97 protein-coding genes and 1 other annotated feature (2 of these 98 running past the window's edge) are annotated in these 115,343 nt (G+C 49.5%); of the genes, 14 read left to right on the top strand and 83 right to left on the bottom strand.

The window, feature by feature from the left end; translation table 11 throughout:
* From GC097_RS26555 to GC097_RS26630, 16 genes are all read right to left on the bottom strand, one after another.
* Positions 1 to 441, bottom strand: partial view of a TIM-barrel domain-containing protein gene (locus GC097_RS26555; RefSeq protein WP_171686271.1) — the start only. Its footprint begins 3,414 nt before the window's first position; only the first 441 of its 3,855 coding nucleotides appear in the window; it begins with the start codon at positions 439 to 441; its stop codon lies beyond the left edge, outside the window.
* Between the two features lie 54 nt (positions 442 to 495).
* Positions 496 to 3,771: a TIM-barrel domain-containing protein gene (locus GC097_RS26560; RefSeq protein WP_171686272.1), complete on the bottom strand. Its 3,276-nt coding sequence runs from the start codon at positions 3,769 to 3,771 to the stop codon at positions 496 to 498.
* A 166-nt stretch (positions 3,772 to 3,937) separates the two neighbouring features.
* Positions 3,938 to 4,558: a thioesterase II family protein gene (locus GC097_RS26565; protein ID WP_312875733.1), complete on the bottom strand. Its 621-nt coding sequence runs from the start codon at positions 4,556 to 4,558 to the stop codon at positions 3,938 to 3,940.
* Positions 4,555 to 8,265 carry a glycoside hydrolase family 31 protein gene (locus GC097_RS35080; protein ID WP_171686274.1) on the bottom strand — a complete coding sequence of 1,237 codons (3,711 nt, stop codon included), beginning with the start codon at positions 8,263 to 8,265 and terminating at the stop codon, positions 4,555 to 4,557. Before GC097_RS35080 ends, GC097_RS26565 begins: the two co-directional genes overlap by 4 nt.
* 91 nt (positions 8,266 to 8,356) lie before the next feature.
* Positions 8,357 to 9,712: an ABC transporter substrate-binding protein gene (locus GC097_RS26575; RefSeq protein WP_171686275.1), complete on the bottom strand. Its 1,356-nt coding sequence runs from the start codon at positions 9,710 to 9,712 to the stop codon at positions 8,357 to 8,359.
* An 88-nt stretch (positions 9,713 to 9,800) separates the two neighbouring features.
* Positions 9,801 to 10,631, bottom strand: a complete 831-nt coding sequence (locus tag GC097_RS26580) for a carbohydrate ABC transporter permease (protein WP_171686276.1) — start codon at positions 10,629 to 10,631, stop codon at positions 9,801 to 9,803.
* On the bottom strand, positions 10,621 to 11,505 hold the full coding sequence (locus tag GC097_RS26585; protein ID WP_171686277.1) for a carbohydrate ABC transporter permease: 885 nt from the start codon (positions 11,503 to 11,505) through the stop codon (positions 10,621 to 10,623). Before GC097_RS26585 ends, GC097_RS26580 begins: the two co-directional genes overlap by 11 nt.
* 33 nt (positions 11,506 to 11,538) lie before the next feature.
* Entirely contained in the window at positions 11,539 to 12,564 is a 1,026-nt protein-coding gene (locus GC097_RS26590) for a LacI family DNA-binding transcriptional regulator (RefSeq protein ID WP_171686278.1), read from the bottom strand.
* 264 nt (positions 12,565 to 12,828) lie between these two features.
* Positions 12,829 to 14,775: a stalk domain-containing protein gene (locus GC097_RS26595; RefSeq protein ID WP_246294453.1), complete on the bottom strand. Its 1,947-nt coding sequence runs from the start codon at positions 14,773 to 14,775 to the stop codon at positions 12,829 to 12,831.
* 130 nt (positions 14,776 to 14,905) lie between these two features.
* Entirely contained in the window at positions 14,906 to 16,003 is a 1,098-nt protein-coding gene (locus GC097_RS26600) for a chymotrypsin family serine protease (protein WP_246294454.1), read from the bottom strand.
* Between the two features lie 144 nt (positions 16,004 to 16,147).
* A complete protein-coding gene (locus tag GC097_RS26605) occupies positions 16,148 to 19,621 on the bottom strand; it encodes an AAA family ATPase (RefSeq protein WP_171686281.1) in 3,474 nt (1,157 codons plus the stop codon).
* 59 nt (positions 19,622 to 19,680) lie between these two features.
* Complete coding sequence (locus GC097_RS26610) at positions 19,681 to 20,862, bottom strand: exonuclease SbcCD subunit D (protein WP_171686282.1); 1,182 nt, start codon at positions 20,860 to 20,862, stop codon at positions 19,681 to 19,683.
* Between the two features lie 15 nt (positions 20,863 to 20,877).
* Positions 20,878 to 24,849: a helicase-exonuclease AddAB subunit AddA gene (gene addA / locus GC097_RS26615; RefSeq protein ID WP_171686283.1), complete on the bottom strand. Its 3,972-nt coding sequence runs from the start codon at positions 24,847 to 24,849 to the stop codon at positions 20,878 to 20,880.
* 25 nt (positions 24,850 to 24,874) lie between these two features.
* A complete protein-coding gene (gene addB, locus GC097_RS26620) occupies positions 24,875 to 28,402 on the bottom strand; it encodes a helicase-exonuclease AddAB subunit AddB (protein WP_171686284.1) in 3,528 nt (1,175 codons plus the stop codon).
* Between the two features lie 180 nt (positions 28,403 to 28,582).
* A complete protein-coding gene (locus GC097_RS26625) occupies positions 28,583 to 29,701 on the bottom strand; it encodes a citrate synthase/methylcitrate synthase (protein ID WP_171686285.1) in 1,119 nt (372 codons plus the stop codon).
* A gap of 836 nt (positions 29,702 to 30,537) precedes the next feature.
* A complete protein-coding gene (locus GC097_RS26630) occupies positions 30,538 to 31,911 on the bottom strand; it encodes a class I SAM-dependent rRNA methyltransferase (protein WP_171686286.1) in 1,374 nt (457 codons plus the stop codon).
* Positions 31,912 to 32,035: 124 nt separating this feature from the next.
* Here GC097_RS26630 and GC097_RS26635 point away from each other — a divergent pair, with 124 nt between their 5' ends.
* Positions 32,036 to 33,034, top strand: coding sequence for a Na/Pi cotransporter family protein (locus tag GC097_RS26635; RefSeq protein ID WP_171686287.1), 999 nt, complete (start codon positions 32,036 to 32,038; stop codon positions 33,032 to 33,034).
* Between the two features lie 98 nt (positions 33,035 to 33,132).
* Here the strand turns inward: GC097_RS26635 and mtaB are convergent, their stop codons facing one another.
* The 4 genes from mtaB to prmA form a co-directional block, all read right to left on the bottom strand.
* Positions 33,133 to 34,473, bottom strand: coding sequence for a tRNA (N(6)-L-threonylcarbamoyladenosine(37)-C(2))-methylthiotransferase MtaB (gene mtaB / locus GC097_RS26640; RefSeq protein WP_171686288.1), 1,341 nt, complete (start codon positions 34,471 to 34,473; stop codon positions 33,133 to 33,135).
* A gap of 5 nt (positions 34,474 to 34,478) precedes the next feature.
* A complete protein-coding gene (locus GC097_RS26645; RefSeq protein ID WP_171686393.1) occupies positions 34,479 to 35,246 on the bottom strand; it encodes a 16S rRNA (uracil(1498)-N(3))-methyltransferase in 768 nt (255 codons plus the stop codon).
* Positions 35,247 to 35,362: 116 nt separating this feature from the next.
* On the bottom strand, positions 35,363 to 36,034 hold the full coding sequence (locus GC097_RS26650; RefSeq protein ID WP_171686289.1) for a site-2 protease family protein: 672 nt from the start codon (positions 36,032 to 36,034) through the stop codon (positions 35,363 to 35,365).
* 10 nt (positions 36,035 to 36,044) lie between these two features.
* A complete protein-coding gene (gene prmA, locus GC097_RS26655) occupies positions 36,045 to 37,019 on the bottom strand; it encodes a 50S ribosomal protein L11 methyltransferase (protein WP_171686290.1) in 975 nt (324 codons plus the stop codon).
* Positions 37,020 to 37,254: 235 nt separating this feature from the next.
* Between prmA and GC097_RS26660 the strand changes: the two genes are divergently transcribed.
* On the top strand, positions 37,255 to 38,061 hold the full coding sequence (locus GC097_RS26660; protein WP_171686291.1) for a glycerophosphodiester phosphodiesterase: 807 nt from the start codon (positions 37,255 to 37,257) through the stop codon (positions 38,059 to 38,061).
* Positions 38,062 to 38,127: 66 nt separating this feature from the next.
* Here the strand turns inward: GC097_RS26660 and GC097_RS26665 are convergent, their stop codons facing one another.
* The 20 genes from GC097_RS26665 to gpr all read right to left on the bottom strand — a co-directional run bounded on the left by GC097_RS26665 (position 38,128) and on the right by gpr (position 58,398).
* Positions 38,128 to 38,403, bottom strand: a complete 276-nt coding sequence (locus GC097_RS26665) for a hypothetical protein (protein ID WP_171686292.1) — start codon at positions 38,401 to 38,403, stop codon at positions 38,128 to 38,130.
* Position 38,404: 1 nt separating this feature from the next.
* On the bottom strand, positions 38,405 to 38,554 hold the full coding sequence (locus GC097_RS26670; RefSeq protein WP_171686293.1) for a YfhD family protein: 150 nt from the start codon (positions 38,552 to 38,554) through the stop codon (positions 38,405 to 38,407).
* A 79-nt stretch (positions 38,555 to 38,633) separates the two neighbouring features.
* Positions 38,634 to 39,431, bottom strand: a complete 798-nt coding sequence (locus GC097_RS26675) for a hypothetical protein (protein ID WP_171686294.1) — start codon at positions 39,429 to 39,431, stop codon at positions 38,634 to 38,636.
* Positions 39,432 to 39,448: 17 nt separating this feature from the next.
* Entirely contained in the window at positions 39,449 to 40,663 is a 1,215-nt protein-coding gene (locus tag GC097_RS26680; protein ID WP_171686295.1) for an ABC transporter permease, read from the bottom strand.
* Entirely contained in the window at positions 40,660 to 41,337 is a 678-nt protein-coding gene (locus GC097_RS26685; RefSeq protein ID WP_171686296.1) for an ABC transporter ATP-binding protein, read from the bottom strand. The genes GC097_RS26680 and GC097_RS26685 overlap by 4 nt, the downstream gene beginning before the upstream one ends.
* 84 nt (positions 41,338 to 41,421) lie before the next feature.
* Positions 41,422 to 43,152: an alkaline phosphatase gene (locus GC097_RS26690; protein WP_171686297.1), complete on the bottom strand. Its 1,731-nt coding sequence runs from the start codon at positions 43,150 to 43,152 to the stop codon at positions 41,422 to 41,424.
* Positions 43,153 to 43,620: 468 nt separating this feature from the next.
* Positions 43,621 to 44,736, bottom strand: coding sequence for a molecular chaperone DnaJ (gene dnaJ, locus GC097_RS26695; RefSeq protein WP_171686298.1), 1,116 nt, complete (start codon positions 44,734 to 44,736; stop codon positions 43,621 to 43,623).
* A gap of 109 nt (positions 44,737 to 44,845) precedes the next feature.
* Positions 44,846 to 46,687, bottom strand: a complete 1,842-nt coding sequence (gene dnaK, locus GC097_RS26700) for a molecular chaperone DnaK (RefSeq protein ID WP_171686299.1) — start codon at positions 46,685 to 46,687, stop codon at positions 44,846 to 44,848.
* 69 nt (positions 46,688 to 46,756) lie between these two features.
* Positions 46,757 to 47,332 carry a nucleotide exchange factor GrpE gene (gene grpE, locus GC097_RS26705; RefSeq protein WP_171686300.1) on the bottom strand — a complete coding sequence of 192 codons (576 nt, stop codon included), beginning with the start codon at positions 47,330 to 47,332 and terminating at the stop codon, positions 46,757 to 46,759.
* A gap of 60 nt (positions 47,333 to 47,392) precedes the next feature.
* On the bottom strand, positions 47,393 to 48,934 hold the full coding sequence (locus tag GC097_RS26710) for a TCP-1/cpn60 chaperonin family protein (protein ID WP_171686301.1): 1,542 nt from the start codon (positions 48,932 to 48,934) through the stop codon (positions 47,393 to 47,395).
* Entirely contained in the window at positions 48,931 to 49,959 is a 1,029-nt protein-coding gene (gene hrcA / locus GC097_RS26715; protein WP_171686302.1) for a heat-inducible transcriptional repressor HrcA, read from the bottom strand. Before hrcA ends, GC097_RS26710 begins: the two co-directional genes overlap by 4 nt.
* A 112-nt stretch (positions 49,960 to 50,071) precedes the next feature.
* Positions 50,072 to 50,545, bottom strand: coding sequence for an N-acetyltransferase (locus tag GC097_RS26720; protein WP_312875734.1), 474 nt, complete (start codon positions 50,543 to 50,545; stop codon positions 50,072 to 50,074).
* 158 nt (positions 50,546 to 50,703) lie between these two features.
* Positions 50,704 to 51,855: a radical SAM family heme chaperone HemW gene (gene hemW, locus GC097_RS26725; protein ID WP_171686303.1), complete on the bottom strand. Its 1,152-nt coding sequence runs from the start codon at positions 51,853 to 51,855 to the stop codon at positions 50,704 to 50,706.
* 139 nt (positions 51,856 to 51,994) lie between these two features.
* Positions 51,995 to 53,809: a translation elongation factor 4 gene (lepA, locus tag GC097_RS26730; protein ID WP_171686304.1), complete on the bottom strand. Its 1,815-nt coding sequence runs from the start codon at positions 53,807 to 53,809 to the stop codon at positions 51,995 to 51,997.
* A 75-nt stretch (positions 53,810 to 53,884) separates the two neighbouring features.
* Positions 53,885 to 54,280 (bottom strand): DUF3679 domain-containing protein, encoded by a 396-nt coding sequence (locus tag GC097_RS26735; protein ID WP_171686305.1) that lies wholly within the window; start codon positions 54,278 to 54,280, stop codon positions 53,885 to 53,887.
* A 24-nt stretch (positions 54,281 to 54,304) separates the two neighbouring features.
* The gene (gene spoIIP / locus GC097_RS26740) at positions 54,305 to 55,540 is read right to left on the bottom strand and encodes a stage II sporulation protein P (protein ID WP_171686306.1); all 1,236 of its coding nucleotides are present in this window, start codon (positions 55,538 to 55,540) and stop codon (positions 54,305 to 54,307) included.
* A gap of 139 nt (positions 55,541 to 55,679) precedes the next feature.
* Entirely contained in the window at positions 55,680 to 55,835 is a 156-nt protein-coding gene (locus GC097_RS26745; protein WP_171686307.1) for a hypothetical protein, read from the bottom strand.
* A complete protein-coding gene (locus GC097_RS26750; protein WP_171686308.1) occupies positions 55,819 to 56,796 on the bottom strand; it encodes a TIR domain-containing protein in 978 nt (325 codons plus the stop codon). Before GC097_RS26750 ends, GC097_RS26745 begins: the two co-directional genes overlap by 17 nt.
* Positions 56,793 to 57,266 carry a nucleotide-binding protein gene (locus tag GC097_RS26755; protein WP_171686309.1) on the bottom strand — a complete coding sequence of 158 codons (474 nt, stop codon included), beginning with the start codon at positions 57,264 to 57,266 and terminating at the stop codon, positions 56,793 to 56,795. Before GC097_RS26755 ends, GC097_RS26750 begins: the two co-directional genes overlap by 4 nt.
* 133 nt (positions 57,267 to 57,399) lie before the next feature.
* Positions 57,400 to 58,398: a GPR endopeptidase gene (gene gpr, locus GC097_RS26760; RefSeq protein WP_171686310.1), complete on the bottom strand. Its 999-nt coding sequence runs from the start codon at positions 58,396 to 58,398 to the stop codon at positions 57,400 to 57,402.
* 196 nt (positions 58,399 to 58,594) lie between these two features.
* Here gpr and rpsT point away from each other — a divergent pair, with 196 nt between their 5' ends.
* Complete coding sequence (rpsT, locus tag GC097_RS26765; protein ID WP_028557986.1) at positions 58,595 to 58,846, top strand: 30S ribosomal protein S20; 252 nt, start codon at positions 58,595 to 58,597, stop codon at positions 58,844 to 58,846.
* Between the two features lie 70 nt (positions 58,847 to 58,916).
* Here the strand turns inward: rpsT and holA are convergent, their stop codons facing one another.
* From holA to GC097_RS26780, 3 genes are all read right to left on the bottom strand, one after another.
* Positions 58,917 to 59,936: a DNA polymerase III subunit delta gene (gene holA / locus GC097_RS26770; RefSeq protein WP_171686311.1), complete on the bottom strand. Its 1,020-nt coding sequence runs from the start codon at positions 59,934 to 59,936 to the stop codon at positions 58,917 to 58,919.
* Between the two features lie 216 nt (positions 59,937 to 60,152).
* Positions 60,153 to 61,382: an anti-sigma factor family protein gene (locus GC097_RS26775; protein ID WP_171686312.1), complete on the bottom strand. Its 1,230-nt coding sequence runs from the start codon at positions 61,380 to 61,382 to the stop codon at positions 60,153 to 60,155.
* Positions 61,379 to 61,927 (bottom strand): RNA polymerase sigma factor, encoded by a 549-nt coding sequence (locus GC097_RS26780; RefSeq protein ID WP_171686313.1) that lies wholly within the window; start codon positions 61,925 to 61,927, stop codon positions 61,379 to 61,381. The genes GC097_RS26775 and GC097_RS26780 overlap by 4 nt, the downstream gene beginning before the upstream one ends.
* A 382-nt stretch (positions 61,928 to 62,309) precedes the next feature.
* Here GC097_RS26780 and GC097_RS26785 point away from each other — a divergent pair, with 382 nt between their 5' ends.
* Genes GC097_RS26785 through GC097_RS26800 form a run of 4 tightly spaced genes read left to right on the top strand, consistent with a single transcriptional unit; the run spans position 62,310 to position 66,309 of the window.
* On the top strand, positions 62,310 to 63,833 hold the full coding sequence (locus GC097_RS26785) for a spore germination protein (RefSeq protein ID WP_171686395.1): 1,524 nt from the start codon (positions 62,310 to 62,312) through the stop codon (positions 63,831 to 63,833).
* Positions 63,830 to 64,939 carry a GerAB/ArcD/ProY family transporter gene (locus tag GC097_RS26790; RefSeq protein ID WP_171686314.1) on the top strand — a complete coding sequence of 370 codons (1,110 nt, stop codon included), beginning with the start codon at positions 63,830 to 63,832 and terminating at the stop codon, positions 64,937 to 64,939. The genes GC097_RS26785 and GC097_RS26790 overlap by 4 nt, the downstream gene beginning before the upstream one ends.
* Positions 64,929 to 66,116: a Ger(x)C family spore germination protein gene (locus GC097_RS26795; protein WP_171686315.1), complete on the top strand. Its 1,188-nt coding sequence runs from the start codon at positions 64,929 to 64,931 to the stop codon at positions 66,114 to 66,116. The genes GC097_RS26790 and GC097_RS26795 overlap by 11 nt, the downstream gene beginning before the upstream one ends.
* Positions 66,117 to 66,123: 7 nt before the next feature.
* Entirely contained in the window at positions 66,124 to 66,309 is a 186-nt protein-coding gene (locus GC097_RS26800; protein WP_171686316.1) for a hypothetical protein, read from the top strand.
* Here the strand turns inward: GC097_RS26800 and GC097_RS26805 are convergent.
* From GC097_RS26805 to GC097_RS33950, 3 genes are all read right to left on the bottom strand, one after another.
* Positions 66,306 to 68,837, bottom strand: coding sequence for a DNA internalization-related competence protein ComEC/Rec2 (locus tag GC097_RS26805; protein WP_171686317.1), 2,532 nt, complete (start codon positions 68,835 to 68,837; stop codon positions 66,306 to 66,308). The two genes, GC097_RS26800 and GC097_RS26805, sit on opposite strands and share 4 nt — an antisense overlap.
* A 136-nt stretch (positions 68,838 to 68,973) precedes the next feature.
* Complete coding sequence (locus GC097_RS26810; protein ID WP_171686318.1) at positions 68,974 to 69,486, bottom strand: deoxycytidylate deaminase; 513 nt, start codon at positions 69,484 to 69,486, stop codon at positions 68,974 to 68,976.
* Positions 69,487 to 69,569: 83 nt separating this feature from the next.
* The gene (locus GC097_RS33950; protein WP_216625890.1) at positions 69,570 to 70,049 is read right to left on the bottom strand and encodes a ComEA family DNA-binding protein; all 480 of its coding nucleotides are present in this window, start codon (positions 70,047 to 70,049) and stop codon (positions 69,570 to 69,572) included.
* Positions 70,050 to 70,700: 651 nt separating this feature from the next.
* Here GC097_RS33950 and comER point away from each other — a divergent pair.
* Entirely contained in the window at positions 70,701 to 71,522 is an 822-nt protein-coding gene (gene comER / locus GC097_RS26820; RefSeq protein WP_171686319.1) for a late competence protein ComER, read from the top strand.
* A 31-nt stretch (positions 71,523 to 71,553) separates the two neighbouring features.
* Here the strand turns inward: comER and leuS are convergent, their stop codons facing one another.
* The 18 genes from leuS to GC097_RS26910 all read right to left on the bottom strand — a co-directional run bounded on the left by leuS (position 71,554) and on the right by GC097_RS26910 (position 88,892).
* Positions 71,554 to 74,013 carry a leucine--tRNA ligase gene (gene leuS, locus GC097_RS26825; RefSeq protein ID WP_171686320.1) on the bottom strand — a complete coding sequence of 820 codons (2,460 nt, stop codon included), beginning with the start codon at positions 74,011 to 74,013 and terminating at the stop codon, positions 71,554 to 71,556.
* 63 nt (positions 74,014 to 74,076) lie between these two features.
* Positions 74,077 to 74,315, bottom strand: a binding site (T-box leader).
* 69 nt (positions 74,316 to 74,384) lie between these two features.
* Positions 74,385 to 75,146 (bottom strand): class I SAM-dependent DNA methyltransferase, encoded by a 762-nt coding sequence (locus tag GC097_RS26830; protein ID WP_171686321.1) that lies wholly within the window; start codon positions 75,144 to 75,146, stop codon positions 74,385 to 74,387.
* Position 75,147: 1 nt separating this feature from the next.
* Complete coding sequence (locus GC097_RS26835; protein ID WP_171686322.1) at positions 75,148 to 76,041, bottom strand: CvfB family protein; 894 nt, start codon at positions 76,039 to 76,041, stop codon at positions 75,148 to 75,150.
* On the bottom strand, positions 76,038 to 76,385 hold the full coding sequence (rsfS, locus tag GC097_RS26840; RefSeq protein ID WP_171686323.1) for a ribosome silencing factor: 348 nt from the start codon (positions 76,383 to 76,385) through the stop codon (positions 76,038 to 76,040). The genes GC097_RS26835 and rsfS overlap by 4 nt, the downstream gene beginning before the upstream one ends.
* 18 nt (positions 76,386 to 76,403) lie before the next feature.
* Positions 76,404 to 76,970 carry a bis(5'-nucleosyl)-tetraphosphatase (symmetrical) YqeK gene (gene yqeK, locus GC097_RS26845; RefSeq protein WP_171686324.1) on the bottom strand — a complete coding sequence of 189 codons (567 nt, stop codon included), beginning with the start codon at positions 76,968 to 76,970 and terminating at the stop codon, positions 76,404 to 76,406.
* Positions 76,960 to 77,547 (bottom strand): nicotinate-nucleotide adenylyltransferase, encoded by a 588-nt coding sequence (locus GC097_RS26850; RefSeq protein ID WP_171686325.1) that lies wholly within the window; start codon positions 77,545 to 77,547, stop codon positions 76,960 to 76,962. The genes yqeK and GC097_RS26850 overlap by 11 nt, the downstream gene beginning before the upstream one ends.
* 12 nt (positions 77,548 to 77,559) lie before the next feature.
* Complete coding sequence (gene yhbY, locus GC097_RS26855) at positions 77,560 to 77,853, bottom strand: ribosome assembly RNA-binding protein YhbY (protein WP_171686326.1); 294 nt, start codon at positions 77,851 to 77,853, stop codon at positions 77,560 to 77,562.
* A 20-nt stretch (positions 77,854 to 77,873) separates the two neighbouring features.
* The gene (gene aroE / locus GC097_RS26860) at positions 77,874 to 78,734 is read right to left on the bottom strand and encodes a shikimate dehydrogenase (protein WP_171686327.1); all 861 of its coding nucleotides are present in this window, start codon (positions 78,732 to 78,734) and stop codon (positions 77,874 to 77,876) included.
* A 17-nt stretch (positions 78,735 to 78,751) separates the two neighbouring features.
* Positions 78,752 to 79,867 carry a ribosome biogenesis GTPase YqeH gene (gene yqeH, locus GC097_RS26865; RefSeq protein ID WP_171686328.1) on the bottom strand — a complete coding sequence of 372 codons (1,116 nt, stop codon included), beginning with the start codon at positions 79,865 to 79,867 and terminating at the stop codon, positions 78,752 to 78,754.
* 8 nt (positions 79,868 to 79,875) lie between these two features.
* Positions 79,876 to 80,370 carry a YqeG family HAD IIIA-type phosphatase gene (locus tag GC097_RS26870; RefSeq protein ID WP_171686329.1) on the bottom strand — a complete coding sequence of 165 codons (495 nt, stop codon included), beginning with the start codon at positions 80,368 to 80,370 and terminating at the stop codon, positions 79,876 to 79,878.
* Positions 80,371 to 80,461: 91 nt separating this feature from the next.
* Positions 80,462 to 81,238 carry an alpha/beta hydrolase gene (locus tag GC097_RS26875; protein WP_171686330.1) on the bottom strand — a complete coding sequence of 259 codons (777 nt, stop codon included), beginning with the start codon at positions 81,236 to 81,238 and terminating at the stop codon, positions 80,462 to 80,464.
* Between the two features lie 61 nt (positions 81,239 to 81,299).
* The gene (locus GC097_RS26880; RefSeq protein WP_171686331.1) at positions 81,300 to 83,531 is read right to left on the bottom strand and encodes a transglutaminase domain-containing protein; all 2,232 of its coding nucleotides are present in this window, start codon (positions 83,529 to 83,531) and stop codon (positions 81,300 to 81,302) included.
* A complete protein-coding gene (locus GC097_RS26885; protein WP_171686332.1) occupies positions 83,524 to 84,810 on the bottom strand; it encodes a DUF58 domain-containing protein in 1,287 nt (428 codons plus the stop codon). The genes GC097_RS26880 and GC097_RS26885 overlap by 8 nt, the downstream gene beginning before the upstream one ends.
* Before the next feature lie 4 nt (positions 84,811 to 84,814).
* Positions 84,815 to 85,774, bottom strand: coding sequence for an AAA family ATPase (locus GC097_RS26890; RefSeq protein ID WP_171686333.1), 960 nt, complete (start codon positions 85,772 to 85,774; stop codon positions 84,815 to 84,817).
* 394 nt (positions 85,775 to 86,168) lie between these two features.
* Positions 86,169 to 86,519, bottom strand: a complete 351-nt coding sequence (gene spoVAE / locus GC097_RS26895) for a stage V sporulation protein AE (RefSeq protein WP_127449933.1) — start codon at positions 86,517 to 86,519, stop codon at positions 86,169 to 86,171.
* A complete protein-coding gene (gene spoVAD, locus GC097_RS26900) occupies positions 86,516 to 87,535 on the bottom strand; it encodes a stage V sporulation protein AD (protein ID WP_171686334.1) in 1,020 nt (339 codons plus the stop codon). Before spoVAD ends, spoVAE begins: the two co-directional genes overlap by 4 nt.
* A gap of 4 nt (positions 87,536 to 87,539) precedes the next feature.
* Positions 87,540 to 88,013 carry a stage V sporulation protein AC gene (spoVAC, locus tag GC097_RS26905; protein ID WP_171686335.1) on the bottom strand — a complete coding sequence of 158 codons (474 nt, stop codon included), beginning with the start codon at positions 88,011 to 88,013 and terminating at the stop codon, positions 87,540 to 87,542.
* 18 nt (positions 88,014 to 88,031) lie between these two features.
* Positions 88,032 to 88,892, bottom strand: coding sequence for a DUF421 domain-containing protein (locus tag GC097_RS26910; RefSeq protein WP_171686336.1), 861 nt, complete (start codon positions 88,890 to 88,892; stop codon positions 88,032 to 88,034).
* A 190-nt stretch (positions 88,893 to 89,082) separates the two neighbouring features.
* Here GC097_RS26910 and GC097_RS26915 point away from each other — a divergent pair, with 190 nt between their 5' ends.
* Positions 89,083 to 89,289 carry a DUF1657 domain-containing protein gene (locus GC097_RS26915; RefSeq protein WP_127449940.1) on the top strand — a complete coding sequence of 69 codons (207 nt, stop codon included), beginning with the start codon at positions 89,083 to 89,085 and terminating at the stop codon, positions 89,287 to 89,289.
* A gap of 173 nt (positions 89,290 to 89,462) precedes the next feature.
* Here the strand turns inward: GC097_RS26915 and GC097_RS26920 are convergent, their stop codons facing one another.
* From GC097_RS26920 to GC097_RS26985, 14 genes are all read right to left on the bottom strand, one after another.
* Positions 89,463 to 89,600, bottom strand: coding sequence for an N-acetylmuramoyl-L-alanine amidase (locus GC097_RS26920; protein WP_216625891.1), 138 nt, complete (start codon positions 89,598 to 89,600; stop codon positions 89,463 to 89,465).
* Positions 89,601 to 89,624: 24 nt separating this feature from the next.
* A complete protein-coding gene (locus GC097_RS26925) occupies positions 89,625 to 90,386 on the bottom strand; it encodes a C1 family peptidase (RefSeq protein WP_171686338.1) in 762 nt (253 codons plus the stop codon).
* A gap of 806 nt (positions 90,387 to 91,192) precedes the next feature.
* Positions 91,193 to 92,305, bottom strand: coding sequence for a rhamnogalacturonan acetylesterase (locus GC097_RS26930; protein WP_171686339.1), 1,113 nt, complete (start codon positions 92,303 to 92,305; stop codon positions 91,193 to 91,195).
* A gap of 11 nt (positions 92,306 to 92,316) precedes the next feature.
* On the bottom strand, positions 92,317 to 93,342 hold the full coding sequence (locus tag GC097_RS26935) for a glycoside hydrolase family 88/105 protein (protein ID WP_171686397.1): 1,026 nt from the start codon (positions 93,340 to 93,342) through the stop codon (positions 92,317 to 92,319).
* A gap of 53 nt (positions 93,343 to 93,395) precedes the next feature.
* Positions 93,396 to 94,241: a carbohydrate ABC transporter permease gene (locus tag GC097_RS26940; RefSeq protein ID WP_171686340.1), complete on the bottom strand. Its 846-nt coding sequence runs from the start codon at positions 94,239 to 94,241 to the stop codon at positions 93,396 to 93,398.
* 12 nt (positions 94,242 to 94,253) lie between these two features.
* Complete coding sequence (locus GC097_RS26945) at positions 94,254 to 95,141, bottom strand: carbohydrate ABC transporter permease (RefSeq protein WP_171686341.1); 888 nt, start codon at positions 95,139 to 95,141, stop codon at positions 94,254 to 94,256.
* A gap of 101 nt (positions 95,142 to 95,242) precedes the next feature.
* The gene (locus GC097_RS26950) at positions 95,243 to 96,562 is read right to left on the bottom strand and encodes an ABC transporter substrate-binding protein (RefSeq protein WP_171686342.1); all 1,320 of its coding nucleotides are present in this window, start codon (positions 96,560 to 96,562) and stop codon (positions 95,243 to 95,245) included.
* Positions 96,563 to 96,676: 114 nt separating this feature from the next.
* Entirely contained in the window at positions 96,677 to 98,230 is a 1,554-nt protein-coding gene (locus GC097_RS26955) for a response regulator transcription factor (RefSeq protein ID WP_171686343.1), read from the bottom strand.
* A gap of 6 nt (positions 98,231 to 98,236) precedes the next feature.
* Positions 98,237 to 100,006, bottom strand: coding sequence for a sensor histidine kinase (locus GC097_RS26960; protein WP_171686344.1), 1,770 nt, complete (start codon positions 100,004 to 100,006; stop codon positions 98,237 to 98,239).
* Between the two features lie 137 nt (positions 100,007 to 100,143).
* A complete protein-coding gene (locus tag GC097_RS26965) occupies positions 100,144 to 100,470 on the bottom strand; it encodes an L-rhamnose mutarotase (protein ID WP_171686345.1) in 327 nt (108 codons plus the stop codon).
* Between the two features lie 138 nt (positions 100,471 to 100,608).
* Complete coding sequence (locus tag GC097_RS26970; protein WP_171686346.1) at positions 100,609 to 101,796, bottom strand: MFS transporter; 1,188 nt, start codon at positions 101,794 to 101,796, stop codon at positions 100,609 to 100,611.
* 152 nt (positions 101,797 to 101,948) lie between these two features.
* Positions 101,949 to 102,422, bottom strand: a complete 474-nt coding sequence (locus GC097_RS26975; RefSeq protein ID WP_171686347.1) for a DinB family protein — start codon at positions 102,420 to 102,422, stop codon at positions 101,949 to 101,951.
* 23 nt (positions 102,423 to 102,445) lie between these two features.
* Positions 102,446 to 103,153, bottom strand: a complete 708-nt coding sequence (gene rpiA / locus GC097_RS26980; protein WP_281364368.1) for a ribose-5-phosphate isomerase RpiA — start codon at positions 103,151 to 103,153, stop codon at positions 102,446 to 102,448.
* Positions 103,154 to 103,174: 21 nt separating this feature from the next.
* A complete protein-coding gene (locus GC097_RS26985; protein WP_171686348.1) occupies positions 103,175 to 104,620 on the bottom strand; it encodes an aminotransferase-like domain-containing protein in 1,446 nt (481 codons plus the stop codon).
* Positions 104,621 to 104,750: 130 nt separating this feature from the next.
* Here GC097_RS26985 and GC097_RS26990 point away from each other — a divergent pair, with 130 nt between their 5' ends.
* The 4 genes from GC097_RS26990 to GC097_RS27005 all read left to right on the top strand — a co-directional run bounded on the left by GC097_RS26990 (position 104,751) and on the right by GC097_RS27005 (position 108,688).
* Positions 104,751 to 105,359 carry a LysE/ArgO family amino acid transporter gene (locus GC097_RS26990; protein ID WP_171686349.1) on the top strand — a complete coding sequence of 203 codons (609 nt, stop codon included), beginning with the start codon at positions 104,751 to 104,753 and terminating at the stop codon, positions 105,357 to 105,359.
* Between the two features lie 438 nt (positions 105,360 to 105,797).
* Positions 105,798 to 106,301, top strand: a complete 504-nt coding sequence (locus GC097_RS26995; RefSeq protein ID WP_171686350.1) for a TRAP transporter small permease — start codon at positions 105,798 to 105,800, stop codon at positions 106,299 to 106,301.
* Positions 106,301 to 107,593, top strand: coding sequence for a TRAP transporter large permease (locus GC097_RS27000; protein ID WP_171686351.1), 1,293 nt, complete (start codon positions 106,301 to 106,303; stop codon positions 107,591 to 107,593). Before GC097_RS26995 ends, GC097_RS27000 begins: the two co-directional genes overlap by 1 nt.
* A 33-nt stretch (positions 107,594 to 107,626) precedes the next feature.
* The gene (locus GC097_RS27005) at positions 107,627 to 108,688 is read left to right on the top strand and encodes a TRAP transporter substrate-binding protein (RefSeq protein WP_171686352.1); all 1,062 of its coding nucleotides are present in this window, start codon (positions 107,627 to 107,629) and stop codon (positions 108,686 to 108,688) included.
* 72 nt (positions 108,689 to 108,760) lie between these two features.
* Here GC097_RS27005 and GC097_RS27010 read toward each other — a convergent pair whose 3' ends face one another.
* From GC097_RS27010 to GC097_RS27030, 5 genes are all read right to left on the bottom strand, one after another.
* Positions 108,761 to 109,501: a response regulator transcription factor gene (locus GC097_RS27010; protein ID WP_171686353.1), complete on the bottom strand. Its 741-nt coding sequence runs from the start codon at positions 109,499 to 109,501 to the stop codon at positions 108,761 to 108,763.
* A gap of 5 nt (positions 109,502 to 109,506) precedes the next feature.
* Positions 109,507 to 111,351, bottom strand: a complete 1,845-nt coding sequence (locus GC097_RS27015) for a sensor histidine kinase (protein WP_171686354.1) — start codon at positions 111,349 to 111,351, stop codon at positions 109,507 to 109,509.
* A gap of 84 nt (positions 111,352 to 111,435) precedes the next feature.
* Positions 111,436 to 111,753, bottom strand: a complete 318-nt coding sequence (locus tag GC097_RS27020) for a cupin domain-containing protein (RefSeq protein ID WP_145657127.1) — start codon at positions 111,751 to 111,753, stop codon at positions 111,436 to 111,438.
* A 140-nt stretch (positions 111,754 to 111,893) separates the two neighbouring features.
* A complete protein-coding gene (locus GC097_RS27025) occupies positions 111,894 to 113,399 on the bottom strand; it encodes an alpha-glucosidase/alpha-galactosidase (RefSeq protein WP_171686355.1) in 1,506 nt (501 codons plus the stop codon).
* A 107-nt stretch (positions 113,400 to 113,506) separates the two neighbouring features.
* Positions 113,507 to 114,418, bottom strand: a complete 912-nt coding sequence (locus tag GC097_RS27030) for an AraC family transcriptional regulator (RefSeq protein ID WP_376768426.1) — start codon at positions 114,416 to 114,418, stop codon at positions 113,507 to 113,509.
* Positions 114,419 to 114,640: 222 nt separating this feature from the next.
* Between GC097_RS27030 and GC097_RS27035 the strand changes: the two genes are divergently transcribed.
* Positions 114,641 to 115,343, top strand: the 5' portion of a protein-coding gene (locus GC097_RS27035) for an aspartate aminotransferase family protein (RefSeq protein ID WP_171686356.1). It continues 524 nt past the right edge of the window; 703 of the gene's 1,227 nt are visible here — the first part of the coding sequence; the start codon lies at positions 114,641 to 114,643; its stop codon lies beyond the right edge, outside the window.

Raw genomic sequence — 115,343 nt, forward strand, 5'->3', positions numbered from 1 at the left:
CTCCCAGAACAAGGTTGTGCCGTCCGCCTTTTTCACCGTCATCCGCACGGGACTTTTCGTAATTTCAATTTTCATGGTTGAGGTCGAGATCGTCATCGGATTTGTGGCCGTGTTAATCGTCGCGCCTACGGAAGACCACATCTTATTCGGATCCAGCATCGGCGTTTTAGCGCTTGACGCTACGCCATTCGGTCGATAATCCACTTTTAAGATGCCGTTTTGCACAGCTTGTATAACCAATAAATCATCGTTAGGCTCAGCGCCATTATCAATGGTAAGTGTCAGGGTATCCCCTGTCACGCTCGAACTCAGAAGGTTGCCAAGACTGCTGACGTAGGCGTTTACAGGAGATGCAGGAAGTAGAACAGGAGTTGAAATCGCAAGCGTACTAGCGGTGAGAAAAATGAAAATTCGTGAAATTCTTTTGTTGAGCAGCTTCATCACGGATACTCCCTTTCGCTAAGGAAATGAGGGAGGGCCAGGCCCTCCCAGCTTTTAGTGCTCTACGATAGCTATGTTATCGAGATTGATGCCCAAGGTGTTTGTGTTATCATAACTAACTTTCACCGTGTTGAGACCAGCGGTTAAAGTAACGTTAACGGTTGCGGTTCCCCATGTATCCCAGTTCGCCGTTTGCGGTAAAGCGAGGTCCGTCACTTTGACGTTATTGACATAGATGGCGCGTGACCCATTGCCAGCACCGGAGGAATAACGAACTTTCAGGGTATACGTGCCTGCGGCTTTAACGGAAACATCAAAGGAAACATTGTCTCCTACGGCATCGAAGCCATCCACAAAACCAGTTCCCATATAACCGGTATGATTGGTATTCGTCGTAACACTTGTTTGTGCGGCAAACTCAGCTTCATACTCCACTTTATTAACTCCGTTCAGTACAACTGTTTGGGCAGAAGCGCTTGCGCCAAGCTTCACATACGTGAATTTCTGCACCGTATCATAGAACCATCCTGTCGAGGCGCCGATTAAGGCAGACAGCGTATTGTATTCCGTCATCGTAGAACCGCCGACAGTGACGGAAGACGGTTTGGTTGTGAACACCTGCAAAGTTTTAGTAGAATTAATAGCCGGAATAGTCACGGTCTCTTTATTCGACCCATATTGTTCGGTGGATGTGATTGTTTTCACTGAACCGCCAATATCGTCGTTCCAGTCATACGTTGTTGTCCCGAGCGGATAAATGCGGAAGGCAAGATTCGTGTAGCTTGTCAAACTGTTTCCGATCGTCCCTCCGACTTGATATTGCGCATTCAAATTCAGCGGTATAATGCTGCCCGATTTCACAAAGACAGGCAGATCATCGACGCCGGCATAGTAGCTGATCGTACGTCTGCCAGGACGCTGCGCACCGAACGAGAAATCGACCCAGTCGCCTTGCGGGAGATAGATGCTCTTGTTCGTTTCTCCTTGATTCATCACAGGGGCAACAAGCAAATTGCTGCCGAACATATACTGCTGATTTAAACCGTATGTGTTCGTGTCCGTCGGATTATCAAGCACCATGGCCCGCATCATCGGCACACCCGTGTCGCTTGATTTCTTGGCTTCGCTATAAATATAAGGAAGCAGATTCATGCGAGTGTTCGTGTATTTGCCAAAATGGTTAATGATCGTGTTATCTCCCGTACGGGCCTGCGCATTCCATGGGGAGCGCTCTTCGTTAATGCCCGAGGAGCCGTTAGACTCCGAATGGAACTGCATGATTGGGGCGAATGCAGCCATTTCGGTTGCCCGTTTGTACAATTCAGCCGATGGATAGGAGCCCGTGAAGCCTGCCAGATCCCAACTCCAATACGGCACGCCTGACATGCCCGCAGTTAGCCCGGCAGTGACGGCCTGCTGGAAGGCGCCAAACGTCGACTCTTGGTCACCGGACCAGAAAATTTGATTCGCCTGGGCGCCTTGTGTACCGGAGCGGCTGAACGAGACGGCATTGCTTTTCTTCGAGCGCGCGTACTCGTTATAGGCTTTTACATACTCATTCGGGTATTGATTGCGCATTTCATCGCCTTTTTTGCCGTTGAAAAATGTATTCGAGCGGCCCCATACCATTTCGCCGCCATCCGTTTTAAAGCCATCGATGCCAATGCCGTCAAATAAATAGGCGCGTTTGGACATCCACCAATTTTTCGCTGACGGGTTCGTAAAATCAAGCAGCAAACTATTTTCGAACCATTGGCCTGACGGGATCCGGTATTGGCCTCCGCTGCCGTTGCCGACGGCATAATTTTGTGCGACCATATACGCTTCGTCATTATCTTTCTGGGTGTAAGCACTTGATGTCCATTTCTGGATCGGGACCTGCCATAACACAAGCTTCATCCCGTTATTATGCACGTTGTCGGCCATGCCCTTCGGATCCGTCCATCTGCCATTAAAAGTGAAGTCCGTATAGGCATGAGCAGCGCTGCCAGTCTTAGGCGTATAGGTAGCATCATTAAAAATGTAAAATGTGTTCTCATCGCTCCATTGTTCAAGAACAACAGCCGTGGCAGGAATATTGTTTGTATTGGCGTTAGTAATCGCCGTTGACACTTTGGATTGCCGATCCCACTCATTGGCTGACATCCATAAGCCGAAAGCCCATTTCGGCAAAGACGTCGGTTTGCCCGTAATATTGGCATAATTGCCGATCACATTATTCAAATCATTGCCGTAAATGAAATAGTAGTCCAGCTTAGAGGCAGCACTGCCCCCTGTATCGGCCGTGAAGCTGAACATATCGGTTCGTTCGGTGGCTAAGCGGAATTTGGAGTAATACGTGGAGTTAACGAAGATGCCGTAACCGCTGCTGTTCAGCATAAAAGGAATGGCCATGTAAGTACGGTCATTTTGATTTTTGTATTGATTGTACACATAGGTGTCAACATCTTTGCCACGTTTGCGAAAGTTGTTATAGTGCTCTCCGAAGCCAAAGAACTCCTCGCTCGCCGGGGAATAGAAGTGATCCTCCACCTTGTTGATAAGCGTGCTCCCGTTAGTTAGCCATGCGATGTTGCGATTCGTCGTGCTGTCATATTGACGTGCAATCAGCGTTGTCCCATCCGGCTTGTATACACTAAGTTTGAAAGGATTCTTGTCTACCTTGACTTTCAATTTGGAGGTTGTCAGCCAAGTCGTTGCCGCCGTATCCGAAACCGTATAATTGCTAAGACCCGTACTTAAAGTTCCCGTACCCGTCGGAGAAACCTGCACACGCAGGACATCATCCGCTGCAAAAGAAAGATTGATCTTCGGCGTCATCGTCCCCGTATTGGCTACCGCATTCAGCACAACACGATTCGTATTGTTCGTAATGGAGCTGACACTGCTGACGTACTCCCAACCGGTCACAGTAAATGTGAAAGGCCCGATCGTCTTTTCATTGTCGCCATCCTTGTTGCCGTGAACGGTATAACTGATTACATCCCCTTTGGCAAAAGAGCCAAGATTCGCCTCCCAATATGTGTTGTTGCCGCTGTTGTATTTATATGCCGCTCCGACCGCCGTTTGATTGACCCCGTTTTTGGTCCATGTCACCCACGCCGTCTGGCCTGATTCTATAGGCCAAGTTGTTATTTTGATATACACCGCTTCGCCTGCAACAGGATCTCTCGGACTTCGTTCGGTCGCTTGAATCTCGTACAGATCATCGATGCCATATGGAGCATGATACACGCCATCGATGGCGTAAATGGAAGGAACGACCAAGAAGAAGCAAAGCAAAAACGAAACCGAAAATCGCAATAGCGCAGGAAGCTTTCTTACGTGCATAAATGTTTCCCCTTTCGTACTCAAATTTTGTTCGTCTGAACCGGCACCACGATAAGTCACCAACGTACTAACGCATTCACCTGCTCTTCCTCTAACGCAGCTCTAGGCATCACCCCTTTCAGTTGTACGGCGGTTCCCAGTCCTGATGCTTGAAACCGCCGGGTTCTTAAATGACATATTCTCTTTCCACAATCGTTTGAGCGACCTGCAACCACTTGATGGCATGGGCTTGCCAGAAAGCATGATTCCCTTCGCAGACGTGCACGTCGCAGATCTTGGACGTATAACGGCTCCACTCTGCTAATTGATCAATCATTGCATGTTCATCCTTATTTCCTGTAAATACGCTAATCCTTGAACGGAGCTGCTGGAGATCAACTGGCGGGCGGTATTCCCCCATTGGTTGGCAGCCACTATCGCTCCCTTGCAGTCCGCCGGCTTCACTGCGGGATCGCAGTGTATGCGGGGCGCTGCAGCCGGACAGAAACAAGTGGCTCGGCTCCGCCAGACCAGCTCCCCTCATGCGATGGCTAGCCTCAAAGGCTAGCAAGCTGCCCCAGCAATGCCCGATGAAGACATATTCTTCATTAGGCACCAAATGCCGTTGAACGAAAGAGCAGGCTTCCTGCAGCCCTTGTTCCCAGCGATCAGAATGAACCTCGCGCATGGACATTCCGGTTTGCAGCAGCTCCACACCATGGAATCTCATGCTCGCAGGCAATCCGTCGCTCCAAGCCTGATACGACTCTGAGAAGTCGCCACAGTGAGGAAAACCGAACAAAATCACCCTTCTATCACCAGACTTCCTGCCGATTCCCAAGCGGCGACGAGGACATCTTTCCGGGAGATGACATACTGACCCTCTTTTAGTTGTTCGACATTAGCCCCTGGGGATAACTTAGTACCAGAGGAAGTCACGAGCGAGGCGCCATCCGGTTGGTACACAATAAAAGTGATTCCTTGCTTCAGATTGCCGGACCATTGCAAGTGAACTTGAGCACCTTCCCGTTTGGCGGCAATCACCAAGCGATTCCCTAAATCATCCTCAAACTCCGTTTCCAACTCAGAAACAACATAGACCCGCAGGCACAAATGCTCATAGCCATCGACTCGATTACCGACATGATCGCCAAGTGTGTACTTGTCTGCCAAATTAAGAGCTATAACGCTATTCTGTTTCTGATAAACAGGGATACTCGCCAGAGGAGCAGCCACTTTCGTCAAACAAGGACCTTGAACCTCATCTTGGTCCTCCAAGGAAAGCCACGCGCCATCAGGGAAATAAATTTCCTTGGAGAAATGCCCTTCATCCATCACAGGCGCCACCAGCAAGCTTTCACCAAACATATATTGACTGATCATTTCTGTGCAGTGCGGGTCCGCCGGATACTGCAGCGACATCGCACGCATCATCGGCAATCCTGTTCGACTGGTACGAATGGCCTGGTCATAGATATAAGGCAAGATATTCATGCGAATATCGGCATACATTTTATACAAATCAATAACGACCGGCTGCCCTGTGCGTTCTGCAATGTTCCATGGCGTCCTGTCCTGGTTGAATTCTCCCTTCGTCTCGGCATGATACTGCATCACCGGGCAAAATGCAGCCATTTGTGCCGATCGTACAAACAGTTCAGCCGTCGGAATATCGCCGTGAAACCCGCCCAAATCCCAGCCCCAGAACGGAATCCCCGACATGCTGCTGGACAAGCCGGCAATCATCGAAGAACGGAAGGCCTGAAACGTTGAACGCTCATCTCCAGCCCAGTGCAAAGGGTACCGCTGCGCGCCGGTATAGCCCGCCCGGCTAAACGTAATGCCGCCATCCTTGGCATACTTCCCAATGAAATCGTAATAGCTGCCTACATACAAATTAGGATACAGATTACGCATTTCGCGACCTGTCGAACCGTCAAAGAACTGCAAATCGTGACCGAAAACAAATTCGCCGCCATCGGTTTTAAAGCCATCCACACCGATTTCATCTGCCAGGTATTGGCGTTTGTCAAACCACCATTTCGATGCTTCAGGGTTCGTAAAGTCGATAATGTGACTATCCTTAAACCAATTGTATGGTAATGTGTATGCCTTACCTTCCGCTGTCTTGACCTCATACCCTTGGTTCAGCAGCGTTATTTCATCTTGATCGCGCTGAGCATGCGCCACGCCATACATATGTTTGTGGATCGGAATTTGCCATAACAGCACTTTCAGCCCCTGGTCGTGCAGCTCTTCCACCATCGATTTGGGATTCGGCCAACGTCCCCATTCCGGGAACTGAAAGTCCGCATAACGGAAAGGTTCGCTGCCTTCTTTGACCTCGTACTGCGCATCGTTGAAAATATAAAATGTCGCCTCATCGCTCCACTGCTCAATGACTAGCACCGTAGAAGGAATTTGATACCGGGCAGTCAGCTCCGCCTGCTTCAGAACCTCTTCCTGCGAGTCCCAGTTATTGCTGGACATCCAAGGTCCGAACGACCATTTTGGCGGGAGCACAGGTTTGCCGGACAACTGCGTAAATTGGCCGACCATTGCAAGCGGCTCATCGGCAAATAAGTAAGCCAGAACTTGCTGCTTCGCACTTGATACATCGACTTCCACTTCGACCAGATCGGATAACCGTATGTGAAAACGGAAAGTCGAGTAAAGCGACGTATCCACGAAAAGGGCATATCCGCCGGACGAGATCGCAAAAGGAACCGGCATGTATGTTTTGAGGCCTTGATCCCGGTACTGGTTATATACATATTGATCCACTTCTTGCCCGGAGTAATCATAATGGGAAAAACGTTCCCCCATGCCGAACCAGCGATGCTCCGGCTTCGTCCGCAGGTTCAGCCGCAGCTTATGGAGCAAGCCCGAGCCGTCCACGAGCGCCTCAATGAGGGGCTTCCCTTCGGCGGCGAATCCTTCCATCAGCACGCCCTCCGCGCTGCGCAGCGTCAGCGCGAGCTTGCCCCCTCGCACGTCGGCCTCCAGCCGTGCGCGCCCAACCGCAACAGCCGCCTGCTGCGCCGGCTGACCATTCGTCCGTTCGCCCGCTGCGGCGAACGTCAACTGCACAGCGCCGCTCGCGTCGGCGCGGAATGCAAGTAAGGCGGTGCGCGAAGCGTCCGCACCATAGCTTAGCAATGCGACGAAGCCGTCCTCCGTCGTTTCCAAAGCCTGAACGTGCGCAAGCGGTGTCCACGACCGCACGTTAAAGCTATAAGTCGCTGAATGCTGCGACTTGTCTCCGTTCTGAAGCGCGAAGACATAGCTCACCTCGTCACCTGCGAGGTAAGGGCCAAGCTGCGCTTCCCAGACCTTCTCTCCGCCGTCCGCCACTTTCATGACGGCGGGGACTTCCGCTGCCGGAATCCCATTCACGGCTGCCTGCACGGTAACGACCTGACTCATCTGGAACGGCTGAGTCAGCAATCGCACGATGACCGTATCCCCCGCTTCGGGTTCCCGAGGGAAGCGCTCATAGGGCAGAATGACATAAGGATCATCGAAACCGGTAGGTTGATGGATCAAGCGAACGCTATCGACTCCCTCATTGCTCTCCTCGCCTGAAAGCAATGAGCCCTGCACAAGCGCGATCAACACCCTGCTCCAAACACTGATCGGAGGCTCTGCCGAACGCTCCATGGAATAGGCAAGCAGCAGAGGTTCTTTGGCTGTTGCGGTATCTACTTCATATAGCTGCCCCTGCGTTTCGAGAAGCGTTTCCACGTGCAGAAGCAGTTCTTTGGCCCTGACTGTTTCCCCTTTCTTCGCATAGTACCACGCAAGCAAACAGGTCAGATCAGGACGCTCACAGCCGCCGAACGACGTGTCGCCGATTTTTAGCCTCACCCCTTGATTGACAAGCTTTTCTTCCAATTCGTAAAGCGCTTCGATTAGAATCCGATCTTCGATACCGAGTAAACCGAATGGAATAGCAGCTGTGAGGATATCGCCATGAATCGCTGTACCCCCCAATTGACTGATGACTCGCCCGTCTTTGATCATGCCGGCAAACACGAGTTCACGAATCGCTTTGAGCATACGCACACCGCGTTCGCCAACGCCGTTCTGAACATTAGATTGCAGCGCTGCGAAATACATCGCCAAGTGGCTTAAATAAATACCCTCTCGTTCACCGGTTAACCAATGAGGCTGCGGCTTCTGCCAATTCGCCTCCAGATAAAGCGTTGTTTCTTCTACATAAGTGCCCAGTTCCTCTTTAAACGCCTCATCTTCCGTCGCCTTCACATACTCTCCGATGACCCAGAGAACGAGCGCAGCGTCGGTCAGATGAGTTTGATCTCCATCTTCATGTTCCAATCTGCTTTGCAACAACCGAAGCAAGGGCAATGCGCGATCAGTCTCGCCCCGCTGAATGAGGGCATAGCTCAAAAACACAATATCTCGATTGGCAGCCATATGCCCGTTGATGGTCACTTGACCCGTATGTTCATCCAGAATGAAATCCAGATAGGAATGTGTAAATTGTGTTTGCACAGTAAGCCTCCTGCTTCTCTTAATAGTTAAAAAATAAAGGGGCCGTTGTCGCAACAATGCCCCTTTTTTTGCTGACTCTACATCTGCCTTGCTATTTAGCTACCAATTTCTCAACTTTGGCCTGCGCTTCATTCAGCGCTTTTTCCGCTGTATAATCGGATTTCAACTTCGCTTTATCAAGCTCATCGCCGATCGCTTTCGTCAGATCATTCCATTTGTCCGGAATTGGTCCTACAGGCGTCAACACGAGGGAATTCAAAGCATCAAGAACGACTTTTTTCGATTGTGGCGGCGTTTGTTTGAAATAAGCATCCATCACTTTTTCATCCGAGACAGCCGGAACGCTCCAGCCTTTCTCAATCCGTTTGCTGACAACCGCAGGATCTGAGGACATGAATTTGATAAATTTCCATGCCGCTTCCGCATTTTTCGTTTTGTCAGATACGACTAAACCATCCGCGAAGAAATGATGAGCTTTCTTCGTATTTCCCGGTTCTAGTGCAATATCCCATTTGAAAGGAGCATCGGCGAAACGGCCGAAGTTCCAAATGCCTCCGCGAAGCATCGCGATTTTACCTGCTTTGAAAGCATTCAAATCCGCATCAGGCTGGTTAAACGTATCATCGTTAAGAGCAGGGGATACTTTATATTTCTTCGCTTTATCCAGCATCCAGTTCAAAGCTTCAATATTTTCTTTGCTGTTTACGGTAGGTTTGCCATCGGCGCTCCAAATCCCGCCGCCATTCTGAGCAATCGTTTTGTAGAACTCATAGAATTGAATCGGCGAATACGTTCCCCATACACCGCTTTTGGCGTCTGTCAGCTTCTCAGCCGCTTCCAGCTCCTGTTTCCACGTCCAGTCGGCCTTCGGGTACTCAACTTGCTTTTTGTCAAACAAGTCCTTATTATAGAAAAGAACTACGTCCGAAAAAGACTCTACGACGCCATATTGCTTGTTTTGGTATTTAAAAGAGTCATAGGCAAGACCTTTGTAGATTTCCGGCTTGAACGTCGTGTCCTTCGCAATGATCGGCGTCAAGTCTTTCAATGTATTTTTGGCAGCATAAGAGACAAAGTTTTCGTATCCGACCTCAAATACGTCAGGTGCATCCCCCGATGCAAGCTGTGTATTGAGTTTCGTGTAGTAGTTGTTGTAGTCGACGATATCCACTTTGACCTTCACGTCAGGATTGGCCGTCTCGAACGCTTTCACCATTTCAGCCAGCGTTTGCTCTTGCGAGCCGCTTGCGGTGTACTGCATGAACTTGAGAGTTACCGGTTCTTTCTTTGTCTCCGGCGTTGCCGCTGATGTTGCTGCGGCCGTAGGCTCTTGCTTAGGGACTGATGAGGATGACGCCTCCGGTTTTTTGTCCGATCCACACCCTGTTGCCGCAAGAGAAACAACAACACTTAAAGCTACGACCCAACCCGTTTTTTTCACTACCATCGTATAACCCTCTTTTCATCTCAATTTTTCTTCGGCAATTCCTTTGACAATGGCAATTCCCATTTGATGCTGCATATCACCCCTCTCTTTAGCCTTTGACACCGCTCATCGTCATTCCCTTAATGAAATATCTCGATGCAAACAAAAACACAATGAAAATCGGAATAAAACTGATCACATTGCCCGCCATCAAAATGTTCCACTCCGTCGCCCATCTGCCCTGCAGTTTACTGAGCCCAATTGGGAGCGTCATCAACTCCTTATCGCTTGTAATAATCAACGGCCACAAAAAATTGTTCCACGAAGCCATGAAAGCAAAGATTGCCAGAGTCGCAATCGCAGGTTTGCTGAGCGGTAGAATGACACTTAGAAACACTCTCACATACGAAGCTCCATCCATTCTGGCAGCCTCAATCAGCGGATCGGGAATCGTCATGATATGCTGTCGCAGCAGGAAAGTCCCATAAGCGCTAAAGATGCCGGGTAAAATGAGACCCAAATAAGTATTGGTCAAATGCAGCTTCTGAAACACGATAAATAGCGGAGTCATCGTAACCTGCATCGGGATCATCATCGTAATGAGATACAGAACGAATAACGTCTCTCTCCCTCGAAAAGGAATTTTCGCAAAAACAAACGCAGCCATCGCACATACAATGATTTGCGCAATCGTCGTTACGATTGCAACGGCCACACTATTGCCCAGAAATCGATAAATCGGAAAGTATTTGGTAATTTCCACGTAATTGCTGAATTTAAACGTGTCGGGAATCAAATTCGGCGGCATCCTGACGACTTCCAAGTTATCTTTGAAGGATCCGGAGAGCATCCAAACAAAGGGGAACATAAGGACAACGGCAGCCACGATCAGGATCAGATGCGAAAGCAGGTTGCGATACGGCATATATTTATCGGTCATATGTAACCCACCTTTTCTGAAGCTGCTGCTGAACGATCGTCACGGCGAAAATAATCACAAACAAAATCCAAGACTGCGCGGATGCAAAGCCCATTTTATAGCTCTGAAAAGCGTTGCCGTAAATTTGCTGCACGAGCGTGCTCGTTTGCCCCGCCGGACCGCCGCCGGTCATGACAAGCACTTGATCGAAAAGCTGGAAGCCATTGATCAACGAGATCACGAGTACGAAAAAAATACTTGGTGTCAGCAGCGGCAGCGTAACCCGGAAAAATTGTTGAAAACCGCCAGCGCCGTCAATCGTCGCCGCTTCATAATAGTCTTCTGAAATATCCTGCAGTCCAGCCAGAAGGATAACTGTCACGTACCCGATATCTTTCCACACACTCACCGCAATAATCGAAGGCATCGCCCATACAAAATCTTGCAGCCACACGGGACCCTGCACGCCAATGAGCGACAATAAGTAGTTAATAAGTCCGTTCTGTCCGTTCAACAACCAGCGCCAAACGATGGAAACGGCTACCCAAGAAGTGATCACCGGCACGAAGATAAAAATGCGATACAGCTTTATTCCTGTTAGTTTCCGATTCAATAAGACAGCAAACAATAAACCGAAGATTAGAACAGAAGGAATATAACCAATGATGTACTGCACAATGTTCAGTAATGAAGTAAGCGTTTTCTCATCTTGCAAAGCTTCCGTATAATTGTCGAGACCAACAAACTTCGCCGGGGTCAGCAAATCCCAATTCGTGAAACTGATGACGGCCGACGAAAGCATCGGCACGAGTTGAAAGAGAAGCAGACCCGCTAAGCTTGGAAGCAAAAAACCGATGATGACAACCATTTTGGATAGTTTGTTTTGTCCTACCATGTCAATCTCCTTTTCCGGTTCCCCACATGATGGTTATTCCTTGACTCTCACTGTAGCTCTCTCCACGATTGTAAGCGGCAGCATAATTTCATTTGCCTCTTGCTCCACACCGCCTTGAATCATATGAATCAGATGTTCAGCAGCGATAGCGCCCTTTTCCGTAATATTTTGGCGGATCGTTGTGAGGGGAGGAATGAACATTTTGGACATGGTGATATCATCAAAACCGATTACCGATATATCTTCGGGAACCTTTTTCCCTTGATCCATCAAGCTTCGGATCGCTCCGAAGGCGACCATATCCCCCGTTGCGAACACAGCCGTAATTTCCGGGAATTTCTTGGCTATTAATTGGCCCGCAGCCAAGCCGTGCTCATAGCTCATAGATTCCTCGAATACGTAGTCCGGATTATAAAAGAAATTCGCTTCACGAATCGCCCGCTTGTATCCGAGAAACCGTTTCTCGACGACGCCGTCCTTGCGAATCGCCCCTGTCACCAGCCCAATGTTCGAATGTCCCTTATCAATCAAATACTTTGTCGCCAAATAGCCGCCGTATTCGTCATCAATGCCAATCCGCTTAAAATAACTGTCGTTGATGTAGCTGTCGATCAGCACAATCGGAATATTGATTTTCTTAAAGCCGTCATAAAATTGTTCTGGATAGATCCCCATCATAATGGCGCCATCCAAATTCCGCTGCACGGACAAATCCAGATAACTCTCGCCTTGGTTCACCCCGGATAACAAGAGATGATAACCGTACTCTCGCAGCTTGCTTTCAATACCGCTTATCATTTCACTATAGAAAGGGTTTTCAAGGATAAGCTGCTTATGAGACTCCGTTTGCGGAATCACAATCCCAATCAACTTGGATTGGTTCTTAACCAAGCTTCTCGCAGAGAAATCCGGTACGTAGTTCATCGTGTTAATAATTTTCTTGATGCGCTCGATCGTTTCATTGGAGACTTTATCCGTCCTGCCATTCAAAGCGTAGGAAACTGCGGCTGCTGAAACCCCTGCAACTTTGGCCACATCTTTAATTGTTGGTTTTTTCATGAGTTCCCCTCTTTAGTTCGTTAGTTACACGTTTAACTAGATTATAAGGCGTGTTTTCACAAAATACAATATGATAGCGCTATCTTTTATTAATTAAATTCATTTATAAGTTATGCGTTTAACTAAATAATGTTTGATGTCTACTCCGTTCTGCGAGCAGACCAAAAAGACTGTCCGCCAGGTCATTTCTAACCTTTTGAGACAGTCTTCAAGGCGTAACAGTCCTGCCAACGCGTCCGGCGGCTATACATTCTCTCGCTTGCCTTACTTCGTAGAAATCGTCACGGTTCTGCTGGAACCATCCCAGCCTACCTTGCCGCCGAAGGTTTCACCGACAAACCTGGCAGGAGCCAACGTATACCCGTTAACTAACTGGGCGGGTTCTTCCAACTGAACGGCTTTTCCATTTACATACACAGTCTTCTGATCAAGTGTCAACCGCACTGTCGTGCTGCCCTTTACAGCCGTTACCGACCTTGTTGCCGCATCATATTCAACCTTCGCCCCCATAGCTTCAAAAATGGCCCGAAGCGGTGTCAATGTTGAACCGTTGTTGATGATCGGAGCTTGTTCAAACGACAAGGTTTTGCCGTCCAATTCAACGGATACTTGCGACGAGATGCCGTACGTGCGGAGAGCCACTTGAGATCCCGATTTGTTATATACTTTAATCTGCATGACAGAACCTTCGGGAACTTCTCCCGCTTTCAGCGTGAGCCCGTACGGCAAGTCAGCCTGCGAGGCAATCACCTTTCCATTCAACACATATTCCACTTTGCCGATGTAGACATCGGGGATTTTGACGAATGGAATGAGTTTCGTTTGTTTGGCAAAAGCTTGGTGATTGGCATCGACAGGCACGTATCCGATTTTATCAGACGGCTGCGCGCCATCGGAGACCTTGGACAGCAAGTAAGGATTCGCAATAAGCTTGCTATAGTAAGCTTGAATCTCCGAAGAGTCCGACAGCGAGTAGTCGTTTTTCGCGTTCGCCATTTTTTGGTCCACATTAAAATAAGTAATCGCCTTTAATCGCGGATACTTGTAAGGCATGATTTCATATAGACGCTGCAGATTGAGCTTGGCCCATTCCGTAAAATCCTCACCGGCAGCATGGGAATAATGCGGGACTCCCGTTTCACTGAGCATCAGAGGCTTACGGTCCGAATAGGTGTTATACAGTCTCGTCAATCTTTCCACGTTGCTCGTAGAAATCATGGATGGCAGCGACGGGTTCCCGTTTTCGTAGGGTTCTATGTACAGACTCACTCCGACCCAGTCCACATAAGCGTCTCCGGGATAGTAGGGGTCAATATCATTCGCAGGCACATCACCCGGACTCCAGACCATGGCCACATTGGGCGCTTCTGCGGCAAATACGTCATGCAGCATGCGGAATTTAGCGATATACTGCGCTGGGTTGCCATGCCATTTAACCCAAGCTCCATTCATTTCGCCTGCAAAACGCAAAAAAATCGGGATACCTGCGGCTTTTGCCTCCTGAGCCCATTTGCGTAAATACGTTCCATCTGCCACGGGGTCCAATCCTTCGTCCGGTTCCCAAGCGATCTGCAAAGCAGCTCCGGCTTCTTTCGCCCGTTTGGCATACATAGCAGGGAAGTTTTGCCCCCAATGGGCGTAAGCCAAGTAGATGGCATGATTTTTGCCATAAACGGATTCCGTTTTCGTGAAAAGGTTTCCTACTTTAGGATCTTGCTCCGAATACATCCCCAGGTATGTCCCGTAGGCAGGTTCGAATTTCGCGAGTTGACCATTTTTAGGCAGAGCTTGCCTTTTGAGTTCGGATGGCTCACGTTCCGTTCTATACAATTCAACCGTTGTTCGGATTTGATCCGCGCGCTGCAGCTTGACAGCTCCCCAATCTCGTCCTGCGTTCACCCAATATTTATTCTCTAATTCATAGTAATAAATCGCTTGCTCATAGTTTCCGATCGCATCATAGTAAGCATCCAGTTTTCCGCAAAAAAGCGCAGCATTTTCCCACTCCCCTAATCCCGCATAATGATTAGCCAGAAACTGCCAGTGGGGAACGGCTTCAGCTTGTTTGCCTCCTGAAGCAAGCGACTCCGCTTTCTGCCAATGATCCCACACGATGTCGGCGCGAGCCGGCGTCGGCGAACTTGCCACACCGGCTGCCAGTATACCAACGGCCAATGTAAGAATACTTAATTTTCTTGCAGCTCTTTTCAAGTCAGTCGACTCCCTTCCTCTAAGTGAATACGTCAAGAATGCCGGAAAGTAGCACCTTTAATGAAAAATCACAAATGAAAAGGCTGCCTCAAGGTATAAGAAAACCTAGGGAACAGCCTCATTGTATCGTCTATTTGGATCTCACAAGTATAGCGCGGATCCTTTTTCGCTGTTGCTCTGTTAATGGCTGAACGAAAGCGTGATTTCCCGCCGGAGCCTTTCCTCTAACCAAGCCGCCCTTAAAGGTATTACCTGCTGCTGGAAGCGCAACTCGCAAATTGTAGGTCGACATGACCAAGCCAATCGGATTGGAGATTGAGCGCATCCCATCGGACGAGCCCGCAAAATTAAGGGCTGCAGCAAAACGATCGCTAGCCCTCAGCCATACAGAGCCGGAATCGCCGGGAAGCGAAACAGGCCCGCTATCACCGCGAATAATAGATTGATTGCGGAATAATTGATTCCCTAACGCTCCTCCGTACGAGACGCGAATATCCACATTATTGGCTTCAACGGTTCCCTTGACGAACCCGGTTGTTCTTCCTGACTTCATCACTTTCAGCCCAACGGGATAGCTGAGGAGATGACCTGGAACTGTGATCAGCTGTCCGGAAGCGCTAAGGAGATAACGCGGATTTAACAGGCTGTTGGCATTCGGTATCGCAATAGCAGAATCCTGGAAATTGACGCCTCCCGGAACCAATCGGACGAATTGAAACGCTCTGCCGATTGTATCTTTGCTGGCAATGCCGCCATCTGCCGGTCCAGGCTGCAGCGTGGATGAAAAAGAAGTGGAATTGTCTCTGATCAGCACATGGTTGTTGCTAAGCACATACAGCTGGTTATTTCTGATCACGATGAGGCCTGCTGTTCCTGTAGCATCAGGATTCACTCTTCCAATACTTACGCCACCCGGAACAGGACGTATTCGGCTTGTGAACAATGCGGCTTTCGTCCCCCGAGGTTTGGAACGCTGCGCATGCGAACGAAATTTACCGGCATGCACGAAACGCACAGGCACCGCGTTCCCTGCTTTGGCCAACATTCCTTTGAGGGTATTCAGACTTGAAGGGGCGAACTTCTGATGAGTATAGACGATTACACCTGCCCCCAAAGCCGGTTTATTAGGATCTGCGTAACCGACTCCTACTGCCGTTACCCCTGATCTTCCCAATAGAACTGGCGAAATCCTGTTTTTATGCTTTAGAGCCTCGTGAAAAGTAGCCATTTCCATACATTCTCCTCTTCCGTAAAGTTGTTGCAGTGTATGCCGACTTGTACGAAACGGAATGATTCGATCACCTAAAAGAAGAATGAGAGAAATGAAAAAAGGCTAACGACGCTGACGCGACGCTAACCTTGGTTTATTGAGCTATAATTCTTCTAAAACAATGCGGCTGCCACGACCGGAAGGTTCGGCAGGATGTACGATCAATTTGCGGGTCAGTCGCGCCCGCAGCTCAGGGACATGGGAAATAACGCCTACGGCCAAGCTGTCCATATGCAGTTTCTCCAGCGCTCCGATCACCATATCCAGCAGATCTTGATCCAGCGTGCCGAAGCCTTCATCCAGGAAGAAGAATTCAAGCGGGTATTCCCCTTTCAGCTGAATCTGCGCAGAGAGCGCGAGCGCCAGCGCCAGCGAGGTAAGAAAGGTTTCCCCTCCGGACAGTGTGCTGACCGGCCGTTTCACCCCGCCGTTGGCATCATCCCGGATGACGAAGCCACCGCCGGAGTCGACTTCGATCGCATAGCGCCGGCGTGTCAGTTCACCCAGCCGCTCCGAAGCCGCGCGGCTAACCTGCATGAGCTGCTCTTCGGCGAGATATTCGACGAAGGCATTGGCTTTGAGCACGGCTTGCAGCTTGCCAAGCCGTTCCAACTGCGCCGCCTGCTCGATACGGCGCGTTTCAAGCTCGCGCCAGCGCGTATGCCGCACTGCAAGCTCGCTGGCCCCCTGGGCCGCTTTGGCCCGCGCTTCCAGCGCAGCCTCCGCTGCGGCCTTGGCTGCGCTCAGCTGCGCCTGCGTGAGCGCCCACTCGGCCGCGCTTAGCACGCGGCCCTGCAGCTTCGCTGCCAGCTGCGCCAGCTGGGCGCGCAGCGCCTGCTCGCGCTCGCGGTGCTCCGCCGCAAGCTGAGCCCACAGGCGGCGCTGCTCAGGCGCCAGCGCCGCAGCCGCTGCGGCTTCGCGCGACGCGAAGCCGTTCTCTTCGAGCGCGCTATGCAGCGCGCGCTCGGTTTGGGCGAGCTGCCGCGCCGCGGCGGCAGCGGCTTCGGCGGCGGCGCTGTAGCGCTGCGCCGCCTGGAGCTGCTCGCGCTGCGCCTGCGCATGCGCGAGCTTGGTTTGCTGCGCGAGCTGCCGCAGCCGCTCAAGCGCGGAGGTCGCCTCCGCGATGAACTGCGGCACAGCCGCGCCGGGCGCGCGCAAAGCGAGCTGCCGCGACTTGTCGGCGGCGAGCTGCGCCAAGCCCTGCAGCCGTTCATGCAGCTGCAGGGCGGTGCGATCCTGCTCCAGCAGTTCGCGCTGGAGCACCTCGATGTTCCTCGTCAGCTCCTCGAGGAAAGGGACGCTCTTCTCAATCCGGCTGCGAAGTTCATCCGCAAGACGCTCGCTCTCAAGCAGGGAGTCAAGCTGCTGCTCAACTTGCTCCCAAACCAATTCAGCGAATGTCTCTTGCCAGCTCTGCCGCTTTTCGTCCAAGGAAATCTGCAAAAGCTTTAACTTGCTTTCCGCTTCATGCCGCAACTGGTCGGCTGCCTCCAGCTGAGCGTTCACCTGCACGAGCTGCTGGTCGCAACGTACTTGTTCTTTTTGCAAGCGATTATATACGCTTTCTAATGTTTCGAAAGCGTTCTGCTGGCTTTGCGCGAGAGACGCCGTATTTTCCCATTTTGACGTTAGACCCTCTATGGTGATCTCCGTTTGCCCTTCGCCCCTGCTTATTGCCGTTTCCTCAGCTGTACCGGCTGCAACTTGCCGCCAAGCAAGATAAGCTTGTCCTTCCGCCTCTGCCTGCGATGAAACAGACAACTCCAGTGCTTGTTGATGAAGTGCGCCCCATTTGCGAAGCAGTTGATTATGCGTAAACACGAGTTCTTTCGCCAACTGCAGCAGTTGTTCGCCTTGATGAATATGTGCTTCCGCGTTATCGGGCTTGTTCAGCCCATCGTCAGCAGCGCTCCCCTCCTTGGAATTGAGGAAAGGATGCTCGGTGGAACCGCAAACGGGACACTGCTCCCCATCTTGCAAATCATTCGCCAATAGGGCGGCCAAGGCATGACGTTCTTCCATTTTCCAACGTCTTTTCTGCTCGTCCAGGAAAGCTTGCAGCTCTGGAACAAACGCTGAAAAACCGCTGATTTGGCTTTGAATTCCGGCTCCTGTATCATCCGATTGCTTCAACCATGCAGCTATCTCGCTTTGCAATTCCCCCTGCAACGCAAGCCATTGCTGCTTGTTCCGCTCCACGGCTGCATAAGCTGCGGCTTTATCCGCTTTGCTTTTTTGAGCTTCTTCGCCTTGCAGTTGAAGCTGCTCGAACGTCTTTTTCTCATGAACCGCTTTTTGCAGCAGTTGTCTGCTGGACGCACTCGTCTCTACGGTTTTCAACTGCTCTTTGAGAGCGGTTTGCTTAAGAATCGCCTTTTGCTTCGTTTCTTCTTGCTTCGTTATTTCTGTCTGCAGCCTCGCGACATGCGACTTGGCTTCAGCTTCTTGCTTCTGAGCCGTTTGAATCTGCGCTTGAACCTGATTCAACTCCTGTTGAATGACAAGCGCTTGCTCCAGCTGATCAAGCCGAAGCATGAGCGGACCTTCCTCTCGCGCTAATTCCTGCTGCGCCAGGTCCGATTTGTCCGCAGCCGTTTGATGCGCGATTTCCGCCGCCTGCTGATGGGCTGTCGCTTGCTCCAGCTGAGCCTGACTTGTTCGAACATCATTTACAGCTAAACCATGCTGTTCCAGATAAGGCTTAACGCGATCCGCTTGCTCATCTTTTTGGAGCAGCAACTCTTTCTCCCGAATGTCCGGTTCTTGTTCTTGCTGCTTGCGAGCGTCTAGTTCGAGCTTCTCTTTCTCCTGCTGCCACTCAAACACCTGTTTCTGTTCCTCATAGTTCTTTTCCTGCTGGGCAAGCAGCTGGCGGCTGCGAACCGCTTCTTCCTCCGCTTGCGCAAGTCTTGCATTCGCTTCCTGCAGCGCTTGTTCCGAAGCATCCCCAAGGCCCGCCTGTTCAGCAGCAAGCTGCTTCACGGAACTATCCGTTTCCTTCACTTTGGAACTCACTTTAGCGCTGAGATGATCACCATACTGTTCGAGATGAAAAAGACGCTGCAGCATTTGCCGGCGATCTTTCCCCGTCAACGTTAGAAATTCAGCGAATTTCCCCTGCGGAAGCACGACCGCTCTCGTAAAATCCTGCATGGACAGCCCCAAAATCTGCTGCACCTGCTGGTTGACTTCGCCCGCTTTGTCGGCAAGCACAATCGTTTCGTTCTCTTTGATATGTAAAAGGCGCGTTATCGTGCTGTTAATGGAGGTTTCTGTCCCACGCTTGAACTGCCGCTCAACCTGATAACGTTCTGTGCCGACTGCGTTCGTTAGCTCGAACGTAAAGGAAACGAATAGCGTTTGTTCGGCATGATTCATAATGGCTTGCGTGCCGCCGCTGGCTCTCTCCACCTTGCCGTACAAGGCCAGGGTGATCGCATCCAAGATCGATGATTTCCCGCTGCCGGTTGGCCCGAAGATGCCAAACACGCCTGCATCCACTAATTGGCCGAACTGAATCGTCTGCAATTCACGATAACTTTGAAGCCCCGACATCTGCAACTGAATAGGACGCAAATCGAAGATCTCCTTTCATCCTTAAATTATCCACAAGCAATACTCGGGAATAAAACGGTCTATTCCCCCAATGAGTCAGCCATCTCTTTTTCTTGCACCAATTCCAAAAATAGCCGGACTAACTCAGGTTCAGGCTGCGCTCCACCGGTTTGACGCGCGTAGAAACGGGTAAAATGCTCCTCCATGGATAAGTCTGCTTTCGCTACAGCAGCGCGAGCTGCTTCCACCTCCGGGTAGATCGGTCGAATGTGAATAAAACCCTCATAGGCTTTGCGCAATGCTTGAATCTGCTCAATGGACATGGCTGCGGTCATCGTTACTTCCAAGTCGATCCATGCCGTAGCGTCCCGCCCTTCTTCCAACCATTGATGCACCTGTCCGATGCCTTCTTTGGCTTTCCAGCTTACCAGCGGCCTTCCGGAAGTCAGGAAGATCTCTTTGGGCTCAGCGGATTGTCCAGGAGCTAGATCTAGGACCGTAACAGACTTCGCTTGTCCGGCTTCCGAGAAGCTGTAGGCCAGAGGAGATCCGCAATAGCGGATTGGAGAAGCCGCCTTTACGTTCTGCGGTCGGTGCAAATGTCCAAGCGCTACATACTGCGCTCCGGCCGTCAACGCATTTGTATCCACTGTATAGGCTCCGCCCACTTGAATCGGACGTTCGGATTCCGTAGATTCTTGGCCGCCAAGCACATACAAATGACTCATAATCAAATTTACCGTATCCGGCTGGAAAAATTGGGCCTGCTTTCGAATTAACGCGCCAACCCGCTCCGAATATTTACTGCGGAGCACTTCCTCTTCCGCGACATCGGACAGCAGCTCCTTCAATCGGGATTCCGAAGGATAAGGCAGCGCGATTAAGCGAGCCATCTCCCCCGTTCTGGCAATACCGATCGACTGAATATCAGGCACGGGCAATCCAATGATCGTGATCCCTTGCTTCGCAGCAAGCGGGCCTGATGCGGCTAAACGATCCGGGTGATCATGATTTCCCGAAATAATGGCAACATGCCGCTTCCCGCCTTCCGCCAAGCGGGCGATGCCTTCGTAGAAGAGCTGCTCCGCTGCCGCAGGCGGATTCACACTGTCGTAAATGTCCCCTGCAATCAAAACGAGATCGATGGCCTCTTCTTTGACAATTCGCACAAGCTCATCGACGAAAGCCGTCTGTTCCTCCAACCGGCTCCGGCCTTCGAGGGATCGGCCGAAATGCCAATCCCCTGTGTGTAAAATCCGCATACCTCAACCTCCGCTCTACATTTCCAGCAATCTCGCCCCATCAAAGAAGTACAGAAACTTGCCGCTTATCGGCCGCTTCCAAATATGTTCCACAGCCCGTGAATACAGCGATATTTGCTTCTCGTAACGCAATTGAAGCTCGGCATCGCTGCTGCCCTTCACGGCATCCGTTTTATAATCCACAAGAACGAGTCCCAGCTCGTCTTCAAATAAACAATCGATAACGCCTTGAATCAATACCGTCTCACCGGTCGTGGAACGATCGATTCCTGCATACACTTCTTCCGCAGGCAAACCATAGCTGAATGGCACCTCACGCTGCACATTCGCGGCCTGTATCATCCGCAAGCCAACCTCCGTCGAGAAAAATTGCAGAACCACAGGAATGTCCACGACAGCGCTTTGCTCCACGGTAAGGGTTTGTTTCTCCAGCATTTCGTTTAACGTGGCTTGAACGCTGGCTTCCGTTGGTATTTCCTGCAAGCTGAGGTTCTGCATAACCGCATGAACAATCGTTCCTTTTTCGGCAGCGGTTAATTTCTTCTCTTCCATAAATCTAGGTCTGCGCCATACGGTAGAAGCGGTCTTCTGAGTGGCTGTTGCTGCGCCGGCAGATCCCTCTAAAGCCGCAGCAGCACTGCCAATCGGAAGCTCCATTTCATCCGCAATTCGATTCATCTCCGACAATCGTTTGATTTCGGAAACAGTCGTTTTGGCAAAAAGTTTTGGCGCATCCGGGTACGTATAATCCCAAGCAAGCTTGTCGTCCAACCAGCTTTGCCAGTCGCCTGACGCCGCAACAGCTTGCAGATGACGAATATTTTCCATCCGGCCCGCATCCGGCGTATATGTTTCCTCTTCCGGCGATTCAACCTCTTGCAAGCTCTCAGGCAAAATAACCGTCAGCTTCCACTTGGAATCATCGTGCAGGAGCCGCACGCCAGAGGAGGCCTCGCTAATCCCCAGCCGCTCTCTCCATAACGTACTGTCCGGATGACGAAGCAGCGCAGGGCCTACCCAATCCAGATAACTCTTGGCTTTGGCCAGTTCAAAGTCCGGCAAATACCACTCGCTTCTGGAGAGATGGCGTCCCCAGCCACGCAGTAATTTTTCCAACGATTTCACCGTTCCCAGCAAATAAAGCTTCTCTCTGGCCCGTGTTAAAGCGACATACAGAACCCGCATTTCCTCGGCTAGAAGCTCCAGCTTCATGCGTCTTTTGATCGCCAGCGATGGCAAGGTTGGATAGCTGACGCGCAACGCCGTATCTACAAATCGAGGTCCGAAACCAAGCTCCTTGTGAAGCAGAAACGCTTCGTTCAAATCCCGCTGATTAAACATTTTGGCCATGCCCGCCACGAAAACAACAGGGAACTCCAAACCTTTACTTTTGTGAATGGACATAATCCGCACAACATCCTCTTGTTCACCGAGCGCACGCGCAGTCCCCAGATCGCCGCCGCTTTCTTTCATGCGTTCGATAAAACGAAGGAACCGGAATAATCCGCGCAAGGACGTGCTTTCATATTGCCTAGCCCGATCATACAAGGCCCGTAAATTCGCTTGTCTTTGCATTCCTCCGGGCAAACCTCCGGCGAAATCATAGTAACCCGTCTGGCGGTAAATCTGCCAAATTAAATCGGCCAATGAGCCCTGTCTGGCTTCATTTCGCCACTCTTCCAGCAGCGTTAAGAAATAGCGAAGTTTCTGGCATAAAGCTTCATTGCCTGGCGAACTTTCACCATTAACGAGCTGCAGCACAGACTCATAGAAAGGCACCAATTTATCCGCAACGCGAATTTGCGCAAGGTCTTCAGCCGAGAGTTGAACGACAGGCGATCGCAGCACCGCAGCTAGCGGGACATCCTGATACGGATTGTCGATGACCTTCAATAACGAAAGCATCACTTCCACTTCCGTAGCGGAAAAGTACCCCGTGCTTAGCTCCGCATAGGCAGGTATTCCCTGTTTTTTGAGCTCCTCGATGAGAATCGGCGACCATTGTTGGGTGGCACGCAGCAGGATCACGATATCGCGGTACGTGGCAGGCCGGTCCCCTCCGGTTCTTTTATCAAAAACCTGGAAAACTTCCCGTCCGTCCGCGCCTAACAAACTTCTGATTTGACTCGCAATCGTTCTCGCTTCCAGTTGAGCTGTTTCGAGTTCTTGCGCTTCCATAACGGAATCGGGGGGAGTCGTTTCCCCCTGACCCGAAGAGTCCGAAAACTCTTCCTCCTCATCTCCCGAAGCCGAAGAATCCGCCTTATCCGAAGCATCGCTGCCACGGTCGATAATCATCATTTCTACCGAGCAATCCGAAGCGGATGGCGGGTATCCCGCTCCATACACAAGTTCAGCCCGCTCATCATAGGCGATTTCCCCGACAGATTCATTCATGATTTGTTTGAACAAAAAATTCACTGCATGCACAACTTGAAGGCGGCTCCGGAAATTCCGCGCCAAGTCGATACGTCCGCCTGGAGAAGCGTTTAACGTCATTTCATCCTTATTGGAACGGTACGCCTTGTACTTTTCCAGAAAAAGTCCTGGCTCTGCAAGCCGGAACCGATAAATACTTTGTTTCACGTCACCAACCATAAACCGGTTCCCAGGTCTTGTATTCGAAATTAATTCGACAATAGCCTCTTGTACGCGATTGGTGTCTTGATATTCATCCAAAAGCACTTCCGCAAATTGTTGCCGATAAGCAATTGCTGCTTCAGAAGGCACTAATTCCCCCGGAATCGAGCCCGGCGCACTCAAAATTTGCAGACAGTAATGCTCCAAGTCGGCAAAATCGATCAAACCTTTCGCTTGCTTGCCAGCTTGGTATCGCGCTCCGAAATCGACGACCATATCGACCAGGGTATGCAGCAATGGCGCCATCTCAGCGATCTCCTGATGAAACTGTTCCGGTGTTCGGCCGAACAACTCTTCCTGAATCGTTTTGATTTGGTCCTTGGCTTTGTTGCGAAGCTCCTTGACTTCCTCCTGCATCTCTTTGTCGTAGTCATCGCCCCGGCAAGCTTTAAGCTTGCCAAACTCGACGGTTTGAAAACCCTGATACAAAACGGACCACGGATAAGTGGTCGTTTCCAATAAATTGTTCACGAGCAGGAGATCCTCGCGCAAATTGTCCAAATACGGGGCTGGCCCGCCCGGCGCTTCCGCGATGTCAATCGCTTGGCGCAGCAAGTCTGCTGCACCTTCCAAATCCAGCGTCAAGTCGCGAATCAAACTCTGCTCCCAGAGTGAATAATCGGCGGGCGCAGCGGCTGCCGCAACGTAGGGCAGCGCCTCCAAAGCGAGGGGAGCCGATTCCTCCGTCCCCTCCAGCGCAGCAGGCGCCGGCGGCCCAAACATCGAAGCCGTCGCTCTTAGCCAGTGCTCCGGCCACGGATGACTGCGCGACACATCATACAGCTTCTGTATCAGCTGCATGATCGCGTCGTCGTTGCGCTCGCCGCTGAACGAATCAACGAGCCGCCAGAAGGCGCTGTTCTCTCCGCTTACGGCGTAATATTCCTCGAGCATGCCGCCAAGCAAGTCTTGGCGAAGCAGCTCGGCTTCCGTTTCATTCGCGATCCGGAAGCCGGGATCCAACCGAATGACGCTGAAGTAGCGCTGCACGACTTCCAAACAGAAGGAGTGCAGCGTCGTAATTGAAGCGCGTCCCATAAGCGCGAGCTGCTTCCGCAGATGCTGCGAATGCGGCTGCTTCATCAATTCTTTTTCCAGCGCATCGCGAATCCGGTGTTTCATCTCTGAGGCGGCCGCTTTGGTGAACGTCGCGACAAGCAGCCGATCCACGTCCACCGGTTCCCACTCATCCGAAATTCTGCGGATAATCCGTTCTACGAGGACAGCCGTTTTGCCTGAACCCGCAGCTGCGGCGACCAGCATATTTTGCCCCTTGAGTGTAATCGCGTCCCATTGATCGTCCGTCCATGTACTTCCGGGAGGCTTAGGCTGTTGTTGTTTATTCATGAAGGGTTTCTCCTTTCCGGCTTGATTAGGCCTTGACATTTTGCTCCAATTCGGACCAAAGCTGATCTTTTCCTCGTTGTTTCAATAGGTGCACTTCATTACCCTCAAACAAGGGATCAAACTGACAAATCGATTTATAAGAGCAGTGCAAGCAGGCCGTTTTTTTGCCTAAACGGTAAGGACTAATGTCCACATGGCCATCTGTAATATCGGTCCCGATCTGCTTGACTTGTTTGCGTACATATTTGCGAAGCGTGTCCCACTGTTCATCGGTTGCAACAGACGAGCTTGAGTAGAAGCTGCCGTCTTTCTTCAAGGCAACCGGAATCAACTGGGAGTGACCCGCGCTTTTCAGCAGTTCATCATCCATCAAACCGACCACTTCCGCATCAGCGGTAATTAAGCCTTTCATTTTATAGCGTTTGCGCAGTTCTTTTTCAATTTGATCAAGATCCAGCGCGTTTTTTTGCTGAAGCATTGGGTTATGCACATGGAAATACAGCACGCCCGCCGGCTTAGCCGCAATTCCCAACCACTGCTCTGCATGCGTGATAATGACGTCCAGATACGTCAGCATTTGGAGCGACAGCCCGTAGTACACCTCAGATAACTGCAAAGAAGTCGAGCTCGATTTATAATCAATGACGCGTAAAAGAACGCCCTGCTCGCCTTCTGCGCGATCGACCCGGTCGATTCGGCCGATAATTTCCATCGTGCAGCCATTCTCAAGCTCAAAGGTCAGAGGCGGCAATTCCTTCCCAGGTCCAAAATCAATTTCCAAACCCAGCGGTTCAAACTGTCCATGCTTCGCATGTTCGCCAAGCACGACAGCTGCCCGGCCTACAACCTGCTTCAATTTGCGCGCGATATAGGCATACCGGCTTGAACTGAGCAAAATTTCGCCTTGCAGCCTTGGCGCAAGCTCATCGACAACCTGTGCGGAACGCTCCATGCACTGTTCAGCCGTCAAGGAGCCCCAGTCGAGTTGATCCTGCTGCAGCTTTTGGACAAACTGGTTCAAAGCCGCATGGAACAACTGCCCGATATCCGGAGCATCCAGCCGGTACACACGTCTTTCCTGCAGTCTTAAACCGTGGGAAACAAAGTGGGAGAAAGGACACGCCACATACTTCTCCATGCGGGAGACGCTCGCCCGCAAATTTTGACCGTATAACAGCTTGCTTGTCCGGGGGCTAAGCCCCTTTTCTTGATTCGTATATAACAAAGCCTGAACGACCGATTGCAGCTTCATCTGCCAAATTGGCTTATCCGCAAACCAGTTGTACGTTTCCCACCAAAGGTTGTCGATCCGTCCTCCCAGCATCCAATGCTTCATGCGGACAGCCAAATAAGAAATCGCTTGATTCGGGTGGGCAATGTAAGCAGACTGCTCCTGTGCGGAAGCTTCATTAGATGGCTCAGCCAGCAAAAGCGGCGCTTCCGTTCCCGGGAAAAGCTGACGCATTTGCTTAATAAGCTCGGAGGGCAGAAGCGACTTCCCTTCTTCATCAGCTAACGGATAGCTCATCCACAGCCTCTTGCCCGGCACCGTTAAGGAGGTGTACACGATAAACTGCTCGTCGAGCAGCTTGCGGCGGCTGCCGTCCGCCATCGGTAAACCCGAATCGGTCAGAACGGTTCTTTCCGCTTCCGTCAGCACCCCTTTTTCAGCCATTTGCGCCGGGATAACGCCATCGTTCACACCTAATATGTAAGCATAACGGATACCGCTGGAGCGCGTACGGTCCATACTCCCGATGAGCAATTGATCCATCGATGGCGGGACCAGGCCAAGCTTCATGCTTTCCATCCCCGTCTCAATCAGACCGCCAAACAACTCCAAAGACAGTTCGTCTTCTCCCATCGTCTCGACCAGTTGATCCAGCATGTCCATCACACTGTCCCACATTTGACCATGCTCTCTGGCTTTTTCCGGTTTGCCTTCGGAGATCGCCTGCTGGCTCAATGCTTCCAATTTGTCCGGCGCTTGCACCGTTACCAGACACTCATACAACGCCGTGACTTGATCTTTGACCGATTTGGCCTGTTGCAAAGACTTGGCAAAAGCAAGCAAGGGTCTGACAACCCAATCTTTACTCGTATTCAGTGCATCCAGCTCCGCTGTTTGCTCCTGAACCTGGCTATCGGCTTGCTCCAAATTGGCTCGGAACTTAAACGTCCATGGCTTGCCATCCGTCCAACGATAGCCTTGAATACCGAAAGCAAGCACATAATTTTCTAATTTATCCAGCTCTGTCCGCTGATTAGCAGCTTCAGCCGGAATCAACAGATCGGTCTTAATGCAGCGGAATACAGCATCGTAATGCCAATTATGCTGTACGACTTCCAGCGCCGAACGAATAAACTCAACCAGCGGGTGATGCAGAACAGACCTTTTTTGGTCAAAAAAGTGCGGGATCTCATAATCCGTCAAAATCGCCTTCAACAAATCCTGATACCCTTCCATATTCCGTACCATAACCGCAATTTCCCGCCATCGCACACCTTGCTCGCGAACGAGGTGCAGCATATCCCGAATCGCACCTTCTACTTCCGCACGGCGATGAACGGCTTCCTTGATAACGAGTTGATCGCTTAGCTTCTCACCAGGTGCCGGTTGGTAACGCTGTGCCGCTCCGCCAATACGGCGATCGAAATGGCGCTCCAAATAGCCAAGAGCCGGACTATCCTCATAGCGCGGAGAGCTCTCGGGCGCCAATAGATGTACTTCCGCCTCCTTTAGGCCCAACTGCCAGATCATCTCCTGCATGCGGACCATCGTCGTTGCCGTAGGGTGAAATAAATCGAGCTCATCCGGCTTATCGCCGGCCTGCAGCTCTCGATCCACGCAAAGCGTCACGGTCACCTGCTTACAATGGGCAAATAACGCGCCAAGTACAGCAAATTCCTGCGGTGTGAATCCGTGGAAGCCGTCGATCCATATGGAAGCTGACTTCAAATAGGCAGAGTTCGGAATTTGCTCCGCCAGCAGCGTCAAATAATCCTCGCCGTCCAAATATTGGCGTGCCAGCTCCGCTTCAAATTGGCGATAAACCAGTTGAATATCATGCATCTTATCGCGCAGCAAACCACTTTCCCCAAGCGAAGCTGCGCGCTTATTTTCATGCTCCGCAAGCCGCTCGGCTGTTACGCAATACCGCTTCATTTCTGTAAATAGCTGATTGAGCCGATCCACGAACCCCATCTGTTCAGCCGAATGGCCAAACAGTCGAAGCTTTTCTTTGTATTTATGTAAGATGCTGGTTAACAGCAATTTTTTGCCTGTATCGTCAATCGGCAATCTCGCGGTGCCGCCTTCTTCCTGCATGACCCGCCATGCCAAACGGTGAAAACTAAGCACTTGCGCGCGAATCATCCCGCGAATGCCGGGATCCGAGACCAGCGCATGCTCCGCTTGGAAGGTTGCCTGCTCAGGCACCAATAAAACCAGCGGATGGCCTTCCGGCTCCTCTGCCAAATGCTGCTTCATTTCTGCTAAACAACGTTCACTCTTGCCACTACCGGCTCTGCCGATCACGAATCGAATAGACATACAGGGCCTCCTTCAAGCTGCTCAAAAGATATCAATCTCATCTATTCTATCATACTTTTGGTAGAAAAGAGGGGTGGCAGATGATGGGCTTGCAGGGGAGATGACAAAAAAGCCGCGCCCCGATACCCATGAATATTCATGACAGGGAGGACGGCTTTTCATGTGAAAGACTTTTGCCCGTTAAGGACGATTTAAGAGCGAAGCTGGCAGTTCGCCGACATACACCGATTGCGGCCGGAAAATCCGGTTGCAGCCGGCCTGCTCCAATAAATGAGCTGTCCAGCCGACGATCCGGCTCAGCGTGAAGCTTGGCGTAAACAGGGATGTTGGAAGCGCAATAGCACGCATTACGGCTGCTGCATAAAATTCGACATTCACATACAAGTTTCTTCCGGGTTTATATTCACGCAGCAGCTCGACAGCCACCTTCTCTACGTGGACGGCCAAATCAAACCATGGATCTTCAGAAGCCAGTTCCTGCATGAGTTGTCTAAGCGCTTCCGCTCTGGGATCGCTTGTTTTGTAGATGCGGTGACCAAAGCCCATAAGCTTTCTGCCAGCTCCCAGCTCTTCCCGCAACCAAGCTTCCGCCTGCTCTTTGGTTCCGATTTCATCCAGCATCTGAAGCACTTCCGATGGCGCTCCTCCATGCAGCGGCCCTTTCATCGCTCCAATTGAAGCGCAAAGCGCAGACGTAATATCGGATTGTGTAGAAAGCACGACACGTCCGGCGAACGTGGAAGCATTCATCCCATGTTCCATCGCTAGGATGAAATACGCCGTTAACACCTTTACATGAACGTACTGAGGCTTGGAACCTGTCAGCATGTACAAGTAATTCGCAACATGATCTAACTGCGGATCGGGCTCAACTGGCTGAAGGCCTTGCGAGCGCCGGTAGTGATACGCGATGATCGTTGGCAGCAAAGCCGTATTCGCCAGAATATGTTCAAATTGCGGCGGCCAAGCAGACTCCTGCCGGGTGCATGTTCCCAAGACAGAAATGGCTGTCCTAAGGACGCTCATCATTTCGCTTTCTTTCGGCAGCAGGTCCAGAACAGCCTTCAATTCGGTAGGTATCGCGCGATGATCGACCCATTGCTTTTTGAACGCATTAATCGCTTCCGCGGAGGGCAGCTCTCCATGCCACAGCAAGTAGGCGACCTCCTCAAAGCTCATCTTCAGAGCCAGCTCCTTCGCTTCATACCCGCGATAAACCAGATACCCGTTCTGTCCATCGACCAAAGACAATTCTGTTTCTGCTGCTACAACGCCGTCCAAACCGGTTACGGATGCCATATCGTCATTTTCCTTTCGATGTGAAGTGTGAAATTGCTTATCTTCATCATATTCGAATGGGACTGCTTCATCCAATTGGCGTTTTCTTTCGTCGCGATAAACAAAATAGTTCAGTGTAAACGAAGTGATTATATTTATTTATATTTCTTTCACCGGCGCATGGCGGCGGTCAAACCCAAACGCTTGCTCGTAGAATCGGCTCGTGAACCCGCCTGCTCACAATCTCGCCCACGTTGCACTTTGTGCAATGAGAACGGCCTATTAACCCTGTTCGCATGTCGTATACTGCACAAAATACAACCAAATGAGTCCAAAACTAGGCTATTCTCGCATATTCGCATGAAATCGTTGCATTTTGTACAACGAAACGCGCCTCTGGGTGAAAAAAAGCATGAAATCGTTGTACAAAATACAACATACGCGGGGATTTAAGCACTGCAGCTACTCTTAACACTCCACTTAGTCTATAAACCGTCATTATTTCTGCCCATAACTCCTCAAATAAAAGAGGCTATCCCAAGTCATTTCTATGACTTGTGAGGCAGCCCTTTGTGCAGTTATGATTCTGCGGCCAAATTAAGGGAAAATTTCCCTCTAATAGGGCTGCAGAAGCTTATCAGATCCTTTTAAAAGGAAAAATTCCCTCTATTTGCGCCGATTTCATGAGAATTCTCTGAATCCGGTCAAATTAAAGGGAGTTTTCCTACTATATTCCTTGTCACGTCATTTTCCGAGCCATGTAGAGGGAAATTTTCCAGTTATCTTCCTTCTCCTTCTACATCATGCGCGAATTTGGAACCATCAAGAATCTACTTATGGTTCAGCCCCAACTCAGCTTATTTGCTCCGCACCTCAAAAATAGCGAATTTCAAGTAATGCCCCTCGTCCACGCCGAGAATGCGCGGGTGATCCATGCCGGCTCCGCGGAATTCAACCAAGCGCAGAAGCTTGCCAGCGTCCGTCGCTGCCGCATGAATCGTCTCTAGAAACAGCTCCGGATGCATGTGATATGAACAGCTCGCGGTTACAAGGTATCCGCCTTCGTTCACGAGCTTCATCCCGTGCAGGTTGATGTCTTTATAACCGCGGCATGCGCCTTCAACCGCACTTTTGGTTTTGGCAAAAGCAGGGGGATCGAGAATGACGACATCCCACGTCCTTCCGCCTTCGGCAACCGGTTTGGACGTATCGATCTTCGCTTGGCCGCTGCCACCGGCGTTGGCACGCACTTTACGCTCATCCAAGCCTTTGACTTGGGTCCGCAAATACTCGAACGCGTCTGCGACGACAAACTCTACGCGGTCTTGAAAACCGTTCAAAGCGACATTCGTACGTGCGCTTTCGATGGCATGCTCGGAGATATCCAGGCAGGTCACTTTTTTAGCGCCAAACTTACACGCATTGAGTGTAAAACTGCCTGTGTGCGAGAAACATTCCAGCACTGACGCGCCGTCCCAGTATGGGAATGTGACGACTTTGCCGTTGGCATTGACGGGCAGCGTTTGCATCGATCCTTCATGCTCAACTTCTTTCCGCTCAATCCCGCTGCGATGTCCCCAGCCTGTCATCAGCGGAGCGATGGCTGCGCGATTTTCCCTCTGGTCGAAGAAGTAGCCCGTTTTCTGTCCTTCCTCAATGTCCACCCGGATGCGCAAGCCGTTTTCCAAAATGTCCACATGCTTCGGACACTCTCCGTACAATAAGCCCTTCGTTTGCTTTAAGCCTTCCAACTCGCGAATAGGCACGTCGCTGCGCTCATAAATGCCTGTCGGCTTCACAACTTGCGCTAAAGCAGCAACAATTTGCTCACGGCAGCGATCCATCCCCAAGGTGAGAATTTGCACAACCAGTGTATCCTCGAACTTATCGACAATCAGCCCCGGCAAAAAGTCCGCCTCGCCATAGACCAAGCGGTAAGATTGCGCATCTTTCACAAAACGGCTACGATGCTGCAAGCAGCGTGTGAAGCGCTCGACGAAAAAGTCCGTCGTCATTGCTTCAAGAGGTTTGTAGGATACGATTCGGACCGTAATTTGCGATGCCTCATTGTAATACCCCGTCGCCAAATATTGGCCGAGATGCGATTGCACAGGAACAAGTTGACCCGGCACAATGTCCCCTTCAACTCGCTCAATTTCACTTTTGTACACCCATGGGTGACCTTGCTCCAAACGCGCTTTCCGTTTCTTCTGTAAAAATACTGCTGCCATATTTATTTTAGCCGTCCTTTGTGTGAAACCGTTCCTTCACTCTGCTGCTTGTCATGCTTGTCTGTACGGTCACATATATTGATTTGATAGTAAAAAAAGTGCGCTTACGAGGGAGAACGAAATCATGATACATACGATTATCCTGCCTGTGGTCACAGGCTTAGCGTTATTTCTATTCGGCATGAAGCTGATGGAAACATCGCTTCAGATGTGGGCCGGGCCCCGTCTCCAACTATGGCTGGAGCGGTTTACCCGCACGCCGGTGCGCGGCCTCGTCACCGGCACGGTCCTAACGGCAGCGCTGCAGAGCAGCACAGCCATTACCGTGATCGCCATCGGCCTTGTCAGCGCCGGCGTCTTGACCTTCCCGAGAACGCTGGGCGTCATTCTCGGCAGCAACATCGGCACCTGCCTCACCACCGAGCTGATCGGACTCAGCCTCGGGGGGATCGGCGTGCCGATCCTGATTGTATGCGCCAGCATCTGGATGGCGAGCTGGCTGGCCGGGCCTTTGCCGTCGCTTGCAGCGCAGCGGCAAGAATCAGCCTCGCCGGCCGCCGGCCGCGAGTGGCTGCGCAGCGTCCGCTTCGGGTCGCTGGCGGGAGCCGGGTTCGCTCTCGTGCTGCTCGGCATCGAGATCATGCAAACGATCGGGCCTGCGCTGCAGTCCCGCGGGCTTTTCGCCTGGTTTGTCCAGGAAGCACAGCAGAGCCTGCTGTGGGGCATTATCGCCGGCGCTGCCGTCACGGCGCTGGTGCACAGCAGCGCTGCCGTCATCGGCATGGCGATGGGCCTCGCCGCGATCCAAGGTATCCCCGTCGAGTTGGGCATTGCCATCACCATCGGGGCCAATGTCGGCACTTGTGTGACAGCATTGATCGCCGGGATGAGCTCCTCCCGCGCCGGGCGTTACGTCGCCTGGTCGCATATCCTTCTCAATGTCGGAGGCGCCATCCTCTTTTACCCTTTCATCCACCAGCTTGTCAGCGTTTCAGCCATGCTGGCGGATGACGCATCGGCGCAAATTGCCCGCTCGCAGACGATTTTCAACGTCGCCTGCTCGTTGCTCGCTTTACCTTTTTGTTATCTGAAGGTGTGGAAGCGCCTTGAGTTCCGTTCCTAAATTGCACCGCTGAGGCTAATAGAGAAAACCTCTAGCGCGGTCATTCAAAGATGAGCGACCACGCGTAGAGGTAGGGGGTACCGCCTAAAAAAATGCGTCTACAAATTTACGACGGATGCTGTTTCTATGACACGAACCAACTGGCCTTTGCTTTCATTCACGCCGGCTTCCGTTACTTTGACGCGGCAAACTTGGCCGATCATGTCCTCAGAGCCTTGGAAAACAAGCTGTACATAGTTATCGGAGTAACCCATGTACAATCCGCTGTCAGGAGCACCTTTGTAAGCACGTTCCGGAATAACTTCCAGCACTTGACCGATAAACTGCTGCGCATAGGCCAGCTGCATTTTCTCAGAAAGATCGATCAGCTCGTGCACGCGCGTATTTTTAATTTCCTCATCCACTTGATCCTCCATCCGCGCAGCAGGCGTGCCTGTCCGTTTGGAATAAGGGAAGACGTGCATTTCAGAAAATTTCATGCGTTCCATAAATTCAACGCCATTGCGGAACATTTCCTCGGTTTCACCAGGAAAACCTACAATCACGTCCGTCGTAATGGCAACATCCGGCATAATTTCATGCAGACGTTCAATTTTGCTGGCAAATTCGGCTGTCGTATATTTTCTGCGCATGCGCGCTAAAACACGATCGTCTCCCGCCTGCAAAGGAATGTGCAGATGACGGCACATTTTGTCCGAGGATTTCAGGACCTCAATGACTTCGTCGGTAATTTGGCTGGCTTCGATCGAAGAAATACGGATACGTTTCAAGCCTTCGACTTTGTCCAGATCCCACAGCAGCTTAGCCAAGCTGTAATCCTCAATATCTTCGCCATAACCGCCGGTATGAATACCCGTCAGAACAATTTCCTGATAGCCGGCAGCTACCAGTTGCTCCGCCTGCGCAATAACGCTTTGCGGCTCACGGCTGCGCATCAGTCCGCGCGACCAAGGGATAATGCAGAACGTGCAGAAGTTATTGCAACCCTCTTGGATTTTCAAGAAAGCTCTCGTGCGATCAGCAAAGTCAGGCACATCCAGTTCCTCGAACTGACGTGTTTTCATGATGTTGCGAACCGCATTGATCGGTTGACGATCCTGTTCAAACTGTTTCACAATCGGAATAATTTTGTCACGGTCCTGTGTCCCGATAACCATATCGACACCTGGGATCGCCATAATTTCCGCGGGTGAAGTTTGCGCATAGCAGCCTGTCACCGCAACAATCGCTTCCGGATTGCGGCGAATCGCACGGCGAATCATTTGGCGGCTCTTTTTATCCCCCGTATTCGTTACCGTGCATGTATTAATGACGTAGACATCAGCCGTTTGCTCAAAATCGACCTGCTCGTATCCCTCATTTTTGAAAAGCTGCCAAATGGCCTCTGTATCATAGAAATTAACTTTACAACCTAGTGTATGAAACGCTACCGTTGCCATAACGCTTATCCTCCCATCTCTCCGGTTTCATAGAAAAGACACGTAAGACCTACCATAGCAGCAGTCTCCGTGCGTAAAATGCGTGCCCCCAGCGATACGGAACGGAAGCCAGCCTCTTCGGCCTGCTTGATCTCCTGCTCCGTAAATCCGCCTTCCGGCCCGACTGCAATAACGACTTTGCTTCCTTGTCCCAATTTGCCTGCGGCTAGCGCATCCTGAATGGCAGGCCTCAATTGCTGCCCGTCTTCCTTCTCGTAGCAAATCCAGGCCACGTCAGCTTCCTTGGCACGCTGCAGCAGCTGCTTCCAAGAATAAACGGCTTCCACCTGCGGCACACGATTCCTGTGCGCTTGCTCCGCGGCTTCTTTGGCAATTTTCTGCCAGCGCTCCGTTCGCTTCGCTTCTTTCTTGGCATCATACTGCACAATCGTACGTTCCGATAAAAAAGGAAGAAACCGGGCTGCCCCGATCTCGGTCCCTTTTTGAATAATCGTTTCCATCTTGTCGCCTTTGGGCAGGCTCTGGGCAATCCACACCTGAACAGCTGATTCGGCGTCCATAGGCAGTTCCTCCACAATTTCTGCGGTAACCAGCCCTTTATCTAATTGGGAGATCCGTACGAGCACTTCGCGGTCTGCGCCATTACTGCAAATAACTTTGTCTCCGATGTCTGCCCGCATCACTCGCATCAGATGATGTGCGTCGTCTCCCTCAATGGTGACGGTCTGATTATCGGAGTGAAACTGCTCTAACGGAAGAAAATAACGCTGCATAGTCAAAGCCTCTCTATCTTCGTTCATTTCAATGTGTTGTGTATAGTAAGTGAATCTTCCACTCACCATCATACCTTTTTTGCACCAGAAAAGCTACAAAGGGATGAACTTGGCAGTTACATGCCGAGGATCCAGGCAATTGGTATGGAAAAGAGCTCTATGATATTTTTAGCCAAGCCTAAGTAAGGATCTAATGTTACTTGCCGGAGCGGTCTTACGAACACAACGAGCAGGAAAATGACGGATGCCCATTGCTCAAACTTTTGCAACGACTCACTGTATCTTAAATCCACGAGATCCTGAATAATGCGGTAACCGTCAAGCGGCGGAATCGGGATTAAGTTAAACAAGAACAATGTGAGATTAATACTGACCATTAATTGTAAAAAGATAAGGATGGCGCTGGCGCTTCCCTTTTGCATGTCAGCCAGCCAGCCGTATTTCTGGCATAGTACTAATACAAAAAAGCTAATAAATGCAAGAATCAAGTTGCTTACCGGTCCTGCCGCCGTTACGATAATCCCCATCAAACGGGGGCGTTTGAAATTTCCGCGGTTTACAGGAACAGGCTTTGCCCAACCGAAACCGGCAATGAGCAGCATGATCGTCCCGAAGAGATCCAAGTGGACCATAGGATTAAGGGAGACCCTGCCGAATTGATAAGCCGTAGAGTCTCCTAATTTATAAGCGCTATACGCGTGAGCGAATTCATGAATGGTAAACGAAAGCACAAGGACCAGAATGACAAAAGGCAGCGTACTCCAGTCATAAAACAATAATCCTCCCATAGACGGACACCTACAGCTTTCTAGCTACGATCACTACCCAATTCGAATCATAGTTTTTCTCTACAATTGTGAATTTGGCGTCAACCAGCGCTTTTTCGACTAGCTCTTCCTTAGCGGTAATAATACCGGACGTAATGTAATAGCCACCTTGCTGCAGTACCTCATAGACATCGTCAACAAAGGTTACAATAACTTCAGCCAAAATGTTCGCGACAACGAGCTGCACCGGAATCGAGACGCCAAGCTTGTCAGCGCCTTCTGTTTCGCTTTCTTTCAGAACGCCGAGCAAATCGCTCAATTTGACCGTGATTTTGTCTTCAAGTCCATTTTGCTTCGTATTATCTTCGGCACTTGTAACAGCGACAGGGTCCAAGTCCACAGCCAGCACATGCTTGGCTCCGAGCTTTGCGGCGGCAACGGATAAAATACCGGAACCCGTCCCTACGTCAATCACATCGTCCCCTGGCTTCAGTACGTTCTCCAGTGTTTTCAAGCACAGCGACGTTGTCGCGTGTGTGCCTGTCCCGAACGCCATGCCTGGATCAAGCTCCAAAATCAGCTCACCCGGTGAAGCCGTGTACTCTTCCCAAGTCGGTTTAATCGTCAGACGGTCTGTAATGCGAATCGGTTTGAAATATTGCTTCCAAGCATGCGCCCAATCCTCGTCATCCACTTCTCTTAATTCATAAGTTGGATTGCCTGTATCGATATCAAAATCGCTCAGTTGTTCAACGGAAGCCTTCAGATTAGCCATAACAGGTTCCATGTCTGTTCCATGATAGAAATAGCCTTTGATCACGGCTCTTCCTTCCGGAATATCATTAAACGGCGTTTCGTACAATTGGCCGAACGACGTATCCCGCTCCTTGTTTAATGTCCCCGATTCTTCAATGGAGACGCCCCCAGCGCCCAATTCATGAACAAAGTTCGTAATCATTTCTATTGCTTCTTCTGTCGTATGTACGGTTAATTCTTGCCAAAGCATCGGTATTGCTCCTCCTGTCGGTTATTACCTTCGCAAAATAAGCCCATCGGGGCTATTTTCACACATCATTGTACTACACTTCGCTTCTTGGGTAAAATAACCTACATGAAAGCGTTATATTTTATTGTTTTCTTAATAACTTCCTAATACATTCATGCTAATTTTAAATAAAGGTGGATAGCAGTTAGCAATGGCCATTACCGCCCTCATCCTATGCTAGAATGGAGTCTTCCCCATGGTCAGAACACTACTTATTTTTCTTATTATTGTCGGGCTGGAGCTCTCGACACCTTTTGCTAGCGCCACTTTGCTGGCTGACAACTACAGCCAAGTTACCGCTCACCGCGGCAGCTCCACTAAAGCACCTGAGAACACGCTCAGCGCCTTCCGCCAAGCCATTGCGGATAAAGCCGGCTTCGCCGAGCTTGACGTGCAAGAAACGTTGGACGGAGTCGTTATGCTTATGCACGATGACAATGCGCGCCGCACGACGGGAATCGATAAAAACATGTGGGAAGTCACCTCGTCTGAACTGCGTGCAGCCAGCGCAGGCAGTTGGTTTAGTCCTAAATTTAAGAATGAACGCGTCCCTACCCTCGATGAAGCGATCGATCTGGCCAAGGACCGTATTAAACTAAATATTGAATTGAAAAATAACGGGCACGTCAAGCAGCTCGCTGAGAAAACGGTTGATATCATTAATGCCCATGGGTTTGAAAAGCAATGCACGGTAACATCCTTTGATGCCGGCTTGCTGCATACGGTAAGGAAACTGAATCCGCGCATTAAAACGGGTCTTCTTATCGGCCAGAAAACAGATACGGCCGCGCTTTGGGAGAGTCAAGATTATGACGTCGTTTCTGCAGCTTATCCGTTGATTAACGAACAATTTATGAAGGAAGCCGCTTTGCACAATAAAGAAGTTTACGCTTGGACAGTCAACGATGAAGACGTGATGAAGCGCATGCTCGAGCTTGGCGTCACAAGCATCATTACGAATGTTCCCGATGTCCTTATTCGATTAATGAACGGACTGAATTAAACGGTTATTACAAACAAAAGCATCTGTGGCTCGCGGCATTCGCGGGCAACAGATGCTTTTTGCAACTTATATGGAACCGCCGGCGTCCTCAATGACACGGCATGCTTGCTCATACATGGAATCGTCAATAACTGCAGCCAATATAATATCCAGGCCTATTGCATTGACATCCCCGTCTACGCTTAACATGCCGTCCGCCATCGCGGATTCGAATCCGCGTCCGATATCATTGTCAAACCGGTCCACCTGGACATCAGCGGCTCTAAGTGCTTTCAGCTTGGCTGCCGCGCCTTCGGCTTGCTCAGGAGAATGAAAATAGGCAAGAATGGCTCTCTCTGCCATGTTAACTCTCTTCCTGTCTGTGATCTGCGGCTTCTGCCCGCTCAGCAGCCTCGAAGTCGTCCCTATCTGCAACCTCAGCCGCAAATTCTACATCCTCGTTCTTGGCAACCGGCAATTGACTTTGCTTATCTTGGCTTTGCTTCGGACTCATCTTTGAACCTCCTAAAAGCTATCATAGTAAAATCCAGTTTTTAGTTTGCCAAAGGAAGTTCTTTTTATACAAAAGACAGCTATTCTTTTATTTTCTCGAAGGATGCATCGTAAAGACGGAACATCGTCTTATAGCCAGATTCATCAAGCTTCACTCCGACATCGAGCTTGCCTTTAATGAGCAGAGGTCCAGAGGTGTACCGGAGCTTCACATCGTCAGGCAGAAATACGATCATAATTTTATTCCAATAAGTTTCATCCCCATTATCAAAAGGACATTCGGCTCCCGGTTTCGGGATGAGCAGAAACCAATGCTTGTCAAAGGAAAGCACTTCCCCCATAAACCCTTTAATTTGAACGGTTTTGCCGCTCATATCCCAGAAGCGGTCAGACGGCGTATCCTGCTTGTCATTGTCAAAAAATTGATCCCAGTTGATTTCGTTCGTCAATGAAGTGGGCGGCTTCGCAGATTTACTCGGCTCATCTGCCTTGGACTTCGGCTGGGCGCTAGGTGTCGGAGCTGCTTCAGCTTTGACAGTCGCAGGTTGTGCTGCGGGAGCTGGGCTTGGCACAGCTTTTGGCGGTTCCGAAGCCTTAGGAGACGGAATCGCCGCTGGCTGCGCATCTTTCATTGATGCTGCCTCTGCAGCTTCTGGTGTTGGCTTGGGCATAGCAGTTGGAACCGCAATTTCCGGCGCAGCCGAAGCGGCAGGCTTGGCGGCTGCCGGTTCCTCGGGACGCAAAACGGGCGCAGCGGTTGCAAGCGTCGTCGTTTCCGAACTGCCGAAAGCTTGACCGGCGGTGACCGTTTGCTTTTGACCGCATCCTGCAACGAGCATGACTACGACTAAGATCAGTAGATATAACCTTTTTCTCATCCATCTCACCTCAAACTTCATGACTTAAATAATTGCAAAGGGTCTACACGATAGGCTTGCAGCGCCGGTCCTATGGAAGCAACAACGCCAATGCCTAACGTTCCTGCAATAAGCAGCCATTCTCCCTGCATGAACTGCCAGGATTGCAGCTGCAGACCTGTAAATTCAAACACAATGTCACGGCTCAAATAACCGCCTACATGTCCTGCGAGAATTCCAAACACAAGTCCAATCAACGTAAGCAGCAGACCTTCTCCGATCAGCGAAGACCAAATAAATCCCTTCGATTTTCCGATTAAACGCAGCAAAGCCACGTCTTTTTTACGCTCATTCACCGCTGCAACAAGAGAGAGCAAAATGGAAACCGCCGCCAAAAAAATACAGATCACGGTTACGACGCTTAACGCCCCGGTCCCTTTATCTACGACGTTAACGACATCAGCCACCGCTTTGCTTGTATAAATCGCTTGAACATTGCTCATCTGCCCGTACTTCGTCTTAATGGATTGAGCTCCGATCAGCGTCTTTGGTTTAATTAGAATTGAAGTAACTTCTCTATGCTCCCCGTCCTGACCCCCGTGAACGGCCCAAGCATAATCCAGCGTAGTAAAAACAGCTCTATCGTCAGACGTGAATAAAGGAGGTAAAATGCCAACGACCGTATAACTAAAGTCGTGATGATGCTCCTCTTCCTCCGTCCCTTCTTCCTCTTCCGCTTCCTCTAAACCTTTCACCAACCCGTGCGCGCCTTGAAACTTATCCCCAATATGGAGCCCTAATGTGCTTGCAATATGGGAACCGACAATCGTTTCGCCAAGCTTTCCATACATGTTCCCTTGAGCCAATTGTTTGTCCGAACCATAGCGGGTTGCAAAATAACCGGGCTCCATCCCTACAATGGGAAATCCGTTATAGTTATCCCCTGTCGTCATCGCAAACGCGCGATCAACAGACTCATCTTTACGCAATTCATCCAGCAAAGCGTAAGGCACATTTCCTGTCGGAGCGCCGACATGATAATACGTGTTTAGAGCAAGCTGCGAAGCACTTCCCTTGGCACCGATCGTTACCTCGAAAGGGCCGTAGCCCTTCTCTGCCCCTTGCTCCAGCCCTTCACTGCAAAGCAGCAAAAAGACGACCAAAGCAGCCGTAACCGTTACCGATAAAACAGTAAGAAGAGAGAGCGTTTTCCTGTGAAGCACATTTCTCCAGACCAATCCGATTATTCTCATACGGCATTTCTCCTTGGCACCTCGTTAATCTCCCCAATATGAACACGCTTCGGATACATTTCCGCCAAATGCAAATCATGTGTAACCGTTACAAGCGTAAGCTTCTCTGACTCGCAGATGTTCAGCAGCAAAGACATAACCTCGCCTGCCGTCTCCCAATCTAAGCTGCCTGTAGGCTCATCGGCCAAGACAAGCTGCGGCTTGGTGATAAGTGCGCGAATGATCGCAGCTCTCTGCTGCTGCCCTCTTGACAGCTCATATGGCATATGATGCTGGCGATCCTTCAGCCCGACTCTGTCAAACCAGTCATCCAGCTGCTCTTTCGCTTGTTTCTTGGACCATTCTGGCGGAACAATAAGCTCCACATTTTGTCTGGCTGTCAAGGACGAAATCAAATGAAAATCTTGAAAAATGTAACCGACATGCTCCGCCCTAAAACGGTCTCTCTTACTTTGCGAATACCCGTGGAGAGGCAAACCATTCACCCATATTTCGCCTGCGTCCGGAATCATAACGCCGCTCAACAGATGCAGCAGTGTGCTTTTGCCGCTGCCGCTAGGTCCAAGCAGAGCTATTCGTTCACCTTGCTGGATCTTCCACTCCGGAACGTTAAGAATCGACAAGCGCTGCCCATGCATCGTGAACGATTTTGAAATATTGTTCATCTCAATCATAGATGTCCTCCATATTCATAGGTCAAAGATAGGAAAAGAGGACAAGGGAAGCGTGTTCCCCTGTCCTTCATGACCTTCTATCCTCTAGTTTTTCACGATGCGCTCGTTAACTGAATCCCATGTCATGGTTTTGCCAGTCAGCTTGTTGAATGCTTCCAGCGGCAGATACAGCTTGCCATTGTCTACTTGGCCAACCAGTGTGCTAGCCGTTCCGTTTTCCGTGATAGCGCCGGTTTCAACCAGCACCGAGAGCTTCTCGCTGCCTTTGGACAGCGTAACTGTTTTCGTCGCTTCGTCCCAAGCAACTTGAATGTCTAAAGCTTCGGCCAGTGATTTCGCCGTAAATAATGTCTTGTTGTCACGCGTCACTTTGAAGAGCGGATACAAGTATTTGTCTTGCAGTTCTTTCGTCGCAGCGGCCAGATCAACGCCAATTACTTTCGCACCGCTTTTTGCAATATCGGTATTATCAACGTCACCTTTGACCAAGGAAGCGATAGGTCCATAAGCCCATACGCCAACGTCTACGCCGGTATGACCATGTCCTGTCCAGCCAACAGCCAAGCGTTTGGAAACAACCGCATTGTAGCCGCCAGCGCGTCCGTAAGAGGAACCGTCACCTTTCAAAATCAACGCAATTTCCTCGTCAGACAAGTCTGTGAAGCCAATGTTATCGGCAACGATTTTACGAACGTCATCCGCGGTTTGCGCAGTTTTCAAAATAGCGTCCAAATACTCATAAGAGTGCTTTTGTTTATTGAACAGATCTACATTCAACTCGTACACGTTGTTGATCCCTAAAGACAAACCGCCTGTTTCATGGTCAGCCGTTACAACAACGGAAGTGTTGCCGTCTTTTTTGGCGAAATCAACCAATGTTTTGAACGTGGCATCAAGCTCCAGCATTTCTTGAATGTTAGCAGGAAGATCATTGGCGTGGCCTGCGTGATCGATACGGCCTTGCTCAACCATCAGCACGAAACCATCTTTGTTTTGTGATAAAATATCAAGTGCTTTTTGCGTTAATTGCGGCAAGCTCGGTGTATTCTCATCACGATCAAGTACGTAAGGAATTTCATTCAGTGCAAAAAGTCCGAGTGCATGATCCGCTGTTGCAGGGATTGCATCTAATCCTTTTTTGTCAAACGCCGTTGTGTAGCCTTTAGCTTCGAAGTCAGGAATAATATTTTTATCTGTACGTTTACCCTTTTCGTCTTTCGTCACAAAGTTCACTTTACCGCCGCCGAAAAATACATTGACACCGCTAGCAAGGTATTGGGAAGCGATGGCATTCTGGTTGCTGCGTTGACGAACATGGGATGCCCAAACCGCAGGCGTAGCTCCGACAATGCTGTCTGTCGTTACTAGGCCGGTTGCTTTGCCTTGCTTCATCGCGGCTTCAATGATCGAACCAAAAGGCTTGGCAACATCGCCGTTGGACACGCTGATCGCGTTATTGTATGTTTTATTTCCTGTAGAAAAAGCCGTTGCAGCTGCAGCTGAGTCAGTGACAGCACCGGATTCCGATGTGTATGGACCTGCTTGCGAGTATGTAGTTGCTTTACCGACATAATATCCGCCATCAAGCTCTAAGCGGTCTTTATTTAAAAACTTTTTGGAGTAATATCTTGCTGCCGTTACTTCAGCCGGCCCCATGCCGTCACCGATCAATACAATCAAGTTCTTCGATTGCGCCGGCGCCGCTGGTACGGAAGACGGAGTCGTTTCAGCTGCAGTTGCTACGCCTGCTACGTTTAAGGCCAGTAAGGAAAGCGTAAGACCGGAACCCATGATTTGTTTCAAGCTTTTTTTCAAGTTGTATTCCCTCCAAATATTAAGAATCTCACGTTATCTATCATATCGTTCATAGATTAAGAGGACGTTATCCGTAAGTATTCGCTATGTAAAAAATTCCATATAATATTTGCTGAATGTAAACGAACGAGCTCATGGAACCCGCGACATCAATAAGGGAACTCCATTCCCTTATTGATGCGAAAAGCGCTATTTCTGTAGGGTGCGGAGAACTACAGGGTCTTATTTCACCGCAATCGTTCAATTATCCGTCCACGACAGCGAAATAACGGACCCTAGTTCCCTCTCGCGCTCTCAAAGGGCTTTTGTTAGCAAAATAGAGCCCTGCAGTTCCCCTATCTGCTACGCGTTCTCATGGAATCGGTGAAATTATTCTTAAATGCAAAAAACACTCCGCCTGGCATCCTCGACAGATCCAAGATCTGTGAGAACTCCAAGGGAGTGTTCATATTCAGGGAGAAGCCCCTTCTAGTCGCCTAAAAAAGCTCTTTTCATACGCTCGAAAATCGATTGATTCTGCTCATGCGTATGCTCGCCGCTTTGTTTGCCGAACTGGCGCAGCAAATCTTTTTGATCTTCGCTCAAATTCGTCGGCGTTACCACGATCACTTTCACGTGCTGGTCCCCTTGACCGAAGCCGCGCAAGTGAGGAACCCCTTTTCCTTTTAAGCGGAAATAGGTGTCGGTTTGCGTGCCTGCCGGAATCTTGAGCTTTACTTTCTCCGTCAGCGTAGGAATTTCGATCTCATCGCCAAGTGCCGCTTGCATGAACGTTAAAGGCACTTCGCAGTAAACGTCATTGCCTTCGCGTTCGAAAAATTCATGGGACTTCACGCGAATAACAACGTAAAGATCCCCTGATGGGCCTCCGCGCGTGCCGCTTTCGCCTTCGCCGGATACGCGTAGTTGTGCGCCGTCATCCACACCTGCTGGTATCTTAATGTGAATGGTGCGCTGTTTTTTCACTTTGCCGGCGCCATGACAGGTTCCGCATTTGTCTTTGATGATTTTGCCCGAGCCGTTACATTGCGTACATACGCGGCGGTTAACAATACGGCCAAACGCCGTATTTTGTACGACTTCCTGCTGACCGCTGCCGTGACAGCCGCCGCAAGTTTCAGGCTTCGTTCCCGGCTTAGCGCCAGATCCTTGACACGTATCGCAATTTTCCGTTCGTGGAATGTGAATGTCGGTTTCTTTGCCGAAAACAGCTTCCTTGAACTCAATCGTCATCGTGTACTGCAGATCGTTTCCGCGTTGCGGAGCGTTCGGATTCCGACGGTTCCCACCGCCGCCACCACCGAAGAACATATCAAAAATATCGCCAAAACCGCCGCTGAAATCTTGGCCGCCCATACCTTGGTTCGGATCAACGTGGCCAAAACGGTCATATTGGGCTTTCTTTTGATCATCGCTTAGCACATCATAAGCGTCTTTTGCTTCTTTGAATTTATCTTCCGCATCAGCAGCTTTATTCACGTCAGGGTGATACTGACGCGCCATTTTACGGTAAGCCTTCTTGATGTCTTCTTGCGAAGCATCCTTGCCGACCCCAAGCACCTCGTAATAATCACGTTTACTCATTGTTCCACTCCCATGTTCAAGACTACAAACGGAAAGTCAAAGCCACGGAGAACCCCCCTTGGCTTTGACTCATACGTTTCTACACATCCAGTATTACTATAGGATATGTTTATTTTTTTTGTTCGTCAACAACTTCGTAATCCGCATCCACAACATTTTCTCTGCCTTTAGGAGCTTCGCCAGCGCCAGCCGCGCCGCCTTCAGGACCTTGAGCGGCAGAAGCTTGCTCATACAGCTTCACGGAAAGCTGTTGAATCACTTCTGTAAGCTCTGCAGTTGCTGCTTTGATGGTTTCAAGATCGTTGCCAGCCAGAGCAGTTGTTACTTTCTCTTTGGCAGCATTGGCTTTATCGATCTCGCCTTGGTCAACTTTGTCGCCAAGATCTTTGATCGTTTTGTCTACGGAATATACGAGTTGGTCCGCTTCGTTGCGAGCTTCTACAAGCTCTTTGCGAGCGCGGTCTTCCTCAGCATGCGCTTCCGCGTCTTTCACCATTTGCTCAACTTCCGCATCGCTTAAGCCGCTGGAAGAAGTGATCGTGATTTTTTGGCTTTTGCCAGTTCCTTTATCCAAAGCGGATACGTTAACGATACCGTTGGCATCGATATCGAAGCTAACTTCGATTTGCGGTACGCCGCGCGGAGCCGGAGGAATATCACCAAGCATGAAACGGCCCAGTGTTTTGTTGCCGCTAGCCATGGAGCGCTCACCTTGAAGCACGTGAATCTCAACGCTAGTTTGATTATCTGCATAAGTGGAATACACTTGTGATTTCGTTGTAGGGATCGTCGTATTACGGTCGATCATTTTCGTGAACACGCCGCCTGCTGTTTCGATACCAAGGGAAAGCGGAGTTACGTCTAGAAGTACAACGTCTTTCACTTCGCCTGTCAAAACACCAGCTTGAACAGCTGCGCCAAGCGCAACAACTTCGTCCGGGTTAACGCCTTTATGCGGATCTTTGCCTGTCAGTTTTTTGATTGCTTCTACAACTGCAGGAATACGTGTGGATCCGCCGACAAGAACAACTTTGTCGATTTGGCTAGTGGAAAGCCCGGAATCCTGCAAAGCTTGACGTGTTGGTCCAAGAGTTCTTTCTACCAAATGAGCGGAAATCTCTTCGAATTTCGCGCGAGTCAAGTTAAGCTCCAAATGCTGAGGAACGCCGTCAGCTACCGTAATGAACGGAAGGGAAACCGTCGTTGTAAGTACGCCGGAAAGTTCTTTTTTCGCTTTTTCAGCAGCATCTTTCAAACGTTGGACAGCTGCTTTATCTTTGCTTAGGTCGATGCCTTGCTCTTTTTTGAATTCGGCTACGAGGTAATCGATGATGACTTGGTCAAAATCATCTCCGCCAAGCTTGTTGTCACCGCTTGTAGCTTTAACTTCGAAGAAGCCGTCGCCCAATTCAAGGATGGACACGTCAAACGTACCGCCCCCAAGGTCATAAACAAGAATCGTTTGATCTTCTGTTTTTTCCAAACCGTAAGCAAGCGCTGCAGCAGTTGGCTCATTGACGATACGAAGTACTTCTAGACCGGCAATTTTACCAGCATCTTTGGTCGCTTGACGTTGGCTGTCATTAAAGTAAGCTGGAACCGTGATAACCGCTTGTGTCACAGATTGACCAAGGTAAGCCTCTGCATCGGCTTTCAGCTTTTGCAGGATAATCGCGGAAATCTCTTGCGGCGTGTAGTCTTTGCCGTCGATGTGTTCTTTGTGGTTCGTACCGATATGGCGTTTGATCGAGCTGATTGTTTTGTCAGGGTTTGTGATCGCTTGACGCTTAGCTGTTTCACCAACAACGCGCTCGCCATCTTTTTTGAAACCAACAACGGAAGGCGTCGTGCGGTTACCTTCTGGGTTAGGAATAACGACGGCTTCTCCGCCTTCCATAACAGCTACGCAAGAATTTGTAGTACCTAAGTCAATACCAATAACTTTACTCATGTTAAAGCTTCCTCCTTTTTGCTCCTAGGGAACATGTAAATAGATTGGATATTTTTAAAAATAATAAGATTACACGCTAACTTTCACCATTGCTGGTCGAATGACTTTATCTTTGAGAATATAGCCTTTTTGAAGCTCCTCAACCACAATGCCTTCTTCGTGCTCGTCGGATTCAACTTGCATCACAGCTTGGTGGAATTCCGGGTTAAATGGCTGACCTACAGCTTCGATCGGCTTAAGACCCTCAGTTGTCAGCACTTGATACATGCCGCGGTACGTCATGTCCAAGCCTTTCGCCAATGCGTCGAAATCCTTCGTCTCTTTGCTTGATGTCAGCGCCCGATCGAAGTTGTCTACAATCGGCAGAAGCTGCTCGATCAATTTAACCGAAGCATATTTAGCAAAGTCTTCCTTCTCCGCTCTAGCGCGGCGGCGGAAGTTGTCGAAGTCCGCTTGAACGCGTAATAAACGCTGATAGTTTTCTTCGGCTTGCACACGCGCCTTCTCCAATTCGCCGGCTTCCTCGGAAGCGTCAGCTTGGGAGTCTTGAGCAACCGCATCTTCTTCGTTTTCAGCGATTTGCTCGTTGTCGGCTGCGTATGTAGTGTTCACGTCTTGCTCATCTGTTTTGTTATCAGTACTCAATTGTCCTTCACCTCCTAAACATAATACACCAAAATTTCTATATCGTCAGTTTGCCCAGCTTTAGCCTTCTTCAAAAGGCTGCTTCATCTTAATAACCGTATGAATACGCAGTACAGCGGCAGCAACCTCTCCTGCAGCCTGCAGTGCATGAATTTTCACATCCGCCGGGTCCACAATGCCGGCTTCGACGAAGTCCGTAACCATCCCGGTATCGCAATCGATTCCGAGGCTGTCGGTTTCCATCGCGATTTGCGCGGCTTTCAGCTCTTCCACCTTCTCAAGCGGATTGTATCCCGCATTGACGACGATTTGAGCAAGCGGCTTGCGCAATGCTCCCGCGACAGCGGCTACACCGAAGCCCTCCATGCCCTTCATCGTTTCGCGAAGGCGCTCCAGATCATGTGCAACCGCCATCTCCGCGGCACCGCCTCCAGGCAAGTACCCGCCGCGCACGGCGGCTTGCACGGCCGAGGCGGCATCCTTCGCGATGCGCGACCGTTCATGCGCCGCTTCGCGCGTTGCGGCGCCAACAATCACGGTCACGTGCTGCTCACCGTGACCGCCGGCCACGCGCACACGCCCCAGCCCTTCGTCGTACGCGGCATAGCCCGCGCGGCCTAGCGCCGCGCCAAGCTCCGACGCGCTCTTGCGGAGCGCCGTGCGCCGCACCGGCCGGGCGCCGGTGTGTTCACTGAGGAGCTGCAAGTCCCTGCGGGACAAGCGCTGCAGCACGATAATGCCGTGGTCGGAGCAGAACTGCTCCGCCTCGGGGTCAACCCCGCGGTCGGAGGCAATCAGCCCGACGCCAAGCTCCAGCAGCGATTCGAGCGAGCTGCGGAAGTGCTCTCTCAGCTGCATGTAGCGTCCGAAGCCTGCTTCCGTGACCAGCGATTCCTCGCTGACCGCCTCAGGCTCCAAAGCGTCATGCAGCACAAGAATGCGGGCATCACGGCGCTCCTGCTCGAGATGCAGGTTCATCGGCTTCTGGTTCAGCAGAATGCCGGTCCATACTTCGCTGTTCGCCTCTTCATGGGCGATCACGCTGTCAGCGAAGCGGTAGCCGTCTTCGCGAAGCTTCGCCTCGCCGACCGCTTCGGCAGCTTGAACGATGAGCCTCGCGATATCCCGCTGCTCTCGGCCCGCCGTGATGGCGATGCGCTTTAGAGCGGCATCACCTAAACCCGAGATCGTGCGGCTCCGGCGCTCTAAGCTTTGTACCGCCAGCTCGATGCCTTGCAGCATCCCGCTGACGACTTTGGCAACTGGAACGCCGCGCGTGACTTGGGCGACGCCTTCTTGTACCAGCGCGCCGGCAAGTACCGTTGCCGTCGTCGTTCCGTCGCCGATTTGCCGCTGCTGGCTCCGGGCAACCTGAATCATTAGTCTGGCTGCGGGATGGGTGACGTCCATTTTTTCCAAAATCGTGACGCCATCATTCGTAATAATGACTTCGCCCTGCCCGCCTACCAGCATGGTATCAAGCCCTTTAGGGCCTAGCGTGCCCTCGACCGCAGAACAAATAGCCCTAACGGCTGATGCATTATTAACTAAAGTAGAGTAGCGTTCTTCGCCTTCGCTGTGAACCGTCTTCATACCGCTCATTTGCCGTACCAACGTCCCAGCACGTCTTCCATATGCTTAGATAAATGGTTCATTAAACTAATGACCCTGCCATATTCCATCCGCGTAGGCCCCAAAATGCCTATCGTACCCAAAGGCTGGCCGCCGATCGAATAGGAGGCCGTGATCAAGCTGCAATTATTGATTGCTTCAATACTATTTTCAGCACCGATTTTAATCTCAATGCCTTCATTTGACGGTGTAAATAATTTGATAAGCGTAGGAGCTTCCTCCAATAGATCAAAAATGCTTTTCACCTTTTCAACATCTTTGAACTCAGGCTGTGTCAGCATATTGGTCATACCGCTAAGAAATACACGGTCCTTATCATCGCTTTGCAGCACGCTTTCCACAACGGAAAGTAGCTCCTGGTAGCCATTCACATACTTGCTCAACTCGCTTGAAACTTCATTGTACAGTCGGGACTTAAACTGAACCAGCGGCACATTTTTGAGTCTGGAGTTTAAAATGTTAACGACCTTCTCAATCTCAGACATCCGTATGCCTTCAGGAATCGTCACTGTTTTGTTCTCGACATGTCCCGTATTTAAGACGATAATCGCAACGGCTGTCGTTTCCGAGAGCGGGATAATCTGCAAATGTTTCAGGGTTGTGCTAAAAACTTCGGGACCGAGCACAATCGACGTGTAATTCGTTAGAGAGGAAAGCATTCCTGCGACGTGCTGAATGACCCCTTCCATCTCATGAATTCTTTCGGCGAAAGCGCCTTTCATCGAATTCAGATCGTTATCAGCCAATGTTCCATGCTGCAGCAAGTGATCGACATAGTAACGATAACCTTTGTGCGAGGGAATACGACCAGCGGACGTATGGGGCTGCTCCAAGTAGCCCATCTCTTCGAGATCGGACATTTCATTGCGGATCGTAGCCGGACTGAAACCGACATTCCCCCGCTTCGAAATACTTCTTGAACCGATTGGCTCTGCTGAACGAACATAATCATCTATGATAGCACTTAAAATCATGCGCTGGCGTTCCGTCAACATCAAATACCCCTCCTCTTCACAAATCGCTCTATGATCACTTTCGTTAGCACTCGTATTTAGTGAGTGCTAAATCCTAATACAAAAATAACAGACCCTAAGGTCTGTTGTCAAGTCAATCCAATCGTTTAAGTACGGCGATTTCGTCGCAGCAATACTGTTTTTTGCAATGCATGCAATCTTTCCAAACCTTCTCCGGAAAAATCTCTTTTGGCACTAAGGTAAATCCGTTTTTTTGAAAAAAAGCAACCTCATACGTTAGCGCCATAACCTTCACAATACCTTGGCTTCTTGCTTCTTCAACCAGGAAATTCACAAGCTTGCCGCCGATCCCTTGCCCTTTGTATCCTGGCGTCATCCCCAGCGAGCGAATCTCGACAAGATCTGGCCCAAGCTTCGTCAGGGAGCCGCAGCCAATGAGAAGTCCGTCGTGCTCGGCCACGACGAAGGAGTCGATTTGCTCTTCCAGCATCTCTTTGGTGCGCGGCAGCATAATGCCCTGCTTCGCATAGCCTTGTATAATTTCATAAAGCTTATCGATATCGATGATCGACGCTTTCCTCACGGACACTGTAGTTGATGAATTCACTGTCACCCCACCAATCGCAAAAAAATGCATAAAACCCACGCTAGCGTTCTCACGGCTTTACCGCTGAACAGCTTGTGGATTCATGTATAAATATACAACATCACGTATATTTGCACAAGGGATTTTTTGTATGATTCCAGCAGCGCCTGATGAATAACCTAGGTGAGGAATGAGGCAAACACTTCATTGCCCAGCAGGATGCCGTGTTTGGACAATCGATACCCTTCCGGCGTTCGTTCCAGCAGTTTTTTCTGCTCCCAACCTTTGATTGTTTCTCCAAAATGCGATTCAATCGTTTCCCCGAACTGTTCTTGGAAATCAGCGTCCCGAACGCCTTCCAATAGACGCAAGCCAACCATCATGAAATCTTCCATCGCTTCCTGCCGTGTAACTTCAAATTGCTCCATGACCGGCAAGCCCGCTTTGGTTGCCTCGATGTAAGGCTGAATCCCTTTCACATTCACGTGGCGCTGTCTGTTCATATATCCATGCGCACCTGCGCCTAGCCCGTAATAGGAGCGATTCCGCCAATACATCGTATTGTGCCTGCTCTCCCGGCCCGGTTTAGCAAAGTTGCTTATTTCATATTGTTTGTAACCCGCGGCTTCCAAACGCTTCATAATGAGCTCATACATATCGACCTCTTCATCTTCGCTTGGCAGTGGCAGTTGATTTTTGTTGAAGAGCGTATGGAACAGCGTGTTTTCTTCTACTTTTAAACTATAAATGGAATAATGCTGAAGATCGAGCGACAGTGCCTCATCTAATGTTGCATTCATGATATCGACGGTTTGTTTCGGCAGGCCGAACATTAAGTCGATGGACAAATTGTCAAAGCCCAACTTTTTGGCATTTTCAATGCTTCGATGCACATCATCCGTATTATGAATGCGGCCAATCGCCGCGAGCAGCTCATTGTTAAAAGATTGCACGCCGAAGCTGATGCGGTTGACGCCGCCTTCTTTCATAACAGCAAGCTTATCTTCATCCGTCGTTCCCGGATTGGCCTCCATCGAAAATTCGACTTCCGCCGGATCTGCCGGGAAATAGGTGCGAACCATTCGCAAAAACCGCTCCATCTGATCAGGAAGCAGCACGGTCGGCGTTCCTCCGCCCACGAAAATCGTTTCTACTTTGGCTGGCGGGTTATTTCTTACGGTAAGCTCCATCTCCCGCTCCAGCGCATCTAAATATTCCATGACAGGCTGGCCTTTGAGCACATAGGAGTTAAAATCGCAATAATGGCATTTATTCGTGCAAAACGGGATATGAATATACACCGCAGTCGGAGCCGCATTAGTAACTAGCATAGGGATATTTCCTTTCTATCCCGGATAAAAGGCTTCGTCCTCCTCTTGGACGGGCGCGTTTATCAAGGTTGGTGCGAAACTGATAAAAAGCCAAGGGGCAGAGTACTCTGCCACCCCAGCTTCTTATTTCTTCCACAAACTATTCGTCTATTTTGAGAACCGCCATGAACGCTTCTTGCGGCACTTCAACGCTGCCGACTTGCTTCATGCGCTTTTTGCCTTCTTTTTGCTTATCAAGCAATTTACGCTTACGCGAAATGTCACCGCCATAACACTTGGCAAGGACGTTTTTACGCATCGCTTTCACCGTTTCACGGGCTACAATCTTTTGTCCGATTGCCGCTTGAATCGGCACTTCGAACATTTGGCGCGGAATTAAATCCTTCAGCTTATCGCAAATGATTTTGCCGCGGTGATACGCGGTATCACGGTGAACGATGAAGGAGAGCGCATCGACCTGCTCGGAATTGAGCAAAATATCCATTTTCACGAGACTCGATTTCTTGTACCCGGATATCTCGTAATCAAAGGACGCGTAGCCCTTCGTTCTGGATTTCAACATGTCGAAGAAATCATAAACGATTTCGGACAATGGGATGTCGTAAGTCAATGTGACGCGATTGGAATCCAAATACTCCATATTCAAGTATTCGCCGCGCTTGCCTTGGCACAAATCCATAATCGTACCTACATAATCGTTCGGCACAATGACGGAAGCTTTGACGTAAGGCTCTTCAACGAAATCAATGCGCTGCGGATCCGGGTAATTCGATGGATTATCGATATCCATGACATCGCCGTTCGTTAGCGTAATGCGGTAGATAACGCTTGGCGCCGTAGTGATCAACGGAATGTTGAACTCACGTTCGATTCGTTCCTGAATGATTTCCATGTGGAGCAGTCCCAAGAATCCGCAGCGGAAGCCAAATCCTAGAGCTGTCGATGTTTCAGGCTCGAAACGAAGCGATGCGTCATTGAGCTCCAGCTTTTGCAAAGCTTCACGCAAATCATTGTAGTCGGTCGTTTCAATCGGATACAGTCCGCAGAATACCATCGGGTTGATCCGGCGGTAACCCGGCAGCGGTTCCGGCGCTTGGCGATCCGCTTCGGTTACCGTGTCCCCGACACGCGTATCTCCGACATTTTTGATGCCCGCTACGATAAAACCAACATCTCCGACCTCAAGGGACGGAACGGAGGACATTCTTGGCTTGAAAGCTCCAACCTCGATAACTTCAAAGGTTTTGTTTGTCGCCATCATTTTAATTTTGGAGCCTGCCTTGATCGAGCCATCCACGACACGTACATAAACGATAACACCTTTGTATGCGTCGTAATGGGAGTCGAAAATCAGCGCTTTAAGCGGGTTGTCAGGATCACCTTGCGGTGCGGGCACCTTCTGACAAACTTGCTCAATGATCTCCTTGATCCCGATGCCGGCTTTCGCAGAAGCCAGAACCGCTTCGCTGGCATCAAGGCCGATCACGTCCTCAACTTCCTGCTTCACTTTATCCGGATCAGCGCTCGGCAAGTCGATTTTATTAATAACAGGTAAAATTTCTAAATTGTTTTCCAGAGCCAGATACACGTTAGCCAGCGTTTGCGCTTCAATCCCTTGCGCAGCATCGACGACCAGCAAAGCTCCTTCACACGCCGCAAGACTTCGGGATACCTCATAAGTAAAGTCGACGTGTCCCGGTGTATCGATCAGATTGAGAATGTAATCTACGCCGTCATCCGCACGGTAATTCAGTCTTACCGCCTGCAGCTTGATCGTAATCCCGCGTTCCCGCTCCAGATCCATTTGGTCAAGCACTTGCTCCTGCATCTCACGGGTTGACAAAGCTCCTGTATATTCCAAAATACGGTCGGCCAGTGTCGATTTACCGTGATCGATATGAGCGATAATTGAAAAGTTTCGAATTCTTGATTGTCTTTCGCGAATGTCAGTCATGCTAACGTATTAACCCCCACAACATGCAAATAATTTTCATTATAGCAGTTGTGGGAAGTTGCAGCAATGTACCCGCTATCCTTTCCCTAGTATGGCGTCAAATATTGACACAAACAGCTTGATGCCATGATGCGCAATAATTTGCAGCAGATCCCCGAGTTTGTTGCCCACATGATTCAGCGAATTGTCGTGATCGGCTACGGGATCCGCTTTCTTTTCCGCTTCGGGCTTTGCGGTTGCCGTGGCTTTGGCTGCTGCATCGCCTTTCGGAGTCGGTGATGGCTTCGTAACGGTAGTGGTCGTGATATTCGCAGCCGCCGGCTTCACTGTCTCTTGAGCCGCTTTTCCTGAAGGCTGAGGGCCTTGTATCCGCTCCATCCCGCTGGACGCCAAGCTGACACCGAACAAAATACAGAACAGCAGCAGCAATCCGAACAAGCCCACTTTGATATAAAACTGCCTCAGCTTCATGGAAAGGCCTCCTTCAATTCGCTTTTAAGATTGCTTCGGGTTTGCAACCGGCGCATCAACTTTTTTGGCGTTCAAAATCACTTCCGAAATGGCTTCCGCCAGCCAGTCCGTTGTCCGGTAGCACTCCTCCAGTGAGTTATATGGACCGCCTACCTCGATCAATATACTGTTTGGCGAAAAGTTTTGATTATATAATCCGTTGCCTTCGCTTGCTTCCTTCGCATGAATTCCTTTGGAGATTCCAGGATGCTTGGCTTCCAGCACTTGATGAATCTTATTGGCAAATTCCTCATTCTTTTTCCAATTCGGATTTTTCCCGCCGACGATGAAATACACCTGTGCGTAATCCTTGCCGTCAATGGTGGCGGTTGTTTTATTACGCGCAGCAGAGTCGCGGTGGATATCGAAGTAATACTGTAAATCCGGATGTTGGGCCGCGGCTTCCTGGAGCGTTTTCAAAGAATACTTGTAGGAGTAAGGATATTCGAAGTTTTTAACCGTACTCGGATACACCGTTTGGGAATGAACCGATCCTATGCCGTCTTTCTCTAGATTTTGCGCTAACCGCTGACCGACGGAGATGATATTGACGGTATCGCTGTAAGCCTTGTCCGGGTTCGTAACCCCCTTAAGCTCTGGCAGGAAGGATTCATTGCTGTGGGTTTGGTAAATGAAAGCAACATTGTCACCTGCCGATTTGGGCGGCTGTCCTACTGGATTTGCGATAGGCGCTGTAGTGCCTACGGGTGATGGCTCCAGCGATGGAGAAGGAAGAGGATTTTTGGCCTCTGCTTCCAGATCGGAGGGATTGGGACTGTAGTCGATAGGGTCGCTGGGGTTAATGGCGCTCCCGCTTCCTTTGACCAAGACCGTCGTCTTATTGGCATCCATCCCTGGGACTTCGCTAGCTACCAAACTTTTCGGATCGCTCGGATTGATGTCCGTTAAGAACTGGAAGGCGAAATGAAAGACATTATGTTGAGAGAATGTGAATTTCTTCTGGTCTTTATTCAGATGAGGCACTTCCATGCCGAGCATATCGATAAAAAATTGATTCGTGACGGATGCGGCCAAACTTTTCATTGACGAAACCGGTGAAGTGGTCTTGACTTTGTTCTGCAAGTAGCCGCCTACACCAATTAATACGAAGATGGCTAAGGTTGCTGTACTGAGAATAAAAAACGTTTTTCCGACGGAACTGGCGCTCTGAAACGTTTTTCGAACATGGCTGAGATTGAGTGTGGCTGATGTCCATTTCATAGTTTGATTCCTCCTAAACTATCTTAATTCAATCTATGAAACGGGCTTCGTCGATAGAACCTGAAACGATAGATTTTTTATGATAGAGAGAGAACACAAAAAAGAACCCCATCAGGGGTTCTCGGTCAATCATATAGAGCTATGCTAGCGATTCGAAATCGAACGAGCCTTTGGCTACGATCGTTACTCCGCTTGTTTTGTTAAGAACAGTGGGACCGTTATATAGTTTGAGCAAGCTCTTGTCGCTCGATTTCTGTGCACTCTTGGCGGTTAGTCGGTTATGAACTTTCTTCATGTGCTTCAGCATAGAGAATCCTTCCTTTCACAATGGACTTGAGTGAAGACACGAGCTTCGCGTTTCGTTCCGATAACGCCATCATGACTTGATGATGGTGGCGCGGCGGAATATCCGTCCTTGTTTTGAAATGTATGGAGGAAACGATCGTCGGATGCAGCTTGACGCAATAAATATATTCGAATTCGCCGTCTTCTTTATCCTTGGCTCGGCCGAGGTAGATGTTCGTCTTTTCGCCGCGGTAGCATTCCGCTAAGTAGCTGGTAGGATCATTCACGTTGAAGCTGTGGTTGCTGCTCACCTGACCGGCGCGGCCAAACTGTTGTAAAGTGACACCGTCATCCAGCAGTTCGAACAGCGTAGCAGCGGTCACTTCTTGAAGCTCAATTATACCACAATTGGTATCAAATGTCTTATGGAATTTATCCAAAACGCGGTCATAATCCACACTGGAGACACTAAGCGAATCCAAAGCATCGAACAGGAAACTGCGTATCGCATCGTTCTTTTTCATATCAGATAGTTTATAGCGTTTTTTATGTGCTGCAATGGAGCTCTTAATAGGATATAAATGAGGGCCTGCCAACTCCGCAATCTCTCTATCGTTCTGCCCGTCATCGATGCGCAGCGAATGGTAGCCTTCCAAGTAGTCCGGCAGTTCACAAGCTATCGACATGATAAGAAATGTCCTGCTGTGCCCTAACTCTCCAATACAGAGCCCGATGAGCACCAAGAGATTCGCATAAGTCAAAGGGTGCTGAAAGTCCTCCCGCGTCAAAATGAGAAGGGCAAAATCCGCTTCTTCCAGATGTTCTTTGAGCATTTTCAATTTATGCTGAGATGCCGTCAGAACACCCTGATTAATGACCGTGACATCAGCTGTGGATGCAAGCTGCGTTTGATAGAATTCAGCCCATAGCAGACTATCAAGCGAACAGCCAATAAATATTTTCGGTTTCATTTGTCTCTCAGTCCTAACTCCTTCAGCATCCGTTTCACCGTATACGTGGCCGGTCCCAGTCCCGCCATCAAGCCCGAGGGATGATCAGCCTTATAAGTAAGCGGTGTCAAGCCAAGCAGATCCGTGGCTATATGCAAGTCTTCTTTTTCCGGAATGAGAAAATAAGTTCTCTCCAGACCGATCTGCCCGATAAACAGACCCAGCTCCAGAATAACATTATCGCGAACTGTGCTGACGACCGAGTCTCTTAAAAGCGTTAAATCATTCGGTTGAAAAACAAAGATGGCAAAATCGCTAGCTTGAGCCTGCTTAATTAGTGGGGCTAGTGTCGTATGTGAAGGGGGGAATAAAAGTTGGCTCCAAACCGTGACGTCACAGGAAAAATGGAGATTAGCTTGCAAAGCCTCTGCAACGTCAACGCTTTCAGCAGATGATCCGATAAACAGTCTTGCCAGAGGTGATCCGTTCACAGAATCACTCCCTTCATTTTGGATAGTCGTCAGTTATTTCGACGCCTCCCATCTTTTTCCTGCCGGTTGCAGCTAAAATAAGGCAAAAAAAGAACTGTTCCCACGTATCGCCGCGGACCCAGTTCCCGTTCAATCAATGTGTATAAGCGGCCACGTTCTCCACGCTAACCGCATCGTGTAAAGCCGCATTCAAGCCGCTGGCAATAATATTGGCGATGTCCTCGATAAACTGGTCGATTTCCTTCGGGGTGACCAGCAAATCGTGACCGACAGGGTTCAGCACTTCTTTGACGAGCTGCAGGCGCTCCTCCTCATGTATATTGTCCAGCAGCCCAAGAATTTGCCCGGTATTGCTCGTCTGCTCGCTAAAATGCTTATGCATCAGATCGAACGCATTATTCACAATCGTCGAGGCATACACAACGGTGGGAACCCCAATGGCGATTACAGGGATGCCAAAATTCTCTTTCGTCAGGCCTTTGCGCTTGTTCCCGATGCCAGAGCCCGGATGGATGCCAGTATCCGCTATTTGAATGGTTGTGTTTACCCGGTCCAAGGATCGGGAAGCCAAAGCATCGACGGCAATGATGAAATCAGGCTTGGATTGTTCGACAATTCCCATTACGATATCGCTGCTCTCAATTCCCGTCGTCCCAAGTACGCCTGGCGCTACCGCGCTGACCGGCCGATAACCGGGGCTCACATCCTCAGGCATTAATTCAAAGTAATGACGGGTAACCATCACATTGTCCACGACGAGCGGACCGAGAGCATCGGGTGTGACATTGGAATTGCCGAGCCCGATAATGAGCGCTTTCGCATTTTGCGGGATGCCGATCTCCCGCAGAAACTGCTCGAACTCTTGAGCCAGTTTCGTGGCTACACGGTCTTGCAGCTGGCTGTCTTTCTCCCGCAGAGCAGGAACTTCAATCGTTATATAATGTCCGAGAAGTTTGCCAAGGGCTCTTGAGCCTTCTTCGTTTTTCACATTGATTTTGGTAACGCGTATCCCGTTTTCGCGAGTGGACTCCTGTTCAATGCCAGGAATCGGCTGCCCCTGATTAGCTGCATGAGCCATATCCCTAGCATCCAGCGCAAGATCCGTATGTGTTGTAAAAGAGCTTAAGTCCATAGAAGTTCCCCTTTCTCAGGTGCATTGCATCTCATAGTGTGTGTCGATTTTAAAGCCGTTATGCAAAAACGAAGACCACTGAAAACCTATTGACAGGTCTTGCATTTTCAATAGTTGCATGGTAGAATACTTAAAGTTGTCAGCAAACATACAAATGTAACGTTGAACCGTGTTTTGTAAGTAGGAGGTGAATTTCATGCCAAACATTAAATCCGCTATTAAACGAGTAAAAGTTAGCGAAAAGCGCCGTCTTCGTAACGCTTCCCAAAAGTCCGCTCTGCGTACTGCTGTGAAAGCTTTCGAAACAGCTGTAAGCCCAGAAGCTCTAATTAACGCTTCCAAGAAATTAGACAAAGCAGCTTCTAAAGGCTTAATCCATAAAAATGCCGCTAACCGCAAGAAGTCCCGTCTGGCTAAAAAGCTGAACGCTCTTACGGCTCAAGCGTAATACAGGACATAAAAAGCAAAAGTCCAGTTCTCTTCGGAGAGCTGGGCTTTTTTCCATGTAAAAAACCTTCCTAGGCAGCAAGCCTAAGAAGGAACATTTCTAATCCTAACACTTTATCGATTTTCCCCGTTTTCATTTGGAAATCCAGATCGGCCAACTGGGCCATGATCTCGCTCAGCTTCTCGATCTTATATTTCCGCGCCTGCCCCTCGGCTACTTTCACGGCGAAAGGATGCAAACCGATCTGCGAAGCCATTTGCTGCTGCGAATACCCCTGTTTGCTGAGCTCCTTGACCTGCAGCATGATGCGAAACTGCCTGGCGATAAGAGCGGCTATTTTGATCGGCTCTTCCCGCTGCTTCAGCAGTTCCTCCAAGATGACGAAAGCGCGCTCCAGCCTTACATTCACAATGTCTTCAATAAGTATGAAAACATTTTGCTCCGTGCTCCTGGCGACGAGCTGGTCGATGACATCTGCCGACGCCTCGTTGCCGGCGCCCACATATAGGGAAATCTTCTCAATCTCAGCCGATAAGGCTTGTAAATTCCCGCCTGTGTAGAGTATTAATTGATCCGCGGCTTCACTGGTAAATGAAAACCCGCGCTGCCGCGCTCCGGCCGCCACCCACTGCTGCAGCTCATCCGGGCTAAGCGACAGGAAAGGAACGGCCGCTTCCATGTCTTTGAGAGCTTTAACGATCTTCTTGCGCTCGTCTAATTTATCCGCGTCCACCGTAAAAACAACGACGGTATGCTCTGCGGGCGATTTTAAATAGTCGGTCAATCGATCCAAATGATGTTCAATCTTGGTGCTTTCCTTGGCGCCTGTAAAAAACAACGCGTTCTTGGCGATGACAAGCTTCTTCGGCACCATGAAAGGGAGTGTCTCAGCATCCTCCAGCACAGATGAGAGCGAGATCTCGCTTAAATCGAATTTGCTTACGGCAAATTCCTTATGTTCCGGCTCAATGAGTGAATCCGTCAATACTTGGATAAACTCTCTCATCTTATATTTCTCAGGACCGTAGCACAAGTACACGGGTGCCTGCCGACCTGCTTGTATATCTTTTAATGCTCTCTTTGCGTCCATAGCTGGCCTCCACTCCTCGCTATCATTTTACCAACAACAAAGGGATTACGTCAAAGTCCTAAGACCTTACCGTAATCCCTTTGTCTGTCTATTTAAACACCGGTTAAAGGCTCTAGAAACCTTAGACCGTGTGGGCGAACCCCCATACTTGCTTTAGCTTTCGTATAATTTAACATACGCAGGAGCCGCTATATTGGTGCGTTCGTTTCAACAATTTTAGGGCGTTTCTTCCTTTTTCAGATTCACGTCAACGCGAATCGTATGGAGCGTGCCCCCGCTTTGAACTTGATAAAATAACTTGTCATCCTTGGACCATTCCACCAGTGTGATCACGTCCTCTGACTGCCAAACTTGCTTGGACGCAAATACGATTTCCAGCGTTTCGCTATTACGGATCACAACGTGATGATCTTCAACAGCTGCTGTCAAAGTCCCCGAAGCTGATTTCAGAAAATTATCAGTAACCGGTACGGTCAACGAAAACATACCGACGCCGGAATCCCTCTCTACCCCTTTTTTCGCAACAGGGGTAGAGGTCGGCTGAGTTGTTGGGGCAAAGCTATTCGCTATGTTGTTGGGCTCTGCAACTAGCGGGGCAGGCGGATTCGATTGCTTCGGCTCTGCACCCTTCAGGTTGCCTCCAACCGTGGCGGACGGATCTTGCATGCGCTCCGGCGCCGAAGTTGAAGGCTCCACACGCGATGCATCATTAGCATCCTTCGGCGGAGACGGCTTGATCGTATCCGGTTTTTCAAGCGGTGCATTCGTTGTCGCTTGCGGTGGCGGTCCACCTGTCTCTGATGTTTGCAGCTGCTGCTTTAGATCGGATTTCGGATCTGCTGCGTGTGCGGTATCATTGTTCTGGTTGGCGGAAAACTCGTTAGCGTCAGGCGTACCGGAGATTTTCATCTTGTCGGCAGTTTCCGGATTCCCTTCCGCACTCACTTTCGAATCCGAGGCTGCCGAACTGCTATGCTCAGCCCTTTGCTTAGATGCTGCCATCGGCAGCAGGCCGTCAGCATTATCCATCACAGGATGCTTTAGATTAAAAGCAAAGAATCCGAGAATGAGACCTGCGGCAACAACACCACTTGCAAATTTCCAAGAGAACTGCGATCCAAGCCGGCGTGTCCAAGGGAGTCTAGTGGGCTGTCCTTGTTCGATCTGTTTGACTTCTGTGCGGAAGACAGCTGCTTTGTCGGTAATGGACGCCGCGGCTACTTTATCAATTTCGTCCAGCTGCGGCAAAATGGCATCGACCAAACTGTATGGAGGAACAACCTTTGGTAATTGGGCTAATTCACCCGATATTCTTTGTAAACGTTCAAACATTTGTGCACATTCCAAACAATAGGCCAAATGAGCGTGGAGCTCATCTTCCTCTTGCGAATCCAGATCTCCATCCAGCTGCCTTTGCATAAGTTCCATCACCTCTTGACAATTCATCCCCGAACACCTCCTTTCTGATATTCTTGGAGCAGCGATTGTAACTGCTGTCTGGCGCGAAATAAGTAAGACTTCACCGTATTCAGCGGTAAATTCAAAGATTCGGCAATTTCATGATACGAAAAGTCTTGCAAATAACGGAGAACAACTACAGATCGATGGTGCTCGGGAAGCTTATCGATTGCTTCTCGAATATCTTTGGCTAGATAGCCGGTCATGATTTCATATTCAACATTGTGCTCTGCAGTAAAGGTCATATCATGCTCATCAATAGAAACCGTCGGTTTCGCCTTGCGAAATTTATCGATGCAGATGTTTGTCACAATCCGCTGTACCCACGTCTTGAACAACGCTTTTTCTTCATATGAATTAATTTTCGTATAAATCCGAAGGAGCGCCTCCTGCGAAGCATCAAGGGCATCTTGTTCATTATTCAAAATATAATAAGCGGTTCGATAGACGTGAGACTCAATTTCTCGCAATAGGGTAATGAGTGCATCACGATCACCGGCCTGAGCTCTTTTAACCAGTTCGGGTGCTACCACTGGGATCCCTCCCTCTTGCAATCTTACAGACGCAGCAGCGTCTCATAATGTTGCAATGGTTTTAGAATAAATAATAATAAGGCGGTTCGCAACTACCAGAATAACAAAATTTCATGAATAAATACACTTCTTAGACGTAAAAGAACCGGATTAGTTTAATCCATAACGGATGAATCCGTCCATCCCCTTTCTTATTTCGGTCAAATTACTCTTCATTGTAAGCCTTTTTAAAAGTTAGGATAGTACTATGTTTGTGTAGTACCTCATGGTAAGCCGTTTAATTCTGACTAAAGTGGTAAATATTACAGAGAAGCTATTCATAGGCGGAGGGCTTATCGTGTTCAAACAACTATTCGGAAGAAGACGATTGTATAGCAGCAACATGACTAACAATCGGGAAAACACAACTGCCTCTGAGCAAAATAAAATCATGCTGCCATCCTTGCAAGAGAACCTGAATATTATTCAGACACTCCTCCATCATCCGAGCGACCTTATGATCAGACAATTCACGGTCGGTCTAGAACAGCATCGTTGCGCAATCGTGAGTATAGACGGACTGGTGGATACAACACTTATCAATGATCAACTCATAAATCCAATGCTCCATTTCTTTGATCAGCCTGCTGATACACCTCGTGACGTCATGACAATTTTGGCGGAGCAGGTTTTGACCGCGCACGATTTGGAAAAGGGTGATCTGCTGCAGGACGCTTTGCTCGCGATTCTGTCCGGCAACACACTGATATTGCTGGACGATCTCGCACAGTACATCATCGTTTCCAGCAACGGTTGGAAAAGCCGGGCCGTTGAAGAGCCGCAAACGGAATCCATTATCCGGGGCCCCCGGATAGGCTTTACAGAAGATTTGCGCACGAACACAGCGCTGCTTAGAAGACGCATTAAAGAAACCAACCTTGTATTCGACACTTACCAAATCGGGCGCAGAGCTAAACGGAAAGTTATCCTCACTTATATTGCCGACATTGTACACCCAGATCTCATTAAAGAAGTCGACCGGCGTATCAAGAGCGTAGACATCGATGATATTGAAGGTTCAGGATACTTGGAACAGTGGATCGCGGATAGCTTTTTAAGTCCGTTTCCTGTCATTTTAAATACGGAGCGGCCCGATAAAGTGTCTGGCGCTCTGCTTCAGGGCCGCGTTGCTATTCTAGTCGATGGCGACCCTTTTGCGCTTATTCTGCCGATTACCTTCTCCTCAAGCTTGCAATCGCCCGAGGATTATTATCAAAACTGGCTGATCTCCACGCTAACCCGGATTCTTCGATTAATCTCAGCCTTTATCGCCACATTTTTGCCTGCGCTTTATATCGCATTACTGGAGTTTCATCATGGCATGATCCCTTCCAAGCTCGCTTTCTCCATCGCCGGGGCGCGAGAAGGCGTACCGTTTCCGGCAGTAATCGAAGCCTTTATGATGGAATTCACTTTAGAGCTGCTTAGAGAGGCAGGACTGCGACTGCCCAAGCCCATAGGCCAAACGATTGGAATTGTAGGCGGTTTGGTAATCGGGGAATCGGCAGTGGCTGCCGGTATCGTGAGTCCCGTTATGGTTATCGTCGTTGCCGTCACAGCCATCTCATCCTTTTCGTTGCCTTCGTATTCGTTCGCCATTTCTCTGCGCGTCATGCGGTTTGGCATTATGTTGTTCGCTGCATTTCTTGGGCTGTATGGGATCATTCTGGCCTACATCATGATCAACATCCATATCGTTAATCTAAAAAGCTTCGGGATTCCGTACTCTACGCCCTTTGCTCCGATGTTTACCCATGATTGGAAAGATCTTGTGCTGCGAGCCCCTCTACATTTCCTGAAAAAACGGCCGCAAATGCTTCAAACTAAAAATGAGGACAGAATGAAAGTAAGGAGAAATAAAGAATGAAATCTTTTGAATACGGAGATAAAGAGATCAGCAATTTGGATATGACCATAACGGTTTCATCCATGATTATCGGTGTCGGTATCCTCCTGCTGCCGCGGGAGCTGGCCAAAGCCGTACAGGGCTCAGACGGTTGGATGTCCATGATTGCCGCAGGCTCACTTGCCCTTGGAGTTGCATGGCTGCTGGCCAAAATATCAACGCACTTCAGCACGCAAGGCTATTATGCCTATGCTTCCGCTGCGGTAACGAAACCGATTGCCTTTATTGCCGTACTCTCTCTTTCTCTGTACTTTATCTCTTTTTGCGCGTATGAAGTCAGGGCCATTGCCAATATTGCCAAGCAATATTTATTTGAAACAACACCTGTGGAAATCATTGCGTTCTCGTTCTTAATGATTAACGTGTATGCCGTGTCCGGCAGCCGCGTGGGGCTGATCCGCTTAAACATCTTATTTCTGCCTATTGTGCTCTTTATCACAGCGTGTGTCCTTTTTTTTAGTCTTGACATGGTTGAAATCAAAGAGCTAAAGCCATTTTTCACAACGGATTGGAAATCATTAGCGTCCTCAATGAAAACAACCGCCTTCTCACTTCTGGGGTTCGAAGTCATTTTATTTTATATCACAATGATGAATCGTCCCAAAGAGGCTCCTAAAGCCGTTGTGATCGGTGTCTTTATACCGGTCATCTTATATACGTGTATCTACATGGTCTGCATTGGCGTATTTTCTCAACTGGCACTGCAGGAAATTACATATCCCGCCGTAGAGCTTGCTAAAGAAATGACGATCCCCGGCGAATTTTTCGAGCGGTTTGAATCCATCTTCTTTACGATTTGGATTATGGCTGTCTTTACAACAACCATGATGGCCTACGATTGTACGATCTATGCGCTTAGTTCGTTGTTCACCAAGCCCAAGCATAGAACATGGGTTTTTGGACTCAGCCCTTTCATTTATCTACTATGCATGTATCCCAAAAACCTGTCCGATTTCGATAAAATGAGCTCCATGATCAGTTATTTTGGCCTTGTGGTGAGCATTTTTTTGCCGATTCTTATTCATATTGTCGCCAAGTTTCGAGGAGTGAAAAGCGATGTTTCCTAAAAGGATTCTATGTGCGATATGTCTCGGTTGCATATGTATCCTTACAGGCTGCTGGGATCGGGTCGAAATTAATCAACGCGGCTTCGTTGTCGGAGTTGCCATTGATAAACCGGAAGACGGCACGAAAAATGTATACAAAGGCACCTATCAAATGATTGTGCCCGGCGGCCTGAAGCTTAACGGCGCAAACAGTCCGGGCAGCAATAATAATCCGCATGCCGGACAAGCTTATTTTAATATGACAACGAGTGAAAACTCGATGCCCTCAATAGCTGCCAGAATTGCTGGCAAAACAAGCCGTTCTCCTTATTTCGAACACTTGAGAATGATCATCATTTCAGGCGATTCCGTTAAAAACAAAGCCAACCTCCCCGATATACTGGATTTTTTTCTGCGGAACAGCGAAATGCGAAGAAGCGTCCAAATTTTAATCGCCGATGGGAAAGGCTCGGATATCCTTAACATATTTCCAAACAACGAATCTACGCCGATTGACTATATCTCTTCGATTGCCAAAAATACGCAGAAAACGAATTTCATGCTGTCGGAATCACGAATTGGCGATGTGCATGAATATTTAATTAAACATGAAAGTTTTGTCCTTCAAACAATTAAGAAGGAGGATGGAGGCGTTACGTTGAGCGGATGCGCCTTATTTGACGGAAAAACCAAGCAGTTTATCGGCTTCCTGAACGGCGAAGAAACACAAGGGCTAAATTTTATTACAAAACGAATTAAGGGGGGAATCGTTGAATCCAAAATAGATAATCAAATCGTCGGCTTAAAAGTCGAACGGTCCAATCGAAAGATTTATGTACGCCAGACAAGTCCCGAGCAGGTAAATTTCACGATTAAAATCATTGTCGAAGGCACATTAGATAAATCCATTGCCAATCTTGACCCTTCCGAAGGAAAGCTCGTGGAATCACTGGAGAAAAGCTTCGAAGATACGATTGTTTCCACTACCCGTCAAGTCATTAAAAAGCTGCAGCAAACCTATAAAAAAGATGCGTTGGGATTGGGGACCTATCTTTTTCAAAACGATAATAAAATGTGGAAGCCGCTTGCAGACAATTGGGAATCCGGCGCCAAGTTATTTACGCAAGCGGGCATTGATGTACAAGTCGAAGTCATTGTACGGCGTGTAGGCAACATTTTCGAATCAACAAAGGAGTAGAGTTTTTATGTGGTCGTCGTTTGTAGGCTTTATGCCTCCCAAATTGGTCCTGCTGTGCACGGTCCTGTCGTTTATTGTCCCGCTAAGCGTCTATTCGGTCAATCAACTTCTTCACAAGAACGGAGATCCGCCTTGGAAGCAGCCGCAAGAAAATGAGACAGAGCACCCGACGCCTCCACAAAGCCAATCCTAAGGGATTGGTTGTTGCGGAGATAATTTCACACGGGAGAATACGCCCTCCTTGCGAACTTCCATCTGCACTTCCCCCATCCGGTCCGTTCGAAAAATGTGAACGCCGCTCATCCGCAGCCGCTCTACAACATCTGCCGACGGATGCCCGTATCGGTTGCCGGCTCCCACAGAAATCACAGCCGTCCCGGGCTGCCAGTAGTCCAGCCATTCCTGTGAAGAAGAGTATTTGCTGCCATGATGAGCAATTTTCATCACATCAATCCGACTGGAATGATCATCCTTCAAACGGCCCAAGAGGGCGAGTTCAGATTCTTTCCCTATATCTCCCGTAAAAAGCCACTTCGTCCCCAGCATCTCCAGCAGGATTACGATGGAATATTCATTCTGCTCCTGAACAATCTCTGCATCCCCCACAGTTTCCTGAAAAGGATAAAGCACACGCAGTCTCGTCACGGCATCCAACTGAATCCATTCGCTTCGTTCGCCCGAAAGCATCGGAATTTTACGGTCGATGGCCGTGTGGAACAGCTTCTCCATCCCTGCATTCGGGTTATAGGTACCGTTGAATAAGAATTGCTTCACAGGAATCTGCTCGATCACAGCTTGCAGGCCTCCGCTATGGTCAGCATCTTCGTGGGTGAGCACAAGCAAATCCAACTGATGAATCCCCCGTTTCTTCAGCAGAGGAACGAGCAGCTTCCGCCCTACTTCATAGGGGTCTTTCCGGGCTTTCCATGCTTCTCCCGGCTTGCTGAATGCAAGGGTCCCGCCACCATCGATGAGGAGATTCCGTCCATATGGCGTACGGATGAGAATGGCATCGCCTTGCCCTACATCAATAAATTGCACAAGACCCGACCGGTCGAAACGCTCTGGTGAATATCCTATCCACAGGAGCAAGAGGAAGCCGCCTGCAGCAAGGCTTAGACACATCGGCAGATTCACGCTCCGTCTGCTTTGCACACGCTCTAGCCTGATTGGAAGCTCATCCGTTCTGCCTAGCGACAAACGCCGCCATAGCCCATAAATGACAACAAGGAGGAAGTAATACAAGGCTATCCACAACAAGCCCGGCGATGGCCAAATCAATTTGAATGCATGCAGCTGCTGCAGCTTGTCTGTCGTCCAAAAGATCCCTTCATTGAGCCAAGCAATGAGCCAGCCAAGCCCTCTTCCTGCCGGCAGATAAAGAAGTCCTACAAAGATCGCCGCTAGTCCCGCCGGGAACACCGCTAAGGAGATGACAGGCACTAGAATGGCATTAGCCAGCCACGAAATCAAGGAAAACTGATTGAAATAGTAAATCGAAACCGGAAAGGATACACATTGAGAAACGAGGGTTATGGAAGCTGTATTTCGCAGCATAGAGGAGGAAATCCAAGTTTGGAGCAAAGCGCTTACGCTCTGCACACCCAAAATAAGCCCAAGCGTAACCAAAAAAGACAGCTGAAAGCTGACGTCCAGCAGGAAATACGGATTCCAGAGCAGCATGATCCATGCGACGATCGCCATACTATGCAAAACATCCTTTGCTATCCCCCGCCTGGCTGCGTAAAGGGCGACCATCGTCATAAGCCCGGCTCTTACAATGGAAGGCGAAGCCCCTGTCAGCAAGATATAAAATGGCAGCAGCCAAAAGCAAACGCGTAAAGCGGTTTCCTTCGTCAGCTTCAGCCGGCGCATGATCCAGAAACAAACGCCAAGAAAAACAGCAACATTAAGTCCCGATATGGCTAGAATATGCGTCAGCCCCAGCTCCGAAAATTGCTGGAAGCGCTCTGGATCGAGATCGTCCGTCAGACCGATCAGCATGCTTTTCATAAACCCCGCCTGCGGCGCGGGGAAGATCAGGTCCATGCGCCTGCTGAGGCGCTCCCGCAGCTCGTCGTTCCAGCGCAGCAGCTGGACGACGCTTGCGCGCGCAGCCGCAGGCTCAACCTGCGCCTGATCCGCCCCTTTGGCTGACAACAGCCAATGGATGCGGTGAAGGCGCAAATACCGGCGGTAGTCGAAGCCGCCGAAGTTGCGTGCCGGGGACGGGCTGCGCAGCGTCCCCGTGAGCGTGACGGCGTCGCCTCGGCGCCAGCCCGACGCCACCTCCTGCTGCGCCTGCGCCAGCAAGCGCAGCGAGACCTGTACGCTTTCCCCGCCAAGTGGGAAAGCGCGGTCCTGGAAGCGGACGGACGCCGCTTCCACGGTAAAGCTGGCCCTGTCGCCGTCGACGGTGACAGGGGAACTGAACCGGCCGGACAGCGTGACCTCGGTGCCGTCCGGGTTTTCCTGCTGCTGCAGCGGCAGCAGGGCAGTGACGTTGCGCTGGTCGGTCCACTCGAAGTAGCCGCAGGCTACGCCGACCAGCAGAAGAGCGCACAGCGGCTGTCTGCCGGGCAGCCGCAGCAGGTAGATAACGACGATCTCTACAAGCAGCAGCGCGCTCGTCGTTATCGTGAGCCACGGCAGGTTGCTGTAGAGCGCGAGCACATAGCCAGTTATCCACAGACAGCAACCTGTAACAACTGGACGCTTCAAAAGAAGTTGAATTTGAATATAAATCCCCCTCTGCAGCAAAAAACCTCTTCCCGGAAGAGCCTTGAATAGGCTGCTGCTGGAAAGAGGTTCCTCCTCTTTGCTAATCTTCTATTGTATTTACTCTGGAGTTGCATGTTCAATTCACAACATCGGATACTGTACCTGGCGGGGGCTCATACCCATCCATCCGGCGAAAAACGATGCCTCTGTCCGCCATAAGCTGGCTAACTTTCTCATGATCCTTCGGATAGCCGCGATGGAAAACAATCTCGGTCACGCCGCTGTTTGCCAGCATATTGGCGCAAGTCCAACAAGGCTGATCGGTGACATAAACGGTCGACCCCTCGCGATCTTCGCGATCTGTAAACAGCAGCAGATTTTGCTCGGCGTGAATCGTCCGGATACAGCGCTGCTTGCGGACTACTTCTTCAATGTCCTCCACCACTTTCAGCTCGATTTCCTCGACAAGCATGCAGCCTGCTTCCGTGCAATCAGGTACGCCCATCGGCGCGCCGTTGTAAGCAGTACCTAGCAGCTTTTTCCCTTGAACCAGCACGGCGCCAACATGGCGTCGGTTGCATCTAGAGCGTGTGGATGCCATATATGCGATATCTAAGAAATAAGTATCCCAGTCTTTGCGGCCTCTCATCGTATGATTCTCTCCTCCGTATGCTGTTTCTATTCTTTTTTTCTAGTATTCTCTCATACTTCCTCTCAAATTTAAAGAAACGACTACGAAGAACCCACATACAGGAAAGGCTTAAGCTTCTCCAACATTTTACCCCCTATGCCTTTCACCTCGGTTAGCTCTTCAATCCGGCTAAATCTGCCTTTTTTCGTGCGGTAATCCAGAATCGCTCTTGCTTTGCTTTCGCCAATCCCAGGCAAATCGTTGAGCTGTTTAAGCGTTGCCGCATTCAGATCAAGTTGGCCTGGTAATGGTACCTCCAGAGGGCTTGTATCTAGTTCCGCAGGGGGAGATGCTCCAAGATTGCTTGTTGTGTCTGCCTCCGAAAGATCAGCGGGTGTTGGGGAAGACATTGTTATCGAAGTTGCTGGCGCAGCTGCGGTAGACTTCTGATCTGATATTGAAGCTCCCTTTGAAGTCGGCTTTGGAGTTAACTTGGATTCCGCGCCCATCTCTTCAACAGAACTTTGCGCAATTAAAGCGTCAATTTGCTCGTTGACGGGCTTGAATCCCGTTTGAATCAAGGATGCCCGGCCCCCTATCAAAAAAGGCCAAATTACAAAAGCGACAAAACAACCCCCTACAGCAATGTACAGAAATGTTCGAAATCGAAATACAGCCACGAATTCCCTCCAAACTGTTTTTTACATAAGATTTATGTTCACCCTCTGATCTAAAAGGCGCATCCTGCCGTTCAGTCGGGGCATGAGCATCTCCACAACGCGCAGGTATTACTTTCTTGGCTATACAGCCTTGCTATGTTGTAGTTTATACAACATTATGACTGGAATTAGGCGCCTTCGGTCCCCTAAATTGTACTCTGTGCAACATAGGAAGCGGAAAAGCGATGATTTCGGACCATTCTATAAAAATGGTTGCATTTTGTACAACACAGCTCTGAAATTCAACGCGTATCCCCGTTTTTCGTTGCACAAAGTGCAATATAAGGCGCGGATAGACGCTGCATCTCTTAATAAGGAAGAATTTGCTCAGCTTACTCCGTACCTACAACTCCCCTGTGTGCGTCGAACTACCCGCAAAGCAATAAAACCGACCTAGCATATCGGCCGAGAAATGAGCATATACATGAAAAAGCATCCGAATGGCATCCAAAACTGACTCCGTTCTATAAATATTAACGCAAGTGACTGATTTTTTTCGGGAGGGATTACTAGATGAAAGCAGGATTCATCGGTACTGGGAGTATGGGAAGTATTCTGATTGAAGCGTTCATTCATTCTGGGGCTTTCAATCCGGAACAAATTATTGCGGGAAATCGAACGTTGCGTAAAGTTGAGCTTCTTGCGGAGACATATCCTGGGCTTGTGGTAGCCCAATCGAATAGAGAAGTCGTACTGGGGAGCGATATCGTTTTCCTTTGCGTGAAGCCATCGGAGTTCAAGAAGGTTATTGATGAAATTAAAGAGGACGTGCTTCCCTCCCAGTTCATCATTTCCATCACGAGCCCTGTGCTGATTACGCATCTGGAGGCGCTTTTGCCTGCGAAAATAAGTAAAATTATTCCAAGTGTTACGAACTATGTATTAAGCGGAGCTGCGTTATGTATTCATGGCAACCGGATGCAGCCTGAGGACAAGGAGTGGCTGGATAATCTGTTTGCCAATATCTCTTCCCCGATTCGGGTTTCTGAAAACTATACGCGCATCTCTTCGGATCTGTCCAGCTGCGGTCCTGCTTTTCTTGCCAATTTCATTCAATCCTTTATCGATGCAGCCGTAGAAGTAACAGGCATCTCTCTCGAGGAAGCTACCCTGCTTGCCAGTGAGATGACGCTTGGTACGGGTAAATTGCTGACTACAGGCGGCCTCAATCCTTTGACTTTGCAAAAACGCGTCTCCGTTCCCGGCGGGATTACTGCCGAAGGATTGCGTATTTTGGACGAAGAGCTTTCCGGCGTGTTCTTGCGGGTCATCCGCGCTACCCATGCCAAATATGAAGAAGACCTAGAGAAGACTGCGCAGCAATTCACGATCTAGCATCAGTCTTCCCAGCAGTCTAATTTCTTTGTTAGCCTACAACGATATTAACAAGCTTTCCTTTTACAACAATCAATTTGCGAACGGCCTTTCCGGCGGTCGCTTCTTTGACTTTGTCGAGATCAAAAGCAATTTTCTCCATCGCAGCTTCATCGGTATCTTTTGAAATCAGCACACGGTCCACAATTTTACCGTTAACCTGCACCACGATCTCAATTTCATTGTCGACGGTCCATGCTTCATCATAAGTCGGCCATGGCGCATACGTGATCGACTCGGTTCCGCCCAGCTTCTCCCACAGCTCTTCCGCCAAATGCGGCGCAAGCGGAGACAGCATCTGAACGAAGTTTTTCATCGCTTCAAGCGGTAAACGCTCTGTTTTATAGGCTTCGTTGACGAAAATCATCATTTGGCTAATCGCCGTATTGAAGCGCAGTGCTTCGAAATCCTCGGTAATTTTTTTGATGGAACGGTGCCATGTCCGTTTGAACGAATCGCTGCCAAGCATTTCCTCCGCAGAGATTTTGGATTGAACCTGACCGTTCTCATCCACAAAAAGTCTCCACACACGGTTCAAATAGCGGTAAATCCCGTCTACACCCGTCGTGTTCCAAGGCTTTGTAGCTTCAAGCGGCCCCATGAACATTTCGTACATACGCAGCGTATCTGCGCCTTGATCGTTAACGATATCATCCGGATTTACAACGTTGCCGCGCGATTTGCTCATTTTTTCCATATTCTCGCCAAGAATCATGCCTTGATTTACAAGTTTATGGAACGGTTCTTTCGTATGAACAAAACCGAGATCATAAAGCACTTTATGCCAGAAGCGCGCATACAGCAAGTGAAGCACCGCATGCTCCGCACCGCCGATATAAAGATCGACTGGCAGCCATTGCTGCTGAAGCTCTTGCGAGCAGAACTCTTTATCGTTACGAGGATCAATAAAGCGCAGATAGTACCAGCAGCTGCCTGCCCACTGCGGCATTGTATTCGTCTCGCGGCGAGCTTTCATGCCCGTCTCCGGATCGATGGTGTTCACCCATTCCGACACGTTCGCTAGCGGTGATTCTCCCGTACCCGACGGTTTAATTTCATCGACTTGCGGAAGCAGAAGCGGAAGCTGATCAACCGGCACAGGCTTCATCGTGCCGTCTTCCAGATGAAGAATCGGAATCGGCTCTCCCCAATATCTTTGACGGCTGAACAACCAGTCTCTCAAACGATATGTGACTTTGCCGCGGCCCTTAGCGTTCTCTTCCAGCCACGCGATCATGTGTTTGATTCCTTGCTCAATGTTCATGCCGTCAATCGGGCCGGAATTCACATGCGCGCCATCGCCGGCATACGCTTCTTTCTCGACATTGCCGCCTTGCACGACTTCAATAATCGGCAGATCGAACTGTTTGGCGAACTCCCAGTCGCGTTGATCGTGTCCAGGCACCGCCATAATCGCTCCGGTCCCATAACCGCCAAGCACGTAGTCGGCGATCCAGATCGGCACTTTCCCGCCATTTACAGGGTTAATAGCATACGCACCCGTGAAAACGCCTGTTTTGTCCTTAGCCAAATCCGTACGTTCCAGATCGCTTTTGCGCGAAGCCTTCTCTTGGTATTCCTTCACAGCGGACGCTTGCCCATCTGTCGTAATTTGCTGAACAAGCTCATGCTCAGGCGCAAGAACGCAATATGTCGCACCGAACAAAGTATCCGGTCTAGTCGTAAAGACGGTCAAACTTTTTTCTTCATGACCTTCGATCGCAAATTGCACTTCTGCTCCGGTTGATTTACCGATCCAGTTGCGCTGCATATCCTTGATGCTCTCCGACCAGTCAAGCTCCTCAAGATCCTCTAGCAAACGCTCCGCATATTCCGTAATTTTCAGAATCCATTGACGCATCGGTTTACGGATAACCGGGTGGTTCCCGCGCTCGCTCAGACCGTCGATGACTTCTTCATTGGCAAGAACAGTGCCCAGTGCCGGACACCAGTTAACAGGCACTTCATCTACATAAGCAAGTCCTTTGTTGTACAGCTGGATGAAAATCCATTGTGTCCATTTGTAGTACTCCGGATCCGTCGTGGAGATCTCGCGATCCCAATCGTAGGAAAACCCTAGCGACTTAATTTGACGGCGGAATGTATCGATATTTTTCTTCGTAAAATCGCGGGGATCATTCCCCGTATCCAGCGCATATTGCTCAGCCGGAAGTCCGAATGCGTCCCAGCCCATCGGGTGAAGAACGTTATAGCCTCTCATCCGTTTAAAACGGGAGACGATATCCGTAGCCGTATAGCCTTCCGGATGTCCTACGTGCAGACCTGCTCCAGACGGATATGGAAACATATCCAGCGCATAAAATTTCGGTTTATCCGAATTTTCCAGCACTTTGAATGTTTTCTTGGCATCCCAGTAAGCTTGCCATTTGGGCTCAATCGCTTGCGGATTGTAGCCTTGCAGTTCCTTTGTTTCTTTTGTTTCCTGTGTCATGTGAAATTTCCTCCCTGTTTACGGCTATAAGCGCCAAAAAACCCCTCATCGCTAGCGGATATCGCTAGGGACGAGAGGTTAGAATTCCCGTGGTACCACCCTAGTTAACACTAGGCATACTTTGCCTGTGTTCACTCTGCCCCTTAACGCGGGTGAAACGATCCGGCTAGCGCCACTATGTGCGGCGATTCACCTTCTAGCTCCAAGGCGAGTTCACAAGACGGACATCTACCGGCTTCCACCCTTAATCCGGCTCTCTGCAAGATGCTGTACGAGTTACTAATCCTCTTCCAAGCTTTAAGATCATCTGATTAGCTTTGATTATATGTAAAATAATGCCGCACTGTCAAGCGGCCTGGCTCTTCGCGGCTTTATTTCTTTGCCACGAAGAAAGCCCGCTCTGTCTCCTCCGTCGGCTGATCCCAGGTAAAGTCAGCAGCCTTATGCACTTCGCGAAAGCCTGCAGCCCGCAGCATCTGTTCAAGCCATTCCAAAGCATACGCTCGCTGCTCATGCGTTTCATCAATGCGCCGGAAAAGCTCCTTGCTGCCGCTCTCTTTTACAAAAATCGTTAAATCATGCTGAATCTGAACTCTGTCCTCGTCCAACTCGCTTGTCCAGATGTACGCCACATCGTCTTCGTTCAAGAAAAAAGGTTGAGCCTCCGCATATGCGAACAGCTGCTGGGGCGTATGCACATCGAACAGGAATAAGCCGCCAGGCTTAAGCCCTGCATAGGTTTGGCGAAAAGCGTCCACGATGTCTTCTTCCTCCAGCAAATAATTGAGACTGTCACAGAAAGATATCGCCACGTCTACGGGCTCGCCTAACTCCCATTCCCGCAAATCCTGCTGCAGCCAGCGGACCGCTCCGCCGCGAAGCCGCGCAAGCCCTTCTCCCGCTTTCTGATCAGCAACAGCCAGCATGTCTTCTGACAAATCGATCCCCGTCAGATGATAGCCTTCCAACGCGAGAGGAATCGTCAAATTTCCGGTACCGCAGCCTAAGTCCACGATGGTCTCAGGCTTCACGCCAAAGCGTTCGAAGCTTTCTTTGACAAAACAAAGCCAGTCCTTGTACGGCATGGTGTTCATTAAGCGGTCATAGGTGTAGGCAAATTCTTCATAGCTCATATCAGCTGGGATTCTCCTCTTTTTTCAAATAGGTCCAATCGTCTTCCTGATAGATGAGCCCGTCTTTCATCAACTTGCCCAAAGCACGCTTGAATGCCGCTTTGCTAAGGCCAAACCGGTCCTTAATGATATCAGCGGACGTTTTATCTGAAAATGGCATAGCATTCCCGGGGCGCGACTCAAGCACACTGAGAATTCGTTCTGCGTCTTCATCCCGACCTTTTTCCTTCGGCTGCCGCATCGACAGATTCACGCGTCCATCCTCTTCGCGAACGAAGGCGACCCGCACCTCAACCAGCTCGCCTACACGAAGCAATCGTGTACGTTCTGTAGGGGCAATAAGTCCGATGACGCCATAACCGAGAACGCCGGCTTCACAAATCACGAAAGTCCCCATTTGCAGCGGTCGGTACACACGCGCTTTCACTGAGCGGTTGCTCCAACTGGAAGGAGCACGCACACAAAGAGGAGCCAAGTCCTCTTCGAGAGCCAACTTCGCGATTAAGCGCCCTTGGCGGTCGTGAGCTAACGTCGCAAACACCTTGTCCCCCACTTGAGGCCGCAACTCCTCTAATTCCGGCACATGACGGTATGGAAGCAGCAGGTTGCGCCCCAGCCCCATTTCAAGGAAATAGCCGAATCTCGGATGAATATCAACCACTTCCAGCAACCCGACTTCACCTAATTGAATAAGCGGACGCTTCATCGTTGCCATTAGCCTGTCCTGCGTATCATGGAACAAAAAAGCTTCCACATGATCGCCAGCTTTGATCTTGCCCACAATTTCCGCATAAGGCAGCAGGACATCCTGATAGCCGTCGCTCAAGAAAAAACCATTAGGCGGAACTTCCCTCGCTACCTCAAGGGTAACGAGGGATCCTGCTTCAAGTCTCATACGCGCTCCACAACTTTGGCATCGGACCAAAGTCTTTCGATGTTATAGTATTCGCGGTCATCGCGGTGGAAGACGTGCATAACAACATCTCCTAAATCAAGCAGAACCCATCTCGCAGTATCAATACCTTCGTAACCTCTGATCGTGACGCCGTACTCATGCGCTTTCTTTCTGGCTTCGCTGGCTATCGCCTGCACTTGTGTTTCCGAATTACCGTGGCAAATAACGAAATAGTCGGCAATCAGGGATACGCCTTGCAAATTAAGAGTTACAACGTCTGACGCCTTTTTGTCCTCAGCAGCCTCTACGACAAATGCTAAAATTTCCTCTGGGCTTTTACTCATTCAATCAACCTCCATAGGTTAGTTGTTTATTTGTTCAATCAAATCATTCCGTGTCAAAATCGTAAGCGGATAAATTCGTTTTCCTTTTTCGATCAAAAATCGAATCGTCGAATCAAAGCCGGCAACCAGCGCCTTCTCTAAACTTTGCTCTGCCGTTTCACGGATGAACGCGACACCGGGAAAGTCACGGCCGGGTTCCATATAATCCGCTAAGCAGACGATTTTGTCCAGCAGTGTCATTCGTTCACGCCCTGAGGTATGATACCGGATTGCGTCCAATATCTCCTCGTCATGAATACCGAACTGCGACTGGGCAATGAATGCGCCAGCATGAGAATGCCAAAGTTCCTTGTCATACTCCAATAAATCCTGCGGCAACCCATTTTCCCGAATAATCTTAGCTTGCTCCTGCACTGGCCAATACTTGCAGTAGTCATGTAAAATCGCCGCAAGATCAGCTTTGACAGGATCTCCGCCATACCGTTTGGCAAGCATTACGCTTGTTTCCATGACACCAAGTGTATGGAGCCAGCGTCTCTCGGGCATCTGTTCCTTCACCGCGGCGATAAGCTCCTCACGCTTCATACAATCGGTTCACCTCCATGTAACCGTTCACGGCTTCCGGTACGAGATAGCGGACCGATCGTTCCTGGCCGCGTTCCGCACGTATCGCCGTCGATGAAATTTCGACAAGCGGCATGGGGACAATCGTGACACGCTTACGAATGTTTTCCGGCATATGCGCCATATCCAGGTCATAACCAGGCCTGGCTAAGCCGATAAAGCGAATATGCCGCACGATGTCATCGATGCGATGCCACTGCGGCAAATACTGAACCATATCTGCTCCTATAATATAAGCAAATTCAGTCGTGGGATACTCTTTGCACAGCAGCTCAATCGTATCGATACTATAGGATACGCCGCCTTTGCCAATTTCGATATCAATCGGACGAAAAAAAGGATTCCCTTCCGCAGCAAGGCAAACCATCTCCCAGCGCTGCTGCGTCGAAGCCTTCGGCGCATTGGACTTATGCGGCGGCACATTGGCCGGCATCAGCCATACTTCGTCCAGTCCTGCTTCCACCCTCGCCCGCTCCGCAGCAATCAAATGACCGGTATGAATCGGGTCGAAGGTGCCTCCCATAATTCCGACAAGCATGATTCCACCTCTTTAGCGCGGCAGTTCAATCTTCTTCTTGTCACGCGATTCTTTGTAAAGCACAACGATTTTACCGATCACCTGTACAAGCTCCGCACCGGACTTCTCTGACAATTCAGCGCCTACCTCGTCACGGTCTTCTCCGCTGTTGTTGAGCACGGTGATTTTAATCAATTCACGAACTTCGAGCGCTTCTTCAATGTGGCGGATCAAGTGATCGTTCACGCCGCCTTTTCCTACTTGGAAAATCGGATCTACATGGTGCGCTAAAGAGCGCAAATAACGTTTCTGTTTGCCTGTTAACATGGATGTCCCTCTATTCATTCTTATTCAGCTAACGACTGTTCTACCACCTGTCTCATCGCCGCAACGGGCGCAGGTGTACCAGTCCAATATTCAAAAGCAAATGCCCCTTGATAAATAAACATACCGAGTCCGCCATGAATGCGGGCTCCTTTGGCTTCCGCTTCACGAAGAAACTTAGTAATCCGCGGGTTATAGATCAAATCGCTCACGAGATGATGCTCTCTCAGCAGTTCAACCGGCATCGGCAGCTCCTCAATGTTAGGGTGCATACCTGCCGAGGTCGTATTGAGTACGAACTCGACCTCATCCACGACACCCGAGAGCTCATCAAGACCAAGACCGACCGTCTTGGTGTACGCCCCAATCGTGTCAGCCAGTTCCAAAGCGCGCTCTTTCGTTCGATTCGCGATATAAATACAGCCTGCTCCTTCTTTGGCTAGCGCATAGGCCACGCCTCTGGCTGCGCCGCCGGCTCCAAGGAGAAGAACGCTTTTGCCCTTCAAATCGATGCCGGTTTCTTCTTTGAGCGAACGCACGTAACCAATACCGTCCGTATTGTAGCCGGTAAGCTTGCCGGCTTCATTCACGATGGTATTCACTGCGCCAACGATCCTGGCACCCTCGTCAATTTCGTCGAGATACTGCATGACCTCAACTTTATGTGGAATCGTGACATTGATTCCCCGATAGCCCAATGCTCTTATCCCGCGAACCGCATCGCCAAGCTCATCAGGACGAACGTGAAAAGCAGCATAAACCGCGTTAATCCCTGCTTCCTGAAAAGCGCGATTCAGCATGATGGGAGAACGGGAATGCCGAATCGGATCTCCGAAAACCCCATATAAAATCGTATGACTGTCAATCGCCCGGCTCTTCTCCATGGTTTCCTCTGGTCCCCCTATATCAATGACTCACGTGCGATAACCTTAATCCCCTTCGGTGCGTGAACGGCAAGTTGCGCTCCGGAAACACTATTCACTTTGATCCATCCTAAACCGGAGATGAGCACATCCATTTGTTTCCCCTTAGGAATGTTGATCCCATGCTTCACAAATTTAGGCAGCTCGTCCAAATCCGCTTCGTTCGGAGGCGCAAGCATTACGCCCTTATGTCCTTCGTACAGCTCATCAGCCCGCTCCAGCTTCGTGCGATGAATTTGGATCGCATTGGAGATGTAGCAAGTAAACGACTGATGGTCGCCTTTAATAAAATCAAACCGGGCTAAAGCACCGAAGAACAGCGTCTGTGCTTCATTCAGTTGAAAGACGATCGGTTTGAGCGGCTTATCAGGCATAATACGGGCCAGATCGCGCTTCTTCACCACCTCAGTTAAACGGTGCAAGTGCACAATCCCCGGCGTATCTACGATAAACCGGCCATCATCGAGCGGGATTTTGACCAAATCCAGCGTCGTGCCCGGGTACTGGGATGTCGTTAGCTCCGCTTCCAAATCGCTGTAATCACTGATTAAACGGTTGATCAGCGTCGATTTGCCGACATTCGTAGCACCGACAACATACACATCCATGTTGCCGCGGTATTCCTGCACAGCCGTAATCACACGGTCGAAGCCGATGTTTTTCTTGGCGCTGCAAAGGATAATGTCAACAACCTTGAGGTTCGCCTCTTTGGCTCTGCGCTGCACCCAATTGATAATCTTGTTGGCATTGGTCACTTTCGGCAGCAAATCAATTTTGTTGACGACAAGCAGTACCGGATTCGAACCGACAAACCGGCTTAAACTGGAGATCATGCTGCCTTCAAAATCGAAAATATCTACAATCTTCACAACCAACGCTTTGGTTTGACCGACATGTCCGAGCAATTTCAGGAAGTCGTCCTGCTGCAGCGTGATGCTTGAAGATTCGTTATAATGCTTGATCCGATAGCAGCGCTGACAAATCAACGGCTCCTTCTGCAGCGCTTCTGCCGGAATAAATCCGAGCTTGGTCTTGTCTTCTGTTTGCAGCAATACGCCGCAACCCGCACAATGAATAATCGTTTCTGTACTCATGAAACCTCCTAATTCTTCATCCTGGCATTCGCCCATTTCTCAATCCGCCGGTTAATTCGCGTGAAAAAACCTTCGTCATTGATGGAAATCGGATTCACCAGAATCGTGTAAAGCCCCATTCGATTGCCGCCAAGCACATCCGTCAGCATTTGGTCGCCTATGACAGCTGTTTGTCTCGCATTCGTACCAAGCAGCTTCATAGCCTTGTGAAATGAAACGTTCCATGGTTTCTTGGCCCGGTGAATGAATGGAATGCCTAACGGTTCTGCAAAAGCAGATACGCGGCCATGATTATTGTTGGATACAATAACGACCTTAAAGCCCATTTTCTGCAAATGATTCAACCACTCTATTAACTCAGGGGTCGCATGCGGATCGCGTGCGCCGACGAGCGTGTTATCGAGATCAGTAATAATACCGCGAACACCAAATCCCCATAGATGATTGGCATCAATATCATAGATTGTATGTACAGACTGTCTGGGTACGAGCTTTTTCAGCAAACCATTTCCCTCCAACTGCTTCCTCGACATATACGAGAAACTATACCATAGTGACCCGTTTGTTGCAAAAAGAAAAGAACATATTTTCCCACTAGGTACGGGCTGGAAGCGGCAGCCAGTTCAGGACATTTTGGATTTTGCGGTCCCAATAGCCCCACTCATGTTCGCCCGGCTCCTCTTCGTAGGTTAAGTCTAGTCCCAATTCCCGGCAATAGTCACGGAAGCGAATGTTATCTTCATATAGAAAATCTTCCGTACCGCAGCACTGATAAAGCTGGGGTTTCACACCCTTGTTAGCTGCCACCTGCTCCGCCAAGTAAAACAAATCGTTCCCGCTGCCTTTGATTTTCGTCACATCGTCATAGATCAGCTTAAAATCGTCCGGAAAGTTTAAAGCTCTATGCGAAATGTCAAGTGCACCCGATAAGCTGGCGGCGGCTGCAAACCGGTCCGGATGAGTAAGCGCCAATTTCATGGCGCCATATCCGCCCATTGACAAGCCCGCTGCATAATTCAATTCTCTTTCCTCCGCCAGCGGGAAAAAGGATCTCGCTAACGCCGGCAGTTCTTCACTAATAAACGACCAATATTTCGGACCTGCCGCCATATCCGCATAAAAACTCCGATTCACGGCAGGCATCACGACGGCAATCCCTAATTGGGCGGCATAACGCTCAATCGAGGTTCTCCGCATCCATATCGTGTGATCGTCCGATAAACCGTGCAATAAATACAGCGTCGGATGCTTTTTCCCATAGCTCTCAGAAGACATCCCGATCTGATTTTGAGCCGCTTGCGGCAAAATGACATACATGGAAGCTGAAACACCAAGTGTATCCGAATAAAAGTTGCAATCAATAAATGCCATATGTAAATGCTCCTCTCATTATGAAAGCCACCCTCCCTTGAGGGTGAGTGGCTTGAAGTATCTATTTCATTTGTTCTTTTAATTTGGAAATAGATTGGCTCACGGTTTGATAGTCGGCTTCGGACGAAACCGCCTGACTGTATTTCGCACGTTCGAACAACTCAAGCACCGTTTCCAGGTCGTTTTTCATCCATTTGCTCTGGCTGGACCAACGGGCTGTCGCCTCACGCATCGTTTCATGCTCGAGTCTGGTGTATCCTTTGCGCCGGCTCATGCGCAGCAGTTTTTCGAATTCAACGATAATTTTCTGATTGAAGTTAACGGCTTTCAGCTGCTTTCTGCGTTTACGCCATTCCCGAAGGTACGCACTGCGGAAGAAGAACACAGCGCCGGCAGCTGCCACAGCAGCGATACCAATACCGCTGAGCGTCAACCAAAGCCATGTAAAGCTTGGAGGCTGCACCGTTTCTTCAGGCAATGTAACAGGATCGCTCTCCGTGGAGAGATCAACGGGCGGCGGCGTTTTCTCAGGAAACACATTCGGCAGCGTGAAGCCGGAAGTCGGCTCAAAAGCAATCCAGCCAAAGCCTTCAAAATACACTTCAACCCAGGAATGCGCGTCCGAGTTACGGACTGTGTAGGTGCCTGCAGCATCTCTATCGATGTCTTCGCCCAATTGACTCAAAATACCGAATTCCCTTATCTGATCAGGGACAGGAGAAGCTCCAGAGGAGTAACCCTTCACCCAGCGGGTCGGCAGTCCGATCGAACGGGCAAGCACGGCCATTGACGTAGAATAGTAATCGCAGTACCCCTGTTTGATTTCAAACAAGAAACGGTCTACAAAATCTTTGCTCTTGCCTTTGCTTTCGTCCGGAGTGTTCGTATACGGGAAATGCTCTGACAAATAAGCCTCGATCAGTTTCGCCTTATCATACGAATTCGTAGCTGATTTGGTAATGTCGAGAGCAAGCTGTTTGACACGGTCCGGAAGATCCGCAGGCACCTGCAAATACTCCGCCCATTCCGGCTTGTTCGTATAATCAACATTAACCTCACGCAATTGCTCTACATCCAGAATGGGCTCCTCTGAAATAATCGCATATTCTTTGGGATAACTCGTTTTGCTCGCAAAACGGAGCTCGGATTGTCGTGGCGACCATAGAATGCGCTGGAACGGATTCTCGCCTTGGTTCACTTCCACCAAACGCTGGATGGCGTAACCCCCGAAGAGAACCGGAAAAACCTCTTCCCTCTGCATCACAACGGTTTGCTTGACTTCTTGCGTTTTCAAGAGCGACAGATCAAACCTTGGATCAAGCGGCAGCGTGTTCAGATTGACCCGATTGACCGGCAGCTTCTTCTCCGTTGCACTGAGCTCCCACCCTTTTCCATTGTATTGCGCTCTCGTCTCGCCACGGAAATAAGTACGTTTGCTCGTTTCAACCGTCATAACGGGCGTGTAATCAAATTGAAAACCGCCGCCGAGATGGCTGTCATCCCTGCTGTAGCCGGACGAAGAATCGGCAGCAGAGGCCGCCACGCTGACCCCTTTTCCCAATAAAGGAACGGGTTCTCCTCGACTAACCTTGTAGGCCGTGTAAGGATCGGTTAAGACAGGGTCTACCGTAGGTGCGAATAACCCGACAAGAGAAATAATGCCAACAATCAGTCCGATTGGAAGCAGGATAGATGACGGATAATCGGTAATCGTCTCCCAAATGACTGGAGCTCGCTTCTTCAGCTTGGCGAAGTGACGAACCATCAGCAGCGAAAAGCCGCAGAAGATCACCATCGCAACTTGAGGCCACAGGAAGATCGTACTAAAGGAGTCCCGTATGGCAAAAAATAAAATACTGACTGCAATGAGCACAAACACGCGCAGTCTGGATGTCACCGACCACATGGCAAACAAATAAGCGAGCCACGCGACTAGGCTGAACCAAATGTACGGTTCTAACTGACCTGCATTCAAGGCGATCCATTTGAGCGCACTTTTCCAAGTCGTCACCTTCACAGCGGCATAATGATAACCCATCCCTATGAGGTGAAGCCCGATGACCAAAACAAATTGAATCAAGACGCGCCATGCGCGGCGAAGGTGCGGAATCAGGTATGTGGCAGCCGTAAGGCTAAGTGTCCATGTGACAAAGGCGACCGTTTCCGGAAGCCATAAGCCATCTTCCTTCATGATCCAAATCACAAACTGATACAGGAAAATTCCTGTAAGTATCGCAGTAGCGCGTTGTTCCCAATCCTTAAAAAGAAATCCTTTCCAGAATGAGTTAAGCATACCGTTTCGCCCCTCCCAGCAGGTTAGGCAAGTCCGATAACTGACTGACCTCATACCCCATATAACCTTGTGAGCGAATCGCTTTGATCCAGTCATTCTTCGCGCTCTCCTGCTCCATGCCCTGCAGTTGGAAAACATGGGACGGTTCGGCATGAACCCACATATGACAAGGGTTCATTTGAAGATGCGAGAGCTGCGTCAGCACCTGCATCATCACGGAGCCCTTCTGCGGCGAAATAAGGACAAAGAAGCAGCCGGCAGGCAGTTCCCGCGAATGTTCTTTTAAAATTTGCTGCAGCGGGTGAAAGCCGTCGGCCTCAACGCCGACCAAATGTTTTAAAATATGCTTATGATGGTTTTGGCTTTGTTTCGGTTCAAAATACGTGGATTCTTTGCCGATTGAAAGCAGTCCCAACGCCAAATCGCGGCCCGCTCCATAACGGAACAAAGATGCGGCCACAGACACGGCTAGTTCAAATTCGGCAGCGTCGCCATAAGCGCGAGCCGTCCGGTCTAGTAAAACAATCGTTTTGGGCAGCGACTCCCGCTCGAACTCTTTCGACTTCCAGGTCCCAGTCTTGGCGGTTGCATTCCAGTGAATACGGGATAACCGATCACCGTAAATATACTCGCGGACGCCGTTAATTTGCGTCGTTTCCCGGTGAGCCCTTGTCGTCGTGGAATGATGCTGCATGCCTTTGAGCATTTGGTGGAACTGGGCCCATTCCCGGATCGCTACGGTTTGCGGATAAACCGTAATCGATTGCTGCAGCTCCAAACGTCCTTTGTGTTGGAAGAAGCCGAAAATATCCTCGGTCACACATTCCGTCTCACCGAACCGGTAATATCCCCTTCGCAGCGGAGGCGTGCTGTACAACAGTTCCCCTCTCCGCTTCCAATCCGGGATCAACGAACCTTCGAAGATAGTTTCTTCTCCGCTCTGACGAATAAACTGATCCTTAATGATCATATAAGGAATCGGCCAGAAGCCTGGAATTTGCACGCTAATCCCGATTTGCAGCGATTGCCCCGCCTCAAGTTGGGCATCCTGCCCGGTAACGGACAGCTTGCGCGTTCCTTGAGCGCGCTTGATGCCGCTCCAGTTGCCGGAGAGCAGATAAACTGACAATAAGGCGATGATAATAAAAAGCATGGAGGCCAGCTTCCCCCCTTGAAACAGCAGGAAGAATAAGCTAGCCGCGAAGCATGAAATCAATAGCCATAGAGGAGCCGGAAACCGGGGACGTTCCCCGAATCGCTTGAATACCGGTCGCGTCATAGGCTCACTTCTCCAATCGAACCGGCACGCGAACCTGCTCGAAAATCGCGCCGAGAACAGAAGTCACCGTGGCCCCGTCCATGCGCGCTTCGGAATGAAGAATCATCCGGTGACCGAGCACGTATGGCGCTAGGTACTTGATGTCATCAGGGATGACATAATCTCGGCCCCTCAAGAAGGCAAAAGCTTTGGATGCAAGCACCAGCGACAGCGTAGCCCGCGGACTTGCGCCAAGAAATACAGCCGGATGCTCGCGCGTTTTTCTGGTGATGTTGACTAAATAATCCGCCACTGCATCATCCATATGTACGCTGCGAGCCTGCTCCTGCGCGGCCAAAACTTCGGATGTATCCATCACGGGATGCAAAGCTTCCATCGGATGGGCTTTGCTTTGGGAGGCAATCATTTGCTTCTCAGCCGCTTCGCTAGGGTAGCCTAGGCTAAGTTTAACCATAAAGCGGTCGAGCTGTGCTTCCGGCAATATGTAAGTGCCTTCGAAATCAATCGGATTTTGGGTAGCCAGCATCAGGAAAGGCGAAGGCAGCTCATGAATATCGCCGTCTACCGTAATATGATGCTCTTCCATTGCTTCCAGCAAAGCCGATTGTGTTTTGGTCGTTGCACGGTTGATTTCATCTACGAGCAAAATATTCGCCATAATAGGCCCGGAACGAAACAGGAATTTTTCTTCTTTGGGATGATATATAGAAACACCGGTAATATCGGATGGTAATAGATCGGGATTACACTGGATACGGCGGAATTGGCCGTCGATCGAACGCGCGAGAGCCTTGATCAGCACCGTTTTGCCTGTACCAGGCACATCTTCAAGCAAAACATGCCCACCGGCCAGCATCGCAGTAAGCAGCAATTCAATTTCAGCACTCTTCCCGAGAATGCATGATTCTAAATTCGTTTTCAGCCTAGCTAAAACTTCTACATGATGATGGGTGGCAGTTTCCATGTCTTAATCCTCCTTAGCGTTTTCGCAAGAAACTTACGTCGTAAGAGCTGCTGAGTTTTGTAAGGAAATTTACGTTGTCATAAAGCATGAGTTGAGATTCGTAGGTGTTTGCTCTGCTATATGTAGAAACCTCATCCAATCGCTACGATTAGGCGAAAAAACGCCTAATATGACAGTAATCCTTAAAATAAAGAGAAAAAGTGCGTAAATCCAGTTTACAGTAAAGTATTTCGTCCGTATACTTGTATTTCCTCTAAATTTATTTGTTAAAATTAACCATGTGAATAAATTGGTGTTAAAGGTACTTTCTTGCGGATCTCCGGCCCTCGGTAGCGATGGTTACCAAAAAACAAAGGAGTTAAGCACACAAGCTGCTTAACTCCTTTGTTTTGATTCAGCCTTTTGGCTTAACAAAAACGGCGGCAATAAACGAGAAAATAATCGCGGCCGATATCCCCGCGCTGGTCACTTTGAATATCCCTGTGATGATGCCGATATACCCGTCCTTATGCAGCTCCTCAAGCGCGCCATGCACTAAGGCATTGCCGAAACTGGTAATCGGAACGGTCGCTCCCGCACCGGCAAATTCAATGAATGGATCGTACAGATTGCAGCCGTCTGCGATAGCGCCAAGGACAACGAGCGTGCTCATGGTATGTGCCGGCGTCAGCTTGCCAACATCCATTAAAAGCTGCCCAAAGACGCAAATCGCGCCGCCAATGACAAAAGCCCAAAAAAAGTTCATGCGTACAACCCTCCAGACTCTATTGAAACTGCATGCGCAATACAAGGGATGCTTTCCCCTTGCTGGAAGGAAAGCGGAGACAGTAAAGCGCCTGTAGCCACAACCAGAATACGTTTCAGCTCCCCCTTCTTCATACGTTTGAGAAGATGACCGTAAGTAACCGTTGCCGAGCACCCGCAGCCGCTGCCTCCCGCTTGCACATTCTGCCTGCCCCGCTCATAGATCATTAAACCGCAATCGTCATACGTCGTTTGGTCAATCGGAACCTTGTGCTTATGAAACAGCTCGCGCGCAATTTCGGAGCCAACCGCGGCGAGATCGCCGGTCACAATCAGGTCGTAATACCCCGGCTCACGGCCCAGATCGCGAAAGTGCGCCTGAATCGTATCGACAGCCGCCGGCGCCATCGCAGCGCCCATGTTAAACGGGTCGGTAATGCCCATATCCACGACACGCCCAATGGTTGCCGCGGTGATGACGGGGCCGTCCCCCGTCTTGGCGAGCACCGCGACCCCGGCGCCCGTCACCGTATACTGCGCTGTCGGCGGCTTCTGCGATCCGTACTCCGTCGGATAGCGGAACTGCTTCTCCACCGTGCAGTTATGGCTGCAGGTTCCTGCCATCGCATAATTGGCCGCCCCTGAATCCAACAGCTGCGCGGCCAGCGCCAACCCTTCCATCGACGTCGAGCAAGCGCCGAAGATGCCGAGATACGGCATGCCCAGCGTGCGCGCCGCAAACGTATTGGAGATGATCTGATTCATCAGATCGCCTCCGATATAGAACTGAATCTGACCGCCGGTAAGCCCGGCGTTGTCTAAAGCGTGCTGCGCGGCTTCCTCGAGCAGCGCTTTCTCCGCTTTTTCCCATGTTTTCTGTCCGACGGTCAGATCGCCATGGACGATATCGAAGTCTTTGGCAAGAGGCCCTTCGCCTTCATCAGGCCCAACGACCGTTCCTGTGGACAGGATGACGGGGCGGTTCTCGAAGACCCAGCTTTGATGCCCTTTCAGCATACGATCAGCCCCCACCCATAATGATTAAATGCAAAAGACCGACAACAAACGCAGCCACTGTGCCAAACACGATAACCGAGCCAGCGAGTTTGAACATGTTCCCGCCAACGCCAAGGACCAGTCCTTCGCTCTTATGCTCGATCGCCGCAGAACAAAGGGAGTTCGCAAATCCTGTAACCGGTACAGCACTGCCAGCTCCTGCCCATTGCGCAATTTTGTCGTAGATGCCGAAGCTCGTCAAAATGACTGAAATAATAATTAATACGGCAACCGTCGGATTGCCGGCTGTTTTTTCCGTAAAACCAAACCAATTAATGAACATTTGCATAAAGCATTCACCGATCAAACAAATGACCCCGCCAACTAAAAAAGCCCTAATGCAATTTTTCAACACAGGCCTCTTCGGCTCGACCCGCTTTGCCAATTCCTGATATTCCTGCTGGGTCATTGTGAGATTCTTCTTCTTATTGTCGGCCATACTTTCCCTCCTGCATGGTTAGGATTTTAACAGGGTGTGGAGATCTTGAATGACTTTCGTCAGTTTCTCCGAGCAATCTTGATACATCTTCTTGGCTTCGGGATGCTCCGTGGATAAGGAATACAGCTCAAGGTCCGCTTCACTTTTCTTCAGAGTGGCGAGTAGCGCAGGTCTTTCGCTCGGCTGAGGAACTTTCAGCTTGTCGTCATAAAGATCCACGGTCAATTCCCCATTGGTGTCCACTTGGCCAAAAAATACATTTTCCTTCGTTACTCCTAGCTTATCCAGTTCCGATTGCAGCCATCCTACGCCTTTGCCTGCCGCAGCAAGCGGTTCCCCCTGAATCTCGCCATCCATAATGACCGTGTGATTCGGTTTTTCCGTCATCATTTTCATCCCAAGATGTTTAGGTGTCAGGGGCTGCACGTCGCTTTTCAGCAAGATGCTTAAATCACCGCTCGATTCGAGCATGGCAAATTCCACATCCGCCAGCCGGAAAACACTTTTCGTCCGCAACTGCTCTAGAAGCTCGTCCCCTGTATATCTTTCTTTTTTCAAATTTTCCTCAAGCACTTTTCCGTCTTTAATAAGCACCGTGCCTTTTCCCTCGAACCATACGCGCAAAGTTTTGCTCTTAAGCGCCAAAATTTCCAATAAAAAGGGCACAAGACACCAGACTAATATAGCAATGACCCCATGAAAGAAGTTGCTTTCCACATCCGTTGAAATGACACCGGCTAAATCACCCAGCGTAATCCCAATGACATATTCAAAAAAAGTCAATTGAGATATCTGCTTCTTCCCCAGAATTCTTGTTAGTACGAACAGAATACTTAGTGCGCTTAACGCTCTAATAATGATATGTACCCAATCTGCCACTATCCGTTCCCTCTCTTTCCTAAAGCTTCAAACAAAGTCATTATGCGCAAAATGAGACCTCGTTATCATTGAAATGATTTGTATTTAATTGTCAATTATGAGGAGGGAAAGTCGGGGTATATTAATGAGCGCAAACAAATGAAATCGTTATGTCCATTTGCTTGCTAATCCAACATGAAGAGGTGTCTACATGACTGTAGCTGCTCAAGTAAAAACGACCTTAGCTTCCCTCAAAAGCGCACAAGCAAGCCTAGAGACCTTTGCGTTAAGCACGCAAAATCAAGAAGCTAAACAGCTCTATGAAACTGCCGCAATGGCCGCACAAGACATTGTTAATCAAGTCTCCTCCCGCGTACAGCAATTGGAAAACGAAGAACCTCAATACAAAGGGTTTTAATTCAAAAACAAAAACAGCCGGCAGTAACGAGACGATTCTCGTTATACGGCTGTTTTGCTTTTACTGCACTATAAGGAGGATAAGGGAAAGCAGAACAAAAAGCACCAATATCAACAGTTTGAGCATATCATCTTTTGGCATAAAGCCGCTCCTCGTTTCTTATGAAATTTCGGTTATTGCAAGGGCTGTCCGGATGCTTTCCTCAGCTCATTGGCTAATCGGTGAAACTCTTCTCTTGCCTGCGGATCGTCCGTCGCCATATAGGCCGCAGATAAAAAGGCAATGATTTTATTAGCATCTTCAACACTCATCACAGCTTCATCCCCTCCAAGGCTTTATTTTCCAGTCCAATAATCAAATGTCAGCCCCTTGTTTTTGAAAAAGGAATAGGGCAAGTAGCAGTAGCCTTGATCCCCCCAGCCTTTTCCCCATGAATTGCGGGCGATGACGACCCCCTGACCTTTCTTCTTGCCATCCTTGTAACCGACGGCCAGCATCGCATGACCACCTAGGAGCATTTCTGTTTTCCTGTTGGGATACGGGATTCGTCCCGTTTGGGCAGCAGACGGGCTTTCAAATGAAGCATAGACCCATATCCCGAAAACGACAGGCTGACCGTCTGCCAATGCGGCTTTAATACCTGCCAAATCTTGAATGCGATGATAGCCGCCGATTCGGTAAGTTCCTGCGGTTTGCTCAGCCTCCGCATCAGGCTTATCTTTAAACTTGGCAATTTGATACGGCCATTCGCTTTCAGGACAAACACCGATTTTGTGCAGTACCTTCATCCCGTCGCGAACCGTTGCGCCAGAGTCCCGACTGACGGTACCTTCCAGCTTCCGCTCATGCCAATAGTGAAAAAGCCGCGATAGCCGCGGCGCTGAATCGCTTTCTTGACGCAGCCAATATTCTCGCAGTCCGCTTACGATGGCATTCGACGTGCAGGAACCTAAATTCCCTTGATTCACAATTGGAGAAAGCTTGCTGCGCAAGTCAACTTTACGCGGCAGCTGGGATTCCCTGACATAATTAACGCTTCGATAAAAATGATCGCGAAAATCACCCGGGTCCCGTTTTACCGTTAACTTCCTTTTCACCTTTTTTCCTCCCCCATCGCCCGTTTGCGTAAATGTACTTTAGTGTATTCACCCATAGGCTGGAGCGTGCGAGAAGCGCGAATAGGGGCAGCTGAATACTGGCTTACGTGGATTCGCCAGTAGAATATGCAGATGGGATGGGGTAGATTGCTGCATTTGAGTGGTCAGGTAGAAGAATGGAGTAGATTGTTGCACTCGTGTGGTCAGATAGATGGATAGAGTAGATTGTTAACTTGTGTGGTCAGGTAGATGGGATGGAGTAGATTGATTCACTTGTGTGGTCTGGTAGATGGGATGGAGTTGATTGTTGCACTTGTGTGGTCTGGTAGATGGATGAAGTAGATTGTTGCTCTTGTGCGGTCTGGTAGATAGGATGGAGTAGATTGTTGCACTTGCGGTCACGTCAGGTAAATGGGATGTGTTGGAGTATATAATCGGCCCTAGGTTGCACATTGTACAACCATTTCTGCCAAATCTCGCTGTTACAGCAAGCTACGTTGTACTTTGTACAACGATTTCCCCATAAAACGGGGTATTGGACGCATGTTGAGCACATATCATTGTATTTCATACAATGAAGGGCTGCCAAACCTCCAAATAACCCCCATTTCATTGCACATAATGCAATATAGGCAGGAGAAAAGCCTGGATAGACACGCTCAATGCAGTAAACCCCAGCCCCAAATCGGCCCCCCCCCCTCATTCCATACGAACGCCCCTAATCCGCCTATTGTGACAGAATAACCAAAGAACCAGGCTATTCCATGTCTATCATAGACTGGTCCGCCCGGTTCCGTTAGAAAATATTATCGAAGATAGCGCTGAAGTGGCTGTATTTGCTGCTTGAGAATGCATGCTGCGACTAATTCGGCGATAGCGATACCGCCTTTTTCTTGGAAATGCGTATTATCCTCTGCGCCTTTTGGGAAGTTCGGAAATTCGCCCGGCCATGCCCACATGAACAGGGATTTGGTTTCCTCAGGACCTAGCGATTCGAACAATTGCTTGCTCTCCTCAGCCAAATCGATCAGGAGAACGTCCTCTTCCTCCGCCAACTGTTTCATAGCGGTAGTATAGTCGCCATGCGTGTCGATGATTTTACTGTCGCTATCAAAAAATCTCCGCTGCACAGGCGTGACTAGAATGGGAACAGCTCCCCGCGTCCTGGCTTCATGAATATAAATCGCCAAATGCTCTTTATAGGTTGTAAAAGGAGATGTCGCCCGCTCCTCATCCAACTTCTGATCGTTATGCCCAAACTGGATGAACAAATAATCATTGGCATTGATTTTATCAAGAATGGGGGCGAACCGCCCTTCATTCAGGAAGCTTTTGGAGCTGCGGCCAGAGACCGCATAATTCGCTACCGCAGCGTCCGCTTTGATGAAAAGCGGGAGCATTTGCCCCCACCCCGTATAAGGATAACCATCCTGAGGCTGATCCGTTACCGTGGAGTCACCGACCATGTACAATGTAGACGCTTGCGGAGCCGAAACGACCTCCAGCGCATTAATGCGCGGTGCTAAGCCTGAGAACGCCAGTCTCAACTGTCCATCCTCCACGTGAACGCTAAAGCTGTTTGACACAAACTCTCCGGCAGCTGTGCGGCATTCTGAAAGCAAAAGTCTTCCCTGCCCCGCCTTCAAACCTGTCGAAGTTGCCGTTATGAGGTCGCCCATTAACGTATGAATCGTGTAATTACCGATCGGCAAATCTACGGCGAACACAGCACCGACAGGAATGCAGAAGTCTCGACGAAGAACTTCGGGCCGTCCGCGATCCCGTTCGTATACCTCAGCACCACTCAGAAAGCCAAAACCATTCTTCTCATTATAAAATGCGCCCTGGCTAACTTTGGTATAGCCCTCCTTCACAGCGCTTTGTTCCGGTCCAAAATCAAATCGGAAATGTATGCTCATCCCACGAACGCCTACCAGTCTCTGCGATTCAGCAGTGAGGATAAGAAGGTGAGTCCCAACCCTTGCCCCCATCCTTGAATCCGCTTGTAAGGCACACCTTTGTACCCGTCAATATCCCGCATCACCGCAGTGCCGGCCGAAACGCCTGTGATCGTCCCGTCTTCGGAGATACGCGATAAGATGCCTTGGATCGATTTATTCGTATATTTATTATACAGCGGTCCGGCACCGACTAAGGCAGCCGCGATCCCCGCCGAGCCCGATGTTTCCAGATAGGCATCCTTGTCCGTCAGGACGGTATGCCATAACCCGCTCTCGTCTTGCAATCGAACCAGAGCGCTCAATTGATCGCGCAGCGAGCCTTCAATAATCATGAAGGAAGGATGCGTCACATGCACGAGTCTCAAGGCGCGCGCCATTGTAATAGCCGCCCATGCATTGCCGCGGGCCCAATAGATGCCGGACATATGATTCTGCGCCAGATTGTCCCAGCCGTGATAATACAGGTTCGTCGCGGCATCCTGCAGCACATTCTCATGACCGTGATACTGCTTCAAGCCATCTTCGAAATAATCCTCACGATTCAGCATTGATCCGATGCGAACCAGGAAATAGCCCGCCATGAACATCGTATCCACCCATGCCTGCTCAGGAAAATTGTATGTTTCCGAGTTCACGGTATGTTGGAAAATGCCTTCCCCGAATCGCTCCGCTTCATGTTTCAAGAAGTCAGCCATTTGCGTAGCGATTTCCATATACCGGTCTTCGCCGGTTTCTTTGTACAGGGTCAGCAAGGAGTGGCCGATCGAGATGCCGTTGACGGATAACTTGGGCAGCCCATCCTCCAGCTTCTCATCTACCCATTCTTTTAACAGGTGGAGATACTCTTCTTTGCCCGTAGCCTCATAAGCTTCTGTAACGCCATAGAAAGCTACGCCGCCAGGCCAGTCCCAATTAAAGTCCATACGGAACGTTCTATGAACAACACGGTCAATTACTTTACGGATTTCATCTGGATCGAATTGTAAGGCTGGCATCTCTTCATTTCCTCCCTGTTGGTCGTTATTGGTTATATAAGCATTCATCTCCGTTACCCCTTCAAACCGCTCGTCGAGATTCCGTCAACGATATATTTCTGGAAAATCATAAATACCACGAAAATCGGAACCAGCGATAACGTCGACATGGCAAACATCCCGCCCCAGTTGTTTAAGGACTCGCTGTCGAGGAATAGCTTAAGCGCCAGGGAAACCGGATACAGCTTGGCATTATTTAAATATAACAGCGGTGTGTAGAAATCGTCCCATCTCCAGTAGAAGGAAAAGATCGCAGACGTCACAAGAGCTGGAACGATAAGCGGGATGATGATTTTGTAGAAAATGCTGTACTTGCTGCAGCCGTCCATTTTGGCGGCTTCATCGAGTTCAGGCGGAATCGTGCGGATAAATTGCATAATCAGAAAGATAAAGAACGGAATCCCGAAAAATTGCGGCACAATAATCGGCTTGAAGCTCGATAACCAGCCAATTTTGGCGAACAATATATATTGCGAAATGATCGTCACATCTTGAGGCAGCAGCAAGGTCAGCATGACCATGGAAAACCAGAACTTGCTTCCCGCAAAACGGATACGCGCAAAGCCATATCCTACTAAAGCGGAGGAAGCTACCGCGCCGATCGTCGAAAGAATAACGATAATGAAACTATTTCTCATAAAGGTTGCAAACGTGATGCCTGCAAACCCCTTCCAACCTGTCACATAGTTGTTCCACTCAATCTTGCTGGGGATCAGTGAGGTGGCCGTCGTATAAATCTCATCGTTTGGCTTTAAGGAGCTGGCGACCAGCCATAGAATCGGATATATCGCTGTAATCGCGATGAGGCAGACGAACAGGTGATACAGCAATGTTTTCATATTTTTTGTGCGAAATACCATGTCAGATCCCTCCTAGCTCTCGTAATGAACCCAATATTTAGATGTTTTGAAAATAACCAAGGTAATGAGCCCGATTAAGATGAGCATAAACCACGCCATAGCGGAGGCATAACCCATTTCGAAAAAGACGAAAGCCCGATGGAATAAATATAGCGAATACAGCAGTGTATTGTTCAGCGGACCGCCTTCGCCGTTGGAAATGATATAAGCCGGCGTGAAGGTCAGGAAGCCCGAAATCGTTTGCAGAATTAAATTAAACAGAATGATTGGACTTAACAAAGGCAGCGTGATATGAAAAAACTTGCGCACAGGGCCTGCGCCGTCCACGCTGGCCGCTTCGTAATACGTGCCTGGAATATTTTTGAGTCCGGCAAGGAAAATAAGCATGGAAGAACCGAACTGCCAGACCGACAAGAGCACCAGTGTGCCAAGCGCGGTAGCCGGCAAACCGATCCAAGAGGTGGTGGTGTGGACACCTATACTGCCCAGGAAAGCATTGATAAGGCCTTTGTCCCCGAAAATTTGACGCCACATGATCGATACCGCTACGCTTCCGCCAATCAAAGACGGCAAGTAATACGTGGCCCGGTATAGCCCGATTCCTTTGACCGCGCGGTTAAGCAGCATAGCTACCAGCAAGGCGATGATGAGCCGCATCGGGACGGACGTGAGCACATAAGTAAGCGTGACCCGAATCGAATCGATGATTTTGTCGTCATCCGTGAACATCTTCTGGTAGTTTGCAAATCCGACCCATCGCGGAGCTGACAATAAATCGTATTCTGTAAATGAAAAATACAGCGAAGAAAACATCGGAAACAGCGTGAAGATCAAAAAACCAAGAATGAAAGGCGAGACAAACACATAGCCGACTATGTGATCATTTTCACGTAGTTTCATAATTCCACTCCCTTAAGCTCGTCTATTTCTATCTATTTGGCGGGTGGCCGGTTAACAGCCACCCGTTTGTACCCGCACAGCGTGTTGGAACGGACGGACGATCACTTCTTATTTTTAGCCAAAATGGCGTTGGCTTCGTTCATAAATTTCGTCGCGGCGCCTTCGACCGAGATTTTGCGAAATAAGATTTGCTCCTGCATATCGCGGAGCAGCTTGCTAACCTCCGCTGACCCGATAGGATCAGGGGGATCCATGGGACTGCTGTTCTTCTCCGCCCATGCGACGTAGTCGTACACCTTCTTCTCTTCTGCGGAGAGCGTAGGCTCCAAGCCTGCTTTGACCTTCGATGAGATCGGAATTCCCCGGTCGCCTTTGATCAGTTTATTGGCCTCCATATCGTTCAAAAACCAGGAGATGAATTTGGCCGCTTCCTTCTTCTGCTTCGAGCTTTTGGGGATGGAGAACAGCATGGTTGGCTTTAGATACAGCCCTTGCTTGCCATTCGGTCCGGGCAGTCCGGTTAAGCTCAGCGGCTTTTTGGCGGCCTCCTGCAGCGTCGAGAATTGATTGGACCATGCCATGGTCATGAAGCCATCCCCTAGGGCAATCGGGTTCTCCTCCGGCGTCAGCTTGGACAGCGTTTCTTTCCCCCAGTCCCGCATATAGCCGGCTTCGTACCATTTGAGATACATGGTGAAGTAATCTATAAAATATCGGGGATCGCTAAACCCAAGACTCGTGCCATCCTGGCTAAAATAGTGCTGATCTTGGGTACGCAGGTAGTAAGGAAAAAACTGATCGAAACGCATATGATCAAGCACTTTCCCTTTTTCCTTCATCCGCTTGGCGATCTGCTCCAAATCGAACCAGGTCCAGCCCTGCGGGATGGACGATATGCCCGCCTCCTTCAGCATAGCGGCATCGTAAGTGGTCCCCATCGCATTAACGCCTAACGGTATGCCGTACAGTTTTCCGCCGACTCGTCCGGAATCAATCGTTTCCGGCGAAGCTGAGCGCACATCGATCGTCCCGCTGTTCGTCAGTTGGGACAAATCCTCCAATTGATCCTTCGTGGCATATTGGGTCAGGTACGAGATGTCCATCTGGATAATATCGGGCAGCTGATTGGCCGCTGCTTGCGGCGCCAGCTTCTTCCAGAAATCATCAAAACCGGCATATTCCGTATCAATCTTTACATTCGGGTTTAGCTCCTGGTACATGGCAATGAGTTTCAGCGTATAATCATGCCTCGCTTGACCGCCCCACCATGCAATTCGCAGCTTAACATCTTGTTCACGATCGCTTTGTCCGGACTCAATCGTCCTCGGTTTGCCGCCCGCTGAAGGTTCATTCGCGCTGCATCCGATGACCGTGAATAACAATGGAATTAGGAGTATGGCCGGTAATAGTCTGCGTTTCATCGTAAGCGTCCCCCTAGGTACCCTGCGCTCCACATTTCTTATTATGGGCTGGCTGGAGCGAAAGTTGAATCTAATTTACCGCGTTAAATGTTCAAAAAACAGTGAGTACCTTTTCTACAACGTCAGCTTTTTGTACTCGGAAGGAGCGCAGCCCGCGACCTTTTTAAACACTTGAGAAAAGTACTGCGGATTATCGCCAAATCCTAATTGTTCCGCTAATTCGAACATTTTGACATCATCGTTTGATTTAATAAGGTCCATTGCTTTTTTGATTCTCACGGTAACTACATAGTTCGAGAAACGCTCGCCGGTCTCTTTTTTGAACAATTTCCCCAAATAATCCGGATTCATATACAGCATTTTGTGAGCGACCCAGTTGAGCGACAGCTCGGGGTTGGCGAGCTCCGCATTGACGATTTCGATAACCTTCTGAATGACTTGCGAGTGCTTGTTTCTGTTTTGTTCGAAAATGACGTGGGTAATTTCAGATGCGGTTTGCTTCAGCAATTGAATGCTCGCCTGCAGCGTTTCCATCTGCGAGATTTGGCCAATGAGCCCCATATACTGGTGCATTTGAGGTTCGGCACACAATCTTGTCATGGAAATAAAGCTTTGGATGACATACGATTTGGTCGTCTGAATGTCTAACCTGGAATTCACTAAAACGGTGTGAAACGCTTCAATACTGGCCTCGGCTTCTTCCCAATTGCCTGCCCGGATCGGAAAGAGGATGCGATCGTCATCGTATACGAAGTCCGCTTTGCTGGGCTGCGCAGAATCCAAAATATCGCGCATCGTGATAAGTCCGCCCTCACTAAGGTAGAACCGGTGGCTCAAGCAATCAATCGCTTGCAAGTAGAGCCGCCTAGCCTCCCCGATTTCCCCGGCCTCGCTTAAGGCGGCTGTCGTATCTATTTTGTAATACAGCATAAAAATACGCCTGATTTCTTCAATATGCTCCTGCAGACGCTTCATATCATCCTGATCCTCGATCAGCACCAAGATGTGCTCTGCAATGGTGGAGCTTAACAGCGGCTCATCGAGAATGTCTTCGGCAATATTTTTCAAAGCAAATAAATGCTCATATTCGAATTTGTCTTCGAGCCGGAACAGCAATAAACGAACTTTTCTGGCGCCGACATGCAGACCGAATAAATCCTGGTAATACTCCCAATCCCGGCTGCCATACGATTTATTCGTCACGAATTCTTTCAAAAATTGCTCTTTTACATGGGGCAGCACCTTCTGCAAATTCGCTTTCATCGACTGGATAAAGTCTTCCTTGCTCTCCTCCTGCTTGTATTCGGCCGTAATTTCACCGAGTGCCTTTAGAATGCTGTTTTCGTTGCACGGCTTTAACAAGTAATGCTTGACGCCATGCTGCATCGCTATTTGGGCGTATTCGAATTCATCGAAGCCCGAAAGCATGATAAAGCGCGTATGCGGATGCGTTTCCTTGACTTTGGCCACAAGCTGCAAACCGTCCATGCCCGGCATCCGAATGTCGCTGATGACAATGTCAGGCTCGTGCTCGCAAACAAAAGCGTAGGCTTCAATCCCGTTGCGGGCGGTCCCTATTAACTCGGTGTCCACAGACTTCCAGTCTACAATCGAAGAGATTCCTTCGAGAATCATCCGTTCGTCATCAACCAACAATACTTTATACATCAGTCGTTACCCTCTTTTCGTCATCGGAATACGGATGGTAATACATGCGCCGCCATCCGGTCGATTTTCTACTTGAATCCCGAAATCCTCGCCAAACGCCAGCTTGATCCGCTCGTCAATATTTTTAAGCCCAATGCCTGTCCCTTTGGATTGGCGTTCGCCCGTCAATATTTGTTCCAAATACGTTTCGTCGATGCCGGGGCCATTATCCTCAACGATCAGAAGGACATTTTCTCCCTCTTCCCGGCCTAAAATTTGTATGACACACGGTTCAAGCATGACCTCTACCGCATACTTAACGGCATTTTCCAAAAGCGGCTGCAGCGTCAGCTTCGGAATGCAGTAAGCTCCTAAAGCTTCAGGAACATCCAAACGGAAATCGAGCCGTTCTTCAAAACGGACCTTCTGAATCGTAATATAATGCTGCACAAGCTTCAGCTCGTCTTCGATCGGGATCATATCCTGTTTCAGGCTAATCGACGAACGAAGCAAGTAGCCAAGCGATTCCACCATTTGAGAAACTTGCTTCTGCCCGTTCATCTTGGAAATCCAGTTGATCGACTCCAGCGTGTTATACAGAAAATGCGGATTGATTTGCGCCTGCAGCGAGCGAAACTCAGTTTCTTTGATGATCAACTGTTTCGTGTAGTTTTCCTTGATCAACTCTTGGATGCGCACAATCATCATGCGGTATGTCCGCTGGAGCAGTCCGACTTCATCCATCTGCAGCGAGATAGGCGCTATTGCCGGCAGCTCCGAATTTTCCAGATCGCCGATTTGCAGTCCCCGCATATTGCTGATCAGACCTTCGATGGGGCGGGTGACGCTTCGAGCAACGGCCATCCCAAAACCGACTAGCAGAAAAAAAGAAATCAGAAACGCGGCAATCATCCAATTTTTCATCAACGTGAGGTTATAGAAAATCTTTTGGAACGGCAGGGTGTTATAGTACGTCCATCCCAAATAATCGGAGTGAATATGCGATACGAAATATTTCTCGCCATCCTGTTCCATGATGCGAAACCCCTTAGGGGAAAGTCCGGAAGGACTGTTATCACTGATTAACGACTTCATGCTTACGGATCGCGGATACACTAAGGTCCCATTCGAGACAATACTAAGCTCGCCTTCCCGGGTAACGGCTTCTCTGGCATATTGATTCACCATCTTGTCCAAATTGACATGCAGCACTAGGCTGCCCAGCTTCTTCAACTCCAAATTGTCGTAGGAACGGATTTGTCTTGTTGCAATGAGACTATAATCCTGGGCATCCGGATTGACCCATCCCAAACTGCCGGCTCCACGGTCGGACGTTTCTTGGATGAGCATTTTCCGATCAGGTGAAAGCGTTGTCAAATTACCGCTGGAATAGCTGTTTCCTTTCACATCAGTAATATCCGCCGCCGAAATATAGGTCTCGGAGTTAATGTATTGGACAAGCCGGTCTACGAGCTTAGCGCGGGATTGAATGCGAATGTAATCCGATTCAGCCGAGTTCATAACAATTAGATGCTGTTGAATTTGCTCGTCTGACATAATGCTGAATGTCAACCGTTCCACTTTATTCAATTCATTCTCAATCAACGTAGAGGAGAGATTCAGTACTTGCGACGATTTCTCATAAATCTGCTGATCATACATCGAGAAAGCGATCTGCAAGCCCACCAGCGAAATGCTGGAGCTAACCGCCATCGTAATGGTAATGAGCAGAAACAGCTTCGCTTTAATTCTCATATTGCGGATATCATCAAACCACAGGCGGAAGCCCGACTTCATGTAAGCTCACCACTTTTCTTCCTGAATAGGGTCTTGTAGCAGTGTTTCTTCGCGGTTGCTAGCGTCATTCCCTTTACTTTAGAAAAAAGAAGTTAAGCGCGGTCAAAGCGCTTAACTCCTTTTCAATACGAATTGACCTATTTTAAATAAAACACTTCACGCATCGGTTGAATCGGCACGGCTTCGCGGAAATCGAAGGAACCTACGACCATTTTGGACGTAATGGCGTTCCACCGATTGCATGCCTCGCTCTCTGCCAGATAGGCAAAGGCAGCTTCCAAATCATCGCATAAGAAGCAATAGAAAAATTGATTGCCATTCTGGAAGATGGAATAATCCCTAATCCCAGCATTACTGTGCTCTTCCATAATTTCCGGCCAAGGCGCCAAATGCATCCGGACGTACTCCTCCAGGTCTTCCTCCCGAATCGTCCATGTCCATGCGAACTTCCCGCTATTGGTCATGCGCTTCACCCTCTCCCTAAAGTTGGATAACCAGTCACTGTTACTTTACCGCGCCAACATCGTCCCGTCAATGCTCTCCCCCGTCAAAATAAAAATAAACAAAAAAAAGAAGTCGCGAGGACTTCCGTTTTTATGTCTTTATATTTGTTTAACTTTGTAAGAGGTGCCAACAAACCAAATAAGGAAAACAAAACAAAGCAGCGCAATAAACCCATAACCGCCGAAAACGTCATAACGGGCAGCAAAATAGCCGAAGCCAAGACCTGCAACCGTGTTCAGCACATTCTCGCCTAACGATTGGAAGGAATCGATCGTTGCTCTCATGGCGGAGTCAATGCGGTGGTGCAGATAGCCGGCAGCAAGCGGCTCCATCACGCCGGAGAACAGGCAGACGATCAGCATCGCTGCCAGTCCGACGCCATTTTTGCTAACGGAAATAAAAATGAAACCCAGGGTGATGCCCGCCATAATGAAGGTGATCAGTCTCCTGGTGCTGAAGCGCCGCAGAAGTGCATAAGCAAGGAGATTGCCAGGCAGCTGCAGAAGCATAATCCCGGCAGACAGTACACCAAAGAAGAGAACCGGAGTCCCCAGTCTGTTCGCGTACAGCTGCCAAAATTCTGCTATATAGCTCATCGACGCACCTGTTACCATACCTGAAAGCAGGACAAGGGTGACATTGGGATTTGTCCGAAAAAAACGCAGCGATGCCGTGACATACGTTCTAAAAGAAGGCATTTCCTCCTTGCCTGTCGTATCCAGCGATCCCTTAGGGGGCTCGACCAACAGGAAAGCAAGGAAAAGAGCAATTGCTGAACTGACCAGCGATAACCAGTAGTTCAGCTCAAGATCGAATTTCCCCGCGAGAAAGCTTCCGCAAAGAGCCGCGAGGATGGCCGAGATGAAGTCGCAGGCATTCAATCGTCCAAGCAGCTTTTCGAACTGCGGCGCCACGCCCTGCAGCGATAACGTATCGTACAGCATGGCGTTATCCGAGCCGCTGCTTGCGGACCTGGAAATGCCGGCCAAGAAGACGACAAGCGCGAAATGCCAAAATTCGGTCGCAACCAGCAGCAGCAGAAACTCGCTGCATCCAAGCAGCGCGCTGAGCACGAGCATGTTTTTGCGGCCCCATTTGTCCGCTATAACACCGGTTGGAACTTCTAGCAGCACGATGGTCAGCGCATAAATAATTTCCGTATATACGACCATCTGAACGGTCATGCCCCGATCCTCCCAGTACAATCTTTCAATAACGTAAGCCGGGATGAGACTGGAGAAAAAGCGAAATGCAAACAGAATTCGTATATTCTTTGTGTTGTCCATAAGGAGCACCTCTCCGAAATTTGATTGGATGTATGCACGCAATCAACTCGGGGGTGCTCGTGAACAACGCGGGGTTATCTCTTAGCAGGGAGGTCTTGCGAATTTTGCGAACCTTTTCATAGGGTTGCTCCTTCCATCGCTCAGACTGTCACTTATTTGGATAACAATACTTTATACAGTTTAATTACGCTAAAATGCATGCCTTCATGATATAAATTGAAGCTGAGAAACTGCTCTAGAGATTCAAGCTTCATGCCTGCCGAAGTAGTGTACGGGGTTACGCTGTCCTGAAGCCGGCCGCTCAGTTCGCTGCGAATGCGCTCAGGCTGCTCCCGCAGCAAAGCCGTCAACTCTTGCAGCGAAGGAACCGCGATGTCAGCTGGCGTAGTTAATGGAGAAGTTTTGAACTCAAACTGTTCTTTGAACCCCTCAGGCATACGAAGCGGAAGCCCCATATACTGAAAAGCGTAACGTTCCATTACCACATAAATGTGCCCTAACTGCCAACGGATGGAATTCCGGAACCCACCCGGAATCCGGTCGGCGGTCTCCTCCGTTATTCCTTCCACCGCAAGCAACACTTGAGCTCTTACGAATGCCAACTGCTTAAACAAATAATGTTCCATCGCCTTCACTCCTTTAGGGTATCTTAGGGCTTATTGTAGCACTCTTTCACTGATCCGTCTTTATAACCAACGATAACTTTGGCCGCCATACCGATAAATAGCCCGTTATCGACGACACCCGGGATGCTGTTGATGGCATCGTGGCATTCGCTTGGCATGGCGATCTGTTTAAAATCACAATCCAAAATATAATTGCCATTGTCGGTCATGTACGGCTTCTGATCTACCAGCCTCAGCTTCGGTTCGCACCCGAGTGCGCTAAGTTTACGACGAGTAAGCTCATATCCGAATTTTACAACCTCAACAGGCAAATGGAATTTCCCCAACCGGTCGACAACCTTGCTTTCATCCACAACGACAATAAGCTCTTTGCTTGATGAAGCAATGATTTTCTCACGCAGCAGGGCGCCTCCTCCGCCTTTTATTAAGTTCCACATTCCGTCAACTTCATCGGCCCCATCGATGGTCACATCAATCTCGGCTATTTCTGAAAATGGACTTAACGGAATCCCGAGATCTATCGCCAGCTTCTCAGACTGAACAGAGGTTGCAACCGCTTTTATTTGCAGACCGTTATGCACTTTCTTTCCAATTTCCTGGATCGCCCAGTATGCCGTGGAACCCGTTCCCAAGCCTACCGTCATGCCATCCTGAATATAGGCTGCGGCTTTTTCAGCGGCTATCCGCTTGGAATTGCTGTTCGGCATGTTGTTCGTTGACATATTTGACATCTCGCGCTCACCTTCCTATGGTTATTTTCCAACTAAATCTCGTATCAAAATCGCTACCCGCTTCAATCCCCATTCAAGCTCGTGCAGCTTGGCATAGGCATAAGAGATCCGCAAATAGCTGCCTGTATGACGATTATAAATCGAACCGGGATTGAGCAAAACACCGTCTTTGATCGCCCGCTCAAACAGGATTTGCATCGGAACGTCCACGGTGAGCTCGACCCAAATATAAAAACCTCCCGTTGGCACAGTCCACTTGGCTAGTCCAGCAAAATAAGTATGCAAGAACTGTACCGCTGCATCCCTTCGCATTTTCAACTGCTCCCTAATCCCGATCAGATGCTCCTGATATAAGCCCCTGCCAAGCCATTCAGACGCAGCCCATTGGGAGACGGAGCTGGAGCCATAATCGTTCTGCATTTTGATATCCGCCAACCGTTCGATCACCGGCTCCGGCGCGACGACCCAACCAAGTCGAAGTCCCGGACTTAATGTTTTGGACAAGGTCCCCAAGTAAAGAACCAACGCATGCGGGTCCCTCGCTTTTAACGGCAATGGAGGCGGCTCATCAAACCACAGCTCTCTGTAAGCGTCATCCTCTATGATCGGAAGCCCTTCGTCGGTGCAAGCCTTCATCAACGCTTGGCGTCTTTCCTCCGTCATTAACGTGCCGGTCGGATTATGAAAAGTTGGAATCGTATAAAGGATCGAAGCGTTATAGCCTTTTTTGTAACGTCCGATCTGGCTCGCCTGTATGCCTTCCTCATCCATAGGCAAACCTACCAGCTTCATGCTGTTTGACTGAAAAACATGGACAGAATACAAGTAGGAGGGCTTTTCCAACAGTATGGAAGACCCTCTTTGCAGAAGCCCCACCGAAATGAGATGCAGCGCTTGGAGAGCACCGGAAACGATCAAAATGTTCGATGGCGAGGTTTGGATGCCGTTTCCTTGCAGATACTGAGCGACCTGCTTGCGCAAATAAAGATTCCCTTTCGGTTCTTCATAACCCAAGGTGAACGGATTCGCCGAGCTTTCTGCAAAAATCTGCTTCATCCGCTCAGTCGGCAGCAAATCAGGGGAAAGCTCTCCGGTTCCGAGCCTGATCATGCCTTCTTGAAATTCCGCCCGGTTAATGTGCTGGATGGCAAGCAAATTGGGATAGTGTATGCCAGCTTGTACATACGAGCTCCAATCGGGAGGCGGCGACGCGGCTAGCAGATTCCATGAGTTATTGATGACTCTTGTCCCACCCTTGGTGTTGCCCTCCAATAAGCCTTCCGCAATTAAATCGCTGATTGCCGTTACAACCGTGCTGCGATTCACACCAAAGTGCTCAGCCAATGCTCGCTGCGAAGGAATTTTGGTCCCCACTGCCCATTCGCCTAGTGATATTTTATGAATAATAAATGTTTTAATCTGTTCATATAACGGAGTTTCAGACGTAAAATCAGGTTTCCAGTCCATGTGCTCCTCCTTTCCTTGCAGCTCCACTATATCATTTGGTTGGGATCAATGCCATCCATTTGGACGGAGACAAATATCAAAATCCCTCTATACTAAGAGAGACTTTGACAGCCAGATAGGAGAGATCGATTTGTTTCAAACAGTTCTACACGCGGTTATATTGGGTTTTGGCCTAATTTTACCGGTAGGGGTACAAAATGTTTTTGTATTTAATCAAGGCGCCAGCCAGCGCACTTACTTAGGAGCACTGCCTGTCATTCTGACGGCATCCCTCTGCGATACGTTCCTTATTCTAGCAGCGGTTTTGGGGGTTTCCCTTATTGTGCTCACTTTTTCATGGCTGCAAATGGCTCTTTATGGCGTTGGGTTTATATTCTTGCTCTACATGGGCTGGGCGGTTTGGAAAAGCAAGCCAAGTGCTGCTTCTTCTTCACAAGAAGAAACTAGGCCCAAAAAGCAGATCCTGTTTGCAGCATCTGTCTCTTTACTGAATCCTCATGCTATTTTAGATACGATTGGCGTTATCGGCACCAATTCTTTAAACTATTCCGGCAGCGAAAAATGGGTCTTCATGCTCAGCATTATATGCGTATCCTGGCTATGGTTTTTCGGGTTGGCATTCGCGGGGCGGTTAGTCCGCAAGCATGATACAAACGGTCTGTTTATCGCGCGATTAAACAAGGTTTCCGCTTGCTTAATATGGGGCGTGGCTGCGTATATGGGGATGAAGCTTTTGTAAAATGAAAGGACGAAAGCACGATGGCAGCCGGTGGAATCTACTGAAGTCTCCACTGGCTGCTATTTTTCTATTGGCTCAACATTTATCAACTCTACAAGCGCATTTCTCCTATAATCCACCTCTAACTTCAATTCACCTATCTTCTCTAAACCCTTCTCATTACCAGCTCAGAACAGCTCATTACATATCATCATTACTTCTTATTTCACATTGCTTCTCACCACTACTACTCATAATTTATCGCCACTTCTCATTTATCCTCACATCTGCTCCATCCCTCTCACACCTTTTTTCATATACCCACTACCATCCAATAATCTAAAAAAACTACAAAAAAAACTAAAAACAATGGCGTTCCTGCCCTCGCCCAGGAAAGCTATACTAAAATCAGCCAAAATGAAAGCACTTACACAAACAAAGAAGGGAGGTCGCCAGACCATGCGATTACTTCGCAAAATAGCGCTCGGTATCGATACGTTCATCGAATCGGCCGCACTCATCGGCTTGCTCAGCATGATTATCATCGTCACCATGCAGGTGATGACGCGCAAACTATTCGATTTCGTTTTTTTCTGGTCAGAAGAAGTGACTATGCTGCTGCTCATTTGGTTCTCTTTTATGGGTATCGCAATTGGCTTTCGGGAAAAGCTCCATCTCGGCATTGATTCCTTCACGCACAAACTTCCTGCTTCCTTCAACAAAGCGCTGGACAAAGTGATCGAACTCGTCATTCTCGCCTTCGGAATCTATCTGGTGTTCTATGGTTGGGATTTCACCGTCATGATGAACGAATCCGAACTGCCAGCCACGGGGCTGCCGAACAGCACGCTCTATGTCATCATGCCGATCACGGGCATCATGACCTGTGCTTATGCGCTATTGCAGTTATTTGGGATCGAAACGAAACGGCACGTTAATCTCCAGGAAAGAGGCCACCATTAATGGATCCGACCATTGCCATTCTCATACTTTGCATTAGCTTCACCCTTCTGATCGTTCTGCGCTTCCCGATCTCGCTAGCTCTAGCCGGTTCTTCACTGCTTACCCTGCTCTACTTGAAAGTCCCGCTGGCTACCGTGGGCCAAACCATGATTCAAGGGATGAATTCCTACTCGCTCCTGACTATCCCCTTCTTCATCCTGGCCGGTCAAATCATGAGCGAAGGCCAAATGGCGCTGCGCCTCATCAACCTCGCCCAAGTTCTCGTGGGTGGCATTCGCGGGGGCTTAGCCATGGTCAACTGCGTAGCCTGCATGTTCTTTGGCAACATTTCCGGCTCCGCTATCGCAGATGTATCTTCCATCGGCTCCGTCATGATTCCCATGATGAAGAAAAAAGGCTATGACACCGACTACGCCGTAGGTGTCACCGTATCCGCCGCCATTCAAGGCGTCGTCGTTCCGCCGAGCCACAATCTCGTCCTGTATTCCCTGGCAGCCGGAGGCGGGATCTCCATTGCTTCGCTTTTTCTCGCCGGCATCGTTCCCGGCCTGATTCTCTGCGTATCGCTGATGGTTACAAGCTATATCATTGCAATCAAGCGCGGATATACCAAAAGCGAAGCCGTTCCGATGAGGGACATACCAAAAATTGTGCGCGACGGCCTGCTCTCCCTCTTAACCGCCGTCATTATCCTTGGCGGTATTTTCACCGGCTGGTTTACAGCTACGGAAAGCGGCGCATTGGCGTGTTTGTACGCTTTTATTCTCACCTTTCTCGTCTACCGGGATATTCCGCTCAGCCGCATGTGGGTCATCCTGAAACGGACGTTTCGAACCGTCGCGATGGTGCTTTTCCTGATTGCCGCCTCGGCTACCTTCAGTTATGTGCTCGCTTTCTTGAAAGTGCCCGGCATGCTGACCGATTGGATGCTTGGCATCACCGACAGCCCGATTGTGATTTTGCTGATCATCAACGTCCTGCTGCTCTTGCTCGGCGCACCGATGGATATGGCTCCGCTCATCCTCATTATGACGCCGATTCTGCTGCCTGTCGTCACCGCTCTTGGCATGGACCCTGTTCACTTCGGCATCATTATGATGTTAAACTTAGGCATGGGATTGCTGACGCCTCCGGTTGGAACCGTTTTATTCGTCGGCTCGGCCATCGGCAATATCTCGATTTCCGAAGGCACTAAAGCGATGATGCCGTTCTTCTATGTCATGTGCGTCGTTCTCATGATTTTGACTTATATACCAGGTCTGGTGATGTGGCTGCCTAACCTTATGAAATAATCAACTCAAACCATTACAGGGGTGATCATCGATATGAAAATCAAAAAATCATATATAACAGCACTTAGCACGATGCTGGGAGCAAGTCTGCTGCTTGTAGCATGCGGCGGGGGCAGCACGCCGACAAACAGCGGTTCCACAACTGCGCCGGGGACCGCTAGTCCGGCAGCGGCCAAGAAATCCGATGGGCCTAAGTTAAATTTTCGTCTGGCCGAAACGCATCCCGCTGACTATCCGACCACACTAGGCGATAAAAAGTTCGCGGAGCTCGTTAATCAAGCCTCTGAAGGCCGCATCAAAATCGATGTGTTCCCTGCTTCCCAGCTGGGTGAAGAGAAGGCTGTCATTGAGCAGGTTCAATTGGGTGCGATTGAGTTCACCAGGGTCAGCACTGGAGCGCTTGGCAGCTTTAACAAGCAATATGAAGTGTTCAGCTTGCCTTATATTTTCGATAATGACAATCATCAATGGAAGTTCCTGGAAAGCGAACAAGGTACGAAACTGCTGGATAGCCTGGAATCCTCGCGTATGAAGGGCCTTGCCTACTACAGCTCAGGAGCGCGTCATTTCTATTCCAAAAAGCCCATCAAAAGCATCGCCGATCTGAAAGGGCTAAAAATTCGCGTTATTCAAAACAAAGTCAATATCGATCTCATGAACGCACTCGGTGCGAATGCAACGCCAATGCCATACGGGGACGTGTTCAACGCCCTGCAAACGGGCGTCATCGATGCCGCAGAGAACAACTATCCGAGCTACTTCTCGTCCAACCATTTTCAGCAGGCAAAAAATCTCATTCTCGATCAGCACCAACGTGTTCCGGAAGTTCTTCTGATCTCCAAAGTAGCCTGGGATAAGCTGAGCAATGACGATAAAGCGCTGATCAAAAAAGCAGCCCTGGAATCCGTCAAAACGCAGAAAGCCGAATGGGATAAATTCGAAAAAGATTCCGAGGCCAAAGTCAAAGCAGCCGGCGTCACCATCACAGAAGTCACTGACCTTAAGCCATGGCAGGAAGCCGTAAAGCCAGTCATCGAGAAGTACCGCAATGATTACAAAGAGACGCTGGAAGCTATCGAAAAGGCAAGAAAGTAGACTCCTTCCACCTAAACGACAAAAGAGAAAAGACAAAAGGAACCTAAGCCCATCTCAGGTTCCTTTTGTCTTTTACGGCTTTCCTCCATTTTTCCGATATTCCAAAGGAGAGCTCCCTGTCAGCTTTTTAAACGTATTGCTGAAATAAGCAATATCGCCATATCCGAGCCTTTCCGCGATTTCAAAGACGCGCAAAGAGGTTTTGACAAGCAGCCTCTTTGCTTCTTCTATCCGCATTTCGATGACATAGTCCACGAACTTGCCGCCCGTTTGCTGCTTGAACAGTTGACTCAGATAGCTGGGATTCAAATGGACAAAAGCAGCCACATCCGTTAGCGCAATATCCTTGGCTAAATTAGCGGCAACAAACTGCTGCACTTGTTCGATCACAGACAATTCGGCCGTCACCGTCTGAAGCGTATCGCTCCCCATCGCCTCTTTCAGCATCGCCCTGCCTTGTATCCAGCGTTCCAAGCAATCGGCCATCGCTTCCATTTCCACCGGCTTGAGCAAATAATCCTTGACCCCGTAACGAATCGCTTTCTGTGCGAAATGAAAATCGTCAAACCCACTCACAAGCACCAGATTCGCCGTCATGCCAGCCATCTGTTCCGCCAGCCCGATGCCGTCCATAATCGGCATTTTCACATCGGAAATAACGAGATCCGCCTCATGCTTTCGCACCGCATCCAAGGCTTCCAGGCCGTTCGCGCATTCCTGCACAATCGTAACAGGGAGCTTCGTTTGCTCCACCGCCTTGCGCAGCACAACCCGGACCCATTTTTCATCATCGGCAAGAATGATTTTGTACATCGTGACTACGCTCCTTCCCGGATATGAAGCCCCAGCGGCAGTTTCAAGCTAACGGTAGTCCCGGCGCCGGCGCTGCTCTCAAGCTCCAAACCGTATGCTTCCCCGAATAAATACGAAATGCGCCGATGCACATTCACGATCCCAATCTGAGAAACAGCTGCAACCATATCCTTCTGCAGCAAATCAAGCTGCAAGGCACGAAGCCTTTCCGCCGGAATCCCCATCCCGGTATCATGAATCTCGATGACATATTGATGCTCATCCAACAGCTTGGCGGATATGATGATATGAACAGGCTGGTCGCTCGTCTCGATGCCGTGAATTACACAATTTTCCACCAAGGGCTGCAGCGCAAACTTCGCAATCCATTGACTTTCCGCCCATTGCGGAATTTGAAATTCATAGCTGAGCTTCTCTTCAAAACGGTACTGCTGTATCCGCAAGTACATCTCACAGATGTGAATTTCCTGCTGCACAGTGCTCGTTGCACCCGCATGATTCAAATTGTAGCGCAGCAGCCTGGCCAGGGAAGCGACCAACACGGAAATATCGGTCATATCCTTTTCCAGCGCCATGCCTCTTACCGTCTCCAATGCGTTCATGAGAAAATGGGGGTTGACTTGGGATTGGAGCACTTTGAGCTCGGTTTCCTTTTGGCGGAGCTGGAGATCCTTCTCCCGAAGCTGAGAGTAGTAAATCTCGCCCATCAAGACTTGCAGCTTTTCCACCATTCTATTAAAATCATTCGTCAGTTGTCCGATCTCATCCTTCGATTCGATGTCCGCCCGAGCCTGAAAATCTCCTTCTTTTACCCGCTTCATAAAATATTGCAAAGCCCGCACCGGGCGAACGATGCTGGTCGCAAAGCCAATGCCGATTAAATAAGCGATAACCAGCGTAACAGCTACCGTCCACCAAATCGTTTGCCGAATATACTGCGAACCGCGCGTCAGCTCATGTTCAGGAATGGCCGTTACGAGCCTCCAGTTCAAATACGACGACAGGCTGAACGTATAAAATGGCCGATCTCCTGTTTGCGCCTGATAAGAGCCGCTCTCCCGCTGCAAAATATAGTCCAGCTGATCCCACTCGGCCATATGCCCGATATCGGCGTATTCCGGGGAATAAATATACTTTCCAGAGGGATCCAGTATCGATAAATAACCCGTTCTGCCGATCGTTACACGCTCAGCAATCTCTTGAATGCGCTTGAAATTCAGTTCCATGATGAGGGTCGCAACAGGTTCCAGCGTATTGGGACTCACCAATCGCTTCACAATCGAGAGAACCGGCATATCCTCCAGTTCATAACGCTCGGAAGGCGGCCGAATGATCAGCATAATATCGCTGTTGGAAGGCACGCTGGCATACCATGGCTCCTGAACGAGCTGCAAAGCAGGCGTCACATTTTTGTTCATGCTCGTATCCAGCACGGTTTGATTTTCCATAATCAGCATGATCCGGGAAATGTCCGAGCGGGAGTAGGCGGTATCTTTCAACAACTGCATCATCGGCTCGCGGATGCCTGAGCTTCTCATTTCATACTCGCTCGTCATGCGAAGAAACTGCTGCATCGAGGGGTGATTTTGCATCCGGATCGAGTCGATTTCAAAATCCCTGATATAATATTCGATGTGCAGCTTCACCTGCTCAATAATCTGTTCGTTGCTTAATCGCGCTTCCTCGCGCAGCACTTCCGACGATTTCTGATACGAAATGAGACCGACAACAAGCAGCGGAATGACGACCAGCATGGCCGAGTAGACGAGCAGCTTAACGGTCAGCGGACGATCGCGCAAAAACAAACTACGGTAAAACCAAATCCAAGTCGGACGGCTTTTTCTCCGCATATCCAGTCCCCAAGCTCCCCTCTCCACTGTTATGTAAACGCATTCAATAAAGAAGAAAGAAAACCAGCTGCGTAAAGCAACTGGTTAACGTTTCACAAGATCTTCACGAATCGGTGTGAAGACATCCAGCAAGGCAGATGCCTCTAAAGCTGTCACGCCATGCTGCGCTCCGCTCGGGATATAAACCGTTTGGCCTTGTTCGATGACCGTCACAACACCATCTATCGTAAACTCAATTTTGCCCTTTAAGCAATAGGACATTTGTTCATGCACGTGGCTGTGCTGATACCCTACCGCCCCTGGCTCAAAGTGAACTTCCATCATCATTAGCCCAACTTCAGCTTTCAAAATGCAGCGTTTAACGCCCGGCTCAGCCGGCTCCCACACGCCAATATTCGACATCTGACTTTCCCCTCTCCAATTAAGCGATCCTATTAAAAAGAGAAAGGACCGCAAGCGGTCCTTCACTTACTGACTTAATTATAACCCAAAAGAACCCAAATGAACATACTTGAAAACAAACGAACGCAAGGTTTATCTCCTTAAGATGAGACGGCAGCGCGGTCTTTCCCTTTGTCTGCTTCGCCTGCATTTCTGTTTGCGGCTTCACGGTCCTGCTGCATTTCTTCCACCGTTTTCACCTTCAAGCGCGCTGCGCCTTCGTAGTCCCGGGTCGGAATGAGGTTGCCTGCGGCCAGACGTTGTTTGGCATCTTCAATCGCAGAGCTGTACTGCGGAAGCCACTTTTCATGGGCAACGAGCATCTCATCGACCATCTGCCAAATTTCTTTCGGATTGCAAACGGCGCCAACGAGCGGATCCATCATAAAAGCTTGACGCAGCAGCTTATCGTCCCCGTGCACGGCTGCTTCAACAGCAAGGCGCTGCACCGAAATGCTGACATTGCATACGGCGGCAGGTCCGAGCGGCAGGTCCCCTACAACCGGCATCGAAATGCCATTGGCATCCACATAGCCCGGCGCTTCGATGACCGCATCATTCGGCAGATTCGAAATGACGCCGTTATTCACCAGATTGAAATGCCCGCGATACACACGGCCCGTTTCAAGTCCCTCGATAATATAAGAGCCGTGCTCCTCGCTGCGTTTTTCAGCTGTGTAAACCATAGCCTTTTCCTTCATCCAGTTCGGGAAATCCGTTTCGAACCAGTTCCGCCCTTCCGTGCAAACGCGCAGGTAGCCGCCGGTTTCGCCGTTTATCCAGCTTCCCATGTCGATCCAGTCTTGAATTTCGCCGGCCCGCTTCCGGTACCAAGGCACATACTCGCTCAGATGCCCATTGGATTCTGTGCTGTAGTAGCCGAACCGGCGCAGCATATCGATGCGCACTTTTTCCGTGCGGGCAAATTCCGGATGGTTCTCGAACGCTTCCAGCAAACCTTGCGTTAGATCCCTGCCTTGATGTCGGGCTTGCACATACCAGGTTTGGTGATTGATCCCTGCGCAAATAATGTCGACTTCTTCCTTCTTGAGGCCATACACTTCGGCAATTTGACGATGCCCGTGCTGCACGCCGTGACATAGCCCGATCGTCCGCACCCCGCCGTATTTGTTGCAAGCCCAAGTCAGCATCGCCATCGGATTCGCATAATTTAAGAGCAGCACATCAGGCGAAGCCACATCGCGGATGTCACCGCAAATACGAAGCATTTCCGATATTCCCCGCTGACCGTACATAATGCCTCCGGCACATAAAGTGTCCCCGACACACTGATCGACGCCATATTTGAGCGGAATATCCACATCCGTAGCAAAAGCCTCCAGACCGCCTACACGAATCGTGCATAGTACATACTTCGCATCTTTCAAAGCTTCTCTGCGATCTGTACTCGCTTGAATTTGTATGTTCAGACCATTTTCCAAAATGTCCCTTTGGCAAAGTTCCGTGACCATATCCAAATTATGCTGATTAATGTCTGTAAAAGCGACCTGAATATCATGAAACTCAGGAACCGACAATAAGTCCCGCAGTAGTCCCCGTGTAAATCCAATACTTCCTGCTCCAATAAAAGCCACTTTAAATGCCATGTTTATCGCCCTCTTTCTCATGTGCTCTACCTTTCACATTGTATCAAGCACAAAAGAGAAGACGTTACCAAATTTCTAACTTTGTCGCAGTGCTTTTGTCAAAAATTCTAACTTCTTTCCGGATAACTCCACTTCTCTGCATGCATCGATTTACGAAAATCTGTCGGAGTCAGACCGGTATAATCTTTGAAAAGCATATGAAAATACTGCCGGCTTCCGACCCCGATATAATCGCAAATCCCGGAGATGGGCACATCCGTTTCAAGCAGCAGCATTTTGGCTTTTTCCATCCGGATAACGGTTAAATACGCCATCAGCGTCTGACCTGTGAGCGATTTGAAAATCCGCTGCAAATAACCCGGATGCAAATTAACAGCCGCAGCAATATCTTTCACTTGAATATCGCGATCATAGTTCTGATGCAAATATTCCATCGAAATCTTGACATACCTTTCGCTTTGCGCCTCGCCGCTATTGACCGTTTCCCGCCATAGCCGCGCAATACGAATCAACAGCTGCGCAATGAGCAGCTGCACCATCAATTGACTTCTTGCAGCCGCTTTGTCCAGCTCAAGCACCAAACTTTTCATAATATGATAGACTTCGTCCCCATCCCGCAGCACCAAATAAGGAGCTTCGGACTCCAGCAAGGAGATCAGCAGGTTATCTTCTGCAGCCAGCTGCTGAATAGAGGGAAATACGCCCTTATTCGGTGCGAACCGAAACTCTACATTCAGCATTCTGCACGGATTGGCTGCGCCGACGATCAATCGATGGGGCACATTGGCGTTGATGATAATAAATTCGCCTTTTTTGAGGGCGACTTTCTCGATATGTGACGGATGGGTTTGAATTTCGACCTCGCAATAGCCCTGAATCGTATACATAATTTCCGTGGCATCATGACGGTGAAAGGGCATATCAAAGCCTTGCCATTGTTTAAAATAATACGCCATCACGTGCGGATGGCCGTTCGTTTCCGTCATAAGAGCCGGAAATAACGATGCGCTTTCAAGCATAGGCGGCTCCTTTCCTTCAAGAGGACATCCCGTAGTGGACGCCCTGGTTACTCCTAAAGTCATTGTAACCGCCTGTTCTTTAAAAGAAAATCCTCCCCCTGAGCAAGGGCTTGGATGGTTCCCTGAAAATGGACAATCATGCCTATTTACTTGTTGAATAAAAATACGTAAGTATGTATAATTATTCAATATTTCTTATTTTAATTAAAAGGATGTGCTCAAATGACAATGTTAAAAACATCGACGGAAGAATTGCTGGCGGCGGCGAATGAAGCTATTTTATTTATTGCGAATCGGCCTCAGGTCGTGATGGAGCATGGCGAAGGGATGTATATCTGGGATACGGACGGCAACAAATATCTGGATTTTATCGGCGGTTGGGCGGTTACCTGCTTAGGACACTCTCCCAAAGTCATTAAGGATGCGTTGCTGGAGCAGTCAGGCAAGCTCATCCATGCAAGTCCAGGCTTTTATAACAAGCCGATGCTTGAATTCGCCCGCATGCTAACGTCGTTGTCGGGATTGGAACGCGTCTTTTTTGGCAGTACAGGGGCTGAAGCGAATGAAAGTGCGATCAAGCTTGCTCGCAAGTATGGCGCCGTCCGCAAAGGCGGAGCTTACGAGATCATTACAACGACACGCAGCTTCCATGGCCGTTCATTGGCAACTACCGCCGCAACCGGAAAAATCGGCTGGGATCGCATGTTCGCCCCGCAAATGCCCGGTTTCGTGAAAGTGCCGTTCAATGACATTGAAGCCGTGAAACAAGCCATAAATCCGAATACATGTGCTATTTTATTAGAACTCACTCAAGGTGAAGGCGGTGTTTATGAAGCTAGTTCCGTCTACATCCAGGAGCTTCGCAAACTTTGTGATGAGCATGGCATTTTGCTTATGTTTGACGAGGTCCAAACGGGGCTGGGAC

It is taken from the genome of Paenibacillus planticolens (assembly GCF_013141725.1).
GTDB lineage: Bacteria > Bacillota > Bacilli > Paenibacillales > NBRC-103111 > Paenibacillus_E > Paenibacillus_E planticolens.

Bases quoted from the DNA above. Each gene is read 5' to 3' on its own strand.
- GC097_RS26560 (WP_171686272.1), bottom strand. From the start codon at position 3,771: ATGCACGTAAGAAAGCTTCCTGCGCTATTGCGATTTTCGGTTTCGTTT.
- GC097_RS26575 (WP_171686275.1), bottom strand. From the start codon at position 9,712: ATGGTAGTGAAAAAAACGGGTTGGGTCGTAGCTTTAAGTGTTGTTGTT.
- GC097_RS26580 (WP_171686276.1), bottom strand. From the start codon at position 10,631: ATGACCGATAAATATATGCCGTATCGCAACCTGCTTTCGCATCTGATC.
- GC097_RS26585 (WP_171686277.1), bottom strand. From the start codon at position 11,505: ATGGTAGGACAAAACAAACTATCCAAAATGGTTGTCATCATCGGTTTT.
- GC097_RS26590 (WP_171686278.1), bottom strand. From the start codon at position 12,564: ATGAAAAAACCAACAATTAAAGATGTGGCCAAAGTTGCAGGGGTTTCA.
- GC097_RS26600 (WP_246294454.1), bottom strand. From the start codon at position 16,003: ATGGCTACTTTTCACGAGGCTCTAAAGCATAAAAACAGGATTTCGCCA.
- GC097_RS26610 (WP_171686282.1), bottom strand. From the start codon at position 20,862: ATGCGGATTTTACACACAGGGGATTGGCATTTCGGCCGATCCCTCGAA.
- addA (WP_171686283.1), bottom strand. From the start codon at position 24,849: ATGAATAAACAACAACAGCCTAAGCCTCCCGGAAGTACATGGACGGAC.
- addB (WP_171686284.1), bottom strand. From the start codon at position 28,402: ATGTCTATTCGATTCGTGATCGGCAGAGCCGGTAGTGGCAAGAGTGAA.
- GC097_RS26625 (WP_171686285.1), bottom strand. From the start codon at position 29,701: ATGGCATCCGTAACCGGTTTGGACGGCGTTGTAGCAGCAGAAACAGAA.
- GC097_RS26630 (WP_171686286.1), bottom strand. From the start codon at position 31,911: ATGGCAGCAGTATTTTTACAGAAGAAACGGAAAGCGCGTTTGGAGCAA.
- GC097_RS26635 (WP_171686287.1), top strand. From the start codon at position 32,036: ATGATACATACGATTATCCTGCCTGTGGTCACAGGCTTAGCGTTATTT.
- mtaB (WP_171686288.1), bottom strand. From the start codon at position 34,473: ATGGCAACGGTAGCGTTTCATACACTAGGTTGTAAAGTTAATTTCTAT.
- GC097_RS26645 (WP_171686393.1), bottom strand. From the start codon at position 35,246: ATGCAGCGTTATTTTCTTCCGTTAGAGCAGTTTCACTCCGATAATCAG.
- GC097_RS26650 (WP_171686289.1), bottom strand. From the start codon at position 36,034: ATGGGAGGATTATTGTTTTATGACTGGAGTACGCTGCCTTTTGTCATT.
- prmA (WP_171686290.1), bottom strand. From the start codon at position 37,019: ATGCTTTGGCAAGAATTAACCGTACATACGACAGAAGAAGCAATAGAA.
- GC097_RS26660 (WP_171686291.1), top strand. From the start codon at position 37,255: ATGGTCAGAACACTACTTATTTTTCTTATTATTGTCGGGCTGGAGCTC.
- GC097_RS26665 (WP_171686292.1), bottom strand. From the start codon at position 38,403: ATGGCAGAGAGAGCCATTCTTGCCTATTTTCATTCTCCTGAGCAAGCC.
- GC097_RS26670 (WP_171686293.1), bottom strand. From the start codon at position 38,554: ATGAGTCCGAAGCAAAGCCAAGATAAGCAAAGTCAATTGCCGGTTGCC.
- GC097_RS26675 (WP_171686294.1), bottom strand. From the start codon at position 39,431: ATGAGAAAAAGGTTATATCTACTGATCTTAGTCGTAGTCATGCTCGTT.
- GC097_RS26680 (WP_171686295.1), bottom strand. From the start codon at position 40,663: ATGAGAATAATCGGATTGGTCTGGAGAAATGTGCTTCACAGGAAAACG.
- GC097_RS26685 (WP_171686296.1), bottom strand. From the start codon at position 41,337: ATGATTGAGATGAACAATATTTCAAAATCGTTCACGATGCATGGGCAG.
- dnaJ (WP_171686298.1), bottom strand. From the start codon at position 44,736: ATGAGTAAACGTGATTATTACGAGGTGCTTGGGGTCGGCAAGGATGCT.
- dnaK (WP_171686299.1), bottom strand. From the start codon at position 46,687: ATGAGTAAAGTTATTGGTATTGACTTAGGTACTACAAATTCTTGCGTA.
- GC097_RS26710 (WP_171686301.1), bottom strand. From the start codon at position 48,934: ATGAGCGGTATGAAGACGGTTCACAGCGAAGGCGAAGAACGCTACTCT.
- hrcA (WP_171686302.1), bottom strand. From the start codon at position 49,959: ATGTTGACGGAACGCCAGCGCATGATTTTAAGTGCTATCATAGATGAT.
- hemW (WP_171686303.1), bottom strand. From the start codon at position 51,855: ATGCTAGTTACTAATGCGGCTCCGACTGCGGTGTATATTCATATCCCG.
- lepA (WP_171686304.1), bottom strand. From the start codon at position 53,809: ATGACTGACATTCGCGAAAGACAATCAAGAATTCGAAACTTTTCAATT.
- GC097_RS26735 (WP_171686305.1), bottom strand. From the start codon at position 54,280: ATGAAGCTGAGGCAGTTTTATATCAAAGTGGGCTTGTTCGGATTGCTG.
- spoIIP (WP_171686306.1), bottom strand. From the start codon at position 55,540: ATGAAATGGACATCAGCCACACTCAATCTCAGCCATGTTCGAAAAACG.
- GC097_RS26745 (WP_171686307.1), bottom strand. From the start codon at position 55,835: ATGAAGAAAGTTCATAACCGACTAACCGCCAAGAGTGCACAGAAATCG.
- GC097_RS26750 (WP_171686308.1), bottom strand. From the start codon at position 56,796: ATGAAACCGAAAATATTTATTGGCTGTTCGCTTGATAGTCTGCTATGG.
- gpr (WP_171686310.1), bottom strand. From the start codon at position 58,398: ATGGACTTAAGCTCTTTTACAACACATACGGATCTTGCGCTGGATGCT.
- rpsT (WP_028557986.1), top strand. From the start codon at position 58,595: ATGCCAAACATTAAATCCGCTATTAAACGAGTAAAAGTTAGCGAAAAG.
- holA (WP_171686311.1), bottom strand. From the start codon at position 59,936: ATGGACGCAAAGAGAGCATTAAAAGATATACAAGCAGGTCGGCAGGCA.
- GC097_RS26775 (WP_171686312.1), bottom strand. From the start codon at position 61,382: ATGAATTGTCAAGAGGTGATGGAACTTATGCAAAGGCAGCTGGATGGA.
- GC097_RS26785 (WP_171686395.1), top strand. From the start codon at position 62,310: ATGACTAACAATCGGGAAAACACAACTGCCTCTGAGCAAAATAAAATC.
- GC097_RS26790 (WP_171686314.1), top strand. From the start codon at position 63,830: ATGAAATCTTTTGAATACGGAGATAAAGAGATCAGCAATTTGGATATG.
- GC097_RS26795 (WP_171686315.1), top strand. From the start codon at position 64,929: ATGTTTCCTAAAAGGATTCTATGTGCGATATGTCTCGGTTGCATATGT.
- GC097_RS26800 (WP_171686316.1), top strand. From the start codon at position 66,124: ATGTGGTCGTCGTTTGTAGGCTTTATGCCTCCCAAATTGGTCCTGCTG.
- GC097_RS26810 (WP_171686318.1), bottom strand. From the start codon at position 69,486: ATGAGAGGCCGCAAAGACTGGGATACTTATTTCTTAGATATCGCATAT.
- comER (WP_171686319.1), top strand. From the start codon at position 70,701: ATGAAAGCAGGATTCATCGGTACTGGGAGTATGGGAAGTATTCTGATT.
- leuS (WP_171686320.1), bottom strand. From the start codon at position 74,013: ATGACACAGGAAACAAAAGAAACAAAGGAACTGCAAGGCTACAATCCG.
- GC097_RS26830 (WP_171686321.1), bottom strand. From the start codon at position 75,146: ATGAGCTATGAAGAATTTGCCTACACCTATGACCGCTTAATGAACACC.
- GC097_RS26835 (WP_171686322.1), bottom strand. From the start codon at position 76,041: ATGAGACTTGAAGCAGGATCCCTCGTTACCCTTGAGGTAGCGAGGGAA.
- rsfS (WP_171686323.1), bottom strand. From the start codon at position 76,385: ATGAGTAAAAGCCCAGAGGAAATTTTAGCATTTGTCGTAGAGGCTGCT.
- yqeK (WP_171686324.1), bottom strand. From the start codon at position 76,970: ATGAAGCGTGAGGAGCTTATCGCCGCGGTGAAGGAACAGATGCCCGAG.
- GC097_RS26850 (WP_171686325.1), bottom strand. From the start codon at position 77,547: ATGCTTGTCGGAATTATGGGAGGCACCTTCGACCCGATTCATACCGGT.
- yhbY (WP_171686326.1), bottom strand. From the start codon at position 77,853: ATGTTAACAGGCAAACAGAAACGTTATTTGCGCTCTTTAGCGCACCAT.
- aroE (WP_171686327.1), bottom strand. From the start codon at position 78,734: ATGGAGAAGAGCCGGGCGATTGACAGTCATACGATTTTATATGGGGTT.
- yqeH (WP_171686328.1), bottom strand. From the start codon at position 79,867: ATGAGTACAGAAACGATTATTCATTGTGCGGGTTGCGGCGTATTGCTG.
- GC097_RS26875 (WP_171686330.1), bottom strand. From the start codon at position 81,238: ATGGCATTTATTGATTGCAACTTTTATTCGGATACACTTGGTGTTTCA.
- GC097_RS26880 (WP_171686331.1), bottom strand. From the start codon at position 83,531: ATGCTTAACTCATTCTGGAAAGGATTTCTTTTTAAGGATTGGGAACAA.
- GC097_RS26885 (WP_171686332.1), bottom strand. From the start codon at position 84,810: ATGACGCGACCGGTATTCAAGCGATTCGGGGAACGTCCCCGGTTTCCG.
- GC097_RS26890 (WP_171686333.1), bottom strand. From the start codon at position 85,774: ATGGAAACTGCCACCCATCATCATGTAGAAGTTTTAGCTAGGCTGAAA.
- spoVAE (WP_127449933.1), bottom strand. From the start codon at position 86,519: ATGAACTTTTTTTGGGCTTTTGTCATTGGCGGCGCGATTTGCGTCTTT.
- spoVAD (WP_171686334.1), bottom strand. From the start codon at position 87,535: ATGCTGAAAGGGCATCAAAGCTGGGTCTTCGAGAACCGCCCCGTCATC.
- spoVAC (WP_171686335.1), bottom strand. From the start codon at position 88,013: ATGGCCGACAATAAGAAGAAGAATCTCACAATGACCCAGCAGGAATAT.
- GC097_RS26915 (WP_127449940.1), top strand. From the start codon at position 89,083: ATGACTGTAGCTGCTCAAGTAAAAACGACCTTAGCTTCCCTCAAAAGC.
- GC097_RS26920 (WP_216625891.1), bottom strand. From the start codon at position 89,600: ATGAGTGTTGAAGATGCTAATAAAATCATTGCCTTTTTATCTGCGGCC.
- GC097_RS26930 (WP_171686339.1), bottom strand. From the start codon at position 92,305: ATGAGCATACATTTCCGATTTGATTTTGGACCGGAACAAAGCGCTGTG.
- GC097_RS26935 (WP_171686397.1), bottom strand. From the start codon at position 93,342: ATGCCAGCCTTACAATTCGATCCAGATGAAATCCGTAAAGTAATTGAC.
- GC097_RS26940 (WP_171686340.1), bottom strand. From the start codon at position 94,241: ATGGTATTTCGCACAAAAAATATGAAAACATTGCTGTATCACCTGTTC.
- GC097_RS26945 (WP_171686341.1), bottom strand. From the start codon at position 95,141: ATGAAACTACGTGAAAATGATCACATAGTCGGCTATGTGTTTGTCTCG.
- GC097_RS26950 (WP_171686342.1), bottom strand. From the start codon at position 96,562: ATGAAACGCAGACTATTACCGGCCATACTCCTAATTCCATTGTTATTC.
- GC097_RS26955 (WP_171686343.1), bottom strand. From the start codon at position 98,230: ATGTATAAAGTATTGTTGGTTGATGACGAACGGATGATTCTCGAAGGA.
- GC097_RS26960 (WP_171686344.1), bottom strand. From the start codon at position 100,006: ATGAAGTCGGGCTTCCGCCTGTGGTTTGATGATATCCGCAATATGAGA.
- GC097_RS26965 (WP_171686345.1), bottom strand. From the start codon at position 100,470: ATGACCAATAGCGGGAAGTTCGCATGGACATGGACGATTCGGGAGGAA.
- GC097_RS26970 (WP_171686346.1), bottom strand. From the start codon at position 101,796: ATGGACAACACAAAGAATATACGAATTCTGTTTGCATTTCGCTTTTTC.
- GC097_RS26975 (WP_171686347.1), bottom strand. From the start codon at position 102,422: ATGGAACATTATTTGTTTAAGCAGTTGGCATTCGTAAGAGCTCAAGTG.
- rpiA (WP_281364368.1), bottom strand. From the start codon at position 103,153: ATGTCAAATATGTCAACGAACAACATGCCGAACAGCAATTCCAAGCGG.
- GC097_RS26985 (WP_171686348.1), bottom strand. From the start codon at position 104,620: ATGGACTGGAAACCTGATTTTACGTCTGAAACTCCGTTATATGAACAG.
- GC097_RS26995 (WP_171686350.1), top strand. From the start codon at position 105,798: ATGCGATTACTTCGCAAAATAGCGCTCGGTATCGATACGTTCATCGAA.
- GC097_RS27000 (WP_171686351.1), top strand. From the start codon at position 106,301: ATGGATCCGACCATTGCCATTCTCATACTTTGCATTAGCTTCACCCTT.
- GC097_RS27005 (WP_171686352.1), top strand. From the start codon at position 107,627: ATGAAAATCAAAAAATCATATATAACAGCACTTAGCACGATGCTGGGA.
- GC097_RS27010 (WP_171686353.1), bottom strand. From the start codon at position 109,501: ATGTACAAAATCATTCTTGCCGATGATGAAAAATGGGTCCGGGTTGTG.
- GC097_RS27015 (WP_171686354.1), bottom strand. From the start codon at position 111,351: ATGCGGAGAAAAAGCCGTCCGACTTGGATTTGGTTTTACCGTAGTTTG.
- GC097_RS27020 (WP_145657127.1), bottom strand. From the start codon at position 111,753: ATGTCGAATATTGGCGTGTGGGAGCCGGCTGAGCCGGGCGTTAAACGC.
- GC097_RS27025 (WP_171686355.1), bottom strand. From the start codon at position 113,399: ATGGCATTTAAAGTGGCTTTTATTGGAGCAGGAAGTATTGGATTTACA.
- GC097_RS27030 (WP_376768426.1), bottom strand. From the start codon at position 114,418: ATGCTTGAAAGCGCATCGTTATTTCCGGCTCTTATGACGGAAACGAAC.